Consider the following 115,343-nt stretch of genomic DNA (forward strand, 5'->3'; position numbering starts at 1 on the left):
AAGGTTGGTGATCGCTACGTGCTCGAGGTCCTGCAGGAGCGCGGATGGTTGATCGGTGGTGAGGGTTCGGGCCACCTGCTGTTCCTGGACAAGCACACGACCGGCGACGGCATTGTGTCGGCGCTGCAGATCTTGTCTGCATTGAAGCGGAGCGGCCGCACGCTGGCCCAGGCGACTGCCGACCTTGTCCTCTTCCCGCAATCGCTCGTCAACGTCAAGGTTGCCCCCGGATTTGACTGGCAAAAAAATGGCGCTGTCGTCGCGGAAAAGGAGGTCGTCGAGGCTGAGTTGGGCGACAATGGCCGTGTCCTGATTCGCGCATCCGGGACAGAGCCTCTCGTACGTGTCATGGTCGAGGCGCGCGATGCGGATGACGCGGGACGCATGGCGCGGCGCATTGCCGACAAGCTCGCAGCGTGATCCGCACGGAAAAGGGAAGGGTGGACACCGGCTGCGCTTCCTCAACTTTTTTCATCCTGCCTGCAATAAATTGACCGGAGTGCCTCGGGCCGGTATGATGCAGGTCTCTCGGGGCGTAGCGCAGCCTGGTAGCGCACCTGATTTGGGATCAGGTGGTCGGACGTTCGAATCGTCTCGCCCCGACCAGAATTCGTTCAAACGCGGATTCTCTGGTAGATTTACCGAGAACCGCTTCTCATTCCTTTCCCTTCTATATTCCTCCTGCGTTGCGCGGATTCGCCAACGCTTCGTCACCTATCCTGTGCTGCACGATAAACCTAGGCACCACGCGTTAGTTGCTGGCAAAATGTGCTTCTAGGGAACATCTTGCGGTAACCTTTTCGTAAATCTTCGTCGTCTTGCTGCGCCGAGCTCGCCGTAGCACGCGCAGACCGCAAATTGTCCGGATACCATCAATCATGCGAATGGGAAAGCCCGTGGCATCTGTCGAAATTCCAACGCGTTTGATGCGCGCGCGCGGGGCGGCCGAATGAAGAAGCTCGAGGAACTGGTTGACCTGATCTCCACCGAGATCGGCCTGGACCTCGGCGACATTGCCAGGCGCAGGGATGCGCTGGAGATCCGGGACGAAGACGTGGCGCGTCTGCGCAGCGTGCACTCCCGGCTGAAGCCGTTTCAAAAGCAGCTTGTCGCTTCCTTTCACGATTACCTGTTCAGGTTCCCCGAGCTCAAGGCCATGCTTGGAGATCCACTCAAGGTCGAGCGCTTGAGGCTTGCGCAAATCGCCTATTTCGATCGCCTCACTGCGGGCGACTATGACGCTGGCTATGTGAAGGACCGGCTGCGTGTCGGCATCGTGCACCAGATGATTTCCCTGGAGCCGAAGTGGTATGTCGGCGCCTACCGGAAGTATCTGGCGGAACTCATCCCCGTTCTTTCCACCCTGTTCAAAGATGACCAGGAGGAGTTTTTCCGCACCTACGACGCCATCCTGAAAGTAGTCTGCTTCGACATGGTGCTGGCGCTCGACACGTATTTCCAGGCGGATCGCGACGAAATCGTGCGCGTCAAGAATTACGCCGAGCAGATCATTGCTTCGATGCCTTCCGGGCTCATGGTCGTGGATGCCGACCTGAAGATACGTTCGATCAATCACGCGATGTGCAGCATGTTCAAGGTCCGGCAGGATACGGACGTCCTTGGGCAATCACTGACCTCCGTGGTCTGGAGCCGACAATTGACCGAGCGGTTGAAACAGTCGCTTGTCAACGGCGACGAAACCGTCGATCTGCAGGTAAGCGTGTCTGACGAAGGGGGAAAGCGCTACTTTGAGTTTCACCTGTCGACAGCGTTGTTGAGACAGGAAAACGTTCTGCTCCTGATGGCACAGGAGACGACGGAGCGGGTGCGTTCGCAGGAGGAGCTGCGGAGGTTTCGCACGGCGCTCGACAGTTCCATCGACGCGATCTATCTGATCGACCGAGAGGAAATGCGTTTCATTGATGCAAACGAAACCGCATTGGAGACGCTGGGTTACAGCCATCAAGAGTTGCTGCGGCTCGGCCCGCAGGACCTCAAGCCCGACGAGGGTGAGCTCGAACGCATCCACCGGCGCTTTGACGAGGTCATCCAGTCCGGCAACAAGACAGGCATGATCGAAACCGTCCATCAGCGCAAGGATGGCTCGCGACTGCCAGTGGAAGTCTATCTGCGCGCAGTGCAATCCGAGGGGAGGCAGTTGCTGGTGGCGGTGGTTCGCGACATTACCGAACGCGTCGCAGCGGAGGCAGTACTACGTGAAAGCGAGGAGCGCTTCCGTGTGGCGTTCAACCAGGCTGCCGTCGGTCTCGCGCATGTGGCACCGGACGGGCGCTGGTTGATGGTCAACAACAAGCTGTGCGAGATCGTCGGCTACTCGCGCACGGAATTGCTCGGCATGGGCTTCCAGGACATCACCCATCCCGAGGACCTCGTGTCCGACTGGGCACTGGCGCGCCGCATGATCGCCGGCGAGCTGGATGAAAAAACGCGCGAGAAGCGCTACCGTCACAAGAACGGCTACTACATCTGGATCAACCTTACCAGTTCGATGGTGCGCGATGAAGACGGTAATCCGAAGTACTACAGTACGGTGGTGGAAGACATCTCGCGCCGCAAGCAGATCGAAGAGGAGCTGCTTCACCTGGCCAACCACGATGCGCTGACCAGCCTTCCGAATCGTTCGCTGCTGCTCGACCGCCTGGGGCAGGCGCTCCTGTTCGCCGGGCGCTCAAAGGGGCAAGTGGCGGTCATGCTGATCGATCTGGACCGATTCAAGAATATCAACGACAGCCTGGGTCACGAGGTCGGCGACAAGATCATTGTCGAAATCGCCCGCAGGCTCTCCACATGCGTTCGCGCCGGCGACACCATTGCGCGCCTGGGCGGCGACGAGTTCGTGCTGATCCGGCCGGACGTCGCGCGCGAAGATGCAGTGGCAATCATGGCGCAGCAAATCCTCGAGGCGCTTGCACGGCCGATGTCCATTCAGGGGCACGAGTTCTATCCGACGGGTAGCATCGGGGTTAGCATGTATCCCAAGGATGGCCAGGACGGCCCGACTTTGCTCAAGAATGCGGACACGGCGATGTACCGTGCGAAGGATGCCGGGAGAAACAACTTCCAGTTCTATGCGCACGAAATGAATTCAAGGGCGCTGGACCGCCTCAAGCTCGAGACCGGGCTACGCCGCGCGCTCGAGCGCGACGAGTTCGTCCTGCATTACCAGCCGCAGATGCATATTGCTTCAGGGCGCGTGACGGGCGCGGAGGCGCTTCTGCGCTGGGAACCGCCGGGGCAGCCAATGGTTTTTCCCGGAGATTTCATTCCGATTGCCGAGGAAACCGGCCTGATTGTCGCGATGGGGGAATGGGTGCTGCGCCGAGCCTGCGAGCAGAAACGGAAGTGGCACGATGGCGGTCTGTTCCCGGACTTGCGCATTGCCGTCAATCTCTCTGCGCGCCAGTTCAAGCAGCAGGATATCGTCAAGATGGTGTCGCAGACTCTGGACGAGACGCGCTGCCGTCCGGAGTGGCTCGAACTCGAGATTACCGAAAGCGTCGTGATGGAAAGCCCCGAGGCGGCGGCGGAAACCCTGCACAAGCTCAGCGCGATGGGTGTGCATCTCTCGATCGATGATTTTGGCACCGGTTATTCGAGTCTGAGCTATCTGAAGCGATTTCCCATTGACGCGCTGAAGATCGACAAATCCTTTGTCCGGGATATCAGCGTCGATGCTGACGACGCGGCGATTGCCAAGGCGGTGATTGCGCTCGCGCACAGTCTGAAGCTTCTCGTCATTGCCGAGGGCGTGGAAACGCCAGAGCAGCTCGACTTTCTGCGCGCGCAGGACTGCGATGCCATGCAAGGGTATTACCTGGGGCGGCCAATGCCGGTCGAAAAATTCGAATTCTTCATGCGCGAGGGCAAACACTAATTGCGCCGGTCATTGAAACCGATTGCCGTTAGATGTAATATCCGCAAGCCTCGTTTCCGGTACGGTTGCACCTCGGCGTGCCGCTTTCTGTTCCGGACGCAATCACGCTGCCCATAGCTCAGTTGGATAGAGCAACGGCCTTCTAAGCCGTAGGTCGCAGGTTCGACTCCTGCTGGGCAGGCCACCGTCATTGCCGCTTTTCTCTCTCCAGTTCAAGCACGCGCGAATCGCCCCATTCGTGCTGATTCCAAGCGTATAATATTTCCCAAGAGAAATCCTCGAACTGCTGCGGCCCGAGCACATCGATGCCTGAAGAACATGTCATCACGTCGGTCAACAAGTACTATCTCGACAAGGTCCTGAGCCTCGCCGAGCAGGCTGATATCACGGCAACCGAGGACATTTTTGACGCACGGGGAATGAAGCTCGTTGCAAAAGGCGCAAGGATTTCGCGCGGATTGCAGGAACGCCTCACGATGCGCAAGCTGAGCAAGCCGTTCGAATCCAGCATCGCGGTCGAATCCGGCGTCAACATTGATCTCATTGCGGAGGAAGCGCAGCGCATCGCCGACAGTGTTGAGCCTGTGCGTTCCATCATGCGCACCGTCACCGGCGGCGTGTCGCCCTTGCAGGTACTCTCCGGAATTCAATTCGGCAGTGCCATGAGCACCATGCTGACGATCATCGAGCGTGGCGGAAAAGCGGCGCTGGAACACAGCGTCATGGTCAGTTTGCTGTCCATCTGTCTCGCGCGAAAATTCGGCCTGAGCATGACGGACCAGACCGTCGTCGCGCTGGCCGGCCTGCTGCACGATATCGGCGAGCTGTACATCGATCCGGAATACCTGCATTCGAACCGACGTTTGTATCCGCATGAATGGCGGCACGTCGTGGTGCATCCGCGCATTGGTCAGATGCTGATTTCCGGTCTGGAGAATTATCCGGCAAGTGTCGCGCAGGCGGTCTATGAGCACCACGAACGCTTCGATGGCAGCGGCTATCCGCGTCAGGTTGCGGGAAGCAGCATCAGCGCGCCCGGCCAGGTGATCTCGGTTGCCGAAATGATTTCCGGTATCTTTCTCGACAAGGACAAGCCGCTTCAGCGCGCGGACCTCGCGTTGAAAATATTGCCGGGTGAGTTTGCGCGCGAACTCGGGGCCGCCGTGTCGGTTGCGATGCAGGCCGCGCGCGACGGGGCGCCGCTGCAGCCGGACGACACGGGCGTACCGACCGGCGAGGAGCGCGGCCGCGTGCAGGCACTGTTCGACCGCATTGTGTCTGTCCGCGAGATGGGGCAAGGCCTGATTGCCAAGCCCGAACTCAAATCGAAAAAATCGCAGCAATTGCTGCAGGATGTCGACAAGCGCACCACCAATATCCAGCACGCCTTCAGCAGCACGGGGCTGGATGTGTGTCTTGATGTGGACAGCGGATTCTTCGAAACGCGCAGCGCGCAGATCCTGTTCGAGACGGCGGTGGCGACGAGTGAAATCCAGTGGCGCCTGCGCGATGTAGCGAGGGACTTGTCGCTGCAAGCGGCAACATTGGACGAGGGAGAGGCTTCGGCACTCCAGCCACTTATCGAGCTGCTTGACGGAGAGTGAGCCAGTTTATCTGGCCATGCTCATTTCCCGCTCATACCACCTGCCGCAGTCTGCTTCATAGGCTTCAGCGACCCGCTGCGCCTTGCGCCTGGCTCTTTCGTTTGCTATTCCGGTTGTCCTCGATACGTCTTCGTTCGCATGCTTTAGACGAAGCGCATGCGCTGCGCATTTCTTGTGCCTGGCGGCGCTTGCGCTTGATGCCTTTTTCATTGCGCGCTCATCAGCGGCTTCCCGTTTGCGGCGTGTGCTTTCCAGCGTCTTCAAGTGGCGCTTTTCCTGTGCTGCCGCCTGGTTAGCCGCATTGGCATCCGAAGGCGAAGGGGTATCGATCACCTTTCCACCGTCGCACGGCGTATCGGTGTACACGACCCTGCCGTCGGCGTTGCATTTGAAGACAGCCCAGGCCGGCGACGCCAGGCCCAGCATCATGAGAACAAGCAGCCTGCCTGCCGCGCGCTTCATATCAACTTGCCCGGGTTCATGATCCCCAGCGGATCCAGTGCCTGCTTGAGCGCCCGCATCATGTTCAGTTCCACCTCGGATTTGTACAAGCGGATCTCATTGCGCTTCAAGGCGCCGAGACCGTGTTCCGCCGAAATCGATCCGCCGAACCGGTTCACACTGTCGTGCACGACGCGGTTGATGGCTTCCTGATGCGCAATGAAGGCATCCGGCGAGCCTGTTTCGGGAGGCGAGACGTTGTAGTGGAGGTTGCCGTCACCCAGATGGCCGAAGGTCACCATGCGGCAGCCGGGGAAACCATTCTGCAGCTGGACATCGGTTTCACGAATGAAATCGCCGATGCGGGAAATCGGCACCGACACGTCATGCTTGATGTTTTTTCCCTCCTCGGCCTGCGCCAGCGGGATGTGCTCGCGCAGGTTCCACAACGCCTTCGACTGCGCGATGGAGGAGGCCACGGCGGCGTCCTGGATCATGTCCTGTTCAAGTGCATCGGTGATTAGCGCCTCGAGCATGGTATTGGCATGATCCTCGGATTCGCTGTCCGACAATTCCAGCAGCACGTACTGCGGGTAGTTTTGCGGGAAGGGCAGGCGCATCTGCGGGAAGTGCTTCGCGACGAGCTGAAGGCAGAAATCGGACATTAGCTCGAATCCAGTGAGAATGGGGCCGCATTTCTCCTGCGCGAGAGAGAGCAGGCGCAGGGCATCTTCCGGCGATTGCATTGCCGCCAGCGCGGTCAGCTGTGCCTGTGGCTGCGGAAAGAGTTTGAGCACGGCGGCGGTAATGATGCCCAGCGTGCCCTCGGCCCCGATGAAAAGGTCGCGCAGGTCGTAACCCGTGTTGTCCTTCCTCAGGCCGCGCAGACCGTCCCAGATCTCGCCCTGTGCTGTCACAACTTCGACCCCCAGGCAAAGCTCGCGGGAGTTGCCATAGCGGAGCACTGCCGTACCGCCCGCGTTCGACGACAGGTTCCCTCCAATCGTGCAGCTGCCTTCCGCCGCGAGGGATAGCGGGAACAGGCGGCCCGATTCTGCAGCGGCATTCTGCACCTGTTCGAGGATGCAGCCGGCCTCGACAGTCATGGTGTTATTGATCGTATCCACGCTAGGTATACGGTTGAGGCGCGTCAGCGACATCACGATGGCGGTGCCGCTGTCATCCGGGACGCTTCCCAGGACAAGGCCGGTATTGCCCCCTTGCGGCACAACGGGCACACGATAGGTGTTGCACAGGCGGACAATTGCCGCCACCTGTTCCGTATTACCCGGTTTGACGACGGCGAGGGCTTTGCCTGTGAAGCGGCGGCGCCAGTCGGTCAGATAACCCGCCATGTCCGAGGCATCGGTCAAGACATAACTGTCGCCGATCGCCGATCGGCATTGGTCGAGGAATGCGTTCATTTGGAGGCTTTCTGGATGGCCTGCTGCGCCAGCTTCTTTGCGGCCTTCTTGAAGGGGCGCAGGTAGAGGATGGTGCAGGTAAAGAAAATGGTGGTCAGTACAACTTCTGCCCAGCCGAGCGTCGCTGACAAGCCCTGGTCGCTCGTGCCGCGCACAATGCCTTCGGCAAAGAAAAGGAGGATCAGCATGGACGACCATTGCATCGTGTAGAGGTCGCGCTTGAGCACGCCGCGCAGCGGCAGCAGGAGCGGGATGACCTTCAACACAAGCCAGGATCCGCCCGGACGCAGCGGCGCCAGCGCGAGTTCCCAGGTCACGCAAAGAAGGATAAGCAGGACGAGGCTGGCAGCCGATCCGATGTACAAGGTTTTTTGCATTACGCGCTCCTCAGGCGACGCGCGGTCTCCGCCAGCCGGCGGCCGAGGGCGACGGCGAGCAGCTTCGTATCGTCTGAAATGGTGTTCGTTCCATTGCCGCCGGACCAGTGGCTCGCCCCGTACGGTGTGCCGCCGCTGGTGGTGGTCATCAGTTCGGGATGGGTGTAGGGCAGACCGAGCAACAGCATGCCATGGTGCAGCAACGGGATCATCATTGATAACAGGGTCGATTCCTGGCCGCCATGCAGGCTGCCGGTCGAGGTAAAGACACAGGCGGGTTTACCAACGAGCGCGCCTGACAGCCACTGCGGCGAGGTGCCGTCCAGGAAGTATTTCAGGGGTGCGGCCATGTTGCCGAACCGGGTAGGAGAACCTAGGGCAAGGCCGACACACTCTTCGAGGTCGCGCAATTCGACGTAAGGCGCACCGTTTGAAGGTATGTCCGGCTCCGTCGCCTCCGTCACGGTCGACACCGCGGGCACCGTGCGCACGCGCGCTTCGCAGCCTGAAACGCTCTCTACGCCTTGCGCGATCAGTTCGGCAAGTTTGCGTGTGGCACCGTTGCGGGAGTAATAGAGGACGAGAATGGGAAGGTCTGATGCAATCATGCTTGGTATTATAGGATGCTTTACTGGACAAAAATTCAATCAGGAAGCAATGCCGCACACGCAGAACACCGGCCGACCATCCCTGTTCAACCACCGGATATTCAGCAGGTTCCCCATCGATGACATCCGGGGAATGTGGCGCTTCGCCACGCGCCGCCTGAACGAGGAGCGGCTGCCGCAGGTGGCGGGCAGCCTCACGTTCACCACCGTCCTGGCGCTCGTGCCGATGGTGACGGTGGCGCTGGCCATCTTCACGACTTTTCCGATGTTCAATACCTTCCGCGCGTCGCTGGAAGCCTATTTCATCCAGAGCGTGATGCCCAAGGCAATCGCCAATACCATCCTCGGCAACATCAACCAGTTCGCCAGCAAGGCCACGCGGCTTTCCGCGGTCGGCGCGATCGGTTTGATCGTGACCACGATCATCATGATGCTGACCATTGATAAAGCGTTCAACCATATCTGGCGGGTCAAGTCGGTACGTTCCTTCACCCAGCGTCTCGTGGTCTACTGGGCGATCATGACGCTGGGGCCCTTGATGATCGGCGTATCGATCACCTCCACATCCTACCTCTTGACCGCGACCGGCGATTTCGTGCGGGATGTTCCGCTTGTCAGCATCACGATCTATACCCTGATATCCATCTTGCTGACCACAGGCGCATTTACGCTGCTGTACGTGGCCGTGCCGAACCGGATCGTGGACTGGCGCGATGCCGCCGCCGGCGGACTGCTGGCCGCAGTGGCCTTCGAGGTGGCAAAACGGCTCTTCGTCGTATTCATCGCGAACTTCCCCACCTATACGGTCATTTACGGCGCGCTGGCCGCCTTGCCGATCTTCCTGCTGTGGATTTATGTTTCGTGGCTGATCGCCCTGATCGGCGCAGTTCTCGCGGCGGCGCTGCCCGTCGTGAAATACGAGCGCTGGTGGCACGTGGGCGCGCCGGGCAGCGCGTTCATCGATGCGATGGCGGTCATGGAAGTCCTGCACGACGCGCGTGCCGAGGGCAGCAATGCGGCGGTGGACGCCCGCACGATCCGGTCGAAGACGCGCCTGGGTTTTGATGAATCGGAAGTCCTGCTGCAGAAAATGCTGGAAGCCGGATGGGTTGGACGCATCAAGGCCGAGACGCCGAAGCGGACGCAGTTCGGCAAGCGGATTACAGACGGCCTCGATACCTGGGCCTTGATGGTCAATCCGGAAAAGCTCAAGGTCGCCGACGTCTATCGTCTCTTCGTATTCAATGCCGCCGGCAATGAAACGCTTGCGAAGAAAGTCGAAGCCGCGGTGGAACAGGGCCTCGACGAGACCCTGACCACGCATTTCCAGAAGGCGCGGCTGGTCAGCTCTTCATGAAGCCGAACAGGTTTTCGAGCACGGCGTCCGGTTGTTCCGCCATCAGGTTGTGGCCGCAGTTGTCGATCTGCACGACCTTCGCGCCGTTGATCGCCTTGCTCAAGGTCGCCGTCGCTTTCGGCGGCGTCATCATGTCCCGTGCGCCGAGCAAAAGCAGGGTGGGGCACGAAATCGACTTCGCCGCGGCTTCACCGTTTGCATAGGAATTGCACGCCGAGAAATCGGTATGGAAGACCTTGGCCGGGTTGCGCCGCGAAACGTACTGCATCAGACGCTGGTTGCCGCCCATGACGGAAAATCCCGGGCCGGGACAAGAGGGCTTGTGCGCCATCGACGAGTGTGACCAGATGTTCACCATGTCGATCGCCGTCTGTTCTTCATTGAGCGAAGCTTCGAGGAGCACGTCGGAGACTTTCATCGGATAGGCGGTGCCGACGAGCGCGAGCCGGGTGACGCGTCCGGGTGCACGGAACGCGGTTTCCAGTGCAATCAGCGAACCCATGCTGTGTCCCGCCAATGCGGCCTTCTGCACGCCTGCAGCATCGAGCAGTGCCAGCACCCAGTCGGCAATGGCTTCCACGCTCGCCAGCGGACTTCCCTTGCTACGGCCATGACCTGGCAGGTCGACCGCCAGTACACTGAAGCCGTGGTGCGCAAAGTAACGCGTCTGCAGGATCCACACCGAGTGGTCGTGTTGCGCGCCATGGATGAACACAACGGTCGGCAATTCTCGATTGAAGGCCTTTCCTCCGGTGTAGCAGTAAGCTTCCTGTCCTTGTACGTTCAGCAGCATCTCACGCTCCCTTCTGCGCAGCCTTCAGGCCGCGTCCCAAGTCTTCGATCAAGTCATCGGCGTCTTCCAGGCCGATTGACAGACGCATCGTGCCCTCCGTGATGCCCGATGCGGCAAGCTGTTCGTTGGGCACACGGAAATGTGTAGTCGAGGCGGGATGGATGACCAGCGACTTGGCATCGCCGACGTTAGCCAGGTGGGAGAAGACTTTCAGCGATTCCACGAAGCGCCGGCCGGCGGCACGATCGCCCTTGATGCTGAAGGAGAATACGGCCCCGCAGCCCTTCGGCAGCAACGTCTTTGCCAGTGCATGATCGGGGTGTGATTCCAGTTCAGGATAGGACACCGACGCGACAGCCGGGTGGGCGGCGAGGAATTCCACGATCTTGCGCGTATTGGCCACATGGCGGTCCATGCGCAGGCTCAATGTCTCGATGCCCTGCAGGATGGCGAAGGCATTGTGCGGGCTCATGACCGCGCCGAAATCGCGCAGGCCTTCACGGCGTGCGCGCAGGGAAAACGGCGCAACGGAAGACTCTTCCGAAAACACCATGCCATGGAAGCCGTCATACGGTTCGCACAGCTCGGCGAAATGGCCGGTTTTTTCATAGGCCTGCTGCCAGTCGAACGTGCCGCCGTCGACCAGCAGCCCGCCGATCGCCGTACCGTGACCGCACAGGAACTTGGTCGCCGAATGGAAGAGCAGGTCGGCGCCGTGGTCGAACGGCCGGAGCAGGTAGGGCGTGGTAAACGTCGAGTCCACCATCAGCGGCAGGTAGTGTTCATGCGCGATCTCGGCGACCTTTGGAATGTCGAGTACATCGAGGCCGGGATTGCCGAGGGTCTCGCCGAAGAGCACCTTGGTATTCGGCCGGATCGCATTGCGCCATGCATCGATATCGCGCGGATCGACGAAGGTGGTTTCGATGCCGAAGCGCTTCATCGTGTAGGCAAGCAGGTTCTGCGAGCCGCCGTACAACGCGCGCGATGCGACTACATGCGAGCCGGCGCCGGCGATCGTCGCCAGCCCGAGATGCATGGCCGCCTGGCCACTGGCGACAGCCAATCCCGCCACGCCGCCTTCGAGCGCCGCGATGCGCTCTTCCAGCACCGCATTGGTCGGATTGGAGATACGGGAATAGACATGGCCGGCGCGTTCCATGTTGAACAGCGATGCGGCATGGTCCGAATCCTTGAATACAAAGGAAGTGGTAAGGTAAATAGGCGTGGCGCGCGCGCCGGTAGCAGGATCCGGGGCTGCGCCGGCGTGCAGGGACAGGGTATCGAACCCTGGATATTTCGGGGAACTCATCGGTCGTTTGTCTCCAAAACTTGTTCTAAATCAGTCTTGCGCGGCTCGTCTGCGGGACCCTTGCATGCTAGCATTGAAAGCAACAACGGGTTGTCATGCAGATGACAGCTCGGAGGTTGGGGGGCATTTTGCGGAACGCAGCGGCAGCGTTTCTGTCTGCGCTGGATTTTTCATTCCGCTTAGGCTACATTCAAAGGGAATAACAACAACTTTCCTTCTGGGGCGACGCTATGAAAGTATCAGAAATCCTGAAAGTGAAGGGCGACATCCTCTACACCATTACCCCGGACACGCCATTGCAGGAGGCCGTCGAGACGATGGCGGAGAAGGACATCGGTTCGCTGGTGGTCATGGAGTTCGGCGAACTGGTCGGCATGCTGACCTTCCGCGAAGTGATGAAGACCCTGTACAAGAACAAGGGGACAGTCGGCACCGACACCGTGCGCAAGCACATGGATGACCACCCGATTTCCATCACGCCCGATACCGAAGTCAATGAAGTGCGCCGGCTGATGCTCGAACGACATGCGCGTTATGTGCCGGTCGTGAGCGCGAAGACACTCTACGGCGTCATTTCGTTCTATGACGTGGCGAAAGCTGTGTTCGAAGCGCAAAGCTTCGAGAACAAGATGCTCAAAGCCTATATCCGCGATTGGCCGTCGGAGGGCGACGAATAAGCCGCGCCGCAATGGCAACACAGAGCCGTTCATCGGATTGCATCCATGAGCGGCTTTTTTTCGCCCATGGTTCGCCGGACCTTACATCATCACAACCAGAAAGGATCTTTCCATGCACATCGCCGTCATCGGCGCAGGAATGGCCGGCCTGACCTGCGCCCGCCAACTGCAACAGCAGGGACACCAGGTCATCGTCTACGAGCGGAATGCCGACGTCGGCGGCCGCATGGGTACGCGGCAGACGGAACTGGGCGGTTTCGACCACGGCGCGCAGTATTTCACCGCGACCAGCGACCTCTTTCGCAAGGAAGTGGCCGCCTGGCGCAAGGCCGGTTGGGCTGCACCCTGGGACGGCAAGCTGGTGAAGCTGGACAAGGGTGTGGCTGCCAATGCTGGCCGGTCGAATGCCAAACAGCGCATGGTGGCTGTCCCCAGCATGGGCGCGCTGGGTCGGCACCTTGCGGACGGTCTCGAGGTACGCTGCGAGCAATCCGTCACTGGCATGGAGCGTCACGGCGATGGCTGGCTGCTGTCCGTGCAATGTGACTCCGTGCCGATTGCTGCCACTGCGGGCCCCTTCGACGCTGTCGTCCTCGCGCTCCCGGCGGATATCGCCGCGCGCTTGCTGCAACCCGTATCTTCCCTCGCTGGACAGGTGGGGCAGGAGCATCTTGAACCGTGCTGGGCGCTGATCCTGGGTTTCGAACAATCGCTGGATCTCGATTACGACGGGGCATGGGTTGAAGGATCTCGCCTGAAATGGATCGCGCGCGACGCGTCGAAGCCTTTGCGCCGCCCCGGCGAGCATTGGATTGGTCACGCATCGTCTGCCTGGAGCATGGAACATCTTGCCGACGACCCCGAACGGGTCAAGGAAAAGCTGTTGAAGGCGTTCCATGAAGCGACCGGCACGCACGTCCAGCCGGTTTACGCCGACGTGCATCGCTGGCGCTACGCGCAGGCAATGACGACCTTGCCAGGAGAGTGCCTGTGGGATGGTGAGACGCGCATTGGCGTTTGCGGTGACTGGTTCGCTGCCGGGCTGGACGGCAGCGGGCGGGTGGAAAACGCCTTTCTCAGCGGAAGCGCGCTGGCGGCGGCGATCAGATAACGGTCGACTGCCGCGGTATCACATCTTCCTCGACCTGACGCTGCGGCGCTACCAGCGGCAGGTTGAGGATGAAGGTGCTTCCCACGCCCACTTCACTCTGCACGCGGATGCGCCCGCCGAGGACGCCGGACACGATGTTGTGCGTGATGTTGAGACCGAGCCCGGACCCGCCGGCACCCAGCTTTGTCGTGAAGAACGGATCGAAGATCCGGTTCAAGTTGGCGGACGGGATGCCCACACCATCGTCCTTTACCGTCAATTCCAGCCAGCCATCCCCGGTCTGGGCTGCGTCGATCGATACGGTGCCTGACCGGCGGCCGTCGAAGCCGTGCAGCAGCGCGTTGTTGACGAGGTTGGTGATGACTTGTCCGAGCGGACCCGGATAGCTGTCCATGAGCATTGTGTCGGGGATGTTCTGCCGGACGATGAACGACGTCTTCTTCAGCGTCGGCCAGAGCGTCAGCATGATCTCGGAAACGACCTCCGCAACCGAGAACTTGCGCCGCTGCGAACTTGTCTGGTCTACCGCCACCTGCTTGAAGCCTGTCACCAGGTCGGCCGCCCGCTGCAGGTTGCGCACGAGGATGTCGCCAGCCGTACCCGCATCGCCAAGATAGCCTTCGAGCATGGTGCGCTTCAGCGCGTTCTCCTGGTAGTTCTGCGCAAGGATGCGGGTCTGGTCGACGAGGGTACTGGCCACCATGAGGCTGTTCCCGATCGGCGTGTTCAGTTCATGCGCGATACCGGCGACCAGCGAGCCCAATGCGGCCAGCTTTTCGCTGCGCACCAGTTCTTCCTGCGCCTTGTTCAGTGTTTCCAGCGTGGCGGCCAGTTCTTCGTTTGCCTGCTGCAGTTCTTCCGTGCGTTCGACCACACGTTGTTCCAGCGTGGCGTTGAGTTCGCGGATCTCGTTCTCGATGCGGCGCTTGTCGGTGACGTCGGCGCAGGCAAGGATGCCGAAACGCTCGCCGGCCAGCGTGAAGGTGTGGCCGGAGAACTGCACCAGGACCTTGCTGCCATCGCCGCGGACCATCCAGACTTCGCGATGGTTCTCGGTGGAACCGGCGCGCTTGAGCTCTTCGATGAGCGCCATGCGGTCATTCATGTCGCAGTACAGTTCCAGTTCGCCCGTGTTCTTGCCGATCACCATGTTCCTGTCGCGCAGGAAAAGCTGTTCGAATGCGTGGTTAACATCCTTGATGATGTAATTGCCGCGGACTTGGGTCACGAACATGGCAATGGGCGATGACTGGAAGATGGTCGAGAAGCGTTGTTCGCTGTTGCGCAATTCTTCTTCCGCACGCTTGCGCTCGAGTTCGGCCGATGCGCGTTCGCTGAACACTTGCAGCAGCGACTTGATGAGGTCGGGATTTCCGAGCTTCTCGGTATGCATCACCGCGAGCACACCGATCGTATTGCCCGCCGCGTCGCGCAGCGGTGCGCCGGCATAGCTTTCCCAGTCAAGCTCGCCAAGCGCGATGTCGTTGGCGAAGAGGGTTCGGATATCGGCAGGGAAGACGGAAATCTCGCCCTCCAGTGTCCGTTCGCAAGGTGTGCCGGTGCTTTCGTACTCCACGTTCTCGACAGTATGGCCCCGTACATGCGCGGCCACGGAACGCAGACGGTTCTGCGCATTGTCGACACGCAGGCCGATAAAGGCGCAGTCGGTACGCAGCGCGGAGGCCAGGTCGGCCACCAGCAGTTCAAAGAATGATTCGCCTGCAATATCGCGCGTGCCCTGCGCCAGGCGCAGAAGCGCGCGGTCGGCTTCCGCCTTGCGTTCCTCGAGCAGGCGCTGGTCCGTCACATCCCGGATGACCGCCAGCATGTAGCGTTCGCCGTTGGCGGTGAAGATCGTCGCATTCGTCATGCACCGGCGCAAACTGCCGAATTTCGTCCGCATGTCCCACTCGAAATTGCGCGCCATCTTGTTGTTGCCCAAGTGCTGGAGGAGGGCCCAGCGCTGGGTGGGATGGACCCAGATATTGAGTTCGACCGCCGTCCTGCCGACTGATTCTTCCCGGCGGAAGCCGGAGATTTCTTCAAACGTCTGGTTAACGTCGACGAGCACGCCGTCGCTCATCCGCGTGATGGAGATCGAATCGGGGTTGCCCTGGAACGCGCCGGCGAACTTGGCTTCCGAAAAACTCAGCGCTTCCTCGGCGCGGCGCTTCTCGGTGATATCTTCGGCAATGGACAACAGGCGGTCGGATTTGCCGGTGTTGTCGGCGACGTAGGTATGGCTCCACTGGCAGGTAATGACCTGGCCGTCGGCACGCCGGTTCTGGCTGACGTTGCGGCTGTCGCCCTTGCCCGCGGTGAGACGGCTGAACATGGTGTTCACCGCGTCCCGGCTTGCATGCGGGATGATGAAACTGGCGTGTCTGCCCAGCGCTTGTTCCCGCGGAAAGCCGAAAATGCGCTCGGCGGCGGCATTCCATTCGATGACCTGCAGCTTGCTGTCCCATTCGATGATGGCGATCGGACTTTGCTCGACGAGCGCCCGGAAACGCTCCTCGCGTTCGTACAGCTCCTGCTCGACGCGCTTGCGCTTGTCGATGTCCTGTTCCAGCTCGCGGTTCTTGTGGTCCAGTTCTTCGAAGAGCCTGCGCAGACTGATACGGGTGTCTTCCATCCGGCGGCTCAGCAAGCCGATTTCGTCCAGCCGTTGCCAGGTGAAGGGCACGTCGAGCTGCCGGTTTGCAAGCCGGTCCGCACCGGAACCCAGTCGCCGCAACGGGCGAACAAGGCGGTGTTCGAGCAGGACCAGGATAAGCGCAATCGATAGCGTTGCCTGGGCCAGGACGGCCGTGATCGAGCCGACGAGGTCGTCGATCATGATTCGCCGCAGGCGCGTGCTGCCGACCTCGATCTTGACCGAGCCGATCGTACTTCCCCGGTAAACCACCGGCTTCTCGGTCGTGGCGGTGAATCCGGTGCGCCGCTCCGACCGCTCCCCCGAGACGAAGACGCCAAGCGCGTTGTCGCGGACTTCGATCAGGATGATGTCCTCTTTGCGCGACATCATTGCTTCCAGGAGCGCGTTGCCGCTTTCCTGGTTGATATTCCAGAGCGGTTCCTGCATGCCGTTGGAGAGGATGTCGGCATTCTGTTCCAGCAGCTCCTCGGTCTGCCGCTTGATATCGTCGCGATACTGCTTGAACCAGGAGTAGCCGCTGATCAAGGACGCCGGCGCGAGCAAACCCACCACGACGACGAGCACGATGGCCCGTCGCAGCGTAAGCGTTCTTTTGCCGAATTTCATGCGTTGTCCGTCATTCGCAACGGCGCGGGGAGGGCGTCATCTTGCCCCATTGTCCTTGAGCCAGGTCGTGAGCTGGTCGACCGTCATCGGGCGTGCGAACAGGTAACCCTGGGCCAACGGACATCCCAAGCTGGCGAGGATGCTGGCCTGGCGCTCGTCTTCCACGCCTTCCGCGACTACCGACAAGCCGAGGTTGCGGCCAAGCTGGATCACCATTTCCGCGATGCTGCTGCCGCGCGACGAGCTGGTAATTTCGGTGACGAAGCTGCGATCGATCTTGAGCCGGTCGGCCTGCAGGCGTTGCAGGTAGCTGAGCGACGAAAAGCCGGTGCCGAAATCGTCAATCGCAATGCTGACACCCGTCTGCCTGATCTCGCCAAGCAACTGGATGAGCGCGTCCGGCTCTTCCATGGCAATGGATTCGGTGATCTCGAGTTCGATCCGGGAAGGCGGGGCGCCGGTTTCGGCCAGCACGTTGCGCAGCGTGTCGAGGAAGCGCGGGTGGCGGAACTGGACCTGCGACACATTGATCGAAATCGTGAATTCCGTGTAGCCCATGCTGCGCAGGCGCATCAATTCCTTGCACGCCTCGCGCATGACGCGCTCGCCGATGTCGATGATCAGGCCTGAGTACTCCGCAATGGGGATGAATCGATCGGGCGGGATGAACGTTCCGTCCTTCGTACGCCAGCGCAGCAGCGCCTCGGCGCCAACCGGCCTGCGGGTCTGCAGATCGATTTGCGGTTGGTAGACGACAAACAGTTCCTTTTCTTCGTACGCATTGCGCAAGGCGTGCATCAGGCGCACCCGCTCGCGGATGTCCACGCCCATGCTGCGCGAGAAATAGAAATGACCGGCGCGCTGGAGCAATTTCGCGCGCTTGAGCGCGATGTCGGCGTCCTTGAGCGCGTCGGCACCGCCGCCTTCGTAATCCGCGAGGCGGACCAGTCCCGCGGTCGCTGAAAGCTGGACTTCCTGGCCATCGATGCTGAAGGCTTCGTCGAACAGGTCCAGCAGGACCGCAGGATTGACGAGCGACGCATCGCCGAGCACGCCGAAAGTGTCGCCGCCGACGCGTGCAATCGTGAGCTGGTTGCCAAGTTGCGCCTGCAGGCGCGCGGCGACGCCCAGCAGAAGCAGGTCTCCGAACTGATGGCCCAGGGCGTCGTTGGTTTCGGAAAAATGGTCGATGTCCACCAGCGCGAGAATCACGTCATTGCGCATCGGCATGCCGAGCGCTTCATCCACCAGTTCCCTGAGGCGCGTTCGGTTGGGCAGCTTGGTCAGTGTGTCGTAGAAGGCAAAATTATGCAGTCGCGTGACGAGCAGAACGTTATCGAGACCGACCGCGATATTGCGGCTGAAGACTTCAAGCAGTCGCTGGTCGATTTCATTGAGCGTCGCGCCGGTGTCGATGTAGGCGACAAAGTCCCGGTTCGCGTTGCCGCCAAAGTAGAGCGTTGCGAAATCCCTGCCGTAGATATTGGTGCGCTGATCGAGCGTCCGCTGCAGCAGGCCGGCAATGCGTCCGTCGCGTATTCCGGAAGCACTGTCCACCAGCTTTACATGGGGGCCACTGGCGGTGATCACCGTGAGTTCCTGCGCATTTGTGTGCTCCTGCACACAGAGCAATCCGCTGGAAGCCTGGTCCAGCAGCGTTGCCACCTGGGCAAGGATGCCGGCTGCAAAATTGTCCAGGCCATGCAGGGCCATCAGCTCGGCGCTCGCACGGACGATGCGGTCCAGGCCGCGGCGGCTCGCATTGATCGCGCGGATCTGTTCGTAGGAACGGATGGCGGACGTCACCGTCGTATAGAGCTTGATGCGCGTGAGCTCGGACTTCGTCTTGTAGTCGTTGATGTCGAAGTCGCGGATGGCGTCGATTTCCGGCGCATAACCGGGTTGGCCGGTACGCAGGATAATGCGCACTTCGGTGAGCTTCAGCACTTCGCGGATATGGCGAACCAGTTGCAGCCCGGAATCCTCCTGTTCCATCACCACGTCGAGGAGAATGACGGCGATATCGTCTTCCCGTGCCAGAAGTTCCCGCGCCTCCGACGCGGAATATGCATGCAGGAACTCGAGCGGCCGGTGCTGCATTTCCAGATTGTTCAGCGCAAACGTGGTGGCGGAATGGACGTCCGAGTCGTCGTCGACGATCAAGACGCGCCAAACCCCCTTTGCTTCGTGCGCTTCAGGAGTATCGGACGGCGGTGCGGCCTCGTCCATGAATACCAGATCGTCGTCGACTGACGCGGTCGATCTGTTCATAGTCCTCTCCAGGATGCGCTGGCTCTGTTCTGGAAACAGTACATATATTTCATCGGCGGCAATACGGCAGGTGGCGGCGCAGGCCGTCAGTATTATTGTCTGTTAAGTAATTCACGGGGAGCGCGTAGCGCGCAATATTCGACGCTCCCGCAAAAATCTTCGAAACACTTCTTGCAACCGAGTAACTGTCCTCGGATGGTGCACCATATTTTCCTTTGGCGCAATCTTCGTGCCCGCAACCGGATCTCCCTTTGCCGCATTCACGCTTCAACCGATGCTGAAGTTGCCTGTTTGTATCGCCTTTCCATCGTTTCGGCCGGGCGATACGCTAAAATCTAGCCTTTCCCGATCTTCCCCACATCATCATGTCCGGCAACACTTTTGGCACACTTTTCACCGTCACCACCTTTGGCGAATCACATGGACCCGCAATCGGTTGCGTGATCGACGGCTGCCCGCCCGGCATGGTGTTGTCTGAATCCGACATCCAGCCCGAACTCGACCGCCGCAAACCGGGTACCTCGCGCCACGTGACGCAGCGCCAGGAGTCGGACACGGTTGAAATCCTGTCCGGCGTCTTCGAGGGCAAGACGACGGGAACACCGATTGCGCTCCTGATCAGGAACGAAGATCAGCGCAGCAAGGATTACGGCAACATTGTCGACACCTTCCGGCCCGGCCACGCCGACTACACCTACTGGCACAAGTACGGCATCCGCGACCCGCGCGGCGGCGGAAGGTCGTCCGCCCGATTGACCGCGCCGGTGGTCGGCGCCGCGGCGATTGCCAGGAAGTGGCTAAAGGAACAATACGGGACGACCTTCAAGGGCTGCATGAGCCAGCTCGGCGAAATCGCGATTCCCTTCGAATCCTGGGATTACGTCCCCAACAACCCGTTTTTCGCTGCGAACACGACCGTTCTCCCGCAACTCGAGGCGTACATGGACGAGTTGCGCAAGGTGGGCGACTCTTGCGGCGCGCGCATCGATGTCATTGCGGAGAACGTTCCCGTCGGCCTGGGCGAGCCCATCTATGACAAGCTCGACGCCGACATTGCCTTCGCGATGATGGGCATCAATGCGGTGAAGGGGGTGGAAATCGGCGCCGGATTCAAGTCAGTCGCGCAGAAGGGCACGGAACATGGCGACGAGCTGACCCCTGAGGGATTCGTTACCAATAACGCTGGCGGCGTCCTGGGAGGCATTTCGACCGGACAGGACATCACCGTGTCCATCGCCATCAAACCGACGTCGAGCATTCGCACCCCGCGACGCTCAATCGACAAGTCAGGCAATCCCATCAACGTCGAAACCTTCGGACGCCACGATCCGTGCGTAGGCATTCGCGCCACGCCGATCGCTGAAGCCATGCTGGCGCTGGTGCTCATGGACCATGCGCTGCGCCACCGCGCGCAATGCGGCGACGTCGCCGTCACGACGCCGAAGATCGCTGCACGCGTCAAGTAAATTGCTCACAGTCCGGCCGGCGGTTTTGCCGCCGGGAATGTCCGGCGCTGAACAGGCGGGCGCCGGACGGAATGGCCAACTTGCCTGCAGCCTCTAAATGCTTCCCGTGCAGTCTTCGCCCTGGCCCAAGCAGTCATTCAGCTTCGCGCTGTTTTTCTTTGCGTACTACGGCTACGTTGGCGTGTTTTCGCCCTACGCCAGCCTCTATTTCGCCGACAAGGGCATGGCGGCGGCCCAGATCGGCGCGCTCATGTCGCTCATGCAGGTCATGCGCATCTTTGGCCCCAACCTGTGGGGCTGGGTCGCCGACCGCCACCAGCAACGCGTCACCGTTCTCCGCATTACGGCGATCGCCGCGGCAACCGCGTTCGTCGGCATGTTCTTCGGCCAGACCTTCGCGCAATTCTTCCTTGTCATGGTGGCCGTCAACCTGTTCACCAGCGCCCAGGGGCCCTTGTCCGAAGCCCTGATGCTGTCCGAAATGCGCGGAGACCTTACCCACTACGGGAAATTGCGCCTCTGGGGGTCGGTCGGCTTCATCCTGACAGTGACCATCGCCGGTCCGCTGCTTGACTGGTTGGGCATCTGGTTCATGCCGTGGATCACCCTCGCACTCCTCGTGCTGGTCGCCGTGTCGAGCATGCGCATGGTTGAGACACCGCATGGCGATCTGCACCAGTCCGTGCCGTCGGTGCTGTCGCTCCTGCGGCGGCGCGAGGTGGCAGCCTTCTTTGCGTCCACCTTCCTGATGATCGCGGCCCATGCGTCGCTCTACGTGTTCTACTCGCTCTATCTCGCGCAGATCGGGTACAGCAATACGGTGATCGGCTTGATGTGGTCGCTCGGCGTGGTGGTGGAGATCGTCTTTTTCTTCTACCAGGCCCCGATCTTCAAGCGCTTCGGTGTGCAAAGGCTGATGATCGCCAGCCTGTTGATTGCGGTAGTTCGATTCCTCATGATCGGATTGGGTGCACAATCCCTCATCGTGCTGCTGGTAGCGCAGGTGCTGCATGCCGCGACCTTCGGTGTGCACCACTCGGCATCCGTCGCCACGCTGCAACGATGGTTTTCCGGCCGTCTGCAGGCACGCGGGCAGGCGCTCTTCACCAGTATTTCCTATGGGCTAGGCGGCACGCTTGGCGGACTTGTCCTGGGTGGTTGCTGGGATACATTCGGTTCGCAATCGGTCTATCTGGTAGCGGCCTTGTTTGCACTTGGCGGGACAGGGGCGGCGTTCCTGTCCTACCGCTGGCAACCGCATCATCATGAGGAGAGAAAATGAAAACGATCGTCAAGAAGATGTTCCTGAAGCAGATGCTCGCGGCTGCGGGCATGCTGGCACTGGTGTCATGCGAGACGGTGCAGACCACCCAAAGCGGCGCGGTCGGCGTCAACCGGGAGCAGCGCATGGCCGTACCGGCAGAAGCGCTTGAGCAGGCGGCGCGCGAACAGTACACGGCCTTGATGGCGCAAGAGCGGCAGAAGGGCACGCTCAACCGCAATCCCTCTCAGGTCGAACGGGTGCGCGCGGTCGCGAACCGCATCGTGCCCCAGACAACCGTGTTCCGCCCGGATGCGCGGGCCTGGGCGTGGGAAGTCAATGTCCTCACATCGCCCGAAGTGAACGCCTGGTGCATGCCCGGCGGAAAGATGGCGGTGTATACCGGTTTGATGGAAAAGCTGCAGATTACCGACGACGAACTGGCCGCCGTCATGGGTCATGAGATCGCCCACGCCCTGCGTGAACACGCGCGGGAAAGGGCGTCGGAACAGGCGGTGGCGGGCACGGTGATTTCGGTCGGGGCAGCCCTGATGGGCTTGGGCGAACTGGGGCAGAAGTCGGCCGAGTACGCGTACATGGGGCTGTTGGGATTGCCGAACTCCCGCCGCCATGAAACCGAAGCGGACCGCGTCGGTATCGAGCTGGCAGCCCGCGCCGGATACGATCCCCGCGCCGCTGTGACCTTGTGGCAGAAAATGGGGCAGCTGGGTGGGGGCGAGCCTATCAAGTTTCTCTCCACGCACCCTTCGCAGTCGGACCGCCTGGCCGACCTGACCGCGTACTCGCAGCGGGTAATGCCGCTCTACGAGCAGTCCAGAAAACAGCGCTGATTGCAAAACAGTCAACCACAAACGCCCGCGAGCCTCCGCCGCGGGCGTTTTTCATTGGGCCGGCGCGGCTCGCGGCCCGGTTTTGCGGCGCACAACTATGGCATAATCGAGAACTATTTTCACCGTTTTGCGCGGCTCTTTGCTCGCTTTCGACACATGGCTCAAACGCTCTACGACAAACTCTGGGAATCCCACGTCGTCCATACCGAGGAAGACGGCACCGCCGTCCTCTACATCGACCGCCACCTGGTGCACGAAGTCACCAGCCCGCAGGCATTCGAAGGCCTGAAACTTGCTGGCCGCAAGCCGTGGCGCATTTCCGCCAACCTGGCGGTGGCCGACCACAACGTGCCGACAACCGACCGCGCCAACGGCATCGCGGATCCGGTATCCCGCCTGCAGGTCGAAACGCTTGATGCGAATGCCCAGGAATACGGCCTGACCTATTTCAGCATGCGCGACAAGCGTCAGGGCATCGTCCACGTCATCGGGCCGGAGCAAGGCGCAACCCTGCCGGGCATGACGGTTGTCTGCGGCGATTCGCACACTTCTACCCACGGCGCGTTCGGCGCGCTGGCCCACGGCATCGGCACCTCGGAAGTCGAGCACGTGCTCGCCACCCAGACGCTACTGGCCAAAAAATCTAAGTCCATGCTGGTGCAGGTCGACGGCGCGCTGCCGTTCGGTGTCACTGCCAAGGACGTCGTGCTGGCCGTCATCGGCAAGATCGGCACCGCGGGCGGCACTGGCTATGCGATCGAATTCGCAGGCTCCACCATCCGTTCGCTGTCGATGGAAGGCCGCATGACCATCTGCAACATGGCCATCGAAGCGGGTGCCCGCGCAGGCATGGTTGCCGTGGACGACACCACGATCAACTACGTCAAGGGACGTCCGTTCGCCCCGGTCGGTCCGCACTGGGACCGCGCCGTCGAATACTGGAAGACGCTGCACTCCGACCAGGGCGCCAAGTTCGACATGGTCGTCACGCTCAACGCCGCCGAAATCAGGCCGCAAGTGACTTGGGGCACCTCGCCCGAGATGGTCGTAGCCATCGACGACCGCGTGCCCGATCCGGACAAGGAAAAGGATGCCGTCAAGCGCGACGCAATGGAAAAGGCACTGGTCTACATGGACCTCAAGCCGAACACCGCGATCTCCGACATCCGCATCGACAAGGTGTTCATCGGCTCCTGCACCAACTCGCGCATTGAAGACCTGCGCGCGGCCGCTGCCGTTGTGCGCGGCAAGTTCCGCGCCTCCAACGTGAAGCTGGCGATGGTGGTGCCCGGTTCCGGCCTCGTGAAAGAGCAAGCCGAGCGCGAAGGCCTCGACAAGATCTTCAAGGACGCAGGCTTCGAATGGCGCGAGCCGGGCTGCTCCATGTGCCTGGCAATGAACGCCGATCGCCTTGATCCGGGTGAGCGCTGCGCCTCGACGTCGAACCGTAATTTCGAAGGCCGCCAGGGGCAAGGTGGACGTACCCACCTGGTGTCTCCGGCGATGGCCGCTGCAGCAGGCATCCAAGGCCACTTCGTCGACGTTCGCGCGCTGCGCTGACGGTTTCAAGGGAGGACATAAAAATGAAAAAACTGTTCGCACTCGTTATCGCCGCTCTCGTGCTCGCCGGCTGCAACACCGTCCAGGGCATCGGCAAGGATGTGAAGAAGGCAGGCGAAGTCGTCGAGAACGCTGCAAAGAAATAATGGAAGGACAGCCGCCCGCACGCGGGCGGCGACAGAGATCAGGACCATGGATAAATTCACCGTACACGAAGGCTTGGTTGCACCGCTGGATCGCGCAAACGTCGATACCGATGCCATCATCCCGAAGCAGTTTCTGAAGTCGATCAAGCGTTCCGGCTTTGGCCCGAACCTGTTCGACGAGTGGCGCTACCTCGACCATGGCGAACCCGGCATGGACAACTCGAAGCGTCCGCTGAACCCGGACTTCGTGCTGAACCAGCCGCGCTACCAAGGCGCATCGATCCTGCTGACCCGCAAGAACTTCGGCTGCGGCTCGTCCCGCGAGCACGCGCCTTGGGCGTTGCAACAGTATGGCTTCCGTGCCGTCATCGCCCCGAGCTTTGCCGATATCTTCTTCAACAACTGTTTCAAGAACGGCGTACTGCCGATCGCCCTGTCCGAGGCGCAGGTGGACCAGCTGTTCAATGAAGTGAAGGCATTCCCGGGTTACAAGCTGGTGATCGACCTCGAGAAGCAGCTCGTCAGCACGACCAACGGCAGCGCGAGCTATGCCTTCGACGTCGACGCCTTCCGCAAGTACTGCCTGCTGAACGGCCTGGACGACATCGGCCTGACCCTGCGCCACGCCGACAAGATCCGCGCCTTCGAAGAGCGCCATCTCGTCTCGCAGCCCTGGCTGGCCAACACGATTTAACAAAACAGATAGCAGACGGAACAAGATGAAAATCGCAATCCTGCCGGGCGACGGCATCGGCCCCGAAATCATTGACCAGGCTGTCCGGGTGTTGAATGCACTCGACGAAAAGTTTGAAATGGAAACCGCGCCGGTCGGCGGCGCCGGCTACGAGGCGCACGGCCACCCGCTGCCCGAAGGTACGCTCAAGCTGGCCAAGGAAGCGGACGCCGTCCTGTTCGGCTCCGTCGGCGATTGGAAATACGACAAGCTCGACCGTCCGCTGCGTCCCGAGCAGGCGATCCTCGGCCTGCGCAAGAACCTGAACCTGTTCGCAAATTTGCGTCCGGCCATCCTTTATCCGGAACTGGCGGGCGCATCCACACTCAAACCCGAGGTTGTTTCCGGCCTGGACATCCTGATCATCCGCGAACTGACCGGCGACATCTACTTCGGCCAGCCGCGTGGCGTACGTGAATGCCCGGATGGCCCGTTCAAGGGCGAGCGTGAAGGTTTTGACACGATGCGCTATGCGGAATCCGAGATCCGCCGCATCGCCCACGTCGCGTTTCAGGCGGCGCGCAAGCGCAACAAGCGCCTGACCAGCGTCGACAAGGCCAACGTGCTCGAGACCTTCCAGTTCTGGAAGGACATCGTCACCGACGTGCACAAGGAATACCAGGACGTCGCGCTCGATCACATGTACGTGGACAACGCCGCGATGCAGCTGGTCCGCGCGCCGAAAAAGTTCGACGTGATCGTCACCGGCAACATGTTCGGCGATATCCTGTCCGATGCCGCAGCAATGCTCACCGGCTCCATCGGCATGCTGCCGTCGGCGTCGCTGGACGCCAACAACAAGGGCCTGTACGAACCCTCGCACGGTTCGGCTCCCGACATCGCGGGCAAGGGCATCGCCAATCCGCTGGCCACTATCCTGTCGGCCGCGATGATGTTGCGCTACTCGCTGAACAAGGCGGAGCAGGCCGACCGTATCGAAAATGCGGTCAAGAAGGTACTCGCGCAGGGACTGCGCACGCCGGACATTTATGAAGACGGCACGACCAAGGTCGGTACCAGGGAAATGGGCGACGCTGTCGTGAAGGCGCTGGCCTTGTAGGAAAAGTTTTTTGTTATGGTGTGCACTTGAGGGAGAAAATCGTGAAGTTAGTCGGTCTGGTAGGTTGGCGTGGTATGGTGGGCTCTGTCCTGATGCAGCGCATGCAGGAAGAGGGCGATTTCGATCACATCGAGCCGGTATTCTTTTCGACGTCCAATGCAGGCGGCAAAGCCCCGGCAATGGCGAAGAACGAAACCGCGCTGAAAGATGCCAACAATATTGATGAACTCAAGAAGTGCGAGATCATCATTACCTGCCAGGGCGGCGACTACACCACCGAGATTTTCCCGAAGCTGCGCGCAGCCGGTTGGAACGGTTACTGGATCGACGCGGCTTCCACGCTGCGCATGGCCGATGACGCCGTCATCATCCTCGACCCGGTCAACCTGCACGTGATCAAGGACGCCCTCGGCCGCGGCGTGAAGAACTACATCGGCGGCAATTGCACGAACTCCATCATGCTAATGGGTATGAATGGCCTGTTCCGCGAAGGCCTGGTCGAGTGGGTCAGCTCCATGACCTACCAGGCTGCATCGGGCGGCGGCGCCAACCACATGCGCGAACTGCTGAAGGGCATGGGCGTGATCCACGCCGCTGTTGCGGACGAATTGGCCACTCCGTCTTCCGCCATCCTCGACATCGACCGCAAGGTTGCGCAGACCATCCGCAATGACGTCCCGACCGAGTACTTCCCGGCTCCGCTGGCTGGCGGCCTGATCCCCTGGATTGACAAGCAGCTCGACAACGGCCAGTCCAAGGAAGAGTGGAAGGGCCAGGCTGAAGTCAACAAGATCCTCGGCAACAAAAACACGATTCCCGTTGACGGCCTGTGCGTGCGTATCGGCGCCATGCGCTGCCACAGCCTCGCTCTGACCGTGAAGCTGAAGAAGGACGTGCCGCTGGCGCAGATCGAGGAAGTCATCCGCTCGGGCAACCAATGGGTGAAGTGGGTGCCGAACGATCGCTCGATCACCGAGAAGGAACTGACGCCGGCATCCATCACCGGCGGTCTCGAAGTCGGCGTGGGCCGCGTGCGCAAGCTGAACATGGGACCGGAATACCTGTCCGCGTTCGTCATCGGTGACCAGCTGTTGTGGGGCGCCGCCGAACCGCTGCGCCGCATGCTGCGCATCGTGCTCGATAACTGACCTTATTTATAGATATATCGTTGTTGCAAATTGCTGGGGCCTGTCGCCGTGGTTCATCGAACCAAGGAATGACAGGCCCCAGTTTCGTTGCCAATCCACAACAGCCATTTCGACAACGCCAAGGGGCCCGAACCCGCGCCGGTTGTGCAGCACTTAGTAACTTGGTTACACTTGCGCGCCTAAGTCCATGATGATATGGTGAAAGTTCCCCCGATCAATGTTACATTGGCGCCGTGATTGTGCCCGCGCCAGATTCGCGAACGGAATGCCCTCTTATGCCATCCAAAATGCATTCAAATAAACGCCCCACTTCCGGCCTGTTCAATTTGAAGACCTTAAGTGCGGCCGTTGCCTCCGCGCTGGTGTTTTCGAATGCGTATGCCGCAGGACTCGGAAAGCTGACCGTCCTGTCGTCCCTGGGGCAGCCGTTGCGGGCCGAGATCGAGCTGACAGCCGTTTCGAAGGATGAAGTGGGGGCACTCACCGCGAAGCTGGCTTCCGCAGAAGCCTACCGCCAGGCGAACATTGACTTTCACCCCGCGCTGATGACGCTGCGCTTTGGGGTGGAGCAGCGGGGGGATCGCCAGTTCATTCGCCTGTCGTCTTCGCAGCCGCTGAATGAGCCGTTCGTCGACATGCTTCTGGAATTGAGCGGTCCGAACGGCCGTCTGGTGCGCGAATATACCTTCCTGCTGGATCCGGCCGATCTGCGTACGACACAGTCCGCCCAAGTCGCGCCGACTCCGGTGCCGGAGTCCGCAGCACCCGCCGCACAACCACGTACCGCACAAGCGGAATCGGCGCCTGCGTCCCGTGCCGCATCGCCAGCCCGCGTTCAGCGTGCCGAGCCGGCACCTCGTGCAGCACGACCTGCACCGGCACCGGTTGAAGCCGGCGCCGACGCGTCCCAAGGTGAATACCGTGTGCGCAACGGCGACACCCTGGCCCGCATTGCGAACCAGGTGAAGCCGAGCGGCGTGTCCCTGGACCAAATGCTGGTTGCCTTGTATCAGTCCAATCCCGACGCCTTCGTCGGCAATAACATGAACCGCCTCAAGGCGGGACAGATCCTCTCCGTGCCGGAAGCAGACAAGGCGCGCTCGATCAGTGCTGCCGAAGCGCGCGGCATCGTGGTTGCGCAGTCCGCCGACTTCAACAACTATCGCAACAAGCTGGCAGGCCAGGTTGCCTCGGCTGCACCGCAGAAATCGGCCGAGTCGAAGCAGACGGCTGGCGGCAAGATTACCGCGAAGGTTGAAGAGAAGGCGACTCCGGCGTCGGAATCCAAGGACAAGCTGAAACTGTCAAATGCACAGCCTGCACCCGCCGGTGCCGCGGACAAGACCGGGCCTGCAACGCAGGAAGACAAGATCGCGCGCGAGAAGGCAATCGCCGACGCAAATTCCCGCGTCAAGGAACTCGAGAAGAACGTCACTGAGCTGCAGAAGCTCTTGGAAGTCAAGAACAAGGCGCTCGCAGACCAGCAGAAGCAAGCGGATGCCGCAGCGACGAAGCCGGCGGCTCCTGCCGCTCCTGCAGCTGTAGAACAGAAACCTGCCGAAGCAAAGGTCGAGAAGCCCGCCGAAGTGAAGCCCGCGGAAGTGAAGTCGGCAGAGAGCAACGCGGAGAAGCCGGCTCAGCCCGCCGCGCCGCCCGTCAGTGCAGCACCTGCACCGGCTCCTGAAAAACCGAAGGCCGTCACGCCGCCACCGGCTCCTGCACCCGAACCGCCGAGTTTCTTCGACGAATTGCTTGGTAACCCGATGGTGTTGCCGGGTATCGGCGCCTTGCTCGTCGCACTCGGCGCACTCGGTGTCTACCGCGCTCGCCGACAGAAGCAAAGCAAGCAGTTCGAAGACAGCATCATCACCGACTCCAGCCTGAAGGCCAATTCGCTGTTCGGCTCGACCGGTGGGCAGAGCGTGGATACCAGCAACAGCGTGTTCAACTCGAGCTTCGCTCCGTCGGCCAGCCAGCTTGACACCAACGAAGTGGACCCGGTAGCCGAGGCCGATGTTTATATCGCCTACGGCCGCGATGCACAGGCAGAAGAAATCCTGAAAGAAGCGCTGCGCACGCAGCCGGATCGCCACGCCGTGCGAGTGAAGCTGCTCGAGATCTACTCCAACCGCAAGGACCTGCGTGCCTTCGAAGTACTGGCAACGGAACTGTACGGTTTGACGAAGGGCGAGGGCGACGACTGGGCGCAGGCAGCATCCATGGGTGCCGCCATCGATCCGAACAACCCCCTGTACGCCGGCGGAAAGAAAGACGATGCCGACGTGCCGCTGATCGCGCCGACCCAGCCTCTGGACGAGCAAGGTCTTGCGACCCTGTTGTCGTCCACGCAATCAGACACGTCGCAGCTGGGAACCATCGACGGTCTGGATGCCGACGCGTCGTATTTCAACAACACGGAACTGGCAGACGAAACCGCGAATACGCCTGCTCCTGCAGTTGAGCCTGAAACCGAGCCGGAACCAGAGCCTGAGAACAAGGTCACGTCGAATGACCTCGACTTCGATCTCGATGGCATGCAGGACCTTGTGCCGCCGAATACGATTCCGCGTCCTGCGCCGGCAGAACCGCCGGCTGATCTGACCTCGATCGACTTCAACTTCCTCGACGAGCCTGCCAAGCCTGCTGAACCCGAAGCCGCAAGCACGCTGGACATGACCCCGGCGCCCGAGCCCCTGCCGGACACGACTGCCGAGCTGAGCGCCTCGATCCCGCCGATCGACGATCTCGAGTTCTCGCTGGGCGATGACAAGCCTGCTGAAGCTGCCGCGCCGGCGTCATTGGTGGAAGACATCTCGCTGGATGCGTTGGCACCGCCGGCCGAGTCGAGCATTCCGGAAATCACCGACTTGTCCCTGCCCATGGAAGAGCCGAAGGCAGAAGTGCCGGCAGCTGATCCCCTTGATTTCGACCTGTCAGGCATCAGCCTCGAGTTGAACCCGCAAGAGACAAGCGCTGCGGACATTCCCGCGACCGAAGAGATTGCTCCGGAGCCGGTTGCCGAGTTCGACATGGGTGAAAGCGAACCCGCTGCACCTGCACCCGCCGAAGCTGCCGCCTCGCTTGAGCTTCCGGATCTGGACTTCGATTCGATGAACACCCAGATGCTGACCGACGATCCTGATGCGAACAGTGCGGAAATGGCAACCAAGCTGGATCTCGCGATTGCCTACCAGGAAATCGGTGACAAGGAAGGTGCACGCGAACTGCTGGACGAAGTCCTGAAGGGTGGTACGCCGGAACAGAGTGAACGCGCCAAAGCCTTGTTGCTCGAACTGGCGTAATTCTTCGCGTTTTATTTCGACGGGCGCAGCGTGATGCTAGCGCCCGTTTTTCTTTAGCAAGCAGATTGAGGTCGATGTGAGGCGGATAGTGCTCGGAGTGCAGTATGACGGAGCGCCATGGCGCGGCTGGCAAACCCAGCCGTCCGGGGGCACGGTGCAGGATACGCTTGAAGCGGCACTCAAGCGCTTTGCATTGGTCGATATTGCGACAACGTGTGCCGGACGCACGGACGCCGGCGTGCATGCGCTTGAACAGGTGGTGCACTTCGACACGGAGCTCGACCGCGAGATGTTTTCCTGGGTACGCGGCGTGAATGCATTCCTGCCGCCCTCCATCGCCGTCCGCTGGGCATGCGAAACGCCGCGTGACGACCAGGATGCATTCCATGCCCGTTTTGGTGCGACGTCCCGCACCTACCATTATGTCATCTACAACCATCCGGTGCGCTCGCCGCTGCTGGCGGGCAAGGCAGGATGGGTATTCCGCCCGTTGCAGGTGGAGCCGATGCGCGCGGCGGCCCTGCATTTGCTTGGCACCCACGACTTCTCCGCCTTCCGCGCCGCGGAATGCCAGGCCAGGTCACCTGTCAAAACGATGCAGGAAATCCGGATCGAACGACGGGGCGACCTGATTGTCGTTAGTCTGACAGCGAGCGCTTTCCTGCATCACATGGTGCGCAATATCGTCGGCTCATTGATTGTTGTCGGCAATGGCAACCAGCAACCCGGTTGGCTGGCGGAGATCCTTGCTGGCCGCGACCGCAGCCTTGCAGCGCCGACATTCATGCCCGATGGCTTGTACCTCGCAAAAATCGCGTACGATCCCAAGTGGCAGCTCCCACAGGAATCGGCACCGGGAATGCCTTGGTTCGAAGCATGAATACCGCCCTGATGAACGATGATCAAGAAATGATTTCACGCACACGTATCAAGATCTGCGGCCTGACTCGTCGCGAGGACCTTCAGGCGGTAGTGGCGGCGGGAGCGGATGCCGTGGGACTGGTTTTCTACGAGAAAAGTCCACGGTACCTATCGCCTTCCGCCGCTGAGCAGCTTGTCGCCGGTTTGCCGCCATTCGTGACGACCGTCGGTCTCTTCGTCAATGCATCGAAGGAGGAAGTCCAGGCCGCTGTAACGCAGGCGCCAGTTTCCCTTTTGCAATTCCACGGCGATGAAACCTTGGAACAATGCGTTTCCATTGCCGAAGCGGTGAACCGCCCCTTCGTCCGGGCAGTGCGGATGGGCCCGGAAATGACCGGCGAGGATTTGCTAAAATACGAGCAACAGTATCGCGCCGCCAGCCAGCTGTTCGCTGGATTGCTTCTCGACGCCTTTGTCGAGGGATATGGCGGCGGTGGAAAGGTTTTCGATTGGTCTCTCATTCCAAAAGAGCTCGCGCCTCGGGTCGTTTTGAGTGGTGGCTTGAGCGTGCAAAACGCCACTGAGGCAGTGCTTCAGGTGCGCCCCTACGCCGTCGACATCAGCAGCGGCGTCGAACAATCCAAGGGCATCAAGGATCCCGCCAAGATCCGCGATTTCATCGCGGCAGTACGCAAGGCGGACGCTTCCCCAGGCAATTGAAGAGAGAGAGTCAACATGAAAGAACTGAACGCGCTTGAGAACTTCGCCGAGCGCCAGGCGACGCCGACCACGGCCCTTTACCAGACCGCCGAATACAACCTTCCCGATGCCCGCGGCCATTTCGGCCAGTACGGCGGCAGCTTCGTCTCCGAAACGCTGACCTACGCGCTGGACGAACTGAAGAAGGGTTATGCCCACTTCCGTACCGATCCCGACTTCCTCGACGAATTCAACCGCGAGCTGAAGCATTTCGTCGGCCGCCCCAGCCCGATCTACCACGCCAAGCGCTGGTCCGAAATGCAGGGCGGTGCGCAGATCTACTTCAAGCGCGAGGACCTCAACCACACCGGCGCGCACAAGATCAACAACGTCATCGGTCAAGCCCTGCTCGCCAAGCGCATGGGCAAGCCACGTGTCATCGCCGAAACCGGCGCCGGGCAGCACGGCGTTGCAACCGCAACGATTTGCGCGCGTTTCGGCATGGAGTGCGTGGTCTACATGGGCGCCGAAGACGTCAAGCGCCAGGTGCAAAACGTCTACCGCATGGAACTGCTTGGGGCGAAGGTCGTGCCCGTCGAGTCGGGGTCGAAGACGCTCAAGGACGCGCTCAACGAAGCGATGCGCGACTGGGTTACTAATGTCGAAAACACCTTCTACATCATCGGCACAGTCGCAGGCCCGCATCCGTATCCAATGATGGTGCGCGACTTCCAGTCGGTCATCGGCAAGGAATGCCTGGAACAGATGCCTGAAATGACGGGACGCCAGCCCGACTATGTCGTCGCCTGCATCGGCGGCGGCTCGAATGCGATGGGTATTTTTTATCCGTACATCGACCACAAGGATGTGCAGCTGGTTGGCGTCGAAGCCGCCGGAGAAGGATTGGAAACCGGCCGTCATTCCGCATCGCTCATCGGCGGGTCGCCGGGCGTCCTGCACGGCAACCGTACGTATCTGCTGCAGAACGAGGACGGTCAGATTATCGAAACGCATTCAGTGTCGGCGGGTCTCGATTATCCGGGCGTCGGCCCCGAGCATGCGTACTTGAAGGACGCTGGACGCGCGAAGTACGTGTCGATCACGGACGACGAGGCGATCGAGGCATTCCACAACTGTTGCCGTATCGAAGGGATCATCCCCGCTCTCGAGTCGAGCCACGCGCTGGCCTATGCGGCCAAGTTCGCGGCGACGCTCCCGAAGGACAAGATCATCCTCGCGAATCTTTCCGGCCGCGGCGACAAGGACATGCATACCGTTGCCGAGCGCATGAAGAAGAAGTTCTGAAGCGGCAGTACCTGACCCGATCCCATAACAATCGTCGACCGGACGGATGCCGGGATCCAGCGAAGTCGCAAGACTCCACTGGTTTCGGCAAATTCCTCCGGACGGCAACAATGCGAACCGCATCATGTCCAGAATCCAATCCACCCTGGCCGCTCTGGCCGAAAAGGGCCGCAAAGGCCTGATTCCCTTCATTACTGCCGGCGATCCCGCACCGGAACTGACCGTTTCCCTGATGCACGCGCTCGTTGCCGGCGGTGCCGACATCATCGAACTTGGCGTACCTTTCTCTGATCCAATGGCGGACGGTCCCGTCATTCAGCGCGCGTCCGAACGCGCGCTTGCGAATGGCGTGGGTATGCGGCACGTTTTGCAATTTGTTAAGGAATTCCGCGCATCGAATCAGGCGACACCGGTAGTGCTGATGGGATACGCCAACCCGATCGAACACATGGGCGCCGGGAAATTCATTGACGCGGCCAAGCAGGCGGGTGTCGACGGCGTGCTCGTTGTGGACTATCCGCCCGAAGAGTGCGAGGACTTTGCTGCGGCGATGAAGGAAAAGGGATTGGATCCGATTTTCCTGCTCGCGCCGACATCGACTGCCGCACGCATCGAGCAAGTTGGCAAGATTGCAAGTGGTTACGTGTATTACGTGTCGCTGAAGGGGGTGACGGGCTCCGGCCATCTCGATCTGGAAGGCGTTTCGAAAAAAATGCCTGAGATCAAGAAGCACGTGCGCGTGCCGGTTGGCGTGGGCTTCGGCATCCGGGATGGCGCGACGGCGAAGGCGATTGCGTCCGTTTCCGACGCCGTCGTCATTGGCAGCCGGATCATCCAGGAACTGGAAAATACGCCTCGCGAGAACGCGGCCCAGGCAGTGCAAGCCTTCATTTCGGGCATCCGCAAGGCGCTGGACGAGTAAGTTGCGATATCATTTTGTCATCCAATCCTTGTATTGGCGCGCGGCAAGGCCGGCGGTACAATGCCGCAACCCGAAAATTTGAGATGAGGTATTCATGAGTTGGCTTGAAAAGCTGCTTCCCCCGCGCATCCAGCGTTCCGATCCCGCCAACCGGAAATCCGTGCCGGAAGGACTCTGGGTCAAGTGCCCGTCGTGCGAGGCAGTGCTTTACCGTACCGACCTTGAATCCAATATCCACGTCTGCCCGAAGTGCGACCACCACATGCGGATCCGCGCCCGCGAGCGCCTTGATGCGCTGCTCGACGCTGGCGGCCGCTATGAAATCGGCCAGGAAGCGCTTCCGGTCGATTCGCTCAAGTTCAAGGACAGCAAGAAGTATCCGGACCGTCTCAAGGACGCCATGGAAGGCACCGGCGAGACCGATGCGCTGGTTGTCATGGGCGGCTCGATCATGTCGCTGCCGGTCGTTGTGTCCTGCTTCGAGTTCGAGTTCATGGGCGGTTCCATGGGCTCCGTGGTCGGTGAGCGCTTCGTGCGTGGTGCTCAGGCTGCACTGGAACAGAAAGTGCCGTTCATCTGCATTACTGCCACTGGTGGGGCGCGCATGCAGGAAGGCCTACTGTCGCTCATGCAGATGGCCAAGACCACCTCGATGCTGACCAAGCTCTCTGAAAAGAAGTTGCCGTTCATCTCGGTACTGACTGATCCGACAATGGGCGGCGTGTCGGCCTCGTTCGCGTTCATGGGCGACGTCGTGATCGCCGAGCCGAAGGCCCTGATCGGCTTTGCCGGCCCGCGCGTGATCGAAAATACCGTGCGCGAAAAATTGCCGGAAGGCTTCCAGCGAGCAGAATTCCTGTTGCAGAAAGGTGCTGTCGACATGATCGTCGACCGCCGCAAGATGCGCGAGGAGATCGCGCGTCTGCTGGCGCTGCTGCAGAACCAGCCCGCAGAAGTCCTGGCCTAAGAACCTCATCCAACGGAAAGCCCGGACTGAAGCAGGTCCGGGCTTTTCATTTTCCAGGCGTCCATCACACCTCCAGCCATGCAAAACCTTCCCGCGACACTGGCCGATTGGCTCTCCCTCCTCGAGACGATGCATCCCAAGGCCATCGACATGGGCCTGGACCGTGTCCGGCAGGTGAAGGACAGGCTGGGCATTCATTTCGACTGCCCGGTCATCATTGTCGGCGGCACGAACGGCAAGGGTTCGACCTGCGCCATGCTGGAGTCGATCCTGATGCACGCCGGTTACCGCGTCGGCCTGTACACTTCGCCGCATCTGCTCGATTTCAACGAGCGTGCGCGTGTGCATGGCGAACCGGCCAGCGATGAGGCGCTGGTCGCACAGTTTGCCGCCGTCGAGGCGCAGCGCGGCGATGTGTCGTTGACGTACTTTGAATTCACGACATTGGCGATCCTGCGCTTGTTCGCACAGTCCGGCTTGGATGCCGTGATCCTCGAAGTGGGCCTCGGTGGACGGCTGGACGCAGTCAATATCATCGATGCCGATGTCTCGATCGTCACCAGCGTCGACATCGACCATACCGAATATCTTGGCAATACACGCGAAGAGATCGGCTTCGAGAAGGCCGGCATCTTCCGTCCGGGCAAAGCCGCGATTTGCGGCGATCCGGTGCCGCCCAAGTCGCTCATCGACCATGCCCATGCAATCGGTGCCGATCTCTGGCTGTTCGGGCGCGACTACAACTACTCCGGCGACAAGCAGCAATGGAATTACGGCGGGCGTTCCCAGCGGCGCAATTCACTCGGTTATCCGAGCCTGCGCGGTGCAAACCAGTTGCTGAACGCATCTGCGGCGCTTGCTGCACTGGAAGCGCTCCGCGACCGCCTGCCCATCGGCGCGCAGGAAGTGCGCAACGGACTGGTCATGGTCGAACTGCCGGGACGCTTCCAGGTGCTGCCCGGACGCCCGTCGGTCGTTCTCGATGTCGCGCACAATCCGCATGCGGCGGCGACTCTGGCCCAGAACCTGAACAACATGGGTTTCCATGCCTATACCTTTGCCGTGTTCGGCGCCATGCAGGACAAGGACATCGCCGGCGTCGTCCAACACCTGAAGGACATCGTCGACCACTGGTGCCTCACCGACCTGCCGCTGCCGCGCGCGGCGACCGCCGCTCAGCTGAAACAGGTGCTGCTCGATGCGGGTATCGCGCCAAGTGCCACGCCCGGTTCGGAAAAGACCATCGAGACCTTCGAGTCACCCGCTGCCGCGTTCGCGAACGCACAGAGCAGAGCAGGGGAGAATGATAGAATTGCGGTTTTCGGATCGTTTCTCACCGTTGCAGGCGTGATGGAAGCGAAAAGATCCGGGAAACTGTCCTGATCGGCATGCAGTTCTTTCAAGACGGTTTCCGACTTCACTGACGGACTTCATTTTTATCGCATGAGCTTGTTCTCGTTCCTTCGCAAAAACAAGCAGGAATCGGCCTCCGGGGAAAGCACCTTTTATTCGCGTGCCGAGGAGGACTCCAAGGCAGTACGCAGCCGTGGCAAGCGCCGCGGCGGCAAGGACAGCCGCGAAGACGAAGCGCTCGATCCCGTATTGCCAGAAAAGAAACGCGCCCGCCGCCGCCTGATCGGTGCCGTCGCGCTGGTGCTGGCTGCCGTGATCGGCCTGCCCATGGTGCTCGACTCCGAGCCGAAGCCGCTGGCCGACGATATCGCCATCCAGATTCCCTCCAAGGACAAGCCCGCCGCCGGCGCGATTGCCCGCACGGACGCACCGTCCACTTCGAAAATTGCCGCCTCCGCATCGCTCGACGCGAAGGAAGAAGTTGTCGAAACGCCTGCCCCTGCAGAAAAGGAAACGTACGCTGCCGCACCCGCCGACCCGCCCAAGGCAAAGGACGATGCAAAGGCTGCAGACCATGCGTCCAAGGCAAGCGACAAGACCGCTTCCCCGGTGATCGCGAAGGCGGAACCGAAGTCTGCAGACGCGCATGATAAATCCGACAAGTCCGACGACGCCCGCGCCAAGGCACTTCTCGAGGGTAAGCCCGATCCGAAGGCTGCCGAGAAAAAGCCGGGAAAATATGTCATCCAGGTAGCGGCACTTGCGACCAAGGAAAAGGTCGATGAACTGCAAGGCAAGCTCAAGGGCGCCGGCATCAAGTCGTACACCGAAAAGATCGCGACCGCCTCGGGCGACCGCACCCGTATCCGCGTAGGCCCGTTCGCCAGCAAGGAAGAGGCGGAAAAGGCCAAGGCAAAGATCGTCAAGATCGGATTGAACGGCACGCTGGTGCCTGCTTGATTTTTCGCGGACCGTGACAATCTTCGATTATCTGGTGGTGTTCGTGCTGGTCTGCTCGGTTGTCATCAGCACAATGCGCGGCCTGGTCAAGGAAATCCTGTCGCTGTTGAGCTGGGTAGTGTCCTTCGTCGTGGCCAATGCGTACGGCGAGGAACTGGCGAAGCTGCTGCCCGATATGGTGCCCGGCAGCACGACCCGGCTGATCGTGGCATTCATTGCATTGTTTATCGGCGTGCGCCTGCTGATGATGCTGCTGACCATGGCCATCGACGCGGTGATCAAGGCGAGCGGACTGACGCTCGCGGACCGCGGCCTTGGCGGCCTGTTCGGCCTCGGGCGTGGCGTGGTGATTGTCCTGGCTGCAGTCCTGTTGTGCGGCATGACGGCCATACCGCAGCAGCCGTTCTGGAAAGAGGCGCTGCTCAGCCCGCTGGCGGTCACTGCCGCGCGCACCGTAAAGCCTTTTCTGCCGGGCGATTTTGCGCGGCATGTACAGTTTTGAATCTGCTTAAGTAAGGAGCCCACCATGTGTGGCATTGTTGGCGTTGTTTCCCACGGCCCGGTCAACCAGTTGATCTATGACGCGCTGCTGCTGCTCCAGCATCGCGGACAGGATGCAGCCGGTATCGCAACCAACCACGGCAATACGTTCTCCATGCACAAGGCCAATGGCCTGGTACGTGACGTATTCCGTACACGCAACATGCGTTCGCTGCCCGGCAATGCCGGTATCGGCCAGGTGCGCTACCCAACCGCAGGATCCGACAGCGAGGAAGAAGCACAGCCGTTTTACGTGAATGCGCCTTTCGGCATCATCCTCGCGCACAACGGCAACCTGACGAACTGGGAACAGCTCAAGGTCGAGATGTTCCAGAACGACCGCCGCCACATCAACACCGCCTCCGATTCGGAAGTGCTGCTGAATGTGCTGGCGCATGAAATCCAGCAGGCGACCACTGGCTACTCGCTCGATCCGTCCGCGCTGTTCAAGGCAGTCTCCGTATTGCACAAGCGCGTGCGCGGCTCGTACGCTGTGGTGTCGCAGATCGCGGGCTATGGCCTGTTGGCGTTCCGCGACCCGTTCGGCATCCGTCCGCTATGTATCGGCTTCAACGACACCGACAAGGGCCCGGAATACATGCTGGCCAGCGAGTCCGTGGCGCTCGAAGGACTGGGCTTCCGCTTCCTGCGCGATGTGATGCCGGGCGAGGCGATCTTCATTGACCTCGAAGGCAAGCTGTACAACCAGCAGTGCGCCGATAATCCGGTGCTCAATCCTTGCGCATTCGAATTTGTCTACCTGGCACGTCCCGATTCCGTCATCGACGGCGCATCCGTGTATGCCACGCGCCTGAAGATGGGCGAATACCTCGCCGAGAAGATCCGCCGCGAGATGTCGGCCGGCGACATTGACGTAGTGATGCCGATTCCCGATTCCTCCCGTCCGGCGGCAATGGAACTGGCGCTCAATCTCAACCTTGAGTACCGCGAAGGCTTCATCAAGAACCGCTACATCGGCCGAACCTTCATCATGCCGGGCCAGGCGGAGCGCAAGAAGTCGGTACGCCAGAAGCTCAATGCGATCAGCAGCGAGTTCAAGGGCAAGAGCGTGCTGCTGGTGGACGACTCCATCGTTCGCGGCACGACCAGCCGTGAAATCGTGCAGATGGCACGCGACTCGGGTGCCAAGCGCGTGATCTTCGCGTCCGCCGCGCCGCCGGTGAAATTCCCGAATGTGTACGGCATCGACATGCCGACGCGCAACGAACTGATCGCCTACGGCCGCACGGAAGAAGAAGTGTGCCGCGAAATCACCGCGGATGCGCTCGTGTACCAGGATGTCGACGCACTCAAGCGCTCGATTTCCGATGTCAATCCGGCATTGAAGAATTTCGAAGCGTCCTGCTTCGACGGCATGTACGTGACCGGCGACATTTCGCGCGACTATCTGGACCGTATCGAGTTCGCGCGCAACAATCCGAAGCCATCCAGCGAGGACGCAGTACGCTCGCAATTGAACCTTAACCTGGCCCGCGTCGACTGACCCCGGACTGATTGCGAAAAAGCCCGTCGCGCGAAAGCGCCGCGGGCTTTTTTGTTTTCAGGCCTGTTGGAGCAGGGACGCGAATTCCCTCGCGGGTAGGGGTTTGCTGAAGTAATAGCCCTGCATCTCGTCGCAATTGTGGTCGCGCAGGAAGTTGACCTGTTCTTCGGTCTCCACACCTTCCGCGATCACTTTCAGGTTCAGGCTATGTCCCAGTGAAATCACCGTGCTGGTGATCGCCGCGTCGTCCGCGTCAGTGGCGATGTCGCGCACGAAGGATTGGTCGATCTTGAGGTGGTGCAGCGGGAAGCGTTTCAGGTAGCTCAGGCTGGAGTAACCGGTGCCGAAGTCATCGATAGACAGTTGGACGCCGAGGTCTTCGAGTTCCTTGAGCTTGGTCACGAACAGTTCTGCGCTGTTCATCACGATGCTTTCGGTCAGCTCCAGTTCCAGGTGGTGCGCCTCCAGCCCCATGTCGTGCAGCGCGGTGGCTACCGACTGAACCAGGTTCTCCTGCTGGAACTGGCGTGCCGAGAGGTTGACCGAAATGGAGATCGGCGGCAGGCCCGCATCCTGCCATGCCTTGTTCTGCGCACAGGCGGTATGCAGCACCCAATCGCCGATGGGGACGATAAGGCCGATCTCTTCCGCCATCGGGATGAAGCGTGTCGGCGATACCAGTCCCATTTCGGGATGGTTCCATCGGATCAGTGCTTCCGCGCCGATGATGCGCCCGCTGCTCGCTTCCACCTTGGGCTGGTAGAACAGCTCGAATTCCTTCCGGTCGAGCGCGCGGCGTAATGCGCTTTCCAGTTCCGCCCGCTCGAGCGCGCGTACGCTCATTTCGCGCGAGTAGAACTGGAAAGCGTTGCCGCGCTCTTCCTTGGCGCGGTACATGGCGATGTCGGCATTGCGCAGCAGCGATTGCATATCTTCGCCGTCGTCGGGGAAGATGGTCGCGCCGATGCTGGTTGTCACGAACAATTCATGGCCGCGGATCAGGAACGGCGTTCGGAATGCCTCGAAAACCTTGTTGGTCACCACCGTCACGTCCTGCGGACGCTGGATGCCGGTAAGGAGGATGATGAACTCGTCGCCGCCCTGGCGCGCCACGGTATCGCCTTCCCGGATGACCTGCTTGAGCCGGTGCGACACTTCCAGCAGCAGCGAATCGCCGAGCTCGTGGCCGAAGCTGTCGTTGACGCCCTTGAAGCGGTCCAGGTCAAGGAACAGCAGGGCCAGGAGAAGTCCGTTGCGGCGGGCATGCGCCATCGCCTGCGTGATCCGGTCGCCGAGCAGGTTCCTGTTTGCAAGGCTGGTCAAGGCGTCGTGGCCCGCCAGGTACTCGATACGCGCCTCGTAGGCCTTGCGCTCGCTGATATCGATGGCAATGCCGTCCACGCGCTGCAACTGGCCTTCTTTGTTCCGGATGGCGCGGGCGCGCTCCTCGATCCAGCGGATTTTTCCGTCCGGCCGGACGATACGGTATTCCTGCGTAAAGCTCGTGGAACGGGCCAGGCGGTCGTGGGCCTCGATGGCTGCATCCCGGTCTTCGGGATGAATGGCCATGAACCAGAGCTCCTTGTCATCATAGAACTGATCGACCGGGCGTCCGTAGATCTTCTCGACCATGGAGTTCAGGTAGATGAACTCCTTGTCCGTCATGGACCACACCACGTTGTCGATCGAATCCAGGATGCTCGACAGTTTTTCCTCGGTAGTCCGCAGGGCCGACTCAGCCTGCTCGCGTGCGGCTTTTGTCCGCAGGCTGATCACGCCATAGGCAATATCTTCGGCGAGCTCCTCGAGCATCGTGATCTGTTCGGAATCGAACTTGTTCGGCGGCGATTCAAATATCGTCAGCGCGCCAAAGACCCCGCCGTGGTGCTTGAGCGGCAGGGATACTGCCAGGTCAGGATCATGGTTAAGCTGCCGGTCCCCCGGCGGGTGCGTACTGCCGGCCACGTCCATGACGACCCATGGCCGCGCGCTGGGCATCGAGGCGCGACGGTGGGTTGCAGATCCATTCTCCGCTGCAGCGCTACCCGCCATTTCCGCGTACGCAACCTGCGTCGCACTGCCATCGTCTTCAAAGTAGTCGATGCGCGCCATCCGGTAGCCGCCGGCTTCCACCACTGTGCGACACATGTCCTGGAGCAGGCACATCTCGTCGGTCGCATGCACCATCACGTGATTGCACTCGGCCATCACCGTCCGTGCGCGTAGCGTCCGCCGCAATGCATCCTGCGCGCGCTTGCGGTCGCCCACCTCGAGTTTCAGCTGGCCGTGCTGTCTTTCGATCGCACCATAGAGTTGGAGATTTTCGTAGACCACCGCAAGCTGAGCGGCCACGGTGGCAGCCGCGCGTTCATCGACTTCGCTGAATTCACCGGCGCCGAGCTTGTCGACCAGGTACAGCCATCCGAAGGCCGTCTCCTGGGAGGCGATCGGCGCAACCAGGATCGAATTGACGGGCGGGTGTTCCGGCGGGAGCCCGAGCGCAACCGGATCGCTGCCGCGCGTGACAAGCCGTTTCGCCGTGCGCGCAGAGACGATCTCGCCGAGCAGTCCAGTATTGGGCGAGGGCCACGGCATCTGCGACAGCGCGGCCTCGTCCATGCCCCGCATGACGAAATGTTCGAGGCGGGTTCGATCGTCCGCCAGGATGCCGACAGCGGCGTACTTCGCGACGCAGATGTCCTGCACGACCCGGCAACTGCTTGCCAGCAGGCGTTGCGGATTGCGCTCGGATGCCAGTTCAATCCCGAGTTCGATCAACGCGGTCAGCCTCAGGCTGACGGCCTGCAGGCTGGACAAGGCTTTGGACAGCCGCTGCACGACTTGCTGCAGGCCTTCGATATCCGCCGCCGTGTCGCTGCCGTTGTTGACCATCTCCGACATGAGGTGGCTGCTCGTCTCCAGTTCGACCAGATACTCGCTCAACTGGTTATCGAGTCCGTTCAGCCGTGTCTGTTCTGGCTGCGTGGCTGGGTAGGGCGCGGGCAGGGGCTTGGCGGGCATTCCCAGCGCTTCATGCACCGTTTTGAGAATCAGGTCGGGGTCGGAGGGCTTGGGGAGTACCCACCGCACGCCGCAGGCCATGGCCATCAGGCTTGCTTCACGCTCGTGATAAGCGGCGGTGTAGAAAATGACGGGCGTGCCGGCAATGGCCGGAATGGCCCGCAAGCGGGTCACGAACTCAAATCCGTCCATGTTCGGCATCAGGATATCGGCAATGACGAGGTCCGGCCGCCGCGCATTGGCAAGGTCAAGTCCCTCGGCGCCATCCGCCGCTTCGATCAGGCTGTGACCGCTGTAACCAAGCAGAACCATCAGGAACTGACGGTTCAGGACATGGTCGTCAACGATCAGAATAGTCGCCATCTTGTCTCCTGTTTTGCCGGCGCGGGGATCCGTCTATCGCGTCGTTCTGCCCGCACCCGGTTCGACTGTTCGCTGCGGAAAACGTGCAATCTCGGGCAGGAAGCGTTCTATCTCGGAGATGAAAGTTTCCGGCTCGATCGGCTTGCTGAGATACCCGTCAAATCCAGCCTCAATCAGCTTTTCGCGGTCGCCAACCATGGCAAGCGCCGTGACTGCGATGGCAGGAATGCCGCTCAAGGCGGGGGTGCGCTTGAGCACCCGGACGACGCCGTACCCATCCAGTTGGGGGAGGTGCACGTCGCAGATGATCAGCTCGGGCAGCTCCTCCGTCGCGACAGCCAGCCCGCTTTCCCCGTCCGTGGCTGTAAGAAGGGCATACCCATGCGCCTTCAGCAAATACGTCATGAGTTCCATGTTGGCCGGGTTGTCTTCGATCACTAGAATTCGCGTCGGCAATCGTGCTTCCTCCATGGCGGTCAATGCCCGATACGTCGGGCGACTTTTAAAAACGGATGGGCCTGCGCGCTCACGATGCCTCCTTGGGCAAGGCCAGCGTAAACGCGCTTCCCTCGCCGCGCCGGCTCTGCAGGCTCAGCGTGCCGCCGATCAGGTCGGCCAGCTTCTGGCACAGGTACAGGCCCAGGCCGGTTCCCTCAAAGCGTTTTGTCGAGGTTGAGTCAAGTTGCGTGAACGCCTGGAACAGCTTGGCGTGGTCCTCTGCCTTGATGCCGACGCCGGTGTCCGTCACCGTGATGCTGACCGTGCTCATCCCATCGTGATGGCGCTCGGCCAAAGAAATGAGGACTTCGCCGTAGTCAGTGAATTTGATCGCGTTGTTGGCCAGATTGATCAGGATCTGCCGCAATGCCCGCTGGTCGGTGAAAACGGTGATGTCCTGCGGCGGGATTTCAGTACGAAAGCGCAGTCCCTTCTGGCGAGCGAGCGGCGACAGGGTCTCCGCGAGGTCGGCGACCAGTTTTCCGCACGTCACCGGTTCGCAATGGAGCTGGACCTTTCCCGATTCGATCTTCGCCAGGTCCAGCAAGTCGTTGATAAGGGAGAGAAGGTGCTTCGCGCTTGTCTGGATCGTGCGCAGCTGCTTGTCCTGGTCATCGGTCAGCGGGCCGGGAAGGCGCATCAGCAAGGTTCCGGTGAATCCGATGATGGCATTGAGCGGTGTGCGCAGTTCGTGGGACATGCTGGCCAGGAAACGGTCTTTTGCCAGGTTGGCCTTTTCCAGCTCGATATTCTTTTCGTACAGCGCGCGCTCGATGCGCTTGCGCTCCGTGATGTCCCTGATCGCGCTGGACACAAGCGTGCCTTCTTCCGTCTCCAGCGGACTGAGGCTGATCTCTACGGGGAATTCAGTGCCGTCCTTGCGCAGTCCGTACAGTTCCAGTCCTGCGCCCATCGCCCGCGTGCGCGGTTCTTCAAAAAAGCCTCCCCGGTATGTCGGATGCCTGTGCTCGAAGCGCTGCGGCACCAGCACTTCCACCTTTTTTCCCAGCAATTCCTCGCGCGGATAGCCGAACAGTTTTTCCGTCTGCGAATTGACCAGCACGATTTCTCCTTGCCGATTCACGATCACAAAGGCGTCCGGCGCCGATTCGAGCAGGCCGCGGAATTTCTGCTCGGCCTTCTTGCGCTCGCTGATGTCGCGCACAGCACTCATCACGAGCGTACCTTCTTCGGTTTGCAGGGGGCTCAGGCTGATCTCCACCGGGAACTCCATGCCGTCCTTGCGCAGGCCATACAGCTCCAGATCCGCACCCATCGCGCGCGCCCGCGGTTGTCCGAAATAGCCGCCCCGGTGCGAGACGTGTCCGACGCGCAAGCGGCGTGGCAACAAGTCTTCCACCGCTTTTCCGCGCAATTCACCCGTCACGTAGCCGAACAGCTTTTCAGCCTGCGAATTGGCGAGGACGATATACCCGGTGGAGTTGGCCATGATGATGCCGTCGGGCATCGACTCAAGGACATCCCGGAATTTCGTTTCGAGCAGCTTGGCGTCGCGCAGCACTTTCAGCGCGGTCACGTCCTTCTGGCTGCTCAGGATAAAGATTGGCGTCCCCTGACTATCCCGAACGGCTTTCGCGGAAATGTCGACATAGACAAGCGATCCGTCTTTCCGGCAGCGGATCGATTCGTAGCTGTGTGTCCCATCGCTCAGGATCGCCTTGGTCTGGCGCTGCTCTTCTTCGTGGCGCTCCGGGGGGACGAGGAGGCTGGTTGCAACCTGGCCGAGTGCCTCCTCGCTGGCGTAGCCGAAAACGTGCTCTGCTCCTCTCGTCCAGTGAACGATTTTTCCATCAAGGTTCACAATCACAACCGCGTCCGGTGATTCCTGAAGTACCAGGTTCTCGAATTCCGTCGGCATAAATCTCGAAAGGTCCCCAGCAACTTGTCGTCCTTAAACGATAGCTGTTCGATACAAATGTGTGTCAGGAAACGGCTATTATTTGATTAGGATCACTGGTTACCGGATTAGTGCAAAAATAATTTGCCTGGGCATTTTGACGGAAACCGGTTTCGCGTAACGCCCGATTTGCGTTACGATAAGCTCCTGCGCCGATTTGATTCTGCTTGCGGGCGCCGGGGTCAAGTCCCATAACAAATGCAGCTAAAACGGAGCAGGATTCCACCCAAACCCGTTCTAGCGCTTGCTGAACGGGTTTTTGTTTGCCATGACTGATACGAAGAAATACGGTTTTACCACCACCATCCTCCACAGCGACCGCCAGAAGCCGATCGAGCACGGCTCGCTGCACAAGCCGATCCACACCTCGGTGACTTTCGGCTATCGCGATGCACGCCAGCTTGCCGAGGTATTCCAGGGCAAGCAGCCCGGCTTCCGCTACGGCCGCCAGGGCAATCCCACCGTGTCCGCCCTCGAAGAAAAGGTGAACCGCATGGAGCAGGGCATGGCGACCATTTGCTTCTCCACGGGCATGGCCGCCATCGCCGCCGTGGCACAAGCCCTCCTGCGCGAAGGCGATCACGTTGTGTCATCTGCATTTCTTTTCGGTAACACAAACAGCCTATGGCAGACGGTGAGCGGCCAAGGGGTCGATGTATCGATGGTAGATGCGACCGAGGTCGCAAACGTCGAAGCAGCCATTACGGCAAACACGCGTCTCGTCTTCGTCGAAACCATCGCGAACCCGCGCACGCAGATTGCGGACCTCAAGCGCATCGGCCAGCTTTGCCGTGACCGCGGCATCCTCTACGTCGTCGACAACACGATGACTTCGCCCTACCTGTTCCGCCCGAAGATGGTCGGCGCCAGCCTTGTGGTCAACGCGCTCACCAAATCGATTGGCGGCCATGGCAATGCGCTTGGCGGCAGCCTGACCGATACAGGCCTGTTCGATTGGACGAAATTCCCTAACATTATCGAGACCTACAAGCGCTACGTCCCAGCACAATGGGGCATGGCCCAGATCCGCGCAAAAAGCCTCCGCGACTTTGGCGGCGCACTCGGACCCGAGGCGGCGCATCACATCGCCGTCGGCGCCGAAACGATGGCGCTGCGCATGGAGCGGGAATGCACCAATGCGCTCGCACTGGCCCGCATGCTGGAAGCGGACGACCGCGTTGCCGCCGTCCACTACCCCGGCCTGCCGTCGCATCCGCAGCACAAGCTGGCGACGGAATTGTTCGGAGGGTATGGCAGTTTGTTCAGCTTCGAACTCAAAGACGGCATCGACTGCTTCGACTATCTCAACCGCCTCAAACTTGGCATCCCTGCAAGCAACCTGGGCGATACGCGCACGCTGGTCATCCCGGTTGCGCACACCATTTTTTACGAGATGGGGGCGGAACGCCGTGCAAGCATGGGCATTGCCGAATCGCTGATTCGCGTGTCTGTGGGCATCGAGGACACCGACGATCTTCTTGATGACTTCCGCCAAGCGCTGGAGGGCTGAAAAGCCATGACTTGCCAAATTTCTCAATAAAAACAATTCACTGGAGAAAGTCGATTCTGGCTAAAATACGCTCCAACTGCTGTATGGAGAGCGTATGACGAGGCCTGAAAAAATCCGTTTGGGGGAATTGCTGGTTCAGCAAAAATTGCTGACCGAGGAAAACCTGCAGTTTGCCCTGACGGAGCAGAAGCGGACCGGGCGCAAGCTCGGCCGGATTTTCATCGAGAAGGGCTTCGTTACAGAAGAGCAGATCTCGGGCGCCGTGGCCAAGCAGCTCCACATCCCGTACATCAACCTCAAGTTCTTCAACCTGCTGCCCGAACTCTGCCGGCTGCTTTCAGAAACACAGGCACGCCGCTTCCGCGCGATCGTCCTCGAGAAGCGCGGCAGTTCCCTCGTCATCGGCATGGCCGATCCCACCGACCTGTTCGCCTATGACGAAATCGCACGGGTCCTGAAGACGAATATCGAGCTGGCGGTCGTCAACGAGAGCGAACTGGTCCAGTCGATCGACCGCATTTATCGACGGACGGACGCCATCACCGACCTGGCGCGCGAGCTGGAGCAGGATCTCGGCGACAGCATCGTCGATTTTGGCGGACTGGGCACGACACCGGCGCTGGAAGAGGCACCCGTGGTCAAGCTGCTGCAGTCCATCTTCGATGACGCGACGCAGGTCAGGGCATCCGACATCCACATCGAACCGCAGGAAGGCAGCCTGCAGATCCGTTTTCGTATCGACGGGGTGCTTCACCTGCAGACCGAAGCCGATATCAAGATCGCACCGTCGCTGGCTCTGCGACTGAAGCTGATGGCGGAACTGGACATCTCGGAAAAGCGCCTGCCGCAGGACGGCCGCTTCGCCATCAAGGTCAGGCAGCAGCGGGTAGACGTGCGTATGTCGACGATGCCGACGCAATACGGCGAATCAGTCGTGATGCGTCTGCTCAACCAGAACAACAGCGTACTCAGGCTCGACGCAATCGGCATGCCGCAGCAGATGCTTGAGAAGTTCCGCAACTACGTGCATCGACCGGACGGCCTGATTCTTGTCACCGGTCCGACGGGTAGCGGCAAGACCACGACCCTTTACTGCGCCCTGGCAGAGCTGAACTCGCCGGAGGTCAAACTGATTACGGTCGAGGATCCGGTCGAATACCGCCTCCAGGGCGTCAATCAGGTGCAGGTCAACGAAAAGATCGAACTCACCTTCGCGCGCGTGCTGCGCGCCGCACTGCGGCAGGATCCGGACGTCGTGCTCGTCGGCGAAATGCGCGACCAGGAAACCGCGCAGATTGGCTTGCGAGCTGCGCTCACCGGCCACCTCGTGTTGTCAACGCTGCATACCAACGACGCAGCAAGCACACCGGTACGCCTGATGGACATGGGCGTCCCGCGCTACATGGTCGCAAGCGCCTTGCAGGTCGTGCTGGCGCAGCGCCTCGTCCGGCTCATTTGCGAAACCTGCGCCGACACCCACGAACTCAAGCCCAATGAGCGCGAGTGGCTCAGGTCGGAACTCGGCGACAACGTCGACATGCATCGGTACATGCATGGACGGGGATGCAGCCATTGCAACGGCACCGGGCATCGCGGACGGACAGGTGTCTATGAAATGCTCGAAATCACCGACGCGGTCGCTGATGCCGCAAACAATCCTGACCCGACGGTCTTTCTTCGCACCGCCCAGGCACAAATGGAGGGCCAGACGCTGCGTACGCATGCCGTCGAACTCGTCATCTCGGGCAAGATTGCCGTGGCCGAGGCCATGCGCGTCGCCAACCAGACCGATGACTGATACTCACGGAGAGCACAGCATGATGTTGTTGTTGCCGCAATCGCGCTAGCCGGAGAACGCCGTGCCCTATTATGCGTATAAAGCCCGCAACAGTCGCGGTGACCTCGTCCGGGGCATCATGGAAGGGGCGGACGACGGCGCCGTTGCCGACGAACTGTTCAGCACCGGCCTGACGCCGGTCGACATTGAAGAAACGGACAAGGTCGCCGACGACAATGCCGAAGTCCGCCGAACCCAGACATTCTTTGCCTACCGTGCACGCAATGTGCGCGGCGAGCTGCTGAAGGGCGTGGTCGAAAGTCCCGACAGTGTCGCCGTCGCCAGCCTGCTGATGAACACCGGCCTGACGCCGATTGACATCGTCCCTGCCAAACCGCCAAGCGACCTTGCCAAGAAGGGAATTCTTGGCCGGCTGAGCGAGCGCAAGGTCTTGTCGCAGGATGTCCAGTTATTCAGCCGGCAGATGCATACCTTGCTGAAAGCCGGTGTGCCGATTCTGCGCGCGCTGGCATCGCTGCAGGAATCCGCAACCAATCATTCCTTTGCACGCGTGATACGGGATGTGCGCACATCGCTTGACGCGGGTCGCGAGCTTTCTGCAGCAATGGCGCGCAATCCCAAGGTCTTCACCCCGTTCTATCAGGCCATGATCCGAATCGGCGAAGTCACGGGTCGGCTCGACGATGTTTTCCTGCGGCTGTTCGGCTACCTGGAATTCGACCGGGAGATGCGCAACCGTGTGCGCACTGCATTGCGGTATCCGAGCTTTGTCCTGGCGGCCATGGTGATCGCGATTGGCGTGATCAACGTCTTTGTGATTCCGGCGTTTGCGCAGGTATATGCGTCGTTCAACACCGAGCTGCCCCTGATGACCCGGGTACTGATTGCAAGCTCGAATTTCACGGTGAAGTACTGGCCGGGGATTGTCGTTGGCGCGGCTGCCGCCGGCATTGCTTTCAAGATGTACACCGGCACGCGTTCCGGTCGTTATCGATGGCATAAGTTGATGCTGCGTATTCCCCTCGCCGGAACGATTCTGACGAAGGCCGCGCTGGCGCGTTTCGCACGCAGTTTCGCGCTCGGCACGCGGAGCGGCGTGCCAGTTGTGCAAGCACTTTCCGTGGTCGCTCAGACCGTCGACAACGCCTACATATCATCGCGCATCGAGCAAATGCGTGAAGGTGTGGAACGCGGCGAATCGGTGCTACGGGTAGCGACGGCGATGGGGATTTTCACACCGATCGTGCTCCAGATGATTTCGGTAGGCGAGGAGACTGGCGCGCTCGACGACTTGATGGACGAGATCGCCCAAATGTATGAAAACGAGGTGGACTACGAGCTCAAGACCTTGGCCTCGCGGATCGAGCCGATCCTGATTGTTTTCCTCGGCATCCTCGTCTTGATTCTGGCGCTCGGCGTTTTCCTGCCGATCTGGGATTTGAGTTCCAACATGAAGCGGTAGCCGGCCGTGTGGATTAAATAACGAAGCGTTGCTCGGTCGCAACATACATTTCTCATCGGAAATTTTAGAGCTTGCGTCAAAGAATTTTTTTAAATTCTTTGACGCAAGTTTCAACTGACTGGGCATAATTGTTCGTGCTTGATTTAGCTCAACGTTTCCAACGGGAATGGTGGGAGACAATCTTGGCAGGTGATTAAGTTGCAGTGGAAGTTTGCTTTTGCTGCGTGTCTGTTGTGTCTTCGCTGGATAGTCTGGCGTAAGAAAACGAAGGAAGTGTTTAGGAAACCAAAGATGAAAAAGACTGTTCCCTCCATGAAATCTTCCGGCGGCTTCACCATGGTCGAACTGATCATCGTGATCGCGATTTTGGGTGTTCTTGCGGCGACGGCGCTGCCGCGATTCTTTAATGTGACGACAGAGGCGCGAGTTGCTGCTGTAAACGGCATTGCAGGAGGACTTCGTTCTGCTTCGGCGACCGCGCAAGCTGCATATTTTGCTGCCGGCAGCATGTCTGCGACGAGTGTTTCCATGGCGGGTGGTACTGTGACCGTGGCAGCAGGCACCGGAATTCCGACGTCTCCCGGCATTCTGCAAGCGCTATCTGGTGGAGCCGACGGTATGCAGCTTACGCCTAAAGCACCGGCAGATACCGATGCTACTGTTGAATTCAGGCCAAATGGTGTAGGTGCGACCAAGAAATGTGTTGCTACTTACACTGCATCTTCTGGCGCGGTGACAGTGGATACTACAGAGTGCGCAAATTGATAGCTTCGTAACGGCGGAAACCGGTAACGAACAGTAATAAACAATCGGAAAGGCCGGCTTCCATGATGCCGGCCTTTTTTGTTTATACGCTGCCCAATTCATTCATGCCTCACACATCGCCTATTCGTAGTTCTCACCGTGGCTTCACCATGGTGGAGCTGGTCGTCACGGTGGTGCTTATAGGCATCCTTGCGGCGACCGCGATGCCGCGATTTTTCAAGAAGCAGACCTTCGACGCCCGCGGCTTTTCGGACCAGGTGGCGTCAATGGTTCGCTACGCGCAAAAGATTGCCGTCGCACAACAGCGCAAGGTATTCGTCCGCTTAAACGGAGCGGACGTCGCTATCTGCTTCGATGTCGCCTGTACTCTTCCGGTGAACTATCCTGCGGGATCGGGACCGGCTTCATGCGGCGGTAACAGCACGTGGTTTTGCGTCACTGCGCCCAACGGGATCGAATACTCTTCGACGCAGGCCATTTTCTACTTCAACGCGCTCGGCCAGCCAGTCGCAACGAATAACGCCGTGCTAGGGGCCAACGTAACAATCACGATTAAGGGCGACACGGCAGATCGTGTCCTGACAGTGAATGCGGAGACAGGCTATGTCCAGTCCTGACCGCGTCTCGGTCTTGAGACAGCACGGCGTCACTCTCGTCGAGCTGATTATTTTCATTGTCGTGGTCAGCGCCAGCGTGGTCGGCGTGCTCTCCGTCATGAATGTGTCGACACAACGCAGCGCCGACCCGATGATCCGCAAGCAGGCACTGGATATCGCAGAGTCATTGATGGAGGAAGTATTCCTTCAGTCCTTCACGTATTGCGATCCCGATGACGAAAAAGTCTCCGATGCCGCTAACGCAGGGGAGTGCTTGGTCGCAGAGGCGATGGGGCCGGAGGTCGGTGAAAGCCGTTACTCCGCTACGACTCCGTTTGACAATGTGAACGATTATGCGGGCTTCGTGATGAACGGTATCGTCGATCTGACTGGTACGGCCATTCCGGCGCTTGCCGGTTATAACGCGGTTGTGGCAATTGCGGAGGCGGGCACAGACTACGGGCTTGCCGCACCCGAGGCGCTCAGGATTACGGTGACTGTCACCAGCGGCAATGTGAGCATTCCCGTGACGGCGGTCCGCTTCCGTCATTCACCCAATTTTGCTCCCTGAACGATCCATGCACATGCGTTCCTTGCGTACCGGCGGTTTTACCATGGTCGAGGCGATTATCGTCATCTCTATCCTCGGTATCGTCGGTGCAATGATCGCGGTATTCATCCGCATGCCGATGGAGGGCTACGACAGTGCTTCCCGGCGCGCCGAGATGACGGATATCGCCGATACGGCGCTGCGCAGGATCAGCCGGGACCTTCGTCTTTCGGTGCCCAATAGCGTGCGCGTGGCGACTGACGGTACGTCTATCTTTCTGGGATTCCTGCCCGTGGTCACGGGCGGCATGTATCGAGCAGAGTGTTCCACCGTGGCAGCGTGCACGACTGGCGCTGAACATAATCTCGACTTCAGCACGACCGTCACACAATTTGACGTATTGGGAGGTTTGCCGGTGCAGCCGGCGATCGGGCAGAGTGTCGTCATTTTCAATCTTGGTGTGCCCGGAGCCGATGCATACAGCGGCGATAATACGGCGACCATTACCGCCGTGAACACGACCTCGACAGGTGGATCGCTTAGCATTGCAGCAACGAGGCCATTTCCGTTCGCTTCGCCCAACCAGCGGTTCCAGGTGTTCGGTGCGCCGGTGACTTACGTCTGTACGCCTGCAACGGTGGACAATGCCGGAAGATTGACCGGTACCGGAACTCTGACGCGGGTGACCGGTTATGCAATTGGGGCGAACCAGCCGACCAGTTTTAGCGGCGCTGGAATCCAGACATCGGTGCTCGCTACACGTGTAAGCGGTTGCGCGATCACTCCGCCCGAGAACATGACCCTGCCGGGACTCGCTCTGGTGACGATCAGGCTGACCCTGTTATCGAATGGAGAATCGGTGTCTCTCTACCATGAAGCGCATATCAACAATGTCCCGTAGCCACACAAACGCGTCGTGCCGAATAGTGCGCCAGCGCGGCGTAGCACTGGTGTCAGCCATTTTCCTGATGGTGACCCTTGCGGCGCTCGGTGCATTCATGCTCAGCTTCGTGACCGTGCAGCACTCGACGTCAGCGCTTGACGTGGAAGGGGCGCGTGCCTCGTGGGCGGCGAAAAGTGGCGTCCAGCGGGGGCACTATCATGTGCAGCAAACTACTGGCTGGTGCAACTGTCCGGGCGGTACATGTGCAGGCACCGAGGTCTCGGGAAGCGCGATCGTCGAGTCAATCCCGGTCGGTAATTTCACCGTAACGATTGGCTGCACGTACATCCCGGTTCTGGAGGCCGGCAAGGCAAAGCGTATCGTTCACATTACCGCGAATGCCTGTAACCAGCCAACAAATAATGGGACCTGTCCCAACGCAAATCCAACTAGTGCGATGTATGTGAACCGAGCGGAATTCGGTACGGCACAGCGAGAAGAGCCATGAAAAAAACTATCCACTTTTCCTGGTCGCACCCGAAGGGCGTTCAACAGGTCCTGACGCTCCTGCTTGGTTTGCTCTGTTTCTTCCCCTTCCAGACGTATGCAGGCTGCTCCCCCTGGATGGACAAGGCCGTCCTGAACGAATACACCTACGGCAGTACCAGTACCAACTACATCGAAACCTATTCCGACTGGGGATCTTTTCCCGCAGCCTGGCCGGGATGGAAGATCCGTTATTACCAGCGCAACGCAGCGATGCAGGAGTTCACCTATACCTATGGGAACTCGAACGTCTCCGCATGCACGGCGAGCAACAAGACGTACTTGCGCCAAGGATTTACGCAGAACACGCTCTCGGGAAATTCGCCGGCGGTCATTGAGCTGCTCGATGCCAATGGCGATGTCGTGGACGCGATGGCGATCAATATCAAGGCGAACAACAGCGGCCAATTGGTCAGCAATTCCGGTTGGCGGACTAATACTGACAACGCGACCATTGTGAATGGCGATGGCGGCCTTGCGTCGCGTTGCCCGACACTGGCAAACCGACTGAGCGCGGACTATTCGTCAAACGGCGGGACGACAGCATGGGCGACGACGAACATGATTTCCGCGAGCGGATCGGCATCGAACAAGGCATACGCGCGGCAGACGGATGGCCGCGTCGGTCTGTGGGGTGAGTCTCTGCTTGGCGGAAACAACACCACCTTTACCAACTGCTCGACGAACAACTTCAATCTCGCAAAGACTGTGAACGTTCCCGGTGCCGCTGCCGGTGGCAAGGTGAAGTTCACGCTGACATTGAAGAATGCGGGATCGACAACGCTTTCAAACATTACCGTTACCGACACCGTAGCGGCCACTCCTCCGTCAACCGAGCCGACTTACACCCCGCCGGCGCTGACATTTACCCTAGCCGGCATTACAGCGTCGACCGGCTCGGGTACGCCGACCTTGAGCGGAAACACCATTACCTGGAATATTCCCAACCTCGCCAGCGGAAGCACGGCAACGTTGGTCGTGGAGGCGACGATTCCCAGCACCGCCAAGAGCGGTACGGTGTACACCAACACCGCGACGTCGTCGAACTTCAATCCGGTTCAGACCGACTCCGCCTCCGTCACAGTCGTGCCTGCCACCACGAAAAGCTTCCTGGTCATTGCGGACAAATACTCGGCATGTACGGCCGATACGGCGACGAGTGCAACGAAAGCACCACTTGTCACCATCACTGCCATGAGCGGACTGAGCGGCACCGGATCGCGGGTGACAAGCTTTACCGGCAAAGTGTTTCTCAGTACATCATCAGGAAACGGAACATGGTCCCTGGGGCCGGGGGCGAGCGGAATATTGTCGGGGAATGAATATATTTTCCACGAGAACGACCAGGGGCAGGTCAAGCTCTACCTCGCGGACACCACATCGGAAAGTATCTATATTTCCGCCGTGACTGCGGACGGAAGCTCGCCAGATTCCGCCGTGACCGCAGGACAAACGCCTTCGGAAATCACCTACAGCTCCGCGCGGCTGACCATCGACAATGTGGACAGCATTATCCCTGCCGGTGTCACCGTCATCGCGGGGCGAAGCAACCAGATGCGCGCAACGCTGACCTCGTGCAGCGGCAGTGCGGCGCCGACTGGTAGTGCCTTGCGCGCGTGGTATACGCCCAGCTCCAATCATGGTTCGTCGTCATCGATCTACCTCTCCACGTCGTCGAGCTGCAGTACGGGCCTGATTCAGCTGCTCCCCGCCGCTCCGGCGACGTCGAATGCGACGTCGATCGTCTTCAATACCGCGTCGTCGACAACGTCCACGGCCGATTTTTACCTGTGCACCTCGGATGTCGGCCAGTTCCAGGTAAATCTCGCCGTACCCAATTCGCAAGGTGCGTCCTCTTACCAAACGGTGCGGCCACTTGCGATTACCGCGAGCGGAATCAAAGTCACGTCGTCCCCGACCACGCTCAACCCGGGAGTGGCCACGGCAACCGGATCGAAGTTCGCGGCAGCAGGCACGGCAATAACGATGAAGTTCGATGCATGGAAGTATGCGTCGACCATCGGCGGCGTCATCAATGCCAACGGCAGTCTGAATACGTCCGCGAAGGGGAACGCTACGCCGTACGCCTACAGCCAGTTCAGCGCAGCGGGTAGCACAAGCGGTTTCGCTTCGTCGGCGATCGTGAAGGCAAGCCTGAATACTCCATCGGGTGGTACGACCGGCTATCTACGGAGCACTGTGGCGGGCAATACGGAACAAGAGCCGTCCACTAGTCTGACGATTCCTCTTGCCGCGGGAACGAGGACCTTGACGGATGTGTACTACACGGAAGTCGGCAGCTTCAAGCTGGAAGGTGCATCCAATACGAGCAGTATCGCCGTCGAGAATTTCCTGGGCGAGAGCGGAGTGAATGTGCCGCTCATCGTATTCGACAAAGACGACAAATGGACGACGACCAGCGATGTTGTGGGCCGGTTCACGCCGAGTTATTTCGAATTGGCGAGCGGTTCGAAGATTGAGAACCGCTACAGTGACAGCAGTGCATGCACCACCCCTGCCAGCCGCCCCGCATGGAGCTATATGGATGAAGCGTTCAAACTGACGTTCACCCTCAAGGCAATGAATGCCGTCGGCAATCCTACATCGAACTACACTGGGGACTTTGCACGGCTTGGCGCGTCGAACTGGGTTGCGAAGGACGCCGCTGACAGTCTCGGCGTCGGCGCTCTCGGGGTAAACATTGCTGGCATTGCCGACTGCAGGGCAGTTCTTTTCCGCTCCGGTACAAGCAACACAGTCTTTGAGATGAAAAACGGCGCGACGGCCAATGCCGCGTGCAGCGGGATTCAGGAAGTGCCGGCCAGCGCAAGCAGGTTGGCTGTCAATACGACGGCGAACGGCAACCCGACGGTCACCTGGACGGCAGGCAGTGGCACCTTTGCGGGATACCTCCAGCTCGACCGGGCAAGCCAATTGGACGGGCCCTACACGCTGAACTTCGGGATCTGGCCCACGGACGCGGACAGCGTAACAATGAACAAGCCTTCCGGGACAGTCACGAATTTTGATGCGGACAATAACGGTACCCCGGAAAGGGTGGAGCTGACCGGCGTTTCCACGACGGTGCGCTATGGTCGTTTGCGAATGGAGAACGCTTATGGATCGGAGCGACTGCCGTTGCGCATCACTTATCGGACGCAGTTTTTCCAGTCGACCAAGAGCAGCCTGACAACGGCTGCAGGATGGCAGACAAGCGCGGACGATTCATGCACGCTTGTTCCGGTGCCGACTTTAGGCTATTCCGCCACATCTGCGCGTAACAAGCTGACAAGCGGGAACGTCGTTGCGCGTCTCACGAATTCAAGTGGGACGGTGACTTCCGGGACAGCGCAGATCGAAGAGGGAGGGAGCAAGTCGACTTTCAGTCTTCGGTTAACCGGTGCAAATGCCAACGTCGGCCCTGGCCTAATCGGTTATGTTGACCTCAGTACCATCTCAAGCGGTGTGGACGACGCAACGCCGGCCTATCTCCGCTTTAAGTGGGACGGTACAAACTTGACCGGGCCCAAGGCACGCGCGATCTTCGGTACCTACCGCAACCCCATCGTCTTCACCCGGGAGCTCTATTAAACGAACTAAGACGGGAAACCATTGCTATTGAGCATTGACAAGGTATCGTCAATGACTTAGCTTCGAAACATCAATATCTCTCTGATTTTCATGCGTTTTTTTTCAAAAGCGAAGCGCCCCGGATGGCTCGCGATGAACCTGCGCGAGGACGGGTTGAGGCTCGCCCATGTGAAGCGTGATGGTAGTGACAAACCCGTTGCGACCATGGCTGCGTACTACCCCAATATCGATGCCGACCTGGGGGAGTTGATCGCGCGCGTCAACAAGGAAGTGGAGCTGTCGCGGTATCACTGCAGCCTGTTGCTGGATCCCGGCCAGTATCAGTTTTTCACCGTCGACGCGCCCAATGTCCAGCCGGAAGAGATCAAGACGGCAATTCGCTGGCGGGTCAAGGACATGCTCGACTATCGCGTGGACGACGCCGCCATTGACGTCGTCGACATCCCGGTCGACAAGGAATATGCCGCACGCGGACATTCGATGTTCGTGGTCGCGGCTCGCAACCAGCTGATCCAGGAAAAGATCACGCTTTTTTCCGAATCCAAGGTTGCCGTGTCGGTGGTCGACATTCCCGATATGGCGCAGCGCAACCTCTCGGCGTTGATGGAGCCTGAGGGCAGGGCAGTTGCCTTCCTCGTCTTTACCAGCGAGGGTGGTCTGCTGACCGTGAGCTTCCAGGGAGAGCTGTATCTTTCGCGACGCATCGAAGTCACGCAGGACGACCTTGCAACGGAGGATTCGGACCGGCGCCATGCGCTGTTCGACCGCGTGACGCTTGAAGTGCAGCGTTCGCTGGACCATTTCGACCGGCAGTTCCACTTCATTACGGTAGCAAGGCTGGTGCTTGCCGCGGGCCAGGATCCCGGGCTTGAGAACTACATGCGCTCCAACCTGTATCTTTCGGTCGAACCCTTCGAACTCGAGACGGTGATCGACCTCTCCCAGTGCGGCGCTTTGGCCAACGGCGGCGACCGGCACAAGTTCCTCATGACCCTTGGCGCGGCCCTTCGCGTGGAGGAAAAGGAGCTATGAGCCAGCAGATCAATCTTTTCAGCCCGGTCTTTCTCCAGAAGCAGAAATACTTTTCCAGCATTGCCATTGCACAGGCAACGGCCGTGCTGCTGGTGGCGGCGATCGGGATGAGCGCGTACACCGAATACAAGCTGGAGGCATTGGTGCGCGAGGCAAAGGCCTCGGATGATCGGCTTGCCCGCACCGCGGTCCAGCTCAAGGAAGTGACCAGCCAGGCGACACCGAAGGAAAAGAGCAAGGCGCTGGAGGAGCAACTCAAGCGCGCCGAACTCGAACTGAAGGCCGAGGAGCGCGTGCGTGACTTCCTCAAGACGGGCGAACTCGGCAACACGCATGGCTATTCGGAGTTCTTCCGCGCCTTCTCGCGCCAGATCGGCGAGGGCATCTGGCTGACCGGATTCACGATTGTCGGCCCGGGGGCCGAGATGAGTGTGGATGGCAGGGCCGTGCGCGCGGACCTGATTCCCGCCTATATCGGCCGTCTCCGCGCGGAGCCGGTCATGCAAGGGAAGACGTTTGCCGCGATTGACATGAAATCGGTGCAGCCGGCGCCGAAGTTGCCACCTGCGCAGCCCGGGGCCGCGCAACCGGCCCAGCCCGCTCCGGTCCCGGGGCCGCAATCATTGCCGAAACCACCTTCTTACATCGAGTTTTCACTCGTGTCGTCGGGGTTGAAGCCTCGACTGGCAGATGCGCAAGGCGCAGCGATACCGGGGCAAATTCTCCCGTCCTCCATCGGGGAGATGAAATGAAGCAGCGCCTGATACTTCTCGCCAAGCGAATCGACGGGATGACCCTGCGCGAGCGCGGCGTCATCTTCGCCGCCAGCGCGGTTGTACTGTTCTCGCTGTTCAACAGCCTTGTGTGGGACCGGCAGGCAGCGAAGCAGAAGCGCCTGCAGGCGCAGATCCAGGATAACCAGCAGAAAGCCGCCGAGGTGCAGACGCAGATTCTGCAAAAGGCCTATGCGATCAAGCATGATCCGGATGCGCAGGAAAAGGCGCGGCTGAAGGAGCTCGAGCAGAGGATAGAACAGGCGCGCGACGACCTCTCCAGGCTGCAAATGAGCCTGGTGTCTCCTGATAAAATGCCGGATTTGCTGGAGGGAATTCTCAAGCGTCAAGGCGGACTGAAGCTCGTCAGCATGAAGAGCCTTCCCCCCGAACTGCTTAATCAGCCGCAGGATGAGGTCCAGCCGCCCGCGCAGAAGCTGGCCGCGACACTCCCCGTGCCCGGTGCAGCCGCCAAACCTGCATCGCCGGCGCGCGGAGTGATCTACAAGCATGGTGTGGAACTCGTCGTGCAGGGTGGCTACACGGAACTGATGGGCTACCTCGTCGCGTTGGAAAACGTCAAATGGCAGTTGTTCTGGGGCAGGGCAAAGTTGAATAGCACTGCCTATCCAGCGGCATCCCTGACGCTGACTCTCTACACTTTGAGCACGGATGAAAAATGGCTGAACCTGTAAGGAGGATGATTCGGCTGAAGGGATTTGCGGCGTCCGCGCTTGCCGCGCTGCTGCCGGTATTGGCGGCGGCACAGTCCCTTCCGGATCCCACGCGTCCTCCTCCTGCTTTCATCGAACCTGGCGCAACGGGGGAGAGCGCTGCCGAGGGCAGCGAGGCTCCCGAACTCCAATCCATCCTTGTCTCGAAACACCGCAGGCAGGCTGTCATTGGCGGAAAAGTCGTGACCGTCGGCGATTCCGTCGGCCAGGCAAAGGTGGTCCGGATTTCCGAGGACAGCGTCCTGCTGAGGACCGGGAAGCAGATCGAGACACTCAAGCTGTTTCCTGATATTGAAAAGCGCAAGGTCGCAACGCATAAGAACCGTGCGCGCGCAGCAGTTACCGAATAATGACAACACAACGCCAAACAGTGGAAAAGACGATTCTCGCGCTGGCCGTCGCCAGCCTCGTCGCGTGCGCCCCGCAGATCCCGAAACGGGAAACGTACAACCTGATCGACGCCGAACTGACGAAGGCGGCCCAGCAAGGCACCGGGACACGGCCGGGCGATGCCGTCTCCGAAGCGCTGCTGCCGCCGCTGAAGGTCGAGATCCCCACGCCTTCGGCGCCGGCCGAGGAACGCTTCAACGTCACCTTCAACAATGTGCCGGCCAAGCATTTCTTCCTCTCGCTCGCCACCGGAACGCGTTACAGCATGCTGGTGCATCCGGACGTGAGCGGAACGATCTCTGCGAACCTCAAAGATGTCACGCTGTTCGAAGCGCTGGAGGTGATCCGCGAGCTCTACGGCTATGAATACCGTGTCGAAGGCGCGACCATCATCATCAAGCCGCTGACGATGCAGACGCGCGTGTTCCATGTCAATTACCTGAGCGCGAACCGGCGAGGCACGTCGGACACGCGAGTAACGTCCGGCTCGATCTCCGACAGCTCGAACAACCAGCAATCGGCAGGTAACACGGGGAGCACGAATAGCGGCGCCACCGAGACCCAAACAACCTTCAACAGCAGCCGGATCACGACTTCGTCGGTGAGCGACTTCTGGGTGGAACTGAAGGCATCAATCGAAGCCATCATGGGCGGCCGGGAAGGGCGCAGTGTCGTCATCAGTCCGCAGTCCGGCGTGGTGGTTGTGCGCGGCATGTGGGATGAGCTGAGAAACATCGAGGCCTATCTCCGTGCAACACAGGCATCGGTCGACAGGCAAGTGATCCTCGACGCAAAAATCCTCGAAGTCGAGCTCAACGACAGCTTCCAGTCGGGGATCAACTGGGCGGCGTTCAGAGCCGGCAGCCATACCAGCATCGGCTCGGCCGGCCTGCTTACCCAAGGAGCGACGCTGTCGCCGCCGACGGCGAGCGGCGCTCCCGTGGCACTCACGAGTACGGCCCAGCCCGGCTTGATCGCGATACCCGGAAGCACCATCTCTGCGCCATCCCCGACCGGTGGAACGGCTGCCGGCACGACACCGGCCTCCCTGTTCGGCATCGCCTTCCAGAGCACCAATTTCGCCGCGCTGCTCTCGTTCCTCGAAACGCAAGGCACAGTGCACGTCCTCTCCAGCCCGCGCATCGCGACGATGAACAATCAGAAGGCCGTGCTCAAAGTCGGCAAGGACGAGTTCTTCGTGACCCGCATCAGCACGAACACCTCGGCCACCGGTGCAACGACGACCACCAGCCCCACGGTGACTGTCCAGCCTTTCTTCTCTGGCGTGGCACTCGATGTGACGCCGCAGATCGACGAGCAGGGCAACATCATGCTGCACGTACATCCGTCAGTGAGCAACGTCTCGACCATCGACAAGCCGCTGAACCTTGGCACGCTCGGCACCTTCAACCTGCCTCTGGCCTCCAGTGCAATCTCCGAAACCGACAGCATCGTGCGCGGCAGGGACGGCCAGATCGTCGCCATTGGCGGACTGATGCGCCAGGCCTCGATTTCGGACCGCTCGGGCCTTCCGGGGGCCGGCGACGCGCCGGGACTGGGCGCACTGTTCCGCAATACGAAGGAGTCGCTGCAAAAGCGCGAACTGGTCATCCTGCTCAAGCCGACGATCGTGCAGGGGAATAACTGGTCGCGGGACATCATCGACGCGCAGGGACGGATCCAGGGAATGGCGCCGCGCAACGGCAACGGTCAGTAAGCATGTACAGGTCTCATTTCGGTCTGCACGAACTGCCGTTCGGCATCACGCCCGACACAAGCTATTTCTTCGCCTGTTCGACGGCGCAGGAGGCGCTCAACACGCTGCTCGTGGCGGCGAACAATGGCGAAGGGTTCATCAAGATCACCGGGGAGGTCGGCACCGGGAAGACGCTGCTTTGCCGAAAGTTCATGGCGGCGCTCGGCCCCGAGTTCGTCACTGCTTACATTCCCAATCCCTTGCTCGAGCCGCGCACGCTCATGCTCGCGCTTGCGGATGAACTCGATATCGCACTCGAGAAGGATGTCGACCAGCACCAGTTGCTCAAGTCGATCAACCACAGGCTGCTGGTGCTGGCACGTGAGGAGAAAAGGGTGCTGTTATGCCTGGACGAGGCGCAGGCGATTCCCATTGAAAGTCTCGAAGCCTTGCGCCTGCTGACCAACCTGGAAACCGAAAAGCGCAAGCTCTTGCAGATCGTCCTGTTCGGCCAGCCGGAGCTGGACGCAGTGCTGGAACAGGACAAGATTCGCCAGCTCATGCAACGCATCACCTTCCACTACCGCTTGCGTCCGCTCACCCGCGACGATCTCGAGTTCTACGTGTCGCACCGCCTGCGTGTAGCCGGATACACCGGCGCCCGCTTGTTCGAACAGGCAGCGATCGGTGCGCTCTACCGCGCCAGCGGAGGGTTGCCGCGTCTCGCCAATATCGTTGCCCACAAGGCGCTGATGCTTGCCTTCGGCGAAGGCCGGCAACAGGTCTCCGCTGCGCACATTAGTGTCGCCGCGAAGGATACGGGAGCTGCGCGTCCAGGCCTGAACACGCGGTATGCTGCGGCGGCACTGTTCGTCTGCGCGACGGTTGCCGCAGGAACGGCCTGGGTGTTTCTCCAATGAGTCTCATTAATAAAATGCTGCAGGAGCTGGACGCGCGACGCCCGGAAGGCGGCGCAGCGCCGGTGCACAATGCACAGGTTCGTGCTGTTCCTGTCCCAAGGCGGGGCCGTTTGGCGTGGGGAGGCGTCGCCGTGGCGGCCGGTGTGGTTGGCCTCGCTGCGGCTGCATGGTTCTGGAAGGAGCGGGCCGCCCATGTGGCTGTGGTGCCGCCGCTTCCAAAGCAGGAAGTGACGCCGAAACAAGATGCGCAGCCACAGCAGGAATCGCTGCCGGCGGAGGTTTCGCATCCGCTGCGCGACCTGCCGCTGAAGCTGGACCTGACCCTGGAACCACAGGCCAAACCATCGTTTCCAATGGAAGCGAAGCCGACAGTTCCAGTTGCACCGAAGGAGACGCTGACCACTTCCCCGTCAACACCCAAAGCTCAGGTTTCGGATGCTGCCGAACGTGAGCCGGCAAAGAGCAAGTCTATCGCACCAGCAGCTCCCACCGCAGCGCGTGCTGACAAGGATGCCGTTTCCGACATCCCGGTCAAGGAATTAACCCCGTCGCAGATGGCGGAAAACGAATACCGCAAGGCGCTGACACTGATCCAGCAGGTAAGACGCAGTGACGCCATCGCCGGGCTGGAGCGTGCGCTGCAGTTGGATCACCGCCATGCGGCATCCCGCCATGCGCTGGTCGGCGTGCTGATTGACGCCAAACGGACCGACGATGCGATGCGCCAGGCTGCGGAGGGACTGGCTGTGGACCCGGCACAGACCGGAATGGCAATGATCCTGGCCCGGCTGCAGGCTGACAAGGGCGAGACGAAGATGGCCATCGAGACCCTCGAGCATTCCCTCCGCTTCGCGTCCGGCCGCCCTGAGTATTACGCCTTGCTGGCGGCCTTGCTGCAGCGCGACCAGCGCCACAAGTCGGCTGCGGAACACTTCGCAACAGCGCTCAAGGGAAATCCGCAAAACGGGGCATGGTGGATGGGCCTCGGCATTTCTTTGCAAGCGGACGGCCGGGCTGCCGAGGCCATTGACGCCTACAAGCGTGCAAAGGCGACGAACACGCTGTCGAACGAGCTTTTCGCCTTCGTGGAAGGCCGCCTCGGACAGTTGCAGCCCCGATAAGGTGCAGGAGTTGCCAGTCCGAATGACAGGCGAGCGTCCTCCGCGACGCGGTGAGTCTGCTAGATCGTCTTGCGCGCGGTTTCCGGATCAAGGACGCCTTCCGGCCCGCCCCTGAAGGCCGACATGCGGGCAAGCAGCTGTTCCGGATCATTCTCCGCAATCAGCAATCCGGCCTGTTTTTGCTTCAGGAACCCTTCTTCCACGACGTGCTTCAGGAATCCGGTCAGGCCGTCGTAGAAGTGATTGACGTTCAGCAGGCCGATCGGCTTGGTGTGAAAGCCGAGCTGGGACCAGGTAAAAATCTCGAACAGTTCCTCCAGCGTCCCGATCCCGCCAGGCATCGCTACGAATCCGTCAGACAAGTCTGCCATCATCGCCTTGCGCTCGTGCATGTTGCGCACGACGTGGAGATGAGTGAGGCCGCTGTGCGCCACTTCCTTGTCAACCAGCGCCTGAGGAATGACGCCCGTCGCGCGACCTCCCAGCCGCAACACCTCGTCGGCAACGACACCCATGAGGCCGACATTGCCGCCGCCATAAACTAGTTCGATATTCCGCTCGACCATTGCCTTCGCAAGAGCGCGTGCACCGGCGGCATAAATGTCGAGGCGTCCGATAGACGCCCCGCAGTAGACACAGAGAGATTTCATACGCACATGTTACCCTGCCGCCGTTGATTCCTGCGGCGCTCGGTCATTCTTCCAGTTCCGCTTTGGCCAGTTCCACGTCCAGCCGTTCCATCGCATCGACAGGTTCGCATGCCGCGGCTTCCTCATACAGCTTGACCGCCTCTTCCATCTTCTTCTTGCCTTCCAGCATGACGAGTCCGTTCGCGTATTCAACACGCGAGATGGCAGAGTCGGGATTGAGCTTCAGGGCAGCTTTGAAAAACTTGAGTCCGTCTTCTTTTTTTGCACCGTAGGTCAGTCCGCCGATCATTGCACCTACCTTGTCGATGATTTCGGCGTGGTAGGTGCCGAGACCGATGTGGGCATCCGCATGTTTCGGCGCTAGCTTCACGGTAGTGTCCAGGCTGTTCTTGACCTTGTTGCCGATGCCTTGCGACAGGGCCTTCACGATCGAAATCCCCTGCGCGTAGCGGCCGAGCGCGTAGGCATGCCAGTACCAAGCCGCCGCGTTCTTCGGCTGTTCCTTCTGCTGTGCCTCGCAACGCTCCGCGACCTCCTCGAACATGGCGAGCTTCTTTTTCTCGGACTTTTCCAGATAGTTGGCGTAGATCGCGGTCGCCTTGTTGGCCACGGAGTAGCCGTCCATGCCGGCTGCAAGGCCCAACTTGGCTGCTTTCTCGAACTCCCCCGCGTGGAAGGCGATCCATGCGTCCACCAGTGCCGCATCCTTTGGGAAGGGTTCGGCGTCGCCAGCATGCAGGCGCGCCCAGGCCTTCTTCAGGCTGGCCGGCGTGTGGACATACGAATCGTCGGGATAGGGGAATTTGCTCCATGCCATGGTGTGTTGTCCTTACTTGAGTTTTTTCAGGTATTCCTCGGAGAGCTTTTCGAACAGCAGGTGCGTCTCGCCCCGGAGGTAGGGCCCAAGCAGCGACAGAACCTGATAACAGCCGCGCGCCAGCGCTTCTGCCATCGCTTCCTGCTCGGTGTATTTGCGTGGATTGCGCACGTATTCGTACGACAGCCAGTAAGTGGCGACGACGACGATGTTGGTCGCCAGCGCATCAATTTCGTGGTCGCTTGCTTCCAGCGCCTGGTCGCTGCGCAGGCCCTGGCACAGCTGCTGCGCCACCTTGGTCTTGTGCGCGAGAATTTGCTTGAAGTGCAGTTCCAGCTTGCGGTTGCGCGAGAGGAGGTCGGACAGATCGCGGTAGAAGAAGCGGTAGCGCCATACCAGTTCGAACATCAGGTGCAGATAGAGCCACACGTCCTCGATGTTCGGGCGGCGGTCTGCGGGCACGGCCAGCATGCGACCGATCTCGGCTTCGAATTGCGCGAAGAGCGAGTTGACGATGTCGTCCTTGTTCCGGAAGTGGTAGTACAGGTTGCCGGGCGAGATGTTCATCTCTTCGGCGATGACGGTGGTGGTGATGTTCGGCTCACCAAATTCATTGAACAGCCGCAGCGACAGTTCGAGAATCCGTTCCCGCGTGCGCCGAGGGGCTTTGTGTTGCATGAGCGCTGCCTCCCATTTGTATTCTGGATTTTTTGTAGGTGTTGGGTCTACAAATGGCCGTGCCCGGGAGTGGCGTCCGGACCCAGGGCGCGGTGCGCTTCCCGGATCCCGTTCACGTACTCGGCGATTTGTGAACCGGGGTCTAGCATAACACCGATGATTCAATCCAGATACCGCGTCCATCAACTATCCCGCGGCGATTTTCAGGTGCCGTTCAAGGCTGTTGAGGGTGTCGTTCAGGCGCTGGAGTCCGAAGCGGTCTTCCTTGTCCGTGACGGGCTTTTTGACGAGCGTGAGGCTACTATCGCGCAGGACGGGCAGTTTCAGGCGCAGGCCGTTCCGCTCGAGCAGTGGGCCAATCTCCTTGCGGCGCTGCCAGAGCATCATGCGGGTGTTCTGGTAGGCGTTCTCGCACATGCGTCGCCGGCTGTTGTAGCTGAACAGGTTGGTGAAGAACATGTCGGCATCTTCCGTACTGGGCTCGACGAGCAGGATGTCCGTTTCCGGGTAGTTGACCATGTAGTTGGACATGCCGATCTCGACGCGCGAATGGATGATCGCGCGCAGCGTCTGCGACAGCACTGCCAGCAGCCCGCCCTGGGCGAGTTTGCCCGGCTTGTGCAGCGAGCGCGCATTGTAGGGGACGATCGGGTTCACGCAGACCAGGATGTCGACTTCCTCCTCGAGCGCTATCGACGCATGCAGCGTCTTGCGCAATGCGCCGTCGACGAAATAGCGGCCGCCGATCTCGACCGGGGGGAATAGTCCCGGCACGGCCGCGCTCGCCTGGGCCGCCTTCGAAATCGGCACATGATCCCATCCTGCGCGCCCGAAGCGAACGGCTTCCCCTGAATCGAGATCCGTCGCGACGATCACAAGCTTCTGCTTCAGTTCACGGAAGTCGTTCGTACGGCCAGCGGCGGCGAATGACTGCTGCATGAATTCGTGGATGCCTTCCCCGGAGAAGATGCCGGTAGGCAGCACGGCTTTCAAGCGTTCCAGGGAACTGGTCAAGGTGGTCTTGCCGCGACGCGTCGCGTAGTGAAGCAACCCGCCGGCGAGAAGGATCGGGAAGGCCGCCGCACGGATGCTGAATTCTTCCCACGCGGGCCTGAGCAACATTTCCGGTTTGAACAGCTCTTCATGCGGCTCACCCATATCGCTTTCGACAAACAGGCGGCACATGTCGTGCGGAGTGATCCCGTTGGCCAGGCCCGCCGCGATGATGCCGCCTGCACTGATGCCGACATAGATCGATGCATCGTTGAGATCCAATCCTTCGATCGATTCTTCCAGCGCGGCCAGTGCGCCGATTTCGTACACGGCACCCAATGGGCCTCCGCCTGCAAGCGCAAGGCCGATCCGTCCGGCGTGACGGCGCTGTACGGGTTTGGCAGTGGCGTTCTTCTGGATGCGCTTGGAAGTCATGGGACGATCGATAGGGCGAGAAGCAAAAAGGGGCCTGTGGGTTGCACAAGCCCCTTGGATTGCGCAAGGAACGCGGCAGTCAGCCGACGATTACTTGGCAGCAGTCTTCCTGGCAGCCTTCTTCGCAACCACTTTCTTGGCTGCCGGTTTTGCGGCTGCCTTCTTCGCCACCGGCTTCGATGCGGACTTCGTTGCAGCCGGCTTCTTGCCGGAGAGGGCGGCGACTGCTTTGCTCAGCTCTTCGACGCGCTTGGTCAAGGTCTGGATGTCATCCTGCGTCGGTACCCCGAGGCTCTTGAGTGAGCGCGAGACACGATCCTCGAACACCTGCTCCAGCTTGTCCCAGGAACCGGCAGCCTGCTTGCTCACGTTGTCGGCCATCTTGACCACGGTCCCCGTCACATCGGAGACTTTGCCGTTGGCGAGTTGCTGGGTACGCTTCTGCAGTTCGGTGCCTTCCTTGACCAGTTTCGCGAAGACCTTGCCGCCTTCTTCCTGCGCCTTCGCGAATGCGCCGAGACCGGCTTGCCAGATCTGTTGTGCGGACGTCCGGACGGCTTCTGCCAGTTGCGAGTCGTCGGACTGGGCCAGTGCCTTCAGTTTCTTGACCATCATGTTCTCCCATCGTTGGTTGACTGGACGCCGGCTCAACCGACGCGCTTCTTGATGCTTGCAGTGTAGGTATCAAAACTAGAGATCGGGTTCTAAAGCCGTAGAGCACGCGTTCTAAATGGGAAGCCGGGAAGGGTCATGCGCTTGCCAATACGAATGCACCCTGCAATGATTGCATGTCACCAAATTCGAACAAAAAGGGAGGCAGCATGCAGTATTTCGTTACGGGAGCCACAGGCTTCATCGGAAAGCGGCTGGTCAAGAAGCTGCTGGCCCGCAAGGGGAGCGTCGTCTACTTCCTTCTCAGGGAGGAAAGCAAGTCGAAGGTACCTGCCTTGCTCGAGTATTGGGGCACAACGAAGTCGAAGGCCATCCCGGTCTACGGCGACTTGCGCGCCGCCAGGCTTGGCGTGTCGAAGGAAGACACCAAGGCACTGGCCAAGAACATCGACCACTTCTTCCACCTCGCCGCTATCTACGACCTCAAGGCAGACGCCGAAGCGCAGATGGCAGTAAACATCGATGGCACGCGTAACACTGTTGCGTTCGCCAATGCCATCGGTGCCGGCTGCTTCCACCATGTCAGTTCGATTGCCGCCGCAGGATTGTTCGAGGGCATTTTTCGCGAGGACATGTTCGACGAGGCAGAAAACCTCGATCATCCGTATTTCGCCTCCAAGCACGAATCCGAGAAGATCGTGCGCAAGGAATGCAAGGGCACCTTCCGCGTGTATCGCCCTGGGCTAGTCGTCGGCGATTCGAAGACCGGCGAAATGGACAAGATCGACGGTCCCTATTACTTCTTCAAGCTGATCCAGCGCATTCGCCAGATCCTTCCGCCCTGGATGCCTACCATCGGTTTGGAAGGCGGCCGGATCAATATAGTCCCCGTGGATTACGTTGTGGATGCCATGGACCACATCGCTCACCAGCCCAAGCTGGATGGCAAATGCTTTCACCTGACCGACCCCGAGCCGATGCGTGTCGGCGACGTGTTGAATACCTTCGCGCGTGCCGCCCACGCCCCGACGATGAGCTTGCGCATCAACGCGGCCCTGTTCGGCTTTGTGCCCAAGTCGATCAAGAAGGGCATGATGGCGTTGACGCCGGTACGCCGCGTGAAGTCGGCCATCATGAAGGACCTGGGGTTGCCGGATGACCTGATGCAATTTATCAATTATCCGACGCGCTTCGACAACCGGGATGCCGCTGCCGCGCTGAAGGGGAGTGGTATTACTTGTCCCCGACTTGAGGATTACGCCTCGCGCATCTGGGACTACTGGGAACGCAATCTCGATCCGGACCTGTTTATCGACCGCACGCTGCGCGGACAGGTGTCGGGCAAGGTCGTGCTGGTCACGGGCGGCTCGTCAGGCATTGGTCTGGCAGCGGCGCACAAGCTGGCGGAGGCTGGCGCGATCACCATCATTTGCGGCCGCGACGAGGAAAAGCTTGCGGAGGCCAAGCGTGAAATCAACGAGCGCGGTTTCGAGGTCATCACCTATCCGGCGGACGTTGCCGACATGGCTGACTGCGACCGTTTCGTCAAACTGTTGATCGAGAACCACGGTGGCGTCGATATCCTGGTCAACAATGCGGGGCGGTCGATCCGTCGCGGCATCGAATCGAGTTATGACCGATTCCATGACTTCGAGCGCACCATGCAGCTGAACTACTTTGGTGCCCTGCGCCTGACGATGGGCTTGCTGCCGAAGATGGTCGAACAGCGCCGCGGCCACGTGATCAACATTTCATCGATCGGTGTGCTCACGAATGCGCCGCGCTTCTCTGCGTACGTGGCGTCGAAGGCGGCACTGGATGCGTGGACGAATTGTGCCGCGTCCGAGTTCGCGGATATGAACATCAAATTCACCACGATCAACATGCCGCTGGTGCGCACGCCCATGATTGCGCCGACGAAGATTTACCAGAACGTGCCGACGCTCTCGCCGGAGGATGCCGCCGACCTCATTGCCGAAGCAATCGTGCACAAGCCGGTGCGCATCGCCACACGCCTCGGCATTCTCGGCGAAGTCATGCATGCGTTGATGCCACGTGTCGCGCACATCATCATGAACACCAGCTTCCGCATGTTCCCTGATTCGGATGCGGCAAAGAATAACGGCGACAAGAAAATCCCGCAGATGAACGCGGATCAGATCGCGCTGCAGCAGTTGCTGCGTGGCGTCCATTTCTGACGCGCAACACGAATCTGGAGTAGCAAACGCCCGGACCGACCGGGCGTTTTTTTGCGTGGCTATTTCCTCGGGAGAACGACAGCGTCGATTTCGTGGATCACGCCGTTGTCGGCCAACATGTCGCTCTGGATGACATTGGCATTTTCGACCGTCACCTTGCCGTTGTCCGACTTGAGCGTCACGGTATCGCCCTGGATGGTTTGCACTTCGCCGGGTTTGACGTCGGCGACCATCACCTTGCCGGGGATCACGTGATGTGCCAGTATTTCAGCGAGTTTCGCCTTGTCTTTCATCAGGGAATTAACCGTGCCTGGCGGCAGCTGGTTGAACGCGGAGTCGCTTGGTGCGAAGACCGTGTAGGGTCCGGAATTTTTCAGCGTATCCGTAATGCCGGCAGCCTTGGCCGCCGCCAGGAAAGTTTTGAAGGATCCGGACGTAGACGCTGTCTCGACAAGGTCTGCACCCCACGCGAACGGTCCGAGGGATGACAAGGCAATGGCCGCTACGATGGCAGCGCGGGATCGTTTCATGAAACCTCCTTGTTGAAAAGCACCGAAAGATGTCCCGGTACTGTTTGATAGTTGCGGGAACAACAGAAAAGTTCAAACCAAAGGCCGATCGACGGCCACGCATGTATCTGGAGAAAGTATGCGTCCCATTGCCTCCACACTCGACCATATCGTTATCGTCGCTTCCGCCCTCGAAGAGGGTGTTGATTTCTGCGAAAAGAAGTTGGGTGTGAAGCTTGCGCCGGGTGGCGAGCACATCCGTGTCGGCACCCACAATGCGCTGTTGAACCTCGGCAGCGGTGTCTACATGGAAGTCATTGCCGTCAATCCCAAGGCCGCGGCAACAGATTGCCCCCGCTGGTTTGGCATGGACTGGCCGGAACAGCGCAAGCGTGCGGCAGGCGGTCCTTATCTCGCCACCTTTGTCGCCAGGACAAACGATATTTCCCATGCCGTGACGGAACTCTCGCAGCTTGGCCCGGTGCGAGACATGCAGCGCGGCGCGCTGGAGTGGCGGATCACGATTCGCGATGACGGCGCCCTCGTGGAAGGCGGCACGCTGCCGACCGTCATCCAATGGCCGGACGGCGCGCATCCCACGCAGAAGATGCCGGCATCAGGCTGCAGCCTGGTTCGACTGGACGTATTCCACCCGCAACCCACGCACCTGCGAGAGGCATGGCGGCGTATTGGCCTTGCTGAAGATGAGCGACTTCGTATCGCCAGTGCGGCATCCTCGCCACCCGGTCTCGTTGCGCATGTTGCGACACCTGCAGGCATCGTAACGTTAAACTGATCATGCATTCCGTCAAGCAAGGAACGCTGCATTCCGTGTAAGCTCGGAGGAATGCAGGCTCATCACACTATGCGTTCGGAGAACCCCATGCTGATCAATTGTGTTGCCTATCAGGACGGCAAGCGCTTGAGCGATGTGCCGCTCGACAGGATCAACGCGTATCTCCATCTCCCCGATTGTTTTGTCTGGGTCGCTTTGAAGGATGCCCAGCCCCAGGAGCTCAAGGTCCTGCAAGCCGAGTTCAACCTGCACGAGTTGGCGGTAGAGGACGCGCTGCACGGCCATCAGCGGCCCAAGATCGAAGAATACGGTGATTCGCTGTTTGCCGTGGTCCATATCATCGAAGCGGCCGGCGGCGAACTGCGCGTCGGCGAACTCGATATCTTCGTGGAAGAGAACTATGTTGTCTCGGTGCGCAATGGGAGCGAACAGGGGTTCCTCGGCGTACGCGCGCGCTGTGAGCGCGAGCCGCAATTGCTGAAGCAGGGATCAGCATTTGTGTTCTATGCGTTGATGGACGCCGTGGTGGACCGCTACTTCCCGATTATCGAAGCGCTGGAAGAAGAGCTGGAGACGGTCGAGGACCAGATCTTCGAGAAGGGATCGCAGCGGGCCAATATCGAGCGCCTCTACCAACTCAAGCGCAAAGTGACGACGCTCAAGCATGCGGTATCGCCGCTCATGGAAGCATCGGCAAGGCTCTATGGCGGCAGGGTGCCGCGCATCTGCGTGAATACGCAGGAGTACTTCCGCGACGTGTATGACCACCTCTACCGCATCAACACGTCGATCGACAACATCCGCGACACCATTGCGACCGCCATCCAGGTGAACCTCTCGATGGTGACCATCGAAGAAAGCGAGGTCAACAAGCGGCTGGCCGCATGGGCGGCCATCTTTGCCGTCGCAACCGCCTTCGTTGGCATTTGGGGCATGAACTTTGAAGTCATGCCGGAACTGAAGTGGAAGTACGGCTATCCGGCGGCATTATGTTTTGTCGCCGTCGTATGTGCCTACCTGTACCGGCGATTCAGGAAGTCAGGCTGGCTTTAGCGCAGCGTGCGCAGGCAGTGGTTGCGCGACCCGCGCAGACGCATCGCGCACCTCGCGGATAACCATGGCCTGCACGTCGGGATCGAATCCGAGCGCAACATGCCCGATGCCGCTCAGCTCGATATTCTTTGCGCCCTCAAGATGGGACGATGTCTGCGGTGAAATGATGTTGTCGTGGTGGGAATAGATGGACACGATCAGGTGATAGATCGACGGGTTCTCTCCCGCCTTCAGTGTCCGCAGCCATTCGCTCGCCAGTCCCTCCTGTTCCGTCGCGGTCCAGCGCATCTGCTCGGTGTTCAGGCCGACACCAAAATGGGCAAGGGCCGTGCCGTGGTGCGGGGTTCCCAGCGTAATCAACCGCGCAACATGGCCGCTTCCATGGTCGCGCAAATACGCGCGCGATGCCAGCCCACCCATGCTGTGGGCCACGATGACGACCTTGTCGCGGCCGGTCTCCTTGCACAGTGTTTCGATCGCATCATGAATTAGTGGAGAATATTCGTCGATTCCGCCGATCACCGGCTCAAGGTCGATCGCGTGGTGCGCGATCTTCGCCTTCTCCAGGGCCAGGCTCATGGAATGCCAGTAGCCGCTGTTGCATCCGTAACCGTGGACCAGCAGGACAGGCAGGCCTTGCGAGCGCGCCGGAATGCGCGTCGAAAAGGTGCGGAAGGGCATGGTCCACGAGGAAGCGGTCATGGTCGCCCGGTACTCGCCGAGGAATAAGCGAAGGCCTTGCCACAGTCCGATCCGGTGTTGCATGGGCAGCTTGCTCCTGGTGCGTGACGCAAGCAGGAAATTGTTTCCCGTAATGACCAGCCGTGCCATGACGACGAGACCGAGGCCAAGCAGACCCGCCAGTAAGGCATTGTCGAGATGGAGGAGTGGCATCGCCGCAGCAGCAAATGCCGCCGCGGCAAGCAGTTGGAACAGCAGCAATAGTCTCGTGATTCGTGCAACCATGCATCAAACCGCAGTGGGCGTCGGTGCCGGCTTTCCCGTGAGTTCGTTTGCCAGCGTACTCGCCAGCTTAGCGGTGATTCCGTAGATCGACAACTGCGGGTTGGCGCCGATGGATGTGGGGAAGAGCGAGCCGTCGTGCACCGACAGGTTGCTCAACCCGTAATACCGCCCGGCCGACGAGACGACGCCGAGTTTCGCATCGTCCGACATGCCACATCCTCCCATCACATGAGCGGACACGACGCGCGACAGCAGCGGCTTGTAGGGCAGGTTGTTGATGGCTGTCTTCGCCGCATCCCATTTGGAGTAGCCTTCCGCAACTTCATGCACCGGGTACACCGTTTTCGCTCCAGCGGCGAACTGGATTTCCGCCATCGTCAGGAGCGAGCGCCGCACGCCATCCCAGACGAAATCGGAAATCGGATAGTCCAGGACGGGCGAACCATCATCCTTCAGCTGCACGGTGCCGCCGGGCGACTGCTCGTGGAAGCCGTCACGCAGTAGCGCGAGCAGTGCATGCGTATTGGCGAATTGTTTCATCATCGCCGTGTGCTGTTCCCCGAAACCATGCATCGTCGATGCGAAAAGCAGGGGATGCAACGGAGGCGCTTCCAGCTTGTAACCGATCGGGCCATCGATCGGTTGGGTTTCGAGAAAGTGATCGGAATAGATGGTTTGCGGCGCCCCGGAAAATCCTTCCACCTTGTGGTCAAACAGCGCGGCGGAAATGATGGTGGGATGCAGGAAGGTGCGTTTGCCGAGCAAGCGATGCGGATCGGGAGCGCCGGAACGCATCAGCAGCGCGGGGGAATTGATGGCGCCGCCGGCGACGACGTAGTGCCTGGCATGGACGACGATTGTCTTTCCTGTCGGCGCCAGGCCATCGCTATCGAGCGCGACACAAGACACGCCGCTCACCTTGTCGCCCTTCATCAGCAGCTTCTCTGCCCTCGCACGCGTGACTAGCGTCGCGCCATGGGTGAGGGCGGCGGGAATGGTGGTCACGAGCATCGACTGCTTTGCGTTCGTCGGACAGCCCATGCCGCAGTAGCCGAGATTCCAGCATCCCTTTACATTGCGCTGGATGGCCGCGGCGGGAATGCCAAGCCTGGCTGCGCCGCGCTTGAGCAAGTCGTTGTTTTCGTTCGGCGGCGTCAGCCACACACCGATGTTCAGCCGCCGCTCCATCATCGCAAACCACGGCGCCATTGCGTCGGGCGTGAAATCCTTCAGGCCGTATTTGGCCTGCCAGTAGGCAAGCGTCGTATTTGGGGTGCGAAAGCTGGATGTCCAGTTAACCGTTGTCGAGCCGCCTACGGCCCGTCCCTGGAGAATGTTGATGGCCTTGTCCCTGGTTTTTCGAGCACCCGTTTCCTGGTACAGCGTCGGGTAGGCCTGCGCTTCCCGCATCTTGAAGTCTTTCGACGACTTCAGCGGGCCTTCCTCGATGAGAACGACGTTCAGTCCGGCCAGCGCGAGGATTTCCGCTGTCACACCGCCACCCGCTCCTGTGCCGATGATTGCCACGTCGGCCTCGATGCGCTTGCTCTCCTGCACGGAAGATGCATCAATGACTTTCCAGCCTGAGGCCAGACCGGCCTGGATCGGATCGGGAATGGAAGTGCTGGAAGAATTTGTCATGGTGCCTCTCAATTGAATTCCCTGGCCGGACCGGGATAGCCGATGGCCGCCCAGGTCGACTCGTGCGAATACCACGCGCCGGTGATGAGATCGTGCAGGCCGAGATAAGCCCCCTGGAACAGGGCAATGCGGCTGTAGCGCCAGTCATGCAAGAACGCAGCGACATCGGCGGGCTTCGCCTGGTTCCAGTCGTCGGGAACGCCGGCAAGCAGACGCCGCGATGGACCGAGTGCAAGCAGGGCAAACAAGTCCTGCACCTCCTTCTGCGCGGAAAGGGGCAGGCCGTGGATTGCGTCAACCGCGCGCTTGATCGCCGCGTCGATGTCGCCAGGCGTCGTTACTGCACCCTTGAGCATGGCCGGGACGATCGCCGCGAGCACCGCTCTCGCCACGTCATTCAAGATGAACGGGCCAGGTGTTTCCGCAGGACGTGTGATGCGATACAGGCCGCCGGCCGTCGCAAGCGCGAGCGCACCGAGCAGCCCGACCTTCAGGAATGAACGCCGGGATGAGTTAGTCGCCATGTCTCCATCTCTTTCTTTGTCTTTTTTGCAGTGTACTCCACCGTATTCTCTGCTACCCGGTGCAAAGTAGAGCTCTAGCTCTAGTCGAACTTTTTTTGCGCCACCCGTGCGTACGTGGGGCAAAATCAACCTATGGAAAACGTGCGATACCAACGCGATCAATCCGGCAACGCAGGCAAGCGGGAAGCGGCATCCGTTATTCGTCGCGAACTTGGCGAGGTGATTGCTGCCCGGAAGTCCGCCGGGTCCGACCCGGTGCTTCATGCCGCCCGCGTCGCGGTTCGCTCCTTCCAGGCCCAGCGCATGGCCGACACCCACGCAGACCTGTTGCATGCGCCCGGCACGAAGGCGGCTGCTCAGTTTTTCCTCGCGGATCTCTACGGATCGGACGACCTGACGCAACGCGATGCGAGTCTCGAGCGTGTTGTCCCGGCAATGGAAAGGATGCTGCCGGCCACGGCATTGTGGGCAGTGGCGGAGGCCGTATCCCTCGACGCTTTATCGGAAAAGCTGGATGCCGCCATGGCAATGCGGCTTGGCGCAAACTTTACGGAAGCGGACTATATCGCTGCCTACAGACAGTCGGGAACACGAAAAGACAGGGAGCGGCAAATTCGCCATGTCGAGTCGGTGGGGCGTGCGCTCTGTGAACTGGTTCGCATCCCGTTGATCGGCAGCACGCTGGCGATGATGCGCGGCCCTGCAAAAGTGGCCAATCTCGCCGAGCTGCAAAGTTTTCTCGAACGTGGCTTCAAGGCCTTCAAGGAAATGAAAGATCCTGCAGCATTCGTCGCCACGGTGGTCCACCGGGAGCAGGGGATCATGAAGAGGCTTTACGCCGGCGAGCCCCAGCCGTTCGCCGGCATCTGACGGAACTTACTTTGCCGGCTTCTTGCCGGGGGGATCGAATGTAATCAGGCGCGTGCCCGCGATGCGATCATGCAGAAACTGGCGGTGTGGATCCAGGAATACGGCCAATGCCCAGAGGACCACGTTCGCGGCAGGAATAAGGACAAGCATCCACTCCTTTGCGCCCATTGCCCATGCGGCGACAAGCCCCGGCATCACCCACAGCCATGACAGGAAGAAGCGTCCCAGTGCACGACTGACGCCAACGGGCGATCCATCTGATGCCACAAGGCGAATACGCCAGGTCTGCATGGCAAGCGTCTGCCCGCCATGGGTCCAGAACCACACAAAATAGACCGCGAGCAGCAGCAGTAACCAATCCTGCATCAATCCGCGCAGGTATAGCGCATGCTTCTGCTCCATCAGGATGGAGAACAGTCCTCCGAATATGAACAGCACGGCAAAAATCAGCATGGATTCATAGACCATGCTGGCGAGGCGTCGCCGAAGCGTGGGTGTGGCTTGGGTATTCAATTGTTCAGCTTATTTTGAATTGGGCGGAGCGGGCGGCTGCAAGGCCGACTGGCTGGCGGCTTTGGGCGTGACGGATTGTTCAAGAACCGGTTTGGGTGTCGCCTTGATTGGCGGCAGCGGCTTGGGCTGCTTGTCCTGTGCGCCGGGAGGGGGGAGTGTGGCAACCTTCTTCTTGGCAGCGCTATCGGCGGCAAGCTTCTTCTTCTCTTCATCAGGCAACTGCTGATACTGCTCCCACTGGGCTGATTTCTGGTCCGGGTTCAACTTTTTGGCGCGCACATAGTTTTCGCGTGCCAGTCGCCGTTCCTCGGGCGTCAGCTTGACCCAGTCGCGCATGCGTTCCTGCATGCGTTGCTGCTCTTCCGGTTTCATCGAGCCGAACTTGTTGGCGATGGCAAGCCACTTGTTTTTGCGGACAGGTTCCAGCGTGTCCCATTCGCTCGCCAGGGGGGACAGCGCTTGTTGCTGTGCCGGACTGAGTTCTTTCCAGAGCGGCCTTGATGCTGCTGGTTGCGTGCTCGCGGGTTGTGCTGGTGCGGATTGCGCGGTTGCTCCCGGTGCAAGCGTTATGGCGGCCGCCAAAGGCACGGCCAAAAAGAAGACCGCCCGCAGTAGGCGGGCGGTCGGTGTAAATATCCATCGATTCATGTCAGTGATCCCGCGATGCCAGGAACGCGTTGAATCCGCTATCCAGATATGCGGACAGGGGCAATTCGTCAGCCAGGACCGCAACGTCCATTTCGGCGGTATCGCTGATATGCCGCTGCTCCACCTGGTAGATGCTTGCCATAAGTGCAAACAGCGCAACGACCGGCACCATCACACCCATACGACCCAGCCATGCAAGCGGTGCATTGACAAAACGTCCTGCCTCGCCGGCAAACAGGCGCTGCGGGACGAACACGCGCAGCCCGGATGTCTTCTTTTGTCGGGAGAGCGCCATTTTGCGAGCAGATGCCAGCTTTTCCGCGGTGGATTGCGGAAGTTTTTCCGCGCTTTCGTTAAGCGCGTGCCGTACCTTGTACGCGAAATTCAGTTCTCTGGTATTCATAATGTAATTCCCTTGGCTCTCAGCGCCTGGGCTAATGCATGTGTCGCGCGCGAGCAGTGTGTTTTGACGCTGCCCTCGGAACAGCCCATTGCTGCAGCCGTTTCGGCTACATCCATATCCTGCCAATAACGCATGAGGAAGGCTTCGCGTTGACGCGCCGGCAGCTTTTGAATCTCCTCATCGATGACCGCCAGCACCTGGTCGCGTTCGACCTTGTCCGCGCTCGACTCGGCAGCTTCCGACCCTTCTTCCGCCTCATAGGTTTCGAGCAGGTCGAAGTTCTCGTTGTCTTCGAGGTCATTTCCCATGCCTGAAAACAGGCTGACCCAGGTGCTGCGCACCTTTTCGCGGCGGAAGTAGTCGTGAATGGTGTTCTGCAGGATGCGCTGGAAGAGCATCGGCAACTCAGCCGCCGGTTTATCGCCGTACTTCTCCGCCAGCTTGATCATTGCATCTTGAACAATATCCAGCGCTGCCTCATCCTTGCGAACCGCGTAGACCGCCTGCTTGAAGGCTTTGCGTTCCACGGCTTCCAGGAAGCTGGAAAGTTCTTTTTCAGTTGCCATGCGAGGAGGCGTGTCGTCTTTCGTGCAGCGAAGAGGGTGGATGTTGGCGGGGCGGGTGCCGTCCGGCATCACTTTCCAAAACTGAGCGCATGCTAGCAAAAAAGGCGCGCACTGTGCATGGATTTTGCGGAAACCGCTTGATTCCTAAGGCTTTTGGTGGAAATTAACTTGACCAAAATGGTGCGACGCATTAACTTATGAGTCCCTTCGCATCCCCGAAGGACTGTCTTTTCTTGTGCGGCGCATAATGCCGCCTTTCGATCAGACGCGCTTTACTTTTAAAAGCTGTTTGCTCTAACCCACGCCACAAGCGTGAGAAATCCGTACCGGCACTTCAGGTACCCAGGCTGAACGAGTCGCGTTTAGCGTCGCTTTGAATCGCATCTACGGGTGCGCAACGAACCGGCGTGACCGCACAATCAAGGGAAGCCAAGGCACTGTTGTTCCGCACGGTTTTCGCCAGGAGAGGGCATCCGATCAATCTCCAATGGACCTTGAAAGGAACTAGCAATGAGTTCAGAAATCACAGGCGCGGAAATAGTCGTGCGTTGCCTGGCCGAGGAAGGCGTCGAACATGTGTTCGGGTATCCCGGCGGCGCAGTGCTCTACATCTACGACGCAATCTTCAATCAAGACAAATTCCAGCACATCCTGGTACGCCACGAGCAGGCGGCGATCCACGCTGCTGACGCCTATTCGCGCAGCTCGCAGAAAGTCGGCGTCGCCATCGTCACCTCCGGCCCGGGCGTAACCAACGCGGTTACCGGCCTTGCCACCGCCTACATGGATTCGATCCCGATGGTGATCATCTCCGGTCAGGTGCCGTCGCATGCGATCGGCCAGGATGCGTTTCAGGAATGCGACACGGTCGGCATTACGCGTCCGTGCGTGAAGCACAACTTCCTCGTCAAGGACGTCAAGGACCTGGCCGAGACGATCAAGAAAGCCTTCTTTATCGCCACGACCGGCCGTCCCGGCCCGGTGCTGGTCGATATCCCGAAGGACATCACCGTGCAGAAGTGCGCATTCGAGTACCCGAAAGAGGTCGAGATGCGTTCGTACAAGCCGGTCGACAAGGGCCATTCCGGCCAGATCCGCAAGGCGGTGCAGCTTCTGCTGACCGCAGAGCGCCCGATGATCTATACCGGCGGCGGCATCATCCTCGCGAATGCGGCTCCCGAGCTGAACAAGCTGGTCGACAAACTCGGTTATCCCTGCACCAATACCCTGATGGGTCTTGGCGGCTACAGGGCATCGAGCGACAAGTTCGTCGGCATGCCCGGCATGCACGGCACCTATGAAGCCAACATGGCCATGCAGCACTGCGACGTGCTGATCGCCATCGGTGCGCGCTTCGACGACCGCGTAATCGGCAATCCCAAGCACTTCGCCACCCATCCGCGCAAGATCATCCACATCGACATCGACCCGTCGTCGATTTCGAAGCGCGTGAAGGTCGATATTCCCATCGTCGGCAACGTCAAGGACGTGCTGGTCGAACTGCTGTCGCAGCTCGACGCCTCCGAAGCCAAGCCGAATGCGCCGGCACTCAGCGCATGGTGGCGCCAGATCAACGAATGGCGCGGCCGCGAATGCCTGAAGTTTGCGACTTCCAACGAAGTCATCAAACCGCAGGAAGTCGTGCGCAAGCTGTGGGAAGTGACCAAGGGCGACGCCTTCATCACCTCCGACGTCGGCCAGCACCAAATGTGGGCTGCGCAGTACTACAACTTCGACAAGCCGCGCCGCTGGATCAACTCGGGCGGCCTGGGCACGATGGGCGTGGGCCTGCCGTACGCCATGGGCGTGCAGATGGCCAATCCCGGCGCGACGGTGGCTTGCGTGACCGGCGAAGCCTCCATCCAGATGTGCATCCAGGAGCTCGCCACCTGCAAGCAGTACCACCTGACTCCGAAGATCATCCTGCTGAACAACCGCTTCCTCGGCATGGTCCGTCAGTGGCAGCAGATCGATTACGGCTCGCGCTATTCCGAGTCCTACATGGATTCGCTCCCCGACTTCAACATGCTGGTCGAATCCTTCGGCCACGTCGGCATGAAGATCGAGAAGCCGGGCGACGTTGAAGGCGCGCTGAAAGAAGCGTTCGGCATGAAGGACCGGTTGGTGTTCATGAACTTCATTACCGATCAAACCGAGAACGTCTGGCCGATGGTGAAAGCCGGCAAGGGCTTGACTGAAATGCTTCTGGGTTCGGAGGATCTGTAATGCGACACATCATCTCTGTTTTGCTTGAAAACGAAGCAGGCGCGCTGTCGCGTGTGGTGGGCCTGTTCTCCGCTCGCGGCTACAACATCGAAACGCTGACCGTGGCGCCGACCGAAGACACATCGCTGTCGCGCATGACGATTGTGACCACCGGTTCGGACGACGTGATCGAGCAGATTACCAAGCACCTGAACCGCTTGATCGAAGTCGTGAAGGTCGTCGACCTGACCGAAGGTGCGCATATCGAACGTGAGCTCATGCTCATCAAGGTGCGTGCCGTCGGCAAGGAACGTGAAGAAATGAAGCGTACCGCGGACATCTTCCGCGGCCGCATCATCGACGTGACTGAGAAGACGTACACTATCGAGCTGACCGGCAACAAGTCCAAGCTCGACGCCTTCATCGAATCGATCGACCGTACCGCGATCCTCGAAACCGTCCGTACCGGTGGTTCCGGCATCGGCCGCGGCGAGCGCATCCTCAAAGTTTAAATCCAGTACCAACACACCATAAGTTAGGAAAAGAAATGAAAGTTTTCTACGACAAAGACTGCGACCTGTCCCTCATCAAAGGCAAGAACGTCACCATCATCGGTTACGGTTCGCAAGGTCACGCACACGCACAGAACCTGAATGACTCCGGTGTGAAGGTCACCGTCGGCCTGCGCAAGGGCGGCGCATCGTGGGAGAAGGCAAAGAACGCCGGCCTGAACGTCGCTGAAGTCAACGAAGCAGTCAAGGCCGCCGACGTCATCATGATCCTGCTGCCGGACGAGAACATCGCACAGGTCTACACCGAAAACGTCGCTCCGAACGCGAAGCAGGGTGCGGTACTGGCATTCGCCCACGGCTTCAACGTCCACTACGGCCAGGTTGTGCCGCGTGCCGACCTCGACGTCATCATGGTTGCGCCGAAGGCTCCGGGCCACACCGTGCGCGGCACCTATGCCCAGGGTGGCGGCGTGCCGCACCTGGTCGCCGTGTACCAGGACAAGTCCGGCAGCGCCCGTGACATCGCCCTGTCGTATGCGATGGCAAACGGCGGCGGCCGTGCCGGCATCATCGAAACCAACTTCCGCGAAGAGACCGAGACCGACCTGTTCGGCGAGCAGGCTGTCCTGTGCGGCGGTACCGTCGAACTGATCAAGGCTGGTTTCGAGACGCTTGTGGAAGCTGGCTACGCTCCGGAAATGGCTTACTTCGAGTGCCTGCACGAACTGAAGCTGATCGTCGACCTGATCTACGAAGGCGGCATCGCGAACATGAACTACTCGATCTCCAACAACGCTGAATACGGCGAGTATGTCACCGGCCCGCGCGTCGTCACCGAAGACACCAAGAACGCCATGCGTCAGTGCCTGAAGGACATCCAGACCGGCGAATACGCAAAGAGCTTCATCCTGGAAAACAAGGCCGGCGCACCGACCCTGATTTCCCGTCGCCGCCTGACCTCCGAGCACCAGATCGAGCAAGTCGGCGAGAAGCTGCGCGCGATGATGCCGTGGATCAAGAAAAACAAGCTGGTCGACCAGTCCAAGAACTAAACGGACGGAAATACTTGGACAATCATTAAGATTGACCGGGTTGAGTAAAATGAATGGGGCGCGCCTGACGGTGCCGCCCCATTTTTTTATTGGAGATGTCGATGGTACGTTTTCTTGTCGGGCTCATGTTTTTTGCGGTGTCGGCAGTTGCGCACGCTCAGCAGACGGGCGGAACGCTTGTCATCGTTCCCGGATACGGCGAAGTCAAGCAGGCAAACGACGAGGCCCGTGCCACGCTGATGATTGAGGAGCAGGACAAGGACAAGGCTGCCGCCGCGTCGCGGGTCAACCTGAAAATGAAGCAGGGCACCGACATTGTCCGCAAGGAGGATCCGCAGGCAGTCCTGAAAACGCGCGGCTATTACACCTATCCTGTGTACGCGGACGATCCTGTACAACCGCGTCAAACCAATCGCGTTCGTCAGCCCGTCAGCTGGCGGGTCGGCCAATATCTGGAAGTCACCACGCCCAATCTTGCTAGCCTGCCGAAAACAATTTCAGCCGCACAGCGCATCCTCGCCCTGAACAGCCTGCATTTTGGCTTGACGGAGTCGACCAGCAAGAAACTCGAAGAGCAGCGCATAGCCGCTGCCTATCGCAACTTGACCGATCGTATTGCGGCGGTAGCAAAGGCCATGGGAAGAAATCCGTCGGATGCCGCAATCGAGACGGTGGATTTCGAAGCATCGGGGGCCTACGCTCAGGACACAGCCCCGGCGGCGAAGGCAATGCGCGCACCCATGGAAGTGATGCAGGTGGAAGAGCCGAGCTTCGAACCGGGCGAGACAACGCTGGGAATGCGCGTCGTCGGCAAGGTTCGCTTCCGATAGCGCCGGTGCAAAACATGCCGGAAGGTTACATTTGTTGCCCGGTCGTCTAGAATACCCACGCTTTCAGTTTTCACCATTGCGTGATGCGAGCGCATGACATCACTCCCCGTAATTGCAGTGGAAACAATTCCGGCCAAGCAGTGATCATATTGGCAAACAAATGAAACGGATTTGGAATGGCAACCTTCAATCGCCGCAAATCAAAGTCGAACACCGGAGCGGTACTCAAGGCCGCGCGCTGGCACAAGCGCGCCCTTCATCATGCCCAGCTTGAAGCGGAAGCACCGCCTGCAGGGCCAACCTTGCGTCGCAGGGGTATCTACCTGCTGCCCAACGCTTTCACCACCGCGAACCTGTTCGCCGGATTCTTTGCCATCGTGATGGCGATGAACCTGAAATTCGACTATGCCGCCGTCGCCATCTTTGCCGCCATGCTGCTCGACAGTGTCGACGGCCGCGTTGCGCGCCTGACGAATACGCAGAGTGAGTTTGGTGCGCAGTACGACAGCCTTTCCGACATGCTCTCGTTCGGGGCAGCCCCGGCGCTCGTTGTCTATGAATGGTCCCTGCGTGGACTGGGAAAGCTCGGTTGGCTTGCCGCATTCGTGTATTGTGCCGGCGCCGCCTTGCGTCTTGCGCGCTTCAATACGAATATCGGGGTCGTCGACAAGCGCTATTTCCAGGGTTTGCCCAGTCCAGCAGCCGCGGCACTGGTCACGGGCTTCATCTGGTTGATGCATGACCTCGGATTCGAAGGGCAGAACCTGAGCTGGTACGCCTGGGCGATTACCCTCTATGCAGGTCTGACGATGGTTACCAACGTGCCTTTCTACAGCTTCAAGGAAATCAACTTCAAGAAATCGGTTCCCTTCATTGCGATCTTCGTCATCGTTCTCATCTTCGTCCTGGTGTCGAGCGATCCGCCGAAGGTGCTGTTCGGCATGTTCGTCCTGTACGGCCTTTCGGGATACGCCATCTACTTCTGGCGGCTGGCAAAGGGAAAGCCGGTGAGCATCGTGCAGACGTCGGAAGTGGAAAACCACGATACCAAAGATTGACTCAGCGTCTGAAAAGGCGGCTGTAGAGGATCATCAAGGAGGCGGAGATTCAGCGAATTTCCGCCTCTTTTCGCACTAGTTGCACTTTCCCACGATTCCGCTTATAGTTTTTTGCATGTCCCGCGAAATCCACATTTCCGCATCCGCTTCTTCCAGCAGCCTTTCGGCAAGCCTGCTGCTGCCGCTGTTTCTACTAGTGCGTTAACGCGCGCTAGATCCCATACCCCCACAATTTGTGTAGTGTCTTGCTCATGCCGCACCAGGCAAGGGCAGGCGAAGATCCATTCAAGTAGAACCCGATTTCAGCAATTTCCTCAAGGAGAGCAGCATGGCCGACAAACTGATCATTTTCGACACGACCTTGCGCGACGGCGAGCAGTCGCCCGGCGCTTCGATGACCAAGGATGAAAAAATCCGCATCGCGAAGCAGCTCGAGCGCCTGCGTGTGGACGTGATCGAAGCCGGTTTTGCGGCTGCATCTCCTGGCGATTTCGAGTCCATCAAGGCCATCGCCGGCGTCATCAAGGATTCCACCGTCTGTTCCCTCTCGCGCGCAAACGACCGTGATATTTCCCGCGCCGCCGAAGCGCTCGCACCCGCCGCACGCAAGCGTATCCATACCTTTATCGCGACGTCGCCCCTTCACATGGAGAAGAAGCTCCGGATGACGCCGGACCAGGTTCTCGAGCAGGCGAAGCAGGCAGTACGTTTTGCGCGCGGATTCACCGACGATGTCGAGTTCAGCCCGGAAGACGGCAGCCGTTCCGATGTCGATTTCCTTTGCCGTGTGATTGAATCGGTGATCAAGGAAGGTGCAACCACCATCAACTTCGCCGATACGGTGGGTTATGGCGTGCCCGAGCTGTACGGCAACATGATCAAGACCCTGCGCGAACGCATTCCGAATTCCGACAAGGCCGTCTGGTCCGTGCATTGCCACAACGACCTCGGCATGGCGGTCGCGAACTCCCTCGCCGGCATCATGATCGGCGGCGCTCGCCAGATCGAATGCACGATCAATGGCCTCGGTGAACGCGCCGGCAATACCTCGCTGGAAGAAGTGGTCATGGCCGTCAAGACGCGCAAGGATTACTTCCAGCTCGACGTCGGCATCGACACGACCCAGATCGTGTCGGCATCCAAGCTGGTATCCCAGATCACCGGTTTCGCAGTACAACCGAACAAGGCCGTCGTCGGTGCGAACGCCTTCGCCCACGCGTCGGGGATCCATCAGGACGGCGTGCTCAAGGCGCGCGACACCTATGAAATCATGCGCGCAGAAGATGTGGGCTGGACCGCCAACAAGATCGTTCTCGGCAAGCTGTCCGGCCGCAACGCATTCAAGCAGCGCCTGGAAGAGCTTGGCATCGAGCTTGATTCCGAGACCGAAGTGAACGCGGCATTCGCACGCTTCAAGGAACTCGCCGACCGCAAGGCGGAAATCTTTGACGAAGACATCATCGCGCTGGTCTCGGATGAGCAGCACTCCCATGACAATGAACATTACCGTTTCGTGTCACTCCGCCAGCATTCGGAGACGGGCGAGCGCCCGTCCGCGAAAGTCGTATTCACCATGGGGGGCAAGGAACTTGCCTGCGAAGGGCAGGGGAACGGTCCTGTCGATGCAACCGTGAACGCCATCGAATCCGAAGCCAAGAGTGGATCCGAATTGCTGCTTTTCTCGGTCAACGCGATCACGACTGGCACGCAATCCCAGGGGGAAGTGACGATGCGTCTGTCAAAAGCGGGCCGGATCGTCAACGGTGTCGGTGCAGACCCGGATATCGTCGTTGCTTCGGCAAAGGCCTATTTGTCCGCTTTGAACAAGCTGCACTCGAAAGTGGACAAGCTCAATCCCCAGCTCTGATCCGCCACCCTGAAAGGAAAAAGCGCCTGTCACGAAGGCGCTTTTTTTTATTGAAGGACGCGCTCAGCGCATCATGCCAAAGGGAAATCTTCGGTCTGGGTCAAAGCGCAGGTCCGGCCCATTGAGCATCTGCTGCACGACGCCCGCTTTGTCGAAATGGATATGCATGAGCGAATTCCATACCTCGGCCTCCCTGTAAGGGTAGGACCATACTTCCAGATCCCGCAAAGGAAGGTAGGACGTTTCCGAGGGACCGCCGACTATCCGCAAGACTTGGTCCTTCGTACTTTCGCCGACTTTGATCGAGGCAAACTTCTGGATAGTTAAAACTTGCTCGAAAGAAACTACGCGTCCATCCGCTCCGATGCGCGCCATGTAGGTTTTCTGGCCCCATGGCCCCAGTGCATACTCCATCAAGCGGTCCTTGCCATCCTGGTAGCGGTGAGTAGGTTGGCCACGCTTCGCAAGGACATCCGCCTCCGAGTCGCCCACGTTGACCTGCGGCGGGAACAGCGTCGTGCATCCCGCAAGACTCAATGCGATTGCTGAAATGGCAATTTTCAATGTGATTTTCATGTTTCCAAACCTGCCGGATTCCGAGGGAAGAGCTTCCTTAAGTATTTGAATAAGCGACCCAATTCCTTTATACTGCGCGTCTTGGTCAATTGGGCCAAGTATTTTTATCAATTGTTCACGGTGCTTGGGGTTGCGACTCCGTACACCGCATGTGAAAGGTAATCATGTCTGTAGAAAACATCAACAAGGCCGCAATCATCGCGGACAACGCCCGCGGCACGAACGACACCGGCTCTCCGGAAGTGCAAGTCGCACTGCTGACCGCCCGTATCAACGAGCTCAACAACCACTTCAAGGCCCACGCCAAGGATCACCACTCCCGCCGCGGCCTGATCATGATGGTTAACCGCCGCAAGCGCCTGCTGTCCTATCTCAAGGGCAAAGACGCAAACCGTTATCGCGCTCTGATTGAAAAACTCGGCCTGCGCAAGTAATTCATTGCGCCGTCGCTCGGTTTATAGAAAAAATGCCTGCGTCAGTCTCTGATGCAGGCATTTTGTCATTTTGCAGTTTGCAATTTGACAGCGATTCAGCAGTAAAGATGGCCGTCATGCGTGGCATGTCATCCGTGGTGAGGTGAACGACAGCGCCTGAAAATCTGTCGGCAAAAATAGAAAGGAAACACCGTGTTCAATAAAGTTACCAAGACCTTCCAGTACGGCCAGCATACCGTCACACTGGAAACCGGCGAGATCGCTCGCCAGGCATCCGGCGCAGTCGTCGTCTCGATCGAGGACACCGTGGTGCTGGCGACCGTCGTCGCCAAGAAGGACGTCAAGCCGGGCCAGGACTTCTTCCCGCTGACCGTCGACTACGTTGAGAAGAGCTACGCGGCCGGCCGCATTCCCGGCGGCTTCTTCAAGCGCGAAGGCCGTCCGTCCGAGAAGGAGACGCTGACCTCTCGCCTGATCGACCGCCCGATCCGCCCGCTCTTCCCCGAAGGCTACATGAATGAAGTGCAGGTCATCATCCATGTCCTCTCCGTCAATCCGGAAATCGATCCCGACATCGCTTCCATGATCGGCGCATCTGCCGCGATCTGCGTTGCCGGCATTCCGTTCAGCGGCCCGCTCGGCGCCGCACGCGTCGGCTATATCGACGGCCAGTACGTTCTGAATCCGACCACCTCACAGATGGCAAAGTCGCAGATGGACCTGGTTGTCGCTGGTACCGAACAGGCTGTGCTGATGGTCGAGTCCGAAGCCAACCAGCTGACCGAAGAAGTGATGCTGGGCGCCGTGGTCTATGGCCATGAGCAGATGAAGGCCGTGATCGACGCCATCCACGAACTCGTGCGCGACGGCGGCAAGCCGGAAGTCCAATGGGCTCCCGCTGCGAAGAACGAAGCCCTGATTGCTCGCGTGACGCAACTGGCCGAAGGCAAGCTGCGCGAAGCGTATCAGACCAAGGACAAGCAAGCGCGTACCGCCAAGCTGAAGACCGTGTCTACGGAAGTGAATGCCGCCCTGGCCGCGGAATCGGAAGCTGCCGGTACGTCTGCCCCTGACTCGGTCGAAGTGGGCAATATCCTGTTTGACATGGAAGCGAAGATTGTGCGTTCGCAGATCCTCGAAGGCGAACCGCGCATCGACGGTCGCGACACCCGCACCGTCCGTCCGATTACCATCAGCACCAGCGTCCTGCCGCGCACCCATGGCTCGGCGCTGTTCACCCGCGGCGAAACCCAGGCGCTTGTCATCGCGACCCTCGGCACCGCCCGTGATGAACAGAAGATTGACGCGCTCATGGGCGAGTATTCCGACCGCTTCATGCTCCACTACAACATGCCGCCGTTTGCTACCGGCGAAACCGGCCGCGTCGGTTCGCCGAAGCGCCGCGAAATCGGCCACGGCCGTCTCGCCAAGCGTGCATTGCAGGCAGCGCTGCCTGCACCGGAAGAGTTCAGCTATTCCGTGCGCCTCGTGTCCGAGATCACCGAGTCCAACGGTTCGTCCTCCATGGCCTCCGTCTGCGGCGGCTGCCTGGCGCTGATGGACGCCGGTGTACCGATGAAGGCACACGTTGCCGGCATCGCGATGGGGCTGATCAAGGATGGCAACAAGTTCGCCGTCCTCACCGACATCCTGGGCGACGAAGATCACCTCGGCGACATGGACTTCAAGGTGGCAGGTACCGCCCTCGGCGTGACCGCACTGCAGATGGACATCAAGATCCAGGGCATCACCAAGGAAATCATGCAGGTCGCACTGGCGCAAGCCAAGGAAGGCCGCATGCACATCCTGGCGAAGATGCAGGAAGCCATGCCGGTCGGGAAGACCGAGCTCTCCAACTTTGCACCGCGCCTCATCACCATCAAGATTAATCCGGAAAAGATCCGCGACGTCATCGGCAAGGGTGGTGCAGTGATTCGTGCGCTGACGGAAGAGACCGGTACCCAGATCGACATCACCGACGAGGGTGTGGTCACCATCGCTTCCGTCGATGCGGCCGCGGGCCAGGAAGCCAAGCGCCGTATCGAGGAACTGACTGCTTCGGTTGAAGTGGGCAAGACCTACGACGGTGTTGTGCTCAAGCTGCTCGATTTCGGCGCAATCGTCCAGGTCATGCCAGGCAAGGATGGGCTGCTGCACATCAGCCAGATCGCCAATGAGCGCGTGAATGCCGTTGCCGACTACCTGAAGGAAGGCCAGCAGGTACGTGTCAAGGTTCTCGAGACCGACGACCGCGGCCGTCTGAAGCTGTCGATGAAGGCTGCCGCTGCCGAAGAAGGTGGCGCTGCTCAGCAACAGCAGCAACAGCAGCAGTAATATCGCGAAGCGCTATTCGCGCTGCAAATAAAAAAGCCACCCGCGCCATTGGCCGGGTGGCTTTCTGTTTTCTGGACCTAGCTCAGAAGAGAGTGCAGCATTGCGCGCGCGGATGCCCGGAGCGGCATGAGTTCGTTACGGTACGCGTCGAGCGCGGAGTAAGTCTGGAAGCCATTCTTCCCAAGGTCTTTCGCCTTGTACATGGCCTTGTCCGCATTTTTCAGCAGCGTCGGACCGTCGCTTCCGTCATCCGGGTAAATTGCGATGCCAATACTGACACTCAATTGGCACTCCTTGCCACCGATAATAACCGGGCGCGACGCGGCCTCGAGGAGTTTGTGGGCAACATCCGCTGCATAACGCGCGTCATCCAGTTCTTCGATCAGCACGTAGAATTCGTCTCCGCCCATTCGCGCAATCTTGTCGGTATGCCTTAGGCAAGCGCGCAAACGTGATGCGATCTCGCACAGGACGATATCGCCCGCGTCGTGTCCCAATGTGTCATTGATCTCCTTGAACTTGTCGAGGTCCAGGAACAGGACGGCGAACTTGTTGCCGTGGCGCCGCGCTGTCCGAAGCGCCAGGTCGAGATATTCCTTGAACAGAAACCGGTTTGGCAGTGACGTTAGGCCGTCATAGTGAGCAAGGTGGCGGATCTTCTCTTCCGATGCCCGGCTTTCGATTGCAATCCCCGCGAGATTGACGCAAATTTCGCACAATTGACGGTCTTTCTCCGATGGAGGCAGAGCCTTGCGTGAAAAGAGTGCAAGTGCGCCGAGAATTTTCCTGTTCTTGCCAACGATGGGCAGTGAGGTGTAACTCATGCGCTGGTGCGCAAACGCGAAATCAAGCGTGTCCTTGCCGAGTGCATTCGACGTAAGCTCGCCGACGAATGCCTGGTCGCTGCGTTGCGCCGGTATGCCTTGCCGGACTTGGTAAAGTCGAGCGATTGCATCGCCGGCCACCTTGCGAGTGCTGGAAGGGAGGCTTGGAGCAACCTGTTCCGGTAAGCTCTGACCATCGGCAGAAAATTGCACGATGGTGCAATAGCCTTCATCTGACTGGCGCTCCACGAAATGCGCGATCGTAGTCAGGATTTCCTGCAATCCCACGCCGGTCGCCACCATGTTGAGAATACGATTCTGACCAAGTTGCAATGCTTCGGCGCGCTTGCGTTCTGTAATGTCCCGGACAACTACCTGCACGGAAGGCAAGTCGTTATACATCAGGTTCGCAACGCCGATTTCCACGTCGATCGCGGCGCCGTCATGCCTCACCCACGTCTGCTCGATGAACGGGGTCGGTTGAGCCTTGTGCGGGCGAAGACGGCTGCGCTCGTGAAAGAGTGCATGGAAACCGGGATGCACGAAGTCAAAAATGCTTTGCCCCATCAAATCTTCCGGGTCGCGTACCGCGAGCAATCTGCTTCCAGCTTGATTGAACAGTGCAATACGTCCGTCCTGGCACACGAAGGTGGCTTCAGGGGACAGTTCGACAAGTTGCCGATATCTGATGGCGCTGTCCTTGAGGATCGCTTGGCTTCGCTTGACGTCCGAGATATCGCGGATAAATGCGGTAAACATACGCTCGCCGCGCACGCTTAACGGGACAACGGCGAGTTCAACTGGAAAGGCGGTGCCATCGGCACGCATCGCGGTCAACTCGATTCGTCGATTGAGGAGGAAGCTCTCTCCCGTTGCAAGAAATTGCTCCACGCCGTGGTGATGCCGCTCGCGCCACTCGGGCGGCGTGATGATATCGGTCAGATTCTTGCCGAGAACATCTTCGCTCTTACGCCCGAATGTTTGCTCCGCAGCGTGATTGAAGCTGATGATCGTCCCGTTTTCATCCGTTGACACGATGCAGTCCAATGCTGCGGTAAGAATGGCGCTTTTGAACTGTTCGCTGTCGACAAGCGCGGCTTCCATTGTCTTGCGTTGCGACTCCCTTGCGTAGTTGTCGATCGCGAACGAAATGTCGCGGCTCATTTCCGCAAGCAGATCGATCAGTTCGTCATCGAAAAAGTGGGGCGCCGTGGAATACAAATTCAGGACGCCGATGGTTTTGCCTCCTTCCGCAAACGGAAAGCTGGCTACCGAGCCGAGTTCGTCGCGGACGCTGGGCGCTCCAAGTCCTGCCGGGAGCAATTGAAGATCATTGCAGAGATCGGGGCGGCCTTCGCGCGCCGCCGCAGCAACAACGACGTAATGCTGCGGGAAGGATGCGTCGATCGGTATTGTCCTTTCCATCAGGTCGCTCCGTGCCGCGCCATGCACGGCGCACGGTGTGATGCAGGCCTTGGCCCGATCAATCAGTCCGATCCAGGCCAGATCAAAATGTCCGTATTCGACCGCAATGCGGCAGATTTCCTTGAACAACGTCTCCCGGTCTCCAATGCGGGCGATTGCCTGGTTGGTTTGGCTCAAGGCCGCGTAGAGGTCGCGCATCCTGGCCACGCGATTTTCCGCCTTCTTGCGCTCGTCGATATCGGAGAACGTCCCGACCATGCGCCGAGCACGGCCGGCTTCATCGCGCTCTACGATTCTTCCACTGATGTTGACCCACCGCCAGCCACGGGACGCATCCTTCAGGCGTAATTCCGCGTGATAGGAAGTGCCTTCGTCGTCGCCATTACCCTTGAGCGCCTCATGCAGCCGCGTCCGGAAAAGGGGCAAATCGGCTTCATGAATAATGGAGGGTAGGGCGCTCGACTGCCACGTCTTCGAGGTATCCAGCAACAATGCCTTGAGGTTGCCAGCGAGTTGACCGCTGAAATGCAGGCAGTCATCGGGAATGTTCCAGTCGAACGCGAGCTGGCCCGAACTCTCCAAAGCGAGACTCAGCCGCTTGTTCATTTCGGCCGATTTGGATGCGTTGCTTTGCGCGCGCTTTTTCTTGGGCTTTCCGGGATTCGAGTGCATGGTATTTGCCTGAACGAAATCGTATTGCCAGTTGGAAATCCGGATGCTTGTTTAGTTCCCATCATTTTGTAACTTTGAAATATCGTTTTGTTACAAATGGGAATCTCTTGAATGGTCTCGGGCGAGCGTTTCATTGTTTCTCATGGGCAGCGCGTTATGTTGTGAATTCTCAAGTGGCTGCTGGGAAAGTCGGAGCACGGAGGCGAAAATTTGATTTTGAGCGCTGGCGTACAATGCTCTTCTGCGTATAGGGGGAGTCGTAACATGAAAGCTGTCGAAATTGCCCAGCCTGGACCACCCGATGTTTTGAGGATATGCGAGCGGCCGTTGCCGGAAGCCTGGCAGGGCGAGGTGCTGATCAAGGTACACGCGGCCGGCGTGAACCGGCCAGACGTCATTCAGCGCATGGGGCATTACCCGGTTCCGCCTGGCGCATCCGATCTTCCAGGTCTTGAAATCGCCGGCGAAATCGTCGGTGGTGACGTGTCGGGAACCGGATTCAGGAAAGGGGACCTGGTTTGTGCGCTTGTGCAGGGCGGCGGATATGCCGAGTATTGCACGGCGCCGGCAAGGCAATGTCTGCCAGTTCCAAAGGGAATGACCGCGGTGGAGGCGGCATCGCTTCCCGAAACATTCTTCACCGTCTGGAGCAATGTGTTTGACCGGGCACATCTTTCGAATGAGGAAACAATCCTTATCCAAGGGGGGACTTCCGGAATCGGCGTCGCAGCCATTCAGATCGCTGCCGCGTTTGGCCACCGGGTTCTGGCGACCGCGGGTAGTGACGAGAAGTGTCGTGCCTGCGAAGCGCTTGGCGCGTCGCGAGCGATCAATTACCGTACGGAAGATTTTGTTGAAGTCGTAAAGGCTGAAACAAGCGGCAAGGGGGTGGACGTCATCCTTGATATGGTTGGCGGCGTCTATGTCCCTCGTGAGCTTGAGTGCCTGGCCGACGATGGCCGCCTCGCGATCATTGCACTATTGGGCGGATCAAAAGCGACTGTTGATCTCGGCCAGGTGCTGCGGAGGCGGCTCACAATTACAGGCTCCACCCTTCGGCCTCGGTCTATCAACTTCAAGGCAGACATTGCAGCGAAATTGCTGGCAAACGTCTGGCCCCTGCTCGAGGCGCGAAAGGTCAAGCCGGTCATCTTTCAGGTCTTTCCGTTGGAGGAGGCGGTTCAGGCCCACGTCCTCATGGAAACAAGCACGCACATTGGGAAAATCGTATTGCAGGTGAGTTAGCACTTTGCTTCACCAGGCGCTTCGGCGGGCCGTCCGCGTAAAGCGCTGGTTTGACCGCTTATAGTGCGGCGCGCTAAAATTAAGGGTTATTGATAAATCAGGGCCCATATGCGTCGCAAACTTATTGCCGGTAACTGGAAGATGAATGGCAGCCAGTCTGTCAATGCTGCCCTCCTGAGCGATATCCGTAGTGGCGCAGGCCAGGCGACGTGCGATATTGCGGTGTGCGTGCCGGCGCCGTACTTTGCGCAATGCCAGTCCCTGCTTGGCGGTAGTTCCATTGCATGGGGCGGTCAGGACCTGTCGATTCACGAAGCGGGTGCCTTTACCGGGGAAGTGGCGGCGTCGATGCTCGCCGATTTCGGCTGTGCTTTCGTCATTGTCGGCCATTCCGAGCGCCGTACGTATCATGGTGAAAGCAATGATCTGGTTGCAAAAAAAACCGTGAGCGCGCTGCGCTCCGGCCTGACGCCGATCGTTTGCGTGGGTGAATTGCTGGAGCAGCGCGAGTCCGGTAAGACCGATGAAGTCGTGGGTGCGCAGTTGGATGCTGTTCTTGCTGCTATCTCTGCGGAAGAACTTGCCAAAATCGTCGTCGCATACGAGCCAGTCTGGGCAATTGGAACGGGCAAGACTGCAACGCCGCAAATGGCCCAGAACGTCCATGCCATGTTGCGCGGGAAGCTGCAGGCAAAGAACCCGAAGGCCGCAGGCGAGGTCAAAATTCTTTACGGCGGAAGCATGAAGCCGGATAACGCCGGAGAGCTGCTGGCTATGGCCGATATTGATGGTGGCCTTATTGGCGGAGCGTCGCTGAAGGCGGCGGATTTCCTTGCCATTATTCGTGCCGCGTAAGCGAATCAAGTTGAATTAACCTTAGATTGGAAAGCAACTAATGAACGCAATGTTCACATTCATCGTCGTGATTCAGGTGCTGTCTGCCCTGACGATTATCGGTCTGGTTCTCCTGCAGCACGGGAAGGGCGCGGACATGGGCGCTGCCTTTGGTTCTGGTGCTTCCGGCAGCCTGTTCGGTGCAACTGGTTCGTCGAATTTTCTGTCGAAGTCGACTGCAATTGCAGCGGCGGTCTTCTTTATTGCTACGCTTGCGCTGGCATTTGTCGGTAACAAGCGCGCTCCCGCAAGCGGCGGCGTAATGGAGAACCTGCCCGTGGCTCCCGCGGTGACTGCGCCGGCTGCCCCTGCTGCAAATGCTCCTGCTGCTCCGACTGCGCCTGCGGCAGGCGCGGGTCAGGCGAATCAAATACCGAAATAATTTATCGCTGTCTTGATGTGGGGCAATTGTGCATTGAACAAACGCCCTAAAGCAGGTTAAAATGTAAGTCTTTGCCGACGTGGTGAAATTGGTAGACACGCTATCTTGAGGGGGTAGTGGCGAAAGCTGTGCGAGTTCGAGTCTCGCCGTCGGCACCAACAAATGAAGGCCAGCGAGGGGTCCCCCTGAGCTGGCTTTTTATCGAGGAATCTTGGTTTGATTTGCAAATCATTCAACTGGGCCCTATCGTGAACCTCGAAAATTACTTCCCCATTCTTCTTTTTATCCTTGTCGGCATTGGTGTCGGCATCGTCCCCCAGGTTCTCGGTCGCGTTGTGGCGCCGCACAAGCCGGACAGTCAAAAGCTTTCTCCGTACGAGTGCGGCTTTGAAGCATTTGAGGATGCGCGCATGAAGTTCGACGTGCGTTACTACCTCGTCGCCATTCTGTTCATTTTGTTCGATCTGGAAACCGCATTCTTCTTCCCGTGGGGTGTCGCCGCGCGTGACCTCGGATGGCAGGGCTTTATCACGATGATGGTGTTCATCGCCGAATTCGTGGTGGGGTTCTGGTACATCTGGAAGAAGGGCGCGCTGGATTGGGAGTAAGTCATGTCTATTGAAGGTGTATTGAACGAGGGCTTTGTCACCACGACGGCGGACAAGCTCATCAACTGGACTCGGACCGGTTCGTTGTGGCCGATGACCTTTGGTCTCGCATGCTGTGCGGTCGAGATGATGCATGCCGGCGCTTCACGTTATGACCTGGACCGTTTTGGTATCGTGTTTCGTCCGTCTCCGCGACAGTCCGACGTGATGATCGTTGCCGGCACGCTGTGCAACAAGATGGCGCCGGCGTTGCGCAAGGTTTATGACCAGATGGCGGAGCCGCGCTGGGTGATCTCCATGGGGACTTGTGCGAACGGTGGTGGTTACTACCACTACTCGTACTCCGTTGTCCGTGGTTGCGACCGCATCGTTCCTGTCGATGTGTATGTGCCCGGATGTCCTCCGACCGCCGAGGCGCTCCTGTACGGCATCATGCAGTTGCAAAACAAGATCAAGCGAACCAACACGATCGCACGCTGATTGGGCGCTTAGGACAATATGACGACGAAAATTGAAACCCTCGAAGCCGCCCTGCGCAACGCGCTGGGCGACCAGATCCGGAGCTTGAAAGTCGCGCTGGGCGAAGTCACCGTTGTAATCGGCGCGTCCGATTATCTGTCGGCGATGCGTGTGCTGCGTGATCATTCCGATTTGCGTTTCGAAGAGCTGATCGACTTGTGCGGCGTGGACTATTCGACGTACGGCGACGGTACGTGGGAAGGCGAGCGCTTTGCTGCCGTGTCTCATCTGCTGTCGGTGACGCATAACTGGCGCGTACGTGTGCGCGTCTTTGCGCCCGACGATGAACTTCCTGTCGTTCCCTCTGTCACCGACATCTGGCCCTCCGCCAACTGGTACGAGCGTGAAGCGTTCGACTTGTTCGGTATCCTCTTTGAAGGTCACAACGACCTGCGTCGTATCCTCACCGATTATGGTTTCATCGGCCATCCGTTCCGGAAGGACTTCCCGGTTTCGGGTTACGTCGAGATGCGCTACGACCCCGAGCAAAAGCGCGTGATTTACCAACCCGTGACGATTGAGCCGCGTGAAATCACGCCGCGCGTCATTCGCGAAGAGAAATACGGGATGAAATAATGGCTGAAATTAAGAATTACACCCTGAACTTCGGTCCGCAGCATCCGGCTGCGCACGGTGTGCTGCGCCTTGTGCTCGAGCTGGACGGCGAAGTGATCCAGCGTGCCGATCCGCATATCGGCCTCCTGCACCGTGCCACCGAAAAGCTGGCGGAGCAGAAGACCTTCCTGCAATCGGTGCCTTACATGGACCGCCTCGACTACGTGTCGATGATGTGCAACGAGCACGGCTATGTACTTGCGATTGAACGCCTGCTTGGCATCGAGGTGCCGCTGCGTGCGCAGTACATCCGCGTGATGTTCGACGAAATCACGCGCCTGCTGAACCATCTGCTGTGGATCGGTGCTCACGGGCTGGACGTCGGTGCGATGGCGGTGTTCCTGTACGCCTTCCGCGAGCGCGAAGACCTGATGGACATGTACGAAGCCGTATCCGGCGCACGCATGCACGCGGCGTATTACCGTCCGGGCGGCGTCTACCGCGATCTGCCGGATGCCATGCCGCAGTACAAGGCTTCCGTAATCCGGAACGAAAAGGCCATCAAGCAGCTGAACGAGAACCGTCAAGGTTCGCTGCTCGATTTCATCGAGGATTTCACCAACCGTTTCCCGGGCTATGTCGACGAGTACGAGACTCTCCTCACCGACAACCGTATCTGGAAGCAGCGCCTGGTCGGCGTCGGCGTAGTCACGCCGGAGCGCGCCAAGGCAATGGGTTTTACAGGCCCGATGCTGCGCGGTTCGGGTATTGCCTGGGACCTGCGCAAGAATCAGCCGTACGAGGTCTATGACCTCCTCGATTTCGACATCCCCATCGGGGTGAATGGCGACTGCTATGACCGTTACCTGGTCCGCATCGAAGAAATGCGCCAGTCGAACCGCATCATCAAGCAGTGCGTCGAGTGGCTGCGCAATAACCCGGGCCCCGTCATGACGGACAACCACAAGGTTGCGCCGCCGTCCCGCGTGAACATGAAGTCCAACATGGAAGAGCTGATTCACCACTTCAAGCTTTTCTCGGAAGGCTTCCATGTGCCGGAAGGTGAGGCCTATGTCGGCATCGAGCATCCGAAGGGCGAGTTCGGCGTGTATCTGATTTCGGACGGTGCAAACAAGCCGTACCGCATGAAGATCCGTGCTCCAGGCTTTGCCCACCTGCAGGGGCTGGATGAAATGGCAAAGGGCCACATGATCGCCGACGCAGTGACGATCATCGGCACGCAAGACATTGTGTTCGGTGAGATTGACCGATAACCCGCGCGATAACATCGCGCACGAATGGCTGACATCATGCTGTTAAGTCAAGAAGCGTACAAGAAAATCGATCGCGAACTCGCGAAATTTCCCTCCGACCAGAGGCAGTCCGCCGTCATGGGAGCCTTGAGAATTGCTCAGGACGAAAAGGGCTGGCTGTCGCCGGAAGTGATGAAGGATGTTGCCGACTATATTGGCATGGCGCCCATCGCCGTGCAGGAAGTCGCCACCTTCTACAACATGTACAACACCAAGCCGGTCGGCAAGCACAAGATTTCCGTGTGCACCAACCTGCCTTGCGCCCTGTCCGGTGGCGAGCGCGCTGCGCACTACCTGAAAGAGAAGCTGGGCGTCGACTACAAGGAAACGACCGCTGACGGCCAGTTCACGCTCATCGAGGGCGAGTGCATGGGCGCGTGCGGCGACGCCCCTGTGATGCTGGTCAATAACAAGCGCATGTGCAGCCACATGTCGAAGGAAAAAATCGACGCGCTGGTGGAGGAATTGAAGAAATGACCTGCCTGCACGATCGTCACATCAATCCGCTGATCCTGGCGGGCCTGGATGGCAACAACTGGCATCTCGCCGACTACGTCAAGCGCGGTGGCTACGAAGCGCTGAAGCGCATCCTGAATGAAAAAATCGCGCCGGAACAAGTCATTGCCGAGCTGAAGGCTTCCTCTCTGCGCGGCCGCGGCGGCGCGGGCTTCCCGACGGGTCTCAAGTGGAGCTTCATGCCGCGTCAGTTCCCGGGGCAAAAGTACCTCGTCTGCAACACCGACGAAGGTGAGCCGGGCACATTCAAGGATCGCGATATCATCCGTTACAACCCGCATGCGCTCATCGAAGGCATGGCGATCGGTGCGTACGCGATGGGTATCACTGTCGGCTACAACTACATCCATGGCGAAATCTGGGCGGCCTACGAGCGCTTTGAAGAGGCGCTGGAAGAAGCACGAGCCGCAGGTTTCCTGGGCAATAACATCATGGGTAGTGAGTTCAGCTTCCAGCTGCACGCTTCCCACGGCTACGGCGCCTACATCTGTGGCGAAGAAACCGCACTGCTCGAATCACTGGAAGGCAAGAAGGGCCAGCCGCGCTTCAAGCCGCCGTTCCCGGCGAGCTTTGGCCTGTACGGCAAGCCGACTACCATCAACAACACCGAGACCTTCGCTGCGGTCCCGTTCATCATGAACATGGGCGGTGAAGCCTACGCGGCGCTGGGCAAGCCGAACAACGGTGGCACCAAGATCTTCTCGATGTCCGGCGACGTCGCACGTCCTGGCAATTACGAAGTGCCGCTCGGTACGCCGTTTGCCAAGCTGCTGGAACTGGCAGGCGGCATGCGCGACGGTAAAAAGATCAAGGCAGTCATCCCGGGTGGTTCGTCGATGCCGGTACTGACCGGCGAGGTCATGATGAACACCGACATGGACTATGACTCCATCGCCAAGGCCGGCTCCATGCTCGGCTCCGGTGCGGTGATTGTCATGGACGAGACCCGCTGCATGGTCAAGTCACTGCTTCGCCTGTCGTACTTCTACTTCGAAGAGTCCTGCGGCCAATGCACGCCGTGCCGCGAAGGCACCGGCTGGCTGTACCGCATGGTGCATCGTATCGAACACGGCCAGGGCCGCGCGGACGATCTCGACATGCTGAACACCATCGCAGACAACATCCAGGGCCGCACGATTTGTGCGCTCGGCGATGCGGCGGCGATGCCGGTTCGCGCATTTGTAAAGAATTTCCGCGACGAGTTTGAATACCACATCGAACACAAGCGCTGCATCGTTCCCGCTTACGTTTGATTCGACGCGACTCGCGTTCACACGTTGACATGAAAAGGCGCGTTCTGCGCGCCGCATAATACTTAGGCAAAAAGCCATGGTTGAAATCGAAATTGACGGCAAAAAGGTCGAGGTCCAGGAAGGCAGCATGGTGATGGACGCTGCCAACAAGCTTGGCACCTACATCCCGCATTTTTGCTATCACAAGAAACTGTCCATCGCGGCCAACTGCCGCATGTGCCTGGTCGACGTCGAAAAGGCGCCGAAGCCGTTGCCCGCATGTGCAACACCGGTGACCAACGGCATGATCGTCCGTACTGCCAGCGACAAGGCAATCAAGGCGCAGAAGAGCGTGATGGAATTCCTGCTCATCAATCACCCGCTGGATTGCCCGATCTGCGACCAGGGCGGTGAGTGCCAACTGCAGGATCTCGCCGTTGGCTATGGCCCGGCCGCGTCCCGCTACGAAGAAGAGAAGCGCGTCGTCGATCCGAAGGATGCAGGGCCGCTGATCTCCATGCGCGAGATGGCCCGCTGCATTCACTGCACGCGCTGCGTCCGCTTCGGCCAGGAAATCGCCGGCGTGATGGAATTCGGGATGCTGAACCGCGGCGAACATTCGGAAATCACGACCTTCGTCGGCAATACGGTCAGCTCCGAGCTGTCCGGCAACATGATCGATCTGTGCCCCGTCGGCGCGCTGACTTCCAAGCCGTTCCGTTACAGCGCACGCACGTGGGAACTGTCCCGCCGCCGCTCGGTGAGCCCGCATGACGGCCTTGGCGCCAACCTGATCGTCCAGGTCAAGGGCGGCAAGGTCATGCGTGTTCTTCCGCTGGAGAACGAAGGCGTCAACGAATGCTGGCTCTCCGACAAGGACCGTTTTTCCTACGAAGGCTTGAACAGCCCCGAGCGTTTGACCGTCCCGATGATCAAGCAGGACGGCAAATGGATCGAAACCGACTGGCAGACCGCGCTCGAATATGTCGCGCACGGGCTGAAGGATATCCGCAAGGACCACGGTGCCGATTCAATCGCCGCGCTAGCTGCCCCGTACTCCACGCTCGAAGAACTCTCGCTGCTGCAGAAACTGGTGCGCGGCCTTGGTTCCGACAACGTCGATTTCCGTCTTCGCCAATCCGACTTCTCGCTGGATGGCAAAGTCACCCCGTGGCTCGGCATGTCGATCGAAGAATTCGGCGCTGCTGATCGCGCGTTCGTCATCGGATCCTTCCTGCGCAAGGATCACCCGCTGCTCGCCGCGCGCCTGCGTCATTCGGCCAAGCATGGTTCGAAGGTCAGCATCCTCCATGCAACCGATGACGACCTGCTGATTCCGTTGACCAACCGCATGATCAAGGCGCCTTCCGACTGGCTGGCCGGCCTGGGCGAAGTTGTGGTTGCTGTTGCACAGGCAAAGAGCGTTGCTGCACCGGCCGGTTTCGAAGGTATTGAGGCAGGCGAAGTGGCAAAGGGTATCGCCGCCAGCCTGCTCTCTGGCGAACGCAAGGTTGTCGTGCTCGGCAACGCAGCCGCCCAGCATCCGCAAGCTTCGCAATTGCATGCTGCGGCACAGTGGATTGCGCAGAACACCGATGCGAAGTTCGGCTACCTCACCGAAGCAGCAAACACGGTCGGCGGCTACATCGCCAATGCCGTTCCCGGCAAGGGCGCGAATGCGCTGCAAATGTTCGCACAGCCGCGCAAGGCCTATGTGCTCCTGCACGCCGAGCCGGAATTCGATTGCTACGATCCGCAAGCGGCTCGCGCAGCGCTGAGCAAGGCAGACATGGTTGTCGCCATGTCGCCGTTCAAGCACGCAGCTGACTATGCCGACGTGCTGCTCCCGATCGCTCCGTTCTCCGAGACATCGGGCACCTTTGTCAACTGCGAAGGCCGTGGCCAGGGCTTCAACGGTACCGTCAAGCCGCTCGGCGAAACCCGCCCCGCATGGAAGGTACTGCGCGTCCTCGGCAACATGTTGGATTTGGCAGGTTTCGACTACGAGACGTCGGAACAGATTCGCGTCGAGCTGCTTGGCTCGAAGAATGCTGAAGAGGCTGATCTCAAGCCGCACCTGAACAACATCGCAAACGTTCAACTGCAGGCAGCCAAGCAAGGTGCCTCCACGCAGATTGAACGCGTTGCCGACGTGCCGATTTACTTCACCGATGCGATCGTCCGTCGTGCAGAGTCGCTGCAACTGACGCCGGACGCGAACGCGCCCAAGGCATCGATTTCCGCAGCGCTCGCGGAACAACTCGGCGTCGCTGACGGTGCGCAGATCAAGGTAACGCAAGGGCAGGGTAGTGCAGTCGTTACGGCGACTGTCGATGCCAAGCTTCCGGCGAATGTCGTACGTGTTTCCGCTGCCCATCAGTCGACGATCGGTCTCGGCGCAATGTTCGGCGCAATCAGTGTGGAGAAAGCGTAATGGATCAAATGCTCATGACCATCAACGCAACCGGACAGGGGCTGTTCGGCGGTGTTTGGCCGTTGGTGTGGACCCTGGTCAAGATCGTCGTCGTCGTGCTGCCGCTGATGGGCTGCGTTGCCTATCTCACGCTGTGGGAGCGCAAGATGATCGGCTGGATGCACATCCGCCTCGGTCCGAACCGCGTGGGCCCCGCTGGCTTGCTGCAGCCGATCGCGGACGCCCTCAAGCTGCTTCTCAAGGAAATCGTTGTTCCCGCCAAGGCCAACAAAGCCTTGTTCGTGATCGCGCCGATCATGACCATCATGCCGGCGCTTGCCGCATGGGCTGTGATTCCGTTCGGGCCGGAGACTGTGCTGGCAAACGTCAACGCCGGTCTCCTGTTCGTGATGGCGATCAGCTCGATGGAAGTGTATGGCGTGATCATCGCCGGCTGGGCCTCGAACTCGAAGTATGCATTCCTCGGTGCGATGCGCGCCTCGGCGCAGATGGTGTCCTACGAAATCGCGATGGGCTTTGCCCTGGTGATCGTGCTGCTGGTCTCCGGCAGCCTGAATTTCACGGACATCGTCAATGCACAGAACAAGGGCATGTTTGCTGACAAGGGTCTGAACATCCTGTCTTGGAACTGGCTGCCGCTGCTGCCGATCTTCGTGATCTACGTGATCTCGGGTATCGCTGAAACCAATCGTCACCCGTTTGACGTGGTGGAGGGCGAATCGGAAATCGTTGCAGGTCACATGGTCGAGTACTCCGGCATGTCGTTCGCGATGTTCTTCCTGGCCGAATACGCGAACATGATCCTGATCTCGATGCTGGCCTCGCTGATGTTCCTGGGCGGCTGGGCGTCCCCGGTGTCGTTCCTGGGCTTCATTCCGGGCTGGATCTGGCTCGGCATCAAGACCTTCTTCGTTGTGTCGCTGTTTATTTGGGCTCGCGCTTCGTTCCCGCGCTACCGCTACGACCAGATCATGCGTCTGGGCTGGAAAGTATTCATTCCGCTCACGCTGGCTTATCTCGTGATCGTCGCTGCCTGGATGCAGACACCCTGGAATATTTGGAAGTAAGGAATAGAGGCTGAACAACATGGAAGCCATTAAAGATTTCTTCGGCAGCCTGATGCTCCGAGAGCTGATCAAGGGTCTCGCCCTGACCGGCCGTTACATGTTCGCCCGCAAGATCACGGTGCAATTCCCGGAAGAGAAGACGCCGTTGTCGCCGCGTTTCCGTGGATTGCACGCGCTGCGCCGCTACCCGAACGGGGAAGAGCGTTGCATCGCCTGCAAACTGTGCGAAGCGGTTTGCCCGGCAATGGCGATCTCGATCGAATCCACGGAACGCGAAGACGGCACCCGCCGCACCACGCGTTACGACATCGACCTGACCAAGTGCATTTTCTGCGGATTCTGCGAAGAATCCTGCCCGGTCGATTCGATCGTTGAAACCAACATCCTCGAATACCACGGCGAAAAGCGCGGCGACCTCTACTACACGAAAGAGATGCTGCTTGCGATTGGCGACCGTTATGAAAAGGATATCGCCGCAGCCCGCGCTGCCGATGCCGCATATCGTTGATTGATCTGGCCCGCATACAGCTGACTCTCTTGGTCCATTATGGAATTTAAAACCTTCTTGTTCTACGCGTTCTCGGTGATCCTCGTGTTCGCCGCCACACGCGTCATCACAGACCGGAATCCGGTGCATGCCGCACTGTTCCTGGTGCTGTCGTTCTTCTCCGGCGCGGGCGTCTGGCTGTTGCTGAAAGCCGAATTCCTCGCCATCGTCCTAGTGCTCGTGTATGTCGGCGCCGTCATGGTGCTCTTCCTGTTTGTCGTGATGATGTTGGACATCAACATGGACAAGCTGCGGGAAGGGTTCTGGGGATACTTCCCGCTTGCAGCGACTATCGGCGTCGTCATTGTCCTGGAAATGGCTGCAGTTCTTCTGCACGGCTTCTGGGCACTCGAGTCGCAAGTTCCGGCTGCGTCCGCCAATATCGGCAACACGAAGGAACTGGGCAAGCTGATCTACACCGAGTACATCTACGCGTTCGAAATTGCAGCCGTTATCTTACTTGTCGCCATCGTCGCGGCTGTGGCACTGACCCTGCGCCGCCGCAAGGACAGCAAGTACTTCAACCCGGCTGATGCGGTCAAGGTCAAGCGTAACGATCGTCTGCGCATCGTCAGCATGAAGGCCGAGTCCGACCGTGCGAACGGCGTGCAGCCGGCTGCGCAACCGGCAGAAAAACAATAAGGGGAAGCTTCGTGGCACTCTCGCTCGCACACTACCTGATCCTCGGCGCAATCCTCTTTGCGATCTCCGTCGTCGGCATCTTTTTGAACCGCAAGAACGTCATCATCCTGTTGATGGCCATCGAGCTGATGCTCCTTGCGGTCAACATGAACTTCGTCGCCTTTTCGTACTACCTCGGCGACGCTGCTGGCCAGATTTTCGTTTTCTTCATCCTGACTGTGGCTGCCGCGGAGTCCGCGATTGGTCTCGCCATCCTGGTGGTGTTGTTCCGTAACCTGGACACCATCAATGTCGAAGACCTCGACGCACTCAAAGGTTAATCACGCAAAAATAACGACAAGGTCCATCATGGCGGGGCAACTCAACCCTAACGTTCTATTGGCTGTGCCGTTGGCACCCCTCGCAGGCGCCGCGATCGCGGGTCTGTTCGGAACCAAGTTTTTCGGCAACAAGATCGGACGCGCGGCGTCGCATTCGGCGACCATTCTTGGCGTTCTGATCGCTTTCATCATTTCGTTCCAGACGCTGCTCGCCGTCATGGACGGTGCCACCTACAACGGTACTGTCTATAACTGGATGACGGTAATGGGACTCAAGCTGGAAGTTGGCTTCCTGATTGATAGCCTGACGGCGATGATGATGTGCGTCGTGACCTTCGTGTCGCTGATGGTCCACATCTACACCATCGGCTACATGGCCGAGGATGAAGGCTACAACCGCTTCTTCTCGTACATTTCGCTGTTTACGTTCTCGATGCTGATGCTCGTCATGAGCAACAACTTCCTGCAGCTGTTCTTTGGCTGGGAAGCGGTGGGTCTGGTCTCGTACTTGCTGATCGGCTTCTGGTACACCCGTCCGACAGCCATCTACGCGAACATGAAGGCCTTCCTGGTCAACCGCGTCGGTGACTTCGGCTTCATCCTCGGCATCGGCCTTCTGCTGGCCTACGCCGGTTCCATGAACTACGGTGAAGTGTTTGCGAAGAAGGCAGAACTCGCGACGATGACCCTGCCGGGCACCGACTGGATGCTGCTGACGGTTGCCTGTATCTGCCTGTTCATCGGTGCGATGGGCAAGTCCGCACAGTTCCCGCTGCACGTCTGGCTGCCTGACTCGATGGAAGGCCCGACGCCGATCTCCGCGCTGATTCACGCAGCAACCATGGTGACCGCAGGTATCTTCATGGTCGCCCGCATGTCGCCCTTGTTCGAACTGTCCGATACGGCGCTGTCCTTCGTGCTCATTATCGGTTCGATCACCGCACTGTTCATGGGCTTCCTCGGCATCATCCAGAACGACATCAAGCGCGTGGTCGCATATTCCACGCTGTCGCAGCTGGGTTACATGACGGTTGCGCTCGGCGCGTCCGCGTATTCCGTCGCCGTGTTCCACCTGATGACGCATGCGTTCTTCAAGGCGCTGCTGTTCCTCGGTGCAGGTGCAGTCATCATCGGCATGCATCACGACCAGGACATCCGCAACATGGGTGGTCTGCGCAAGTACATGCCGATTACATGGATCACGTCACTGCTCGGCTCGCTGGCACTGATCGGAACGCCGTTCTTTGCAGGCTTCTACTCGAAGGACAGCATTATTGAAGCGGTGCATGCCACGCACATTACAGGTGCTGGTTTTGCCAACTTCGCCGTGCTGGCTGGCGTTTTCGTCACCGCCTTCTACTCCTTCCGCATGTATTTCCTGGTCTTCCATGGCGAGGAGCGGTTCGGCAAGGCACACGCCGATCATCATAGCCATGGCCACGATGACCATCATGACGATCACCACCACCATGGCCTCGCTCCGGGTGAGAAGCCGCACGAGGCTCCCTGGGTTGTCACCGTTCCGCTCATGCTGCTGGCCATCCCGTCCGTGGTGATCGGCTTCATCGCGATCGGCCCGATGCTGCATGGTGACTTCTTCAAGAACGTCATCTTCGTCGGCGAGAACCATCATGCGATGAAGGAGCTGAACGAAGCCTTCCACGGTGCGACTGCAATGGCACTCCACTCACTCTCGACCGCGCCGTTCTGGCTGGCGCTGGCAGGTGTCGCGTCCGCGTACTACTGCTACATGGTCAACCGCAAGGTGCCGGAATGGTTCTACAACAAGTTCCACGCGATCTACTCCATCCTCGACAACAAGTACTTCATGGACAAGATCAATGAGGTCGTGTTCGGCAAGGGGGCAGTGCTGTTGGGTCGCGGTCTGTGGAGCGGCGGCGACCGCGCACTGATCGACGGCTTGATCGTCAATGGCAGCGCCAAGGTTGTGGGCTGGTTCTCCGCACTGATCCGCCACTTCCAGACCGGTTACATTTACCACTATGCATTTGTAATGATTATCGGCGTGCTGTTGTTCCTGATTTATTTCATGCCGTTCCCGTCTTTTGCCAAATAAGTTGGCGAAGTAGAGCAAATAACAATCATGATGCAGTCAACTTACCCACTCTTGAGCCTCGCAATCTGGTGCCCGATCGCGTTCGGCCTCTTCGTCCTGGCATTCGGCCGCGATGAAAACCCTGCGCTGGTCCGATCGGTCTCGCTGATCGGCTCCATCGTCAGCTTCCTTGTGACGCTGCCGCTGGTAGCGCAATTCGACAAGGCAGCCCACGGGATGCAGTTCGTCGAGAAGACATCCTGGATCGAGCGATTCAATGTCAATTACTACCTCGGCATTGACGGTATTTCAGTCTGGTTCGTACTCCTGACGGCGTTTATCACGATCATTGTCGTGATCGCAGGTTGGGAAGTGATCGAGAAGCGCGTCGCCCAATACATGGGCGCGTTCCTCATCCTGTCCGGCCTGATGATCGGTGTGTTCTGCGCGCTTGACGGCCTGCTGTTCTACGTATTCTTCGAGGCGACGCTGATCCCGATGTTCATCATCATCGGCGTGTGGGGCGGACAGAACCGCGTGTACGCCGCGATCAAGTTCTTCCTCTACACCTTGCTCGGTTCGCTCCTGACGCTGGTTGCCCTCATCTACCTGTACTTCACTTCCGGTGGCAGCTTCGAGATCCTGAACTGGCACAAGCTGCCGCTGCCGCTGAACGTGCAAGTGCTGATCTTCTTCGCCTTCCTGATGGCGTTTGCAGTGAAGGTCCCGATGTGGCCGGTGCATACCTGGCTGCCGGACGCACACGTGGAAGCACCGACGGGCGGTTCGGTCGTGCTGGCTGCCATCATGCTGAAGCTGGGTGCCTACGGTTTCCTGCGGTTTTCGCTGCCGATCGCGCCTGATGCCAGCCATTCGCTTGCTGGTTTCATCATTACGCTTTCGCTGATCGCCGTGATCTATATCGGTCTGGTCGCACTGGTTCAGGAAGACATGAAGAAGCTTGTCGCGTATTCCTCGATCGCTCACATGGGCTTCGTGACGCTTGGCTTCTTCGTGTTCAACGACATGGCGACGCAGGGTGGCATCGTTCAGATGATTTCGCACGGTTTCGTTTCCGGCGCAATGTTCCTTTGCATCGGCGTCCTGTACGATCGTATGCACTCTCGTCGTATCGCCGACTATGGCGGTGTAATCAACACCATGCCAAAGTTTGCCGCGTTCTTCGTCCTGTTCTCGCTGGCCAATTGCGGTCTGCCCGCGACATCCGGGTTCGTCGGCGAGTTCATGGTGATCCTTGGCACGGTCAAGTACAACTTCTGGATCGGCATGCTGGCTGCGACCGCGCTGATCTTCGGTGCTGCGTACTCGCTGTGGCTCGTGAAGCGCGTCGTGTTCGGTGAAGTCGGTAACAAGCACGTTGCCGAACTCCAGGACCTGAATGCCCGGGAATTCTTGATGCTCGGCATCCTGGCAATCGCCGTTATCGCCATGGGCGTCTATCCGGCGCCGTTCACCGACCTGATGCAAACCTCGGTGGATGACCTGCTCAAGCACGTGGCGATTTCGAAGGTGAATTAATGAATGCGCCTCCCGGATCGCGGGAGGCGTGTTACGGGGCGTTGCATTCGGAAGTTTGCGAAGCCCGGCCTGCAAGGCTTTAGAGTGACGACAACATGAACGAAATCAATTTCGCACCGGTCTATCCGGAAATCTTCCTGCTGATTGCTACCTCGGCAATCCTGCTGATCGACATGTTCCTGACGGAGGCGAAGCGCCACGTCACGTTCATGCTGGCTATCGTGACGCTCGTCGTCTGCGCCGCGCTGAATATTGCGGATTTCGGCAATCCGACCGCCTACACGTTCAACAACATGTTCGTGTCCGATGCGATGTCGAATTTGTTGAAGGTATTCTCGTATATTGCGGTTGGCATGACCCTGATCTATTCCCGTCAGTATGCGACAGAGCGCGGTATGCTCGGCGGCATGCTGGGCGGCGAGTTCTATGTGCTCGCGTTGTTCGCACTTCTCGGGCAGATGGTGATGATCTCCGGTAACAACTTCCTGGTGATCTATCTCGGTCTCGAACTGATGTCCCTGTCGCTGTACGCACTTGTTGCACTGCGCCGCGGCCACTCCGTGTCGACCGAAGCCGCGATGAAGTACTTCATCCTTGGTGCGCTCGCATCCGGCTTCCTGCTCTATGGTTTGTCGATGCTGTACGGCGCGACCGGTTCGCTTGACCTTACCGAAGTCGCAAAGGCGACCGCATCCGGCACGGTTAACAAGACTGTCCTGGTGTTCGGCGTTGTCTTTGTCGTCGCCGGCCTGGCATTCAAGCTGGGCGCTGCGCCGTTCCATATGTGGGTGCCGGACGTCTATCAGGGTGCACCGACCGCCGTTACCCTGCTGCTGGGCGCGGCACCGAAGCTTGCCGCGTTCGCGATCACCATCCGTCTCCTTGTGGAAGGCCTGTTCCCGCTCGCCATCGACTGGCAGCAGATGATCACCGTCCTTGCCGTCTTGTCGATGGCTGTCGGTAACATCACCGCGATCGTGCAGACCAATCTGAAGCGTATGCTGGCATACTCGACAATCGGCCAGATGGGCTTCATGCTGCTCGGCATGCTGTCGGGTGTTGTGGACGGCAATGTGGCTTCCGCAGGCAATGCCTACAGCTCGGCGCTGTTCTATTCCGTCACTTACGTCTTCACGACGCTGGGTACCTTCGGCCTGATCATGCTGCTCGCACGCTCCGGCTTCGAGGCGGAAAACATCGACGACTTCAAGGGCCTGAATCAGCGCAGCCCGTGGTTCGCCTTCGTGATGCTGATCCTGATGTTCTCCCTGACCGGCATTCCGCCGACGGTCGGTTTCTACGCCAAGCTCGCCGTGCTGCAGGCAGTGCTCGCTACTGGCCAGGTATGGCTCGCCGTGGTTGCAGTCCTGCTGTCCCTCATCGGCGCGTTCTACTACCTGCGCGTGGTGAAGGCAATGTACTTCGATGAGCCAGTCGACACGGCAAAGATCGAAGCCACGGGTGACATGCGCGTTGTCCTCAGCCTCAATGGTGCAGCGATCCTCGCGCTCGGCATCCTGCCCGGCCCGCTGATGGCAGTCTGTGCCACGGCAATCGTCAAGACCCTGGCCGGCTAACGGAGCCGTGACGAAGCACGCGTGGATGTTTCTCTCGCAAGCTGGTTTGTAATCGTGTTGGCGGCGCTTGCCGCCAACCTTCCGTTTTTCAATGAGCGCCTGTTCGCGCTTCTTCCTCTCGGTACGCCGGTCAAGTCCTTGTGGCTCAGGTTGCTTGAACTGGTTTTGCTGTATTTCGTCCTTCGTGGTATCGCCTATTTGCTTGAAGCTCGTATCGGGAACGTCTTCCCGCAACGCTGGGAGTTCTACGCGATTACCGCCTGTCTTTTCCTTGTGCTTGCCTTTCCGGGCTTTGTCTTCCGCTATTTGCGCAAGCGACACGGTTGAGGTGCTGTAAGGCAGCGCCAGCCGCACACAGTAAAATACGTCCATTTCCCCTTGCAAAATGGAGTTGGCGCGTGGATCCACATCTGATTGAAGTCCAGGTCGATACGCAGGTGGCGTACGACGGGCATTTCCTGAAGGTCCAGAAGGACACGGTGCGTTTGCCGGACGGGAAGCAGTCGTCACGCGAGTACATCAAGCACCCGGGGGCTGTCGTCGTGCTTCCTGTGTTTGACGACGGCTCTATCCTGCTGGAGCGCCAGTTCCGTTATCCCCTGCACGATGTTTTCATTGAATTCCCGGCTGGGAAGATCGATCCGGGTGAGGATCCGCTTGACTGCGCCAAGCGCGAACTGCAGGAGGAAACTGGTTATACCGCAGCGCAGTGGCAGTTCGTCTGCACCATCCACAATGCGATCGCCTATTCCGACGAACACCTCGACATCTTTCTCGCGCGCGGTTTGACTGCCGGCGAACGCAAGCTGGATGAAGGCGAGTTTCTCGAAACCTTTACCGCAACGGTACCGGAAATGCTCGGCTGGGTACGGGCGGGGAAGATCTCGGATGTGAAAACCATCATTGGCACCTTCTGGCTTGAGAAGATCGCCGCGACGGATTGGAAGCTCTGAACGCCGGCACTGCCGAATAACAAAAAAGCCGCAATATGCGGCTTTTTTGTTGATTACATGCCCGAGTAGTTCGGACCGCCACCACCTTCTGGCGTAACCCAAACGATATTCTGCGTCGGATCCTTGATGTCGCAGGTCTTGCAGTGCACGCAGTTCTGCGCATTGATCTGCAGACGCTCGCCATTGTCATCCTTGACGAATTCGTACACGCCTGCGGGGCAGTAGCGGCTTTCGGGGCCGGCAAACTTCGACAGGTTGATCTTCACCGGTACCGACGCGTCCTTCAGCGTAAGGTGCGCGGGCTGGTTCTCTTCATGGTTGGTATTGCTGACAAATACGCTGCTCAGGCGATCGAAGGTGATTTTGCCATCCGGTTTCGGATAGGCGATCGGTTGGAATTCGCTCGCGGGACGCAGGCACTCGTGGTCGCGCTTGGTCGCATGCAGTGTCCAGGGCGGGTTCGTGACGCCGATCTTCGGCAGCAGCCATTGCTCGATACCCGTCATCATGTTGCCGACGAGCTTGCCCTTCTTGAACCACAGCTTGAAGTTGCGCGACTGATCCAGTTCTTCCTTCAGCCAGCTCTTCTCAAAGGCTTCGGGAAATGCCGTCAGTTCATCGCTCGAACGGCCCGATGCGAGTGCATCGGCGATCGCATCCGCGCACATCATGCCGGTCTTGATCGCGGCGTGGCTGCCCTTGATGCGTGCGGCATTCAGGAAGCCCGCGTCGCAGCCGACCAGTGCGCCGCCCGGGAAAACGGTCTTGGGCAATGCCTGCGGCGTACCGTTGTTGATGGCCCGCGCGCCGTAGCTGATGCGCTTGCCGCCTTCGATATGGGCGAGGATGGACGGATGCGTCTTCCAGCGCTGCATTTCCTCGAACGGGCTCATGTACGGGTTCTGGTAGTCCAGACCAATGACGAAGCCAAGCGTGACCTTGTTGTCTTCAAGGTGGTACAGGAAGCCGCCGCCGAAGGTGTTGTCCATCATCGGCCAGCCAGCTGTATGCACGACGAGGCCGGGCTTGGCCTTGGCCGGATCGATCTCCCACAGTTCCTTGATGCCGATGGCGAAGCTCTGCGGATCACGCCCCTCGTTGAGCTTGTACTTCGCAATCAGTTGTTTGCCCAGGTGACCGCGCGCACCTTCGGCAAAAATCGTGTACTTGCCGAGCAGTTCCATCCCGAGCTGGAAGTTCTCGGTAGGTTCGCCATCCTTGCCGATGCCCATATTGCCAGTGGCGACACCCTTCACGCGGCCTTGTTCGTCATACAGTACTTCCGCTGCGGAGAATCCCGGGAAGATCTCGACGCCAAGGCCTTCTGCCTGCTGCGCCATCCACTTCACGACATGGCCGAGCGCAACGACGTAGCAGCCGTCATTGTGGAAGTTGCGCGGCACGAGCCAGTCGGGGGTGCGATGTGCACCGGATTCGGTGAGGAACAGGATGTCGTCGCCGGTGACAGGCTGGTTCAGGGGCGCCCCCAGTTCCTTCCAGTTGGGGAAGAGTTCGTTCATGGCGCGGGGATCCATCACGGCGCCTGACAGGATATGCGCGCCCGGCTCGGAACCTTTCTCGAGCACGACAACCGAAATCTCCCTGTTCTGTTCGGCGGCAATCTGCTTCAGACGGATTGCGGTTGCCAGGCCCGCAGGGCCGGCGCCGACGATGACTACGTCGTACTCCATCGAGTCGCGCGGGCCGTATTGTTCTAGGATGCTTTGGGTCTGCGTCATGGTCTTCCCACTGTAAAATGATATTATCGAACGAACGTGCTAATTGTCGTGGATTTTGCTTGAGAATGCTAGATTCATCACTCTAAACGGCGCTGAAACGTGTAATGATAACGTCACAACTCGCGGCGTCACAGTCAATTGCAAGACAAACAATCAGGAGACTCACGTGGGCATTGAAGTCAATTTCGAGGGCAAGATCGCCCTTATCACAGGGGCATCGAGCGGTTTGGGAGCCCGTTTTGCGAAAGTGCTGGCACAGGCGGGGGCACAAGTTGTCCTGGCTTCGCGTCGAGTGGAACGCCTGAAGGAATTGCGCGCTGAAATCGAAGCCGGCGGCGGCGCGGCGCACGTGGTTGCACTGGATGTGACCGACTACGGCAGCATCAAGTCTGCCATCGCCCATGCGGAAACCGAGGCGGGCCCGATCGACATTCTCGTTAATAACTCCGGCGTGTCGACGACGCAGCGATTGGTGGATGTCACGCCGGAGGACTACGCTTTCGTCATGGATACGAACCAGCGCGGCGCCTTTTTCGTCGCGCAGGAAGCCGCCAAGCGCATGATCGCTCGCGCCAAGGGCGATCCGAAGAAACAGCACCGCATCATCAACATCGCCTCCGTGGCGGGCCTGCGCGTCCTGCCACAGATCGGCATCTACTGCATGAGCAAGGCCGCAGTCGTTCACATGACGAAGTCGATGGCCGTCGAGTGGGGCCGTTATGGCATCAACGTCAACGCGATTTGCCCCGGTTACATCAGCACCGAGATCAACGAGGCGCATTTCGAAACCGAGCAGGGGCGCACCCTGATCAATATGCTACCGCGCAAGCGCCTTGGACAGCCCGAGGACCTGGATGGTCTGCTTCTCTTGCTTGCCTCCGAAGAGTCGCGTTTCATCAACGGCGCCATCATTACGGCCGATGACGGTATGAGCGCGCAGTGATGCGGGCCGCCGCGTCAAAAGGTTCTGAATGACTAGAAAAAAGCTTGTTCATTCCACGCGCATGCCCATCCGCTGGGGCGACATGGATGCGATGGGACACGTCAACAATACGGTGTACTTCCGTTACATGGAGCAGGCTCGGATCGAGTGGTTCACCGAGGCTGGATGCGATCCCGACCCGAACGGGGAGGGGCCGGTGATCATCAATGCGCGCTGCACCTTCATCAAGCAGCTCAAATATCCTGGTGAGATCGAGGTGAAGACCTTCGTCGCATCACCCGGCCGTTCCAGCTTCGAGATGTACCACGAGATCAGGCTTGTGGACCAACCGGATGTCCTGTCCGCGGAGGGCGGGGCAAAGGTGGTGTGGGTTGATTTTCCTTCGGAGAAATCCGCGCCTTTGCCCGACTGGGTTAGGGCGCTCCTGCCGGAACCGGAAGCTTAAAGCAGCTATCCGGTGACGCCGACAAGGCGGTGTACGAGTTCGCTCGACGTCGCCGCCCCGAACTTTCGCATGAGCTTTGCACGGTGCATTTCCACCGTGCGCGGGCTCAGGCCTACCTGCCGCGCAATCAGCTTGCTGGTCTTGCCTTCCACCAGTAACGCGGCGATTTCCCGTTCGCGCGGGGTCAATTCGGCCGTAACCGGCCGTTTCGCGCTCAAATCCTCAAAGGTCCAGATCCCTGCTGCATGCGGGTCATCGTGGGTCAATGAGCGCCCGCTCACGTGGCACCAGAATAGCTCCTGGTTGGCGCGCTTCATGATCCGTTCATCGGAATAATGACCCTTGGCACTCATGATTGGAACGATGCGAGCGCCCGTGCGCTCGAACTCGTCCAGCGTGGGGTAGAGTACCCGAAAGGATTGCCCGATCAGTTCGCCCGGCTGATAGCCGAACATGCTGGCAAGCACATCGTTGCAGGCGTGGATGACACGATGCTGGGACACGCACATGCCGACCGGGGCGTTGCGGAAGATTGTCTCGTAATCGATCGCCAAGGGAGCGTTCATCGGGTTTTTTTGCCCTTTTATATGGCTAAAATTCGTATTTTTACGGTATTGCGTGGTGTAGTCCACCATCTTATGCTGGCAGGCACATTAGAACAGCCTTTTTAGGCAATTTCCAATAGAGAAGAGGGTCGATATGAATAAAGTTTATCCTGATGCTGCCAGCGCGCTGGCGGGCATTGTGAAGGACGGGCAGACCATTGCCGTCGGCGGCTTCGGCCTCTGCGGCATTCCGGAAGCCCTGATCGCCGCGCTCCGCGATTCCGGCGTCAAGAACCTCACGGCGATTTCCAACAATGCCGGCGTCGACGGCTTCGGTCTCGGCCAGCTCCTGACGACGCGCCAGATCAAGAAGATGATCTCCTCGTATGTTGGCGAAAACAAGGAATTCGAACGCCAGTACCTCGCAGGCGAACTCGAGCTGGAATTCACCCCGCAGGGCACGCTGGCTGAAAAGCTGCGTGCAGGCGGCGCCGGCATCCCGGCATTCTTCACCAAGACCGGCGTCGGCACCATCGTCGCCGACGGCAAGGAAGTGCGCGACTTCGACGGCCATAAGTACGTGATGGAGCGCTCCCTCGTCGCCGACGTGTCCCTGGTCAAGGCCTACATGGCCGACAAGGTCGGTAACCTCGTTTTCCGCAAGACCTCCC

At 59.5% G+C, this 115,343-nt stretch carries 102 protein-coding genes and 3 tRNA genes (2 of these 105 only partly in view); 77 read left to right on the top strand and 28 right to left on the bottom strand.

The genetic code is table 11. The features are described from left to right. From glmM to ACNOHI_RS08035, 5 genes are all read left to right on the top strand, one after another. Window positions 1-420 carry the final stretch of a phosphoglucosamine mutase gene (gene glmM, locus ACNOHI_RS08015; RefSeq protein ID WP_420474147.1) on the top strand. 918 nt of this gene lie to the left of the window's left edge, so only the last 420 of its 1,338 coding nucleotides appear in the window; its start codon lies beyond the left edge, outside the window; it ends in the stop codon at window positions 418-420. A gap of 109 nt (window positions 421-529) precedes the next feature. Next, window positions 530-606: transfer RNA gene (locus ACNOHI_RS08020), tRNA-Pro, on the top strand. Between the two features lie 343 nt (window positions 607-949). Next, a complete protein-coding gene (locus tag ACNOHI_RS08025; RefSeq protein WP_420474148.1) occupies window positions 950-3,895 on the top strand; it encodes an EAL domain-containing protein in 2,946 nt (981 codons plus the stop codon). A gap of 107 nt (window positions 3,896-4,002) precedes the next feature. Next, window positions 4,003-4,079, top strand: a tRNA-Arg gene (locus tag ACNOHI_RS08030). Between the two features lie 121 nt (window positions 4,080-4,200). Next, window positions 4,201-5,499 (top strand): HD-GYP domain-containing protein, encoded by a 1,299-nt coding sequence (locus ACNOHI_RS08035; protein WP_420474149.1) that lies wholly within the window; start codon window positions 4,201-4,203, stop codon window positions 5,497-5,499. A 6-nt stretch (window positions 5,500-5,505) separates the two neighbouring features. On the opposite strand, the gene ACNOHI_RS08040 is transcribed toward ACNOHI_RS08035, so the two are convergent. From ACNOHI_RS08040 to wrbA, 4 genes are read right to left on the bottom strand one after another with little or no spacing between them, the layout of a single operon-like run. Beyond that, complete coding sequence (locus ACNOHI_RS08040) at window positions 5,506-5,961, bottom strand: DUF4124 domain-containing protein (RefSeq protein ID WP_420474150.1); 456 nt, start codon at window positions 5,959-5,961, stop codon at window positions 5,506-5,508. Next, window positions 5,958-7,364 carry an FAD-binding oxidoreductase gene (locus tag ACNOHI_RS08045; RefSeq protein ID WP_420474151.1) on the bottom strand — a complete coding sequence of 469 codons (1,407 nt, stop codon included), beginning with the start codon at window positions 7,362-7,364 and terminating at the stop codon, window positions 5,958-5,960. The genes ACNOHI_RS08040 and ACNOHI_RS08045 overlap by 4 nt, the downstream gene beginning before the upstream one ends. Then, entirely contained in the window at window positions 7,361-7,741 is a 381-nt protein-coding gene (locus ACNOHI_RS08050) for a DUF2069 domain-containing protein (RefSeq protein ID WP_420474152.1), read from the bottom strand. Before ACNOHI_RS08050 ends, ACNOHI_RS08045 begins: the two co-directional genes overlap by 4 nt. Beyond that, window positions 7,741-8,349, bottom strand: coding sequence for an NAD(P)H:quinone oxidoreductase (wrbA, locus tag ACNOHI_RS08055; RefSeq protein WP_420474153.1), 609 nt, complete (start codon window positions 8,347-8,349; stop codon window positions 7,741-7,743). The genes ACNOHI_RS08050 and wrbA overlap by 1 nt, the downstream gene beginning before the upstream one ends. 49 nt (window positions 8,350-8,398) lie before the next feature. On the opposite strand from wrbA, the gene ACNOHI_RS08060 reads away from it, so the two are divergent. Beyond that, a complete protein-coding gene (locus tag ACNOHI_RS08060) occupies window positions 8,399-9,706 on the top strand; it encodes a YihY family inner membrane protein (protein WP_420474154.1) in 1,308 nt (435 codons plus the stop codon). Here the strand turns inward: ACNOHI_RS08060 and ACNOHI_RS08065 are convergent. Together ACNOHI_RS08065 and ACNOHI_RS08070 are read right to left on the bottom strand one after the other, a co-directional pair. After that, window positions 9,693-10,499 (bottom strand): alpha/beta fold hydrolase, encoded by an 807-nt coding sequence (locus tag ACNOHI_RS08065; RefSeq protein WP_420474155.1) that lies wholly within the window; start codon window positions 10,497-10,499, stop codon window positions 9,693-9,695. The genes ACNOHI_RS08060 and ACNOHI_RS08065 overlap by 14 nt on opposite strands. Before the next feature lies 1 nt (window position 10,500). Beyond that, a complete protein-coding gene (locus ACNOHI_RS08070) occupies window positions 10,501-11,811 on the bottom strand; it encodes an O-acetylhomoserine aminocarboxypropyltransferase (RefSeq protein WP_420474156.1) in 1,311 nt (436 codons plus the stop codon). Window positions 11,812-12,041: 230 nt separating this feature from the next. Here ACNOHI_RS08070 and ACNOHI_RS08075 point away from each other — a divergent pair, with 230 nt between their 5' ends. Together ACNOHI_RS08075 and ACNOHI_RS08080 are read left to right on the top strand one after the other, a co-directional pair. Beyond that, window positions 12,042-12,488, top strand: a complete 447-nt coding sequence (locus ACNOHI_RS08075; RefSeq protein ID WP_420474157.1) for a CBS domain-containing protein — start codon at window positions 12,042-12,044, stop codon at window positions 12,486-12,488. A 112-nt stretch (window positions 12,489-12,600) separates the two neighbouring features. After that, on the top strand, window positions 12,601-13,599 hold the full coding sequence (locus tag ACNOHI_RS08080; protein WP_420474158.1) for an NAD(P)/FAD-dependent oxidoreductase: 999 nt from the start codon (window positions 12,601-12,603) through the stop codon (window positions 13,597-13,599). Here ACNOHI_RS08080 and ACNOHI_RS08085 read toward each other — a convergent pair. Next, window positions 13,592-16,864, bottom strand: coding sequence for a PAS domain S-box protein (locus ACNOHI_RS08085; RefSeq protein WP_420474159.1), 3,273 nt, complete (start codon window positions 16,862-16,864; stop codon window positions 13,592-13,594). The genes ACNOHI_RS08080 and ACNOHI_RS08085 overlap by 8 nt on opposite strands. Window positions 16,865-16,900: 36 nt before the next feature. Beyond that, window positions 16,901-19,135, bottom strand: a complete 2,235-nt coding sequence (locus tag ACNOHI_RS08090) for an EAL domain-containing protein (protein WP_420474160.1) — start codon at window positions 19,133-19,135, stop codon at window positions 16,901-16,903. 365 nt (window positions 19,136-19,500) lie between these two features. Between ACNOHI_RS08090 and aroC the strand changes: the two genes are divergently transcribed. The 18 genes from aroC (at window position 19,501) to purF (ending at window position 39,773) form a co-directional block, all read left to right on the top strand. Beyond that, window positions 19,501-20,601, top strand: coding sequence for a chorismate synthase (aroC, locus tag ACNOHI_RS08095; RefSeq protein ID WP_420474161.1), 1,101 nt, complete (start codon window positions 19,501-19,503; stop codon window positions 20,599-20,601). A gap of 97 nt (window positions 20,602-20,698) precedes the next feature. After that, window positions 20,699-21,883 carry an MFS transporter gene (locus ACNOHI_RS08100; RefSeq protein WP_420474162.1) on the top strand — a complete coding sequence of 395 codons (1,185 nt, stop codon included), beginning with the start codon at window positions 20,699-20,701 and terminating at the stop codon, window positions 21,881-21,883. Continuing rightward, entirely contained in the window at window positions 21,880-22,713 is an 834-nt protein-coding gene (locus ACNOHI_RS08105) for a M48 family metallopeptidase (protein WP_420474163.1), read from the top strand. The genes ACNOHI_RS08100 and ACNOHI_RS08105 overlap by 4 nt, the downstream gene beginning before the upstream one ends. A gap of 156 nt (window positions 22,714-22,869) precedes the next feature. Next, a complete protein-coding gene (leuC, locus tag ACNOHI_RS08110) occupies window positions 22,870-24,273 on the top strand; it encodes a 3-isopropylmalate dehydratase large subunit (RefSeq protein ID WP_420474164.1) in 1,404 nt (467 codons plus the stop codon). Window positions 24,274-24,296: 23 nt separating this feature from the next. After that, window positions 24,297-24,419, top strand: coding sequence for an entericidin A/B family lipoprotein (locus tag ACNOHI_RS08115; protein WP_088705887.1), 123 nt, complete (start codon window positions 24,297-24,299; stop codon window positions 24,417-24,419). Window positions 24,420-24,465: 46 nt separating this feature from the next. Continuing rightward, a complete protein-coding gene (gene leuD / locus ACNOHI_RS08120) occupies window positions 24,466-25,113 on the top strand; it encodes a 3-isopropylmalate dehydratase small subunit (RefSeq protein ID WP_420474165.1) in 648 nt (215 codons plus the stop codon). A gap of 25 nt (window positions 25,114-25,138) precedes the next feature. Further along, window positions 25,139-26,212, top strand: coding sequence for a 3-isopropylmalate dehydrogenase (gene leuB / locus ACNOHI_RS08125; protein WP_420474166.1), 1,074 nt, complete (start codon window positions 25,139-25,141; stop codon window positions 26,210-26,212). A 41-nt stretch (window positions 26,213-26,253) separates the two neighbouring features. Continuing rightward, complete coding sequence (asd, locus tag ACNOHI_RS08130; protein ID WP_420474167.1) at window positions 26,254-27,360, top strand: aspartate-semialdehyde dehydrogenase; 1,107 nt, start codon at window positions 26,254-26,256, stop codon at window positions 27,358-27,360. Window positions 27,361-27,647: 287 nt separating this feature from the next. Further along, entirely contained in the window at window positions 27,648-30,662 is a 3,015-nt protein-coding gene (locus tag ACNOHI_RS08135) for a FimV/HubP family polar landmark protein (RefSeq protein ID WP_420474168.1), read from the top strand. Between the two features lie 76 nt (window positions 30,663-30,738). After that, entirely contained in the window at window positions 30,739-31,542 is an 804-nt protein-coding gene (truA, locus tag ACNOHI_RS08140; RefSeq protein ID WP_420474169.1) for a tRNA pseudouridine(38-40) synthase TruA, read from the top strand. Continuing rightward, on the top strand, window positions 31,539-32,243 hold the full coding sequence (locus ACNOHI_RS08145; protein WP_420474170.1) for a phosphoribosylanthranilate isomerase: 705 nt from the start codon (window positions 31,539-31,541) through the stop codon (window positions 32,241-32,243). The genes truA and ACNOHI_RS08145 overlap by 4 nt, the downstream gene beginning before the upstream one ends. Before the next feature lie 15 nt (window positions 32,244-32,258). Beyond that, window positions 32,259-33,527 carry a tryptophan synthase subunit beta gene (gene trpB, locus ACNOHI_RS08150; protein ID WP_420474171.1) on the top strand — a complete coding sequence of 423 codons (1,269 nt, stop codon included), beginning with the start codon at window positions 32,259-32,261 and terminating at the stop codon, window positions 33,525-33,527. 124 nt (window positions 33,528-33,651) lie between these two features. Next, entirely contained in the window at window positions 33,652-34,449 is a 798-nt protein-coding gene (gene trpA / locus ACNOHI_RS08155; protein ID WP_420474172.1) for a tryptophan synthase subunit alpha, read from the top strand. Window positions 34,450-34,543: 94 nt separating this feature from the next. After that, entirely contained in the window at window positions 34,544-35,416 is an 873-nt protein-coding gene (gene accD, locus ACNOHI_RS08160) for an acetyl-CoA carboxylase, carboxyltransferase subunit beta (protein WP_420474173.1), read from the top strand. 78 nt (window positions 35,417-35,494) lie between these two features. Then, window positions 35,495-36,799, top strand: a complete 1,305-nt coding sequence (gene folC / locus ACNOHI_RS08165; protein WP_420474174.1) for a bifunctional tetrahydrofolate synthase/dihydrofolate synthase — start codon at window positions 35,495-35,497, stop codon at window positions 36,797-36,799. Window positions 36,800-36,859: 60 nt separating this feature from the next. Continuing rightward, complete coding sequence (locus ACNOHI_RS08170) at window positions 36,860-37,729, top strand: SPOR domain-containing protein (protein ID WP_420474175.1); 870 nt, start codon at window positions 36,860-36,862, stop codon at window positions 37,727-37,729. Between the two features lie 13 nt (window positions 37,730-37,742). Beyond that, window positions 37,743-38,231, top strand: coding sequence for a CvpA family protein (locus tag ACNOHI_RS08175; protein WP_420474176.1), 489 nt, complete (start codon window positions 37,743-37,745; stop codon window positions 38,229-38,231). A 24-nt stretch (window positions 38,232-38,255) separates the two neighbouring features. Then, window positions 38,256-39,773, top strand: coding sequence for an amidophosphoribosyltransferase (purF, locus tag ACNOHI_RS08180; protein ID WP_420474177.1), 1,518 nt, complete (start codon window positions 38,256-38,258; stop codon window positions 39,771-39,773). Window positions 39,774-39,830: 57 nt separating this feature from the next. On the opposite strand, the gene ACNOHI_RS08185 is transcribed toward purF, so the two are convergent. The 3 genes from ACNOHI_RS08185 to ACNOHI_RS08195 form a co-directional block, all read right to left on the bottom strand. After that, window positions 39,831-43,157, bottom strand: coding sequence for an EAL domain-containing protein (locus tag ACNOHI_RS08185; RefSeq protein ID WP_420474178.1), 3,327 nt, complete (start codon window positions 43,155-43,157; stop codon window positions 39,831-39,833). A 33-nt stretch (window positions 43,158-43,190) separates the two neighbouring features. Beyond that, window positions 43,191-43,613, bottom strand: coding sequence for a response regulator (locus tag ACNOHI_RS08190; RefSeq protein WP_420474179.1), 423 nt, complete (start codon window positions 43,611-43,613; stop codon window positions 43,191-43,193). A 70-nt stretch (window positions 43,614-43,683) separates the two neighbouring features. Next, the gene (locus ACNOHI_RS08195) at window positions 43,684-45,534 is read right to left on the bottom strand and encodes a PAS domain S-box protein (protein WP_420474180.1); all 1,851 of its coding nucleotides are present in this window, start codon (window positions 45,532-45,534) and stop codon (window positions 43,684-43,686) included. Between the two features lie 307 nt (window positions 45,535-45,841). Between ACNOHI_RS08195 and ACNOHI_RS08200 the strand changes: the two genes are divergently transcribed. The 16 genes from ACNOHI_RS08200 to ACNOHI_RS08275 all read left to right on the top strand — a co-directional run bounded on the left by ACNOHI_RS08200 (window position 45,842) and on the right by ACNOHI_RS08275 (window position 63,940). Next, entirely contained in the window at window positions 45,842-47,083 is a 1,242-nt protein-coding gene (locus ACNOHI_RS08200; protein WP_420474181.1) for a cystathionine gamma-synthase family protein, read from the top strand. Between the two features lie 94 nt (window positions 47,084-47,177). Continuing rightward, window positions 47,178-48,881 (top strand): GspE/PulE family protein, encoded by a 1,704-nt coding sequence (locus ACNOHI_RS08205; RefSeq protein WP_420474182.1) that lies wholly within the window; start codon window positions 47,178-47,180, stop codon window positions 48,879-48,881. Between the two features lie 61 nt (window positions 48,882-48,942). Further along, window positions 48,943-50,343, top strand: a complete 1,401-nt coding sequence (locus ACNOHI_RS08210; protein ID WP_420474183.1) for a type II secretion system F family protein — start codon at window positions 48,943-48,945, stop codon at window positions 50,341-50,343. Between the two features lie 291 nt (window positions 50,344-50,634). Beyond that, window positions 50,635-51,108, top strand: a complete 474-nt coding sequence (locus ACNOHI_RS08215; protein WP_420474184.1) for a type II secretion system protein — start codon at window positions 50,635-50,637, stop codon at window positions 51,106-51,108. A 62-nt stretch (window positions 51,109-51,170) separates the two neighbouring features. Next, the gene (locus tag ACNOHI_RS08220; protein WP_420474185.1) at window positions 51,171-51,725 is read left to right on the top strand and encodes a pilus assembly FimT family protein; all 555 of its coding nucleotides are present in this window, start codon (window positions 51,171-51,173) and stop codon (window positions 51,723-51,725) included. Further along, window positions 51,712-52,275, top strand: a complete 564-nt coding sequence (locus ACNOHI_RS08225; RefSeq protein ID WP_420474186.1) for a type II secretion system protein — start codon at window positions 51,712-51,714, stop codon at window positions 52,273-52,275. Before ACNOHI_RS08220 ends, ACNOHI_RS08225 begins: the two co-directional genes overlap by 14 nt. A gap of 7 nt (window positions 52,276-52,282) precedes the next feature. Further along, window positions 52,283-53,155, top strand: coding sequence for a type II secretion system protein (locus ACNOHI_RS08230; RefSeq protein WP_420474187.1), 873 nt, complete (start codon window positions 52,283-52,285; stop codon window positions 53,153-53,155). Window positions 53,156-53,204: 49 nt separating this feature from the next. After that, the gene (locus ACNOHI_RS08235) at window positions 53,205-53,645 is read left to right on the top strand and encodes an agglutinin biogenesis protein MshP (RefSeq protein WP_420474188.1); all 441 of its coding nucleotides are present in this window, start codon (window positions 53,205-53,207) and stop codon (window positions 53,643-53,645) included. After that, window positions 53,642-57,274: a DUF6701 domain-containing protein gene (locus tag ACNOHI_RS08240; RefSeq protein ID WP_420474189.1), complete on the top strand. Its 3,633-nt coding sequence runs from the start codon at window positions 53,642-53,644 to the stop codon at window positions 57,272-57,274. Before ACNOHI_RS08235 ends, ACNOHI_RS08240 begins: the two co-directional genes overlap by 4 nt. 90 nt (window positions 57,275-57,364) lie before the next feature. Continuing rightward, window positions 57,365-58,306 carry an agglutinin biogenesis protein MshI gene (locus ACNOHI_RS08245; protein WP_420474190.1) on the top strand — a complete coding sequence of 314 codons (942 nt, stop codon included), beginning with the start codon at window positions 57,365-57,367 and terminating at the stop codon, window positions 58,304-58,306. Continuing rightward, a complete protein-coding gene (locus ACNOHI_RS08250) occupies window positions 58,303-59,058 on the top strand; it encodes a PilN domain-containing protein (RefSeq protein WP_420474191.1) in 756 nt (251 codons plus the stop codon). Before ACNOHI_RS08245 ends, ACNOHI_RS08250 begins: the two co-directional genes overlap by 4 nt. Then, complete coding sequence (locus ACNOHI_RS08255) at window positions 59,055-59,774, top strand: MSHA biogenesis protein MshJ (protein ID WP_420474192.1); 720 nt, start codon at window positions 59,055-59,057, stop codon at window positions 59,772-59,774. Before ACNOHI_RS08250 ends, ACNOHI_RS08255 begins: the two co-directional genes overlap by 4 nt. Beyond that, a complete protein-coding gene (locus ACNOHI_RS08260; protein ID WP_420474193.1) occupies window positions 59,759-60,163 on the top strand; it encodes an MSHA biogenesis protein MshK in 405 nt (134 codons plus the stop codon). Before ACNOHI_RS08255 ends, ACNOHI_RS08260 begins: the two co-directional genes overlap by 16 nt. Continuing rightward, a complete protein-coding gene (mshL, locus tag ACNOHI_RS08265) occupies window positions 60,163-61,920 on the top strand; it encodes a pilus (MSHA type) biogenesis protein MshL (RefSeq protein WP_420474194.1) in 1,758 nt (585 codons plus the stop codon). The genes ACNOHI_RS08260 and mshL overlap by 1 nt, the downstream gene beginning before the upstream one ends. A gap of 2 nt (window positions 61,921-61,922) precedes the next feature. Next, window positions 61,923-62,819: an ExeA family protein gene (locus ACNOHI_RS08270; RefSeq protein ID WP_420474195.1), complete on the top strand. Its 897-nt coding sequence runs from the start codon at window positions 61,923-61,925 to the stop codon at window positions 62,817-62,819. Then, window positions 62,816-63,940, top strand: a complete 1,125-nt coding sequence (locus ACNOHI_RS08275; RefSeq protein WP_420474196.1) for a tetratricopeptide repeat protein — start codon at window positions 62,816-62,818, stop codon at window positions 63,938-63,940. Before ACNOHI_RS08270 ends, ACNOHI_RS08275 begins: the two co-directional genes overlap by 4 nt. 59 nt (window positions 63,941-63,999) lie before the next feature. Here ACNOHI_RS08275 and ACNOHI_RS08280 read toward each other — a convergent pair whose 3' ends face one another. The 5 genes from ACNOHI_RS08280 to ACNOHI_RS08300 form a co-directional block, all read right to left on the bottom strand. Beyond that, on the bottom strand, window positions 64,000-64,590 hold the full coding sequence (locus ACNOHI_RS08280; protein ID WP_420474197.1) for a TIGR00730 family Rossman fold protein: 591 nt from the start codon (window positions 64,588-64,590) through the stop codon (window positions 64,000-64,002). 43 nt (window positions 64,591-64,633) lie between these two features. Continuing rightward, entirely contained in the window at window positions 64,634-65,407 is a 774-nt protein-coding gene (locus tag ACNOHI_RS08285) for a hypothetical protein (protein ID WP_420474198.1), read from the bottom strand. A 12-nt stretch (window positions 65,408-65,419) separates the two neighbouring features. Beyond that, entirely contained in the window at window positions 65,420-66,085 is a 666-nt protein-coding gene (locus ACNOHI_RS08290; RefSeq protein ID WP_420474199.1) for a TetR/AcrR family transcriptional regulator, read from the bottom strand. 186 nt (window positions 66,086-66,271) lie between these two features. Then, entirely contained in the window at window positions 66,272-67,513 is a 1,242-nt protein-coding gene (locus tag ACNOHI_RS08295) for a patatin-like phospholipase family protein (protein WP_420474200.1), read from the bottom strand. Window positions 67,514-67,603: 90 nt separating this feature from the next. Continuing rightward, the gene (locus ACNOHI_RS08300; protein WP_420474201.1) at window positions 67,604-68,128 is read right to left on the bottom strand and encodes a phasin family protein; all 525 of its coding nucleotides are present in this window, start codon (window positions 68,126-68,128) and stop codon (window positions 67,604-67,606) included. Between the two features lie 206 nt (window positions 68,129-68,334). Here ACNOHI_RS08300 and ACNOHI_RS08305 point away from each other — a divergent pair, with 206 nt between their 5' ends. Next, on the top strand, window positions 68,335-70,323 hold the full coding sequence (locus ACNOHI_RS08305; protein WP_420474202.1) for an SDR family oxidoreductase: 1,989 nt from the start codon (window positions 68,335-68,337) through the stop codon (window positions 70,321-70,323). Window positions 70,324-70,382: 59 nt separating this feature from the next. On the opposite strand, the gene ACNOHI_RS08310 is transcribed toward ACNOHI_RS08305, so the two are convergent. Beyond that, a complete protein-coding gene (locus ACNOHI_RS08310) occupies window positions 70,383-70,853 on the bottom strand; it encodes a fasciclin domain-containing protein (RefSeq protein WP_420474203.1) in 471 nt (156 codons plus the stop codon). Window positions 70,854-70,971: 118 nt separating this feature from the next. Here ACNOHI_RS08310 and ACNOHI_RS08315 point away from each other — a divergent pair, with 118 nt between their 5' ends. Beyond that, window positions 70,972-71,628, top strand: coding sequence for a VOC family protein (locus ACNOHI_RS08315; RefSeq protein WP_420474204.1), 657 nt, complete (start codon window positions 70,972-70,974; stop codon window positions 71,626-71,628). 87 nt (window positions 71,629-71,715) lie between these two features. Beyond that, entirely contained in the window at window positions 71,716-72,681 is a 966-nt protein-coding gene (gene corA / locus ACNOHI_RS08320) for a magnesium/cobalt transporter CorA (protein ID WP_420474205.1), read from the top strand. On the opposite strand, the gene ACNOHI_RS08325 is transcribed toward corA, so the two are convergent. From ACNOHI_RS08325 to ACNOHI_RS08335, 3 genes are read right to left on the bottom strand one after another with little or no spacing between them, the layout of a single operon-like run. Next, a complete protein-coding gene (locus tag ACNOHI_RS08325; protein WP_420474206.1) occupies window positions 72,667-73,647 on the bottom strand; it encodes an esterase/lipase family protein in 981 nt (326 codons plus the stop codon). The genes corA and ACNOHI_RS08325 overlap by 15 nt on opposite strands. Before the next feature lie 3 nt (window positions 73,648-73,650). Continuing rightward, window positions 73,651-75,288, bottom strand: coding sequence for a GMC family oxidoreductase N-terminal domain-containing protein (locus tag ACNOHI_RS08330; RefSeq protein ID WP_420474207.1), 1,638 nt, complete (start codon window positions 75,286-75,288; stop codon window positions 73,651-73,653). Window positions 75,289-75,296: 8 nt separating this feature from the next. After that, entirely contained in the window at window positions 75,297-75,812 is a 516-nt protein-coding gene (locus ACNOHI_RS08335; RefSeq protein ID WP_420474208.1) for a hypothetical protein, read from the bottom strand. A gap of 141 nt (window positions 75,813-75,953) precedes the next feature. Here ACNOHI_RS08335 and ACNOHI_RS08340 point away from each other — a divergent pair, with 141 nt between their 5' ends. After that, entirely contained in the window at window positions 75,954-76,682 is a 729-nt protein-coding gene (locus ACNOHI_RS08340) for an FFLEELY motif protein (protein WP_420474209.1), read from the top strand. Between the two features lie 6 nt (window positions 76,683-76,688). Here the strand turns inward: ACNOHI_RS08340 and ACNOHI_RS08345 are convergent, their stop codons facing one another. The 4 genes from ACNOHI_RS08345 to ACNOHI_RS08360 form a co-directional block, all read right to left on the bottom strand. Beyond that, complete coding sequence (locus ACNOHI_RS08345) at window positions 76,689-77,195, bottom strand: RDD family protein (RefSeq protein ID WP_420474210.1); 507 nt, start codon at window positions 77,193-77,195, stop codon at window positions 76,689-76,691. Between the two features lie 9 nt (window positions 77,196-77,204). After that, window positions 77,205-77,783: a DUF3106 domain-containing protein gene (locus tag ACNOHI_RS08350; RefSeq protein ID WP_420474354.1), complete on the bottom strand. Its 579-nt coding sequence runs from the start codon at window positions 77,781-77,783 to the stop codon at window positions 77,205-77,207. A gap of 61 nt (window positions 77,784-77,844) precedes the next feature. After that, the gene (locus tag ACNOHI_RS08355; protein ID WP_420474211.1) at window positions 77,845-78,246 is read right to left on the bottom strand and encodes a DUF3619 family protein; all 402 of its coding nucleotides are present in this window, start codon (window positions 78,244-78,246) and stop codon (window positions 77,845-77,847) included. Further along, window positions 78,243-78,812 carry an RNA polymerase sigma factor gene (locus ACNOHI_RS08360; RefSeq protein WP_420474355.1) on the bottom strand — a complete coding sequence of 190 codons (570 nt, stop codon included), beginning with the start codon at window positions 78,810-78,812 and terminating at the stop codon, window positions 78,243-78,245. The genes ACNOHI_RS08355 and ACNOHI_RS08360 overlap by 4 nt, the downstream gene beginning before the upstream one ends. Window positions 78,813-79,322: 510 nt before the next feature. Here ACNOHI_RS08360 and ACNOHI_RS08365 point away from each other — a divergent pair. The 6 genes from ACNOHI_RS08365 to ACNOHI_RS08390 all read left to right on the top strand — a co-directional run bounded on the left by ACNOHI_RS08365 (window position 79,323) and on the right by ACNOHI_RS08390 (window position 86,336). Continuing rightward, entirely contained in the window at window positions 79,323-81,038 is a 1,716-nt protein-coding gene (locus ACNOHI_RS08365; RefSeq protein WP_420474212.1) for an acetolactate synthase 3 catalytic subunit, read from the top strand. Continuing rightward, window positions 81,038-81,529, top strand: a complete 492-nt coding sequence (gene ilvN / locus ACNOHI_RS08370; protein WP_088710378.1) for an acetolactate synthase small subunit — start codon at window positions 81,038-81,040, stop codon at window positions 81,527-81,529. Before ACNOHI_RS08365 ends, ilvN begins: the two co-directional genes overlap by 1 nt. 35 nt (window positions 81,530-81,564) lie before the next feature. Beyond that, complete coding sequence (gene ilvC / locus ACNOHI_RS08375; RefSeq protein ID WP_420474213.1) at window positions 81,565-82,581, top strand: ketol-acid reductoisomerase; 1,017 nt, start codon at window positions 81,565-81,567, stop codon at window positions 82,579-82,581. 95 nt (window positions 82,582-82,676) lie between these two features. Further along, window positions 82,677-83,411 (top strand): SIMPL domain-containing protein, encoded by a 735-nt coding sequence (locus ACNOHI_RS08380; RefSeq protein ID WP_420474214.1) that lies wholly within the window; start codon window positions 82,677-82,679, stop codon window positions 83,409-83,411. Window positions 83,412-83,587: 176 nt separating this feature from the next. After that, the gene (gene pssA / locus ACNOHI_RS08385) at window positions 83,588-84,469 is read left to right on the top strand and encodes a CDP-diacylglycerol--serine O-phosphatidyltransferase (protein ID WP_420474215.1); all 882 of its coding nucleotides are present in this window, start codon (window positions 83,588-83,590) and stop codon (window positions 84,467-84,469) included. 328 nt (window positions 84,470-84,797) lie between these two features. Further along, the gene (locus tag ACNOHI_RS08390) at window positions 84,798-86,336 is read left to right on the top strand and encodes a 2-isopropylmalate synthase (protein ID WP_420474216.1); all 1,539 of its coding nucleotides are present in this window, start codon (window positions 84,798-84,800) and stop codon (window positions 86,334-86,336) included. Between the two features lie 63 nt (window positions 86,337-86,399). Here the strand turns inward: ACNOHI_RS08390 and bamE are convergent, their stop codons facing one another. Continuing rightward, window positions 86,400-86,912, bottom strand: coding sequence for an outer membrane protein assembly factor BamE domain-containing protein (gene bamE / locus ACNOHI_RS08395; RefSeq protein WP_420474217.1), 513 nt, complete (start codon window positions 86,910-86,912; stop codon window positions 86,400-86,402). 164 nt (window positions 86,913-87,076) lie between these two features. Here bamE and rpsO point away from each other — a divergent pair, with 164 nt between their 5' ends. Both rpsO and pnp read left to right on the top strand, forming a co-directional pair. After that, on the top strand, window positions 87,077-87,346 hold the full coding sequence (gene rpsO, locus ACNOHI_RS08400) for a 30S ribosomal protein S15 (protein WP_325019537.1): 270 nt from the start codon (window positions 87,077-87,079) through the stop codon (window positions 87,344-87,346). 192 nt (window positions 87,347-87,538) lie between these two features. Further along, window positions 87,539-89,680 carry a polyribonucleotide nucleotidyltransferase gene (pnp, locus tag ACNOHI_RS08405; RefSeq protein ID WP_420474218.1) on the top strand — a complete coding sequence of 714 codons (2,142 nt, stop codon included), beginning with the start codon at window positions 87,539-87,541 and terminating at the stop codon, window positions 89,678-89,680. A gap of 77 nt (window positions 89,681-89,757) precedes the next feature. Here the strand turns inward: pnp and ACNOHI_RS08410 are convergent, their stop codons facing one another. Further along, entirely contained in the window at window positions 89,758-92,535 is a 2,778-nt protein-coding gene (locus tag ACNOHI_RS08410) for a diguanylate cyclase domain-containing protein (protein WP_420474219.1), read from the bottom strand. A 330-nt stretch (window positions 92,536-92,865) separates the two neighbouring features. Here ACNOHI_RS08410 and ACNOHI_RS08415 point away from each other — a divergent pair, with 330 nt between their 5' ends. The 20 genes from ACNOHI_RS08415 to ACNOHI_RS08510 all read left to right on the top strand — a co-directional run bounded on the left by ACNOHI_RS08415 (window position 92,866) and on the right by ACNOHI_RS08510 (window position 111,000). Further along, entirely contained in the window at window positions 92,866-93,846 is a 981-nt protein-coding gene (locus ACNOHI_RS08415) for an NAD(P)H-quinone oxidoreductase (protein ID WP_420474220.1), read from the top strand. A 108-nt stretch (window positions 93,847-93,954) separates the two neighbouring features. Further along, window positions 93,955-94,701, top strand: a complete 747-nt coding sequence (tpiA, locus tag ACNOHI_RS08420) for a triose-phosphate isomerase (protein ID WP_420474221.1) — start codon at window positions 93,955-93,957, stop codon at window positions 94,699-94,701. A 40-nt stretch (window positions 94,702-94,741) separates the two neighbouring features. Continuing rightward, the gene (gene secG / locus ACNOHI_RS08425; protein WP_420474222.1) at window positions 94,742-95,122 is read left to right on the top strand and encodes a preprotein translocase subunit SecG; all 381 of its coding nucleotides are present in this window, start codon (window positions 94,742-94,744) and stop codon (window positions 95,120-95,122) included. 73 nt (window positions 95,123-95,195) lie between these two features. Next, window positions 95,196-95,280, top strand: a tRNA-Leu gene (locus tag ACNOHI_RS08430). A 90-nt stretch (window positions 95,281-95,370) separates the two neighbouring features. Further along, window positions 95,371-95,730, top strand: coding sequence for an NADH-quinone oxidoreductase subunit A (locus tag ACNOHI_RS08435; RefSeq protein ID WP_420474356.1), 360 nt, complete (start codon window positions 95,371-95,373; stop codon window positions 95,728-95,730). A gap of 3 nt (window positions 95,731-95,733) precedes the next feature. Next, window positions 95,734-96,210, top strand: a complete 477-nt coding sequence (locus ACNOHI_RS08440) for a NuoB/complex I 20 kDa subunit family protein (protein WP_163963476.1) — start codon at window positions 95,734-95,736, stop codon at window positions 96,208-96,210. A gap of 18 nt (window positions 96,211-96,228) precedes the next feature. Further along, on the top strand, window positions 96,229-96,825 hold the full coding sequence (locus ACNOHI_RS08445; RefSeq protein ID WP_420474223.1) for an NADH-quinone oxidoreductase subunit C: 597 nt from the start codon (window positions 96,229-96,231) through the stop codon (window positions 96,823-96,825). Next, window positions 96,825-98,078, top strand: coding sequence for an NADH-quinone oxidoreductase subunit D (locus tag ACNOHI_RS08450; RefSeq protein WP_420474224.1), 1,254 nt, complete (start codon window positions 96,825-96,827; stop codon window positions 98,076-98,078). The genes ACNOHI_RS08445 and ACNOHI_RS08450 overlap by 1 nt, the downstream gene beginning before the upstream one ends. Window positions 98,079-98,102: 24 nt before the next feature. Then, entirely contained in the window at window positions 98,103-98,594 is a 492-nt protein-coding gene (nuoE, locus tag ACNOHI_RS08455) for an NADH-quinone oxidoreductase subunit NuoE (RefSeq protein ID WP_420474225.1), read from the top strand. Beyond that, window positions 98,591-99,886, top strand: a complete 1,296-nt coding sequence (gene nuoF, locus ACNOHI_RS08460) for an NADH-quinone oxidoreductase subunit NuoF (RefSeq protein ID WP_420474226.1) — start codon at window positions 98,591-98,593, stop codon at window positions 99,884-99,886. Before nuoE ends, nuoF begins: the two co-directional genes overlap by 4 nt. A 76-nt stretch (window positions 99,887-99,962) precedes the next feature. Continuing rightward, entirely contained in the window at window positions 99,963-102,299 is a 2,337-nt protein-coding gene (gene nuoG, locus ACNOHI_RS08465; RefSeq protein WP_420474227.1) for an NADH-quinone oxidoreductase subunit NuoG, read from the top strand. After that, complete coding sequence (gene nuoH / locus ACNOHI_RS08470; protein ID WP_420474228.1) at window positions 102,299-103,366, top strand: NADH-quinone oxidoreductase subunit NuoH; 1,068 nt, start codon at window positions 102,299-102,301, stop codon at window positions 103,364-103,366. Before nuoG ends, nuoH begins: the two co-directional genes overlap by 1 nt. A gap of 19 nt (window positions 103,367-103,385) precedes the next feature. Further along, on the top strand, window positions 103,386-103,874 hold the full coding sequence (gene nuoI, locus ACNOHI_RS08475) for an NADH-quinone oxidoreductase subunit NuoI (RefSeq protein WP_420474229.1): 489 nt from the start codon (window positions 103,386-103,388) through the stop codon (window positions 103,872-103,874). Between the two features lie 39 nt (window positions 103,875-103,913). Further along, the gene (locus ACNOHI_RS08480) at window positions 103,914-104,555 is read left to right on the top strand and encodes an NADH-quinone oxidoreductase subunit J (protein WP_420474230.1); all 642 of its coding nucleotides are present in this window, start codon (window positions 103,914-103,916) and stop codon (window positions 104,553-104,555) included. Between the two features lie 11 nt (window positions 104,556-104,566). Next, window positions 104,567-104,875, top strand: coding sequence for an NADH-quinone oxidoreductase subunit NuoK (gene nuoK / locus ACNOHI_RS08485; RefSeq protein WP_420474231.1), 309 nt, complete (start codon window positions 104,567-104,569; stop codon window positions 104,873-104,875). Between the two features lie 28 nt (window positions 104,876-104,903). Beyond that, window positions 104,904-106,952, top strand: coding sequence for an NADH-quinone oxidoreductase subunit L (gene nuoL, locus ACNOHI_RS08490; RefSeq protein ID WP_420474232.1), 2,049 nt, complete (start codon window positions 104,904-104,906; stop codon window positions 106,950-106,952). Window positions 106,953-106,979: 27 nt separating this feature from the next. Continuing rightward, window positions 106,980-108,470: an NADH-quinone oxidoreductase subunit M gene (locus ACNOHI_RS08495; RefSeq protein ID WP_420474233.1), complete on the top strand. Its 1,491-nt coding sequence runs from the start codon at window positions 106,980-106,982 to the stop codon at window positions 108,468-108,470. Between the two features lie 95 nt (window positions 108,471-108,565). Next, the gene (gene nuoN / locus ACNOHI_RS08500) at window positions 108,566-110,047 is read left to right on the top strand and encodes an NADH-quinone oxidoreductase subunit NuoN (RefSeq protein WP_420474234.1); all 1,482 of its coding nucleotides are present in this window, start codon (window positions 108,566-108,568) and stop codon (window positions 110,045-110,047) included. Between the two features lie 21 nt (window positions 110,048-110,068). Next, on the top strand, window positions 110,069-110,374 hold the full coding sequence (locus ACNOHI_RS08505; RefSeq protein ID WP_420474235.1) for a DUF2818 family protein: 306 nt from the start codon (window positions 110,069-110,071) through the stop codon (window positions 110,372-110,374). 71 nt (window positions 110,375-110,445) lie between these two features. Continuing rightward, a complete protein-coding gene (locus ACNOHI_RS08510) occupies window positions 110,446-111,000 on the top strand; it encodes an NUDIX domain-containing protein (RefSeq protein WP_420474236.1) in 555 nt (184 codons plus the stop codon). A gap of 53 nt (window positions 111,001-111,053) precedes the next feature. Here the strand turns inward: ACNOHI_RS08510 and ACNOHI_RS08515 are convergent, their stop codons facing one another. Beyond that, entirely contained in the window at window positions 111,054-112,739 is a 1,686-nt protein-coding gene (locus tag ACNOHI_RS08515; RefSeq protein ID WP_420474237.1) for an electron transfer flavoprotein-ubiquinone oxidoreductase, read from the bottom strand. A gap of 166 nt (window positions 112,740-112,905) precedes the next feature. On the opposite strand from ACNOHI_RS08515, the gene ACNOHI_RS08520 reads away from it, so the two are divergent. Together ACNOHI_RS08520 and ACNOHI_RS08525 are read left to right on the top strand one after the other, a co-directional pair. After that, window positions 112,906-113,682: an SDR family oxidoreductase gene (locus ACNOHI_RS08520; protein WP_420474238.1), complete on the top strand. Its 777-nt coding sequence runs from the start codon at window positions 112,906-112,908 to the stop codon at window positions 113,680-113,682. A 28-nt stretch (window positions 113,683-113,710) separates the two neighbouring features. Then, window positions 113,711-114,127 (top strand): acyl-CoA thioesterase, encoded by a 417-nt coding sequence (locus ACNOHI_RS08525; protein WP_420474239.1) that lies wholly within the window; start codon window positions 113,711-113,713, stop codon window positions 114,125-114,127. A 5-nt stretch (window positions 114,128-114,132) separates the two neighbouring features. On the opposite strand, the gene ACNOHI_RS08530 is transcribed toward ACNOHI_RS08525, so the two are convergent. Continuing rightward, the gene (locus ACNOHI_RS08530) at window positions 114,133-114,693 is read right to left on the bottom strand and encodes a LuxR C-terminal-related transcriptional regulator (RefSeq protein ID WP_420474357.1); all 561 of its coding nucleotides are present in this window, start codon (window positions 114,691-114,693) and stop codon (window positions 114,133-114,135) included. 133 nt (window positions 114,694-114,826) lie between these two features. On the opposite strand from ACNOHI_RS08530, the gene ACNOHI_RS08535 reads away from it, so the two are divergent. After that, on the top strand, window positions 114,827-115,343 hold the 5' portion of the coding sequence (locus ACNOHI_RS08535) for a CoA transferase subunit A (protein WP_088710349.1). 182 nt of this gene lie beyond the right edge of the window; only the first 517 of its 699 coding nucleotides appear in the window; its start codon is at window positions 114,827-114,829; the stop codon falls past the right edge of the window.

The sequence above is a fragment of the Noviherbaspirillum sp. ST9 genome (assembly GCF_048799745.1).
In the GTDB taxonomy this organism is placed as follows: domain Bacteria; phylum Pseudomonadota; class Gammaproteobacteria; order Burkholderiales; family Burkholderiaceae_D; genus Noviherbaspirillum.

Coding starts and splice junctions, on each gene's coding strand:
- ACNOHI_RS08445 (WP_420474223.1), top strand. CDS start 96,229: ATGACGACGAAAATTGAAACCCTCGAAGCCGCCCTGCGCAACGCGCTG.
- ACNOHI_RS08315 (WP_420474204.1), top strand. CDS start 70,972: ATGCGTCCCATTGCCTCCACACTCGACCATATCGTTATCGTCGCTTCC.
- ACNOHI_RS08085 (WP_420474159.1), bottom strand. CDS start 16,864: ATGAAATTCGGCAAAAGAACGCTTACGCTGCGACGGGCCATCGTGCTC.
- bamE (WP_420474217.1), bottom strand. CDS start 86,912: ATGAAAATCACATTGAAAATTGCCATTTCAGCAATCGCATTGAGTCTT.
- ACNOHI_RS08450 (WP_420474224.1), top strand. CDS start 96,825: ATGGCTGAAATTAAGAATTACACCCTGAACTTCGGTCCGCAGCATCCG.
- ACNOHI_RS08330 (WP_420474207.1), bottom strand. CDS start 75,288: ATGACAAATTCTTCCAGCACTTCCATTCCCGATCCGATCCAGGCCGGT.
- ACNOHI_RS08230 (WP_420474187.1), top strand. CDS start 52,283: ATGCACATGCGTTCCTTGCGTACCGGCGGTTTTACCATGGTCGAGGCG.
- ACNOHI_RS08240 (WP_420474189.1), top strand. CDS start 53,642: ATGAAAAAAACTATCCACTTTTCCTGGTCGCACCCGAAGGGCGTTCAA.
- ACNOHI_RS08300 (WP_420474201.1), bottom strand. CDS start 68,128: ATGATGGTCAAGAAACTGAAGGCACTGGCCCAGTCCGACGACTCGCAA.
- nuoF (WP_420474226.1), top strand. CDS start 98,591: ATGACCTGCCTGCACGATCGTCACATCAATCCGCTGATCCTGGCGGGC.
- ACNOHI_RS08270 (WP_420474195.1), top strand. CDS start 61,923: ATGTACAGGTCTCATTTCGGTCTGCACGAACTGCCGTTCGGCATCACG.
- folC (WP_420474174.1), top strand. CDS start 35,495: ATGCAAAACCTTCCCGCGACACTGGCCGATTGGCTCTCCCTCCTCGAG.
- leuC (WP_420474164.1), top strand. CDS start 22,870: ATGGCTCAAACGCTCTACGACAAACTCTGGGAATCCCACGTCGTCCAT.
- ACNOHI_RS08050 (WP_420474152.1), bottom strand. CDS start 7,741: ATGCAAAAAACCTTGTACATCGGATCGGCTGCCAGCCTCGTCCTGCTT.
- ACNOHI_RS08255 (WP_420474192.1), top strand. CDS start 59,055: ATGAAGCAGCGCCTGATACTTCTCGCCAAGCGAATCGACGGGATGACC.
- mshL (WP_420474194.1), top strand. CDS start 60,163: ATGACAACACAACGCCAAACAGTGGAAAAGACGATTCTCGCGCTGGCC.
- ACNOHI_RS08380 (WP_420474214.1), top strand. CDS start 82,677: ATGTCGATGGTACGTTTTCTTGTCGGGCTCATGTTTTTTGCGGTGTCG.
- ACNOHI_RS08275 (WP_420474196.1), top strand. CDS start 62,816: ATGAGTCTCATTAATAAAATGCTGCAGGAGCTGGACGCGCGACGCCCG.
- accD (WP_420474173.1), top strand. CDS start 34,544: ATGAGTTGGCTTGAAAAGCTGCTTCCCCCGCGCATCCAGCGTTCCGAT.
- ACNOHI_RS08325 (WP_420474206.1), bottom strand. CDS start 73,647: ATGGTTGCACGAATCACGAGACTATTGCTGCTGTTCCAACTGCTTGCC.
- leuD (WP_420474165.1), top strand. CDS start 24,466: ATGGATAAATTCACCGTACACGAAGGCTTGGTTGCACCGCTGGATCGC.
- corA (WP_420474205.1), top strand. CDS start 71,716: ATGCTGATCAATTGTGTTGCCTATCAGGACGGCAAGCGCTTGAGCGAT.
- ACNOHI_RS08065 (WP_420474155.1), bottom strand. CDS start 10,499: ATGCTGCTGAACGTACAAGGACAGGAAGCTTACTGCTACACCGGAGGA.
- ACNOHI_RS08295 (WP_420474200.1), bottom strand. CDS start 67,513: ATGACTTCCAAGCGCATCCAGAAGAACGCCACTGCCAAACCCGTACAG.
- tpiA (WP_420474221.1), top strand. CDS start 93,955: ATGCGTCGCAAACTTATTGCCGGTAACTGGAAGATGAATGGCAGCCAG.
- ACNOHI_RS08070 (WP_420474156.1), bottom strand. CDS start 11,811: ATGAGTTCCCCGAAATATCCAGGGTTCGATACCCTGTCCCTGCACGCC.
- ACNOHI_RS08480 (WP_420474230.1), top strand. CDS start 103,914: ATGGAATTTAAAACCTTCTTGTTCTACGCGTTCTCGGTGATCCTCGTG.
- nuoL (WP_420474232.1), top strand. CDS start 104,904: ATGGCGGGGCAACTCAACCCTAACGTTCTATTGGCTGTGCCGTTGGCA.
- ACNOHI_RS08220 (WP_420474185.1), top strand. CDS start 51,171: ATGATGCCGGCCTTTTTTGTTTATACGCTGCCCAATTCATTCATGCCT.
- ACNOHI_RS08195 (WP_420474180.1), bottom strand. CDS start 45,534: ATGCCGACGGAATTCGAGAACCTGGTACTTCAGGAATCACCGGACGCG.
- secG (WP_420474222.1), top strand. CDS start 94,742: ATGAACGCAATGTTCACATTCATCGTCGTGATTCAGGTGCTGTCTGCC.
- ACNOHI_RS08215 (WP_420474184.1), top strand. CDS start 50,635: ATGAAAAAGACTGTTCCCTCCATGAAATCTTCCGGCGGCTTCACCATG.
- ACNOHI_RS08390 (WP_420474216.1), top strand. CDS start 84,798: ATGGCCGACAAACTGATCATTTTCGACACGACCTTGCGCGACGGCGAG.
- ACNOHI_RS08245 (WP_420474190.1), top strand. CDS start 57,365: ATGCGTTTTTTTTCAAAAGCGAAGCGCCCCGGATGGCTCGCGATGAAC.
- ACNOHI_RS08250 (WP_420474191.1), top strand. CDS start 58,303: ATGAGCCAGCAGATCAATCTTTTCAGCCCGGTCTTTCTCCAGAAGCAG.
- ACNOHI_RS08260 (WP_420474193.1), top strand. CDS start 59,759: ATGGCTGAACCTGTAAGGAGGATGATTCGGCTGAAGGGATTTGCGGCG.
- nuoG (WP_420474227.1), top strand. CDS start 99,963: ATGGTTGAAATCGAAATTGACGGCAAAAAGGTCGAGGTCCAGGAAGGC.
- ACNOHI_RS08135 (WP_420474168.1), top strand. CDS start 27,648: ATGCATTCAAATAAACGCCCCACTTCCGGCCTGTTCAATTTGAAGACC.
- nuoN (WP_420474234.1), top strand. CDS start 108,566: ATGAACGAAATCAATTTCGCACCGGTCTATCCGGAAATCTTCCTGCTG.
- ACNOHI_RS08525 (WP_420474239.1), top strand. CDS start 113,711: ATGACTAGAAAAAAGCTTGTTCATTCCACGCGCATGCCCATCCGCTGG.
- ACNOHI_RS08035 (WP_420474149.1), top strand. CDS start 4,201: ATGCCTGAAGAACATGTCATCACGTCGGTCAACAAGTACTATCTCGAC.
- ACNOHI_RS08105 (WP_420474163.1), top strand. CDS start 21,880: ATGAAAACGATCGTCAAGAAGATGTTCCTGAAGCAGATGCTCGCGGCT.
- wrbA (WP_420474153.1), bottom strand. CDS start 8,349: ATGATTGCATCAGACCTTCCCATTCTCGTCCTCTATTACTCCCGCAAC.
- aroC (WP_420474161.1), top strand. CDS start 19,501: ATGTCCGGCAACACTTTTGGCACACTTTTCACCGTCACCACCTTTGGC.
- ACNOHI_RS08100 (WP_420474162.1), top strand. CDS start 20,699: ATGCTTCCCGTGCAGTCTTCGCCCTGGCCCAAGCAGTCATTCAGCTTC.
- ACNOHI_RS08365 (WP_420474212.1), top strand. CDS start 79,323: ATGAGTTCAGAAATCACAGGCGCGGAAATAGTCGTGCGTTGCCTGGCC.
- ACNOHI_RS08360 (WP_420474355.1), bottom strand. CDS start 78,812: ATGGCAACTGAAAAAGAACTTTCCAGCTTCCTGGAAGCCGTGGAACGC.
- ACNOHI_RS08075 (WP_420474157.1), top strand. CDS start 12,042: ATGAAAGTATCAGAAATCCTGAAAGTGAAGGGCGACATCCTCTACACC.
- ilvN (WP_088710378.1), top strand. CDS start 81,038: ATGCGACACATCATCTCTGTTTTGCTTGAAAACGAAGCAGGCGCGCTG.
- ACNOHI_RS08115 (WP_088705887.1), top strand. CDS start 24,297: ATGAAAAAACTGTTCGCACTCGTTATCGCCGCTCTCGTGCTCGCCGGC.
- ACNOHI_RS08170 (WP_420474175.1), top strand. CDS start 36,860: ATGAGCTTGTTCTCGTTCCTTCGCAAAAACAAGCAGGAATCGGCCTCC.
- ACNOHI_RS08285 (WP_420474198.1), bottom strand. CDS start 65,407: ATGGCATGGAGCAAATTCCCCTATCCCGACGATTCGTATGTCCACACG.
- ACNOHI_RS08045 (WP_420474151.1), bottom strand. CDS start 7,364: ATGAACGCATTCCTCGACCAATGCCGATCGGCGATCGGCGACAGTTAT.
- ilvC (WP_420474213.1), top strand. CDS start 81,565: ATGAAAGTTTTCTACGACAAAGACTGCGACCTGTCCCTCATCAAAGGC.
- ACNOHI_RS08515 (WP_420474237.1), bottom strand. CDS start 112,739: ATGACGCAGACCCAAAGCATCCTAGAACAATACGGCCCGCGCGACTCG.
- ACNOHI_RS08280 (WP_420474197.1), bottom strand. CDS start 64,590: ATGAAATCTCTCTGTGTCTACTGCGGGGCGTCTATCGGACGCCTCGAC.
- ACNOHI_RS08530 (WP_420474357.1), bottom strand. CDS start 114,693: ATGAACGCTCCCTTGGCGATCGATTACGAGACAATCTTCCGCAACGCC.
- pssA (WP_420474215.1), top strand. CDS start 83,588: ATGGCAACCTTCAATCGCCGCAAATCAAAGTCGAACACCGGAGCGGTA.
- ACNOHI_RS08080 (WP_420474158.1), top strand. CDS start 12,601: ATGCACATCGCCGTCATCGGCGCAGGAATGGCCGGCCTGACCTGCGCC.
- ACNOHI_RS08310 (WP_420474203.1), bottom strand. CDS start 70,853: ATGAAACGATCCCGCGCTGCCATCGTAGCGGCCATTGCCTTGTCATCC.
- ACNOHI_RS08305 (WP_420474202.1), top strand. CDS start 68,335: ATGCAGTATTTCGTTACGGGAGCCACAGGCTTCATCGGAAAGCGGCTG.
- ACNOHI_RS08185 (WP_420474178.1), bottom strand. CDS start 43,157: ATGGCGACTATTCTGATCGTTGACGACCATGTCCTGAACCGTCAGTTC.
- ACNOHI_RS08225 (WP_420474186.1), top strand. CDS start 51,712: ATGTCCAGTCCTGACCGCGTCTCGGTCTTGAGACAGCACGGCGTCACT.
- ACNOHI_RS08335 (WP_420474208.1), bottom strand. CDS start 75,812: ATGGCGACTAACTCATCCCGGCGTTCATTCCTGAAGGTCGGGCTGCTC.
- ACNOHI_RS08290 (WP_420474199.1), bottom strand. CDS start 66,085: ATGCAACACAAAGCCCCTCGGCGCACGCGGGAACGGATTCTCGAACTG.
- ACNOHI_RS08355 (WP_420474211.1), bottom strand. CDS start 78,246: ATGAATACCAGAGAACTGAATTTCGCGTACAAGGTACGGCACGCGCTT.
- ACNOHI_RS08090 (WP_420474160.1), bottom strand. CDS start 19,135: ATGAACAGATCGACCGCGTCAGTCGACGACGATCTGGTATTCATGGAC.
- ACNOHI_RS08415 (WP_420474220.1), top strand. CDS start 92,866: ATGAAAGCTGTCGAAATTGCCCAGCCTGGACCACCCGATGTTTTGAGG.
- purF (WP_420474177.1), top strand. CDS start 38,256: ATGTGTGGCATTGTTGGCGTTGTTTCCCACGGCCCGGTCAACCAGTTG.
- ACNOHI_RS08205 (WP_420474182.1), top strand. CDS start 47,178: ATGACGAGGCCTGAAAAAATCCGTTTGGGGGAATTGCTGGTTCAGCAA.
- ACNOHI_RS08440 (WP_163963476.1), top strand. CDS start 95,734: ATGTCTATTGAAGGTGTATTGAACGAGGGCTTTGTCACCACGACGGCG.
- leuB (WP_420474166.1), top strand. CDS start 25,139: ATGAAAATCGCAATCCTGCCGGGCGACGGCATCGGCCCCGAAATCATT.
- rpsO (WP_325019537.1), top strand. CDS start 87,077: ATGTCTGTAGAAAACATCAACAAGGCCGCAATCATCGCGGACAACGCC.
- nuoH (WP_420474228.1), top strand. CDS start 102,299: ATGGATCAAATGCTCATGACCATCAACGCAACCGGACAGGGGCTGTTC.
- nuoE (WP_420474225.1), top strand. CDS start 98,103: ATGGCTGACATCATGCTGTTAAGTCAAGAAGCGTACAAGAAAATCGAT.
- nuoI (WP_420474229.1), top strand. CDS start 103,386: ATGGAAGCCATTAAAGATTTCTTCGGCAGCCTGATGCTCCGAGAGCTG.
- ACNOHI_RS08060 (WP_420474154.1), top strand. CDS start 8,399: ATGCCGCACACGCAGAACACCGGCCGACCATCCCTGTTCAACCACCGG.
- ACNOHI_RS08145 (WP_420474170.1), top strand. CDS start 31,539: ATGAATACCGCCCTGATGAACGATGATCAAGAAATGATTTCACGCACA.
- ACNOHI_RS08410 (WP_420474219.1), bottom strand. CDS start 92,535: ATGAACAAGCGGCTGAGTCTCGCTTTGGAGAGTTCGGGCCAGCTCGCG.
- trpA (WP_420474172.1), top strand. CDS start 33,652: ATGTCCAGAATCCAATCCACCCTGGCCGCTCTGGCCGAAAAGGGCCGC.
- ACNOHI_RS08495 (WP_420474233.1), top strand. CDS start 106,980: ATGATGCAGTCAACTTACCCACTCTTGAGCCTCGCAATCTGGTGCCCG.
- ACNOHI_RS08025 (WP_420474148.1), top strand. CDS start 950: ATGAAGAAGCTCGAGGAACTGGTTGACCTGATCTCCACCGAGATCGGC.
- trpB (WP_420474171.1), top strand. CDS start 32,259: ATGAAAGAACTGAACGCGCTTGAGAACTTCGCCGAGCGCCAGGCGACG.
- ACNOHI_RS08040 (WP_420474150.1), bottom strand. CDS start 5,961: ATGAAGCGCGCGGCAGGCAGGCTGCTTGTTCTCATGATGCTGGGCCTG.
- ACNOHI_RS08200 (WP_420474181.1), top strand. CDS start 45,842: ATGACTGATACGAAGAAATACGGTTTTACCACCACCATCCTCCACAGC.